Below are 115,343 nucleotides of genomic sequence, written 5' to 3'. Positions count from 1 at the left end.
ACTGGTCGCCATGTACGAACACAAAGTGTTCGTCCAAAGCGTCATCTGGGGCATCAACGCCTTCGACCAATGGGGTGTCGAGCTGGGCAAGGAGCTGGGCAAAGGCGTTTATAACCGCCTGACCGGCGCCGAAGAAAGCTCGGCCGAAGATGCTTCGACCCAGGGCCTGATCAACTACTTCCGCGGTCGTCACCGCGGCTGATCAACGACTGAACCGATAGCCTCGAAATAACCCCCGGCCTGTTCAGGCCGGGGCTGTTAAACTGCGCGCCCCCATTGTCCTCATTCCCCCGCAAGCAAGGCGCGCTCCATGACTTCCTTGAACCAGGCGCTGCGCGCCGCCCTCGACCATCGCCAAGACCTGATCAGTGAACTGCATGCACAAGGCACCGATTGCTACCGGCTGTTCCACGGCAGCCAGGAAGGCGCCGCTGGCCTGACGATCGATCGCTACGGCCCGCAATTGCTGGTGCAAAGCTTCCACCAATCCCTGCAAAACGCTGATCTGCTGGACCTGCACCAACTGATCAGCCAATACATGGGCCTGGAGCTGCTGCTGGTGTACAACGACCGCTCCCGTGGCAACTCACGGATCGACCGTGAAGACAGCGTGTACCGCGCCGAACCTGCCGCGCTGGAGGATCTGGTCGGTCACGAATGGGGCCTCAACTACCGTGTGCGTGGGCGGCATGCCGGGCAGGACCCGCTGCTGTTCCTTGACCTGCGCAACACCCGTGGCTGGGTCAAGGACCACAGCGCCGGTAAAAGCGTGCTCAACCTGTTCGCCTACACCTGTGGCGTAGGTTTGAGCGCGGCGGCCGGTGGCGCACGAGAAGTCTGCAACCTGGACTTTGCCGAGGGCAACCTCGCCGTGGGTCGCGAGAACGGTCTGCTCAACCCGCAGTTGCCGACCATGAAGTTCGTACAGTCCGATTACTTCCCGGCCATTCGCCAATTGGCCGGCCTTGCGATCACTCAGCGCCGTGGCCAGAAACTGCCGAGCTATCCGCGCCTGGAACAGCGCCAGTATGACCTGGTGCTGCTCGATCCGCCCGCCTGGGCCAAAAGCGCCTTCGGCACCGTCGACCTGTTGCGCGACTACCAAAGCCTGCTCAAGCCCGCACTGTTGGCCACCGCCGATAATGGCGTGCTCATTTGCTGCAACAACCTGGCGAAAGTGAGCATGGATGACTGGCGCGAACAGGTGCTGCGTTGCGCGGAAAAAGCCGGTCGCCCCGTGCGCGAGTGGCAGATCATGGCACCGGGAGCGGACTTTCCATCGAAAGACCAGCAACCTCCGCTGAAGACCCTGATCCTGCAGTTGTAGGAAGTTTCCCAGACCTGGCTGTTCTTCGGAACCGAAATCACGTGCCATACTCCAAGGCACTCCTGTTCGACATAGATGGCTGTCACCCATGCCCAAAGGATTGATCCGCGCCATAGGCGCCTTGTTGACCGCCCTTGCTGTGTATAGCTTGCTGGGCTTTCTGATTCTGCCCGGCATTGCCCTTCGTATTGCCAACCAGCAGTTGGCCAATTACGCAACGGTGCCGGCGCGTATCGAGCGTATCGAACTCAACCCGTTCAGCCTGGAGCTGACGCTATGGGGCCTGAAGATCGGTGACCCGGGCAAGGAACAGCTGGGTTTCGAGCGCCTCTATGCCAACCTGCAGATCGACAGCCTCTGGACCCGGGCCCTGCACCTGGCCGATGTTCAACTCGAGCAACCCAAGACCGAATTGCTCTTCGACAAATCCGGCCAGTTGAACCTGGCGCAATTGTTCAAATTGCCCCCAAGCGAGCCAACCCCCGCCGACCCCGACGCCAAGCCTTTCCCGCTGCGTATCGACAGCATCAAGCTGGCGGGCGGCTATGTGCATTTTCGCGACCTGCGCCCCAGCGAACCCATCGAATTTCTCTACGACAAACTCGACTTCGAGCTGAAAAACCTCAGCACCTTGCCGGAAGACAACGCCGACATGACCTTGGTGGCCGCTGGCCCCCAGGGCGGGCAGATCGATTGGAAAGGCAACTTCAGCCTGGTGCCGATCACCTCCGAAGGCTCGCTGAAAGTCACCGACGGTCAAATGAAAGCCTGGTGGCCGTATGTACGCGATGCCGTGCCGTTGGTGCTTGAGGACGGTGTGCTCAATTTCAGCACCCACTATAAATTCAGCCTGGCCAAAGAGACCGAACTGAACCTGACCAATACCACCGCCAGCATTGCGCCCTTTGCAATCAAGGCGCCGGATGGACGGCCATTGGCACGCCTGGAACGCCTGGACGTCAGCGAGACCACCGTGGACCTGGCCAAGCAACACGTGGTGATTGGCAAAATCCGCAGCAACAAACTCGAAACCTGGGCGGCCCGGGAGGCTGATGGACAACTGGACTGGCAGAAACTGTTCGCCAGCCAACCCGACAAAACGGCCAGGACGCCGGAGCCGGCCTCCGCGCCCGCGACTGCCGACTCGCCTGAAGCGCCACCGGCGGCGCCGAACAAACCGTGGCAAGTGCTGCTCAAGGATGTGCAACTGCGCAACTACCAGGTGCATCTGGCTGACCGCCAGGCCAAACCTGCGGTAGCCCTGGAGCTGGGCCCGTTGAACGTCGATGTGCAGAACTTCGACAGCCTCAACCAGAGCCCTTTTACCTTGAAGGTCGACACCGGCCTGGGCAAGCAAGGCAAGATCCAGGCAACCGGCGAGGTCAACCTGAATCCGGTCAGCGCCAGGCTGAAAGTGAACACCCAGGACATCGACCTGCGCGTCGCGCAGTCCTATATCAGCCCGTTCATCCGTCTGGAACTGCGCAGCGGCATGCTGGGCAGCAACCTGGATGTCAACCTGAAAAGTACCGAGCCGCTGACCCTGCAAGTCACCGGCCGCGCGCAAGTGGATCAGTTGCACACGCTCGACACCCTCAAGTCCCGTGACTTCCTCAAATGGCAGCGCCTGGTGCTGGAAGGGGTCAATTACCAACATGGCGACAGCCTGTCGATCGACAAGGTCAACCTGCTGCAACCCTATGCGCGCTTCATGATCAACGAGGACCGCACCACCAACATCGACGACCTGCTGATCCCGCAGCCGGCCGACGGCGGCACCCAGTCGTCAGCCAAACCGGCAGCGAGCAAAGACAAGCCATTGGGTATCCACGTCGGACAGATCGCGATCAACGACGGCTCGGCCAATTTCGCCGACTTCAGCCTCACGCCCAACTTCGCTACCGCCATTCAACAACTCAACGGCCAGATCGGCACCATCGACAGCCGCCAGGCCAGGCCGGCCAGCGTCGACATCAAGGGCAAGGTGGACCGCTATGCACCGGTGACTATCAAGGGCAGCGTGAATCCGTTTGACCCTATGGCGGCGCTGGACATCGCGACCAGCTTCAAACGTGTCGAGTTGACCACCCTGACGCCGTACTCAGGCAAATTCGCGGGCTTCCGAATCCGCAAAGGTCGTTTGAACCTGGACTTGCATTACATGATCACCAAAGGCCAGTTGAAGGCTGAAAACAAGGTGGTGGTCGAGCAACTGCAACTGGGGGAGAAAGTCGACAGCGCCGATGCCGTGGACTTGCCGATTCGTCTTGCGGTTGCTTTGCTCAAGGACAGCAACGGTAAAATCTCCATCGAGCTGCCGGTAAGTGGTGACCTGAACAACCCGCAATTCAGTGTCATGCCGATTGTGTGGCAGACCCTGCGCAACCTCGTGGTCCGCGCAGCGACGGCGCCCTTCAAGTTCATCGGCGGGCTGGTCACCGGCGGCGGTTCGCAAGACCTGGGCAGTGTGTCGTTCGCGGCGGGCTCCAGTGAACTGGATAAAAACGCCGAAGGTGCCCTCAACACGCTGGCCAAGGCACTCAAGGAACGCCCTGCCCTGCGCCTGGAAATCGAAGGCACCGCAGCGGCCAGCAGTGACGGCCCGTTCCTGGCCGCGCAACGACTGGAGCGTGAGTACCAATACAATTACTACAAAATCCTGCAGCGTCGCGGCGATAAAGTCCCGGCCCAGGCGTCATTGCTTGTCGTGCCCGAGAAGGAAAAAGCGCCTCTGCTGGAAGGCATTTACCGCACCCGCCTGAAACAACAGCCACCGGCCGAATGGAAAGGCCTGGGCGACGATGAGCGCGCGGCCAGGCTCAAGGACGGCGTGATCAAGTTCTGGAGTGGCAGTGACGTGCTTCTGCGCCAGCTCGGCCAGGACCGGGCCAGTACCATCAAGGATTACCTGGTGGACAAGGCTCAGCTGGAAGACGACCGCGTGTACTTCATTGATGCGCAACTGGGACAGGCGGAAAAAGATGGTCGGGTGGTGACGCCGATGCATCTGGATGCCGAGTAACCAAATGTGGGAGGGGGCTTGCTCCCGATGGCTGTAGGTCAGTCAGTGATAGGTTGACTGATACACCGCCATCGGGGGCAAGCCCCCTCCCACATTTTTTGCTCATCGCCCGGCAAGCTAGATAGTGTTATGCATCTGAGACAGACGGAAACGGTCGGGTGGTAACGCCGATGCATCAAGTTGCCAAGCACCCAATTGTGGGAGGGGGCTTGCTCCCGATGGCTGTAGGTCAGTCAGTGATAGGTTGACTGATACACCGCCATCGGGGGCAAGCCCCCTCCCACATTTTTTGCTCATCGCCCGGCAAGCTAGATAGTGTTATGCATCTGAGACAGACGGAAACGGTCGGGTGGTAACGCCGATGCATCGCGTTGCCAAGCAACCAATTGTGGGAGGGGGCTTGCCCCCGATGGCGGTAGGTCAGTCAACGATATTGTTGACGGGTACACCGCTATCGGGAGCAACCTCCTCCCACATTTCAATTCCTTGCTTGGCCGGCAAATTATCGCGCCCCAAATAGAACAGGCCCCGACACAAGTGCCGGAGCCTGTAATGACCACATCCGTGTGGTCGGTCGCATGAACTCCAGAGGTGCCTTGGGTGGAAATCTGACTCACCCTAAGCCGCCGCCATTCAGTTCAGACGCGATCTGTAGTGTTACTGAGCTTTCAGGCCATCGGCCGATACAGCTTTAACGCCTTTGATTTTCTTGGCGATCGCTACAGCAGTTTCTTTCTGCGCAGCAGTTACAGCCGTTGGGGACGACAGGGACACGACGCCTTTGTTGGTTTCAACCTTGATGTCGGTGCCAGGGATACCTTTCTCGGTAACCAAGTCAGCTTTTACTTTGGTGGTGATCCAGGTATCGCCAGTGGCCTCGCCAGCGTTATGGGCTGCACCTTTGGTTTTGTCGATACCGTCAGCCTTGGTAGCGCCGCCAGCCAGCAGGCCGTCAGCAGATACAGCGGTCACGCCTTTGATTCTCTTGGTGATCGCTACGGCAGTCGCTTTCTGCGAGTCCGAGACGGCTACTTCGGAGGACAGGGAAACCACACCTTTGTTGGTCTCAACCTTGATGTCCGAACCTGGAATGCCTTTTTCAGTCAGCAGGTCAGCTTTGACCTTAGTGGTGATCCAAGTATCCGAAACGCTTTCCTTAGCCTGGGTGGCTTCGCCGGCCGCCAAAGTCATAGGGGCTTGGGAAGTCTGAGCAAAGGCTACGTTAGCACCCATGGCCAGAGTCAGAGCGGTAGCAGTAGCGAGAGCGAACTTCTTCATACGAGTAACTCCTGTTTTATTAAAAGACTGCAGTACATAAATCTTGGTACTGCAGCGCTAACAGGGATATTGCAGGCAGTGTGCCAAGTAGTGATACGCTAAAAAAGCCATATAAAACAACAAGTTATAAAAAACGAAGATTTTCGGAATCGTGCAACTTGCATGAAGCTGGTCATGCCTGCATGCAAGTTGCGGCTTTTGGGTCGGGCTAAACAGCTGATTCTGCTTCACTTTCTTGCGCTCATAAAAAAAGGACTCCGAGGAGTCCTTTTTTCAGCGTGACGCTTGCGGGTAATTAAACGCCCGAAGCCTTGGCTGCTGCTACGTCCTTGATGGACAGCTTGATACGGCCGCGGTTGTCCACGTCCAGCACCAGCACTTCCACTTCCTGGCCTTCTTTCAGAATGTCGGTCACTTTCTCAACACGAGCGTCGCTCAGCATGGAGATGTGAACCAGACCGTCCTTGCCCGGCAGGATGTTGACGAATGCGCCGAAGTCGACGATACGCTCAACCTTACCCACGTAGATCTTGCCGATCTCGGCTTCAGCGGTAATACCCAGGACGCGCTGGCGTGCAGCCTCAGCCGCTTCCTTGGTTTCGCCAAAGATCTTGATCGAACCGTCGTCCTCGATATCGATCGAAGCCTTGGTTTCTTCACAGATCGCACGGATAGTCGCGCCGCCTTTACCGATGACATCACGGATTTTGTCGGTGTCGATTTTCATCGCGATCATGGTCGGAGCATTTTCCGACAGCTCGGTACGCGACTGACCAATGATCTGGTTCATCTGGCCGAGGATGTTCAGGCGCGCTTCCAGGGCTTGGCCCAGAGCGATTTCCATGATCTCTTCGGTGATGCCCTTGATCTTGATGTCCATCTGCAGCGCGGTCACGCCTTTGGCGGTACCGGCTACCTTGAAGTCCATGTCGCCCAAGTGGTCTTCGTCGCCCAGGATGTCGGTCAGAATGGCGAATTTCTCGCCTTCTTTAACCAGGCCCATGGCGATACCGGCAACCGGTGCCTTCATCGGCACACCGGCGTCCATCAGTGCCAGGGAAGCACCGCAAACCGAAGCCATGGAGCTGGAACCGTTGGATTCGGTGATTTCCGACACCACACGGATGGTGTACGGGAACACGTCGGCCGCCGGCAGCATCGCGGCAATCGAACGACGGGCCAGACGGCCGTGACCGATTTCACGACGGCCAGCACCGCCCATGCGACCACACTCGCCCACCGAGAACGGAGGGAAGTTGTAGTGCAGCATGAACGGGTCTTTTTTCTCGCCTTCCAGGGTGTCCAGCAGTTGTGCGTCACGGGCGGTGCCCAGGGTCGCGACTACCAGGGCCTGGGTTTCACCACGGGTGAACAGCGCCGAACCGTGAGTCTTCGGCAGAACGCCGACTTCGATGTTCAGCGGACGTACAGTGCGTGTGTCGCGACCGTCGATACGTGGCTTGCCGTTAACGATGTTTTCGCGAACGGTGCGGTATTCGATTTCACCGAAGGCAGCTTTGACTTCGCTGGAAGAAGGCTGGCCTTCTTCACCGGACAGCTTGGCAACAACCTGATCCTTCAACTCACCCAGGCGAGCGTAACGGTCGGCCTTGACGGTGATGGCGTAGGCCTGGGAGATCGCGTCGCCGAATTCGGCACGGATAGCGCCCAGCAATGCGGTGGCTTCAGGCTGTGGAGCCCAGGTCCAGGTTGGCTTGGCAGCTTCGGCAGCCAGTTCCTTGACGGCGTTGATCACCACCTGGAACTCGTCGTGAGCAAACAGTACAGCGCCCAGCATCTGGTCTTCAGTCAGCTCTTTGGCTTCCGATTCAACCATCAATACAGCTTCCGAGGTACCGGCAACGACCATGTCCAGGCTCGATGCTTTCTGTTGCTCGTAAGTCGGGTTCAGCAGGTAGCCGGTGCTTTCGTGGAACGCAACGCGCGCGGCGCCGATCGGGCCGTCGAAAGGAATGCCGGAAATCGCCAGGGCAGCCGAGGTACCGATCATCGCAGCGATGTCCGGATCGGTTTTCTTGCTGGTGGAAACGACGGTGCAGACAACCTGCACTTCGTTCATGAAGCCTTCTGGGAACAGCGGACGGATCGGACGGTCGATCAGTCGGGAAGTCAGGGTTTCTTTCTCGGAAGGACGGCCTTCACGCTTGAAGAAACCGCCAGGGATCTTACCGGCAGCGTAAGTTTTTTCCTGGTAGTGAACGGACAGAGGGAAAAAGCCTTTGCTCGGGTCAGCGGTCTTGGCGCCAACCACGGTCACCAGTACGGTAACGTCGTCGTCAACGGTGACCAGCACTGCGCCGGAGGCTTGACGGGCGATACGGCCTGTCTCGAGGGTAACGGTCGACTGACCGAACTGGAATTTTTTGATAACCGGGTTCACGGTGTCCTACCTTCTTTGTGGCTCTTGGGGAACTTGTCTTCTTGCGAAATTCTTGGGCAACGTCGGGAATCGGCCCAACCCTTGTCCAGGGTAAAACGTGTATCCAGATAAAACTTGAGGCTGGGAGCCTGCCATGGATCAGCGGGAATCCCGCTGACACACGACAGACAACCAACCTCTAGCGCAATCGCTGATTAGCGACGCAGACCCAGGCGACCAATCAGAGCCTGATAACGACCCAGATCCTTGCCTTTCAGGTAGTCCAGCAGCTTACGGCGCTGGTTTACCATGCGGATCAGACCACGACGGGAGTGGTGATCTTTACCGTTGGCCTTGAAGTGACCTTGCAGTTTGTTGATGTTGTGGGTCAGCAGTGCAACTTGCACTTCTGGCGAACCAGTGTCACCAACAGCTTGCTGATAGTCAGCTACGATTTGTGCTTTTTCTTGAACGTCGAGAGCCATGAGGCAATCCTTTTTTCAGGAAACCACCCAGAGGGCAGTTTCAACAGGCCAGGGACAAATCCCTGTATCTAAAAATGAGTGTTGACCATGCCTGTTAACAGCCACACTCGTTCGGTCATTCTGACCGAATCAGTCGACGCGGCGCGATGCGCCCGTCTTCGCTCACTTCACCTATACCGATAAAGCGACCGTTATGATCCTGTACTCGCACCATGCCGAACTTCGGGGCATCCGGTGCGCGTACCGGCTGGCCGTTGAGCCAATAGAACGCGCTGTGCTCCGAGAAGTGCAGCAATGGCCAATCCAGCAAACCGCTGTCCGATGGCATCAGGAAGCGATCAACTGCTTCGTTGCCGCCTTCGGCATGTACCGCTTCGAGCTCTTCCAGCGTGACCGTCTGGGCCAGGGTGAAAGGGCCGGCCTGTGTACGTCGCAGTTCGGCAACGTATGCGCCACAGCCCAGTTGCTCACCAATATCTTCCACCAGGGTACGGATATAGGTGCCTTTGCTGCAGTCCACCGCCAATCGGGCCGTGTCACCTTCACAGGCGAGCAATTCCAGCCGGGCAATAGTAACAGAACGCGGTTCGCGCTCCACCACTTCACCCGCACGTGCCAGCTTGTAAAGTGGCTGGCCATCACGCTTGAGCGCCGAGTACATCGGCGGTATCTGGCTGATTTGCCCACGAAAAGCGGGTAAGGCAGCTTCAATATCGGCACGACCAACGGTCACATCGCGAACCTGCAGGACATCACCTTCGGCGTCGGCCGTGGTGGTGGTCTTGCCCAGTTGCATCAAGGTTTCATAACCCTTGTCGGAATCGAGCAGGTATTGCGAGAACTTGGTTGCCTCGCCAAAGCACAACGGCAGTACACCGGTGGCCAGGGGATCGAGGCTGCCGGTGTGCCCGGCCTTCTCGGCGTTGAGCAGCCAGCGGACTTTCTGCAATGCGGCATTGGAGGTAAAACCAATGGGCTTGTCGAGCAGAATGATGCCACTGACGTTACGGCGGATACGTTTGACCTGAGCCACCGCTTACTCCTTGGCGTCTTCAGGTGTGGACGGATGCTGGCTGTCTTCAGCCACGGCGCGCTCGATCAATGCCGACAGGTGCGCACCACGCACGACGCTTTCGTCGTAGTGGAAGTGCAACTGGGGAACGCTGCGCAACTTCATTTCACGGGCCAACTGCATGCGCAGGAAACCTGCGGCGGCGTTGAGCACCTTGATGCTTTGCGCGATCTCTTCGCTGTTGTCCTGGCCCATCACGGTGATGAAGATCTTGGCGTGACCCACGTCACGGCTCACTTCAACAGCGGTGATGGTGACCAGGCCAACGCGCGGGTCTTTGACTTCGCGACGGATCAGTTGGGCCAGCTCGCGCTGCATCTGATCGCCGATACGCTGGGTACGGCTGTATTCTTTTGCCATGTCTTGTTACCTGTTACTGCCACACGGTGAAACCCGTGGAGTCTGAAAGCGGCAAACGCCCGGCCTGACAAAAGCCAGACCGGGCGTTGCGTTTAGAGTCCGTACGCTGCGCGGGGCATCTGCATGCCCACACGCGACGTGGCTCCGGAAGTGCGCGAGTTAGAGGCTGCGAGCAACCTGAACCTTCTCGTAGACTTCGATCTTGTCGCCAGGCTTGACGTCGTTGTAGCTCTTGACGCCGATACCGCATTCCATGCCGGCACGTACTTCGGAAGCGTCATCCTTGAAGCGGCGCAGGGATTCCAGCTCACCTTCGAAGATAACGATGTCTTCACGCAGTACACGGATTGGACGGTTACGGTGCACAGTACCTTCGATAACCATGCAACCGGCGATCGCGCCGAATTTCGGCGAGCGGAACACGTCACGCACCTCGGCGATACCCAGGATATTCTCCCGGACGTCGCTGCCAAGCATGCCGGTAAGGGCTTTCTTGACGTCTTCGATGATGTCGTAGATGACGTTGTAGTAACGCATGTCCAGGCCTTCCTGCTCGACAATCTTGCGAGCGCCGGCATCGGCACGCACGTTGAAGCCGAACAGTACAGCGTTGGAAGCCAGTGCCAGGTTGGCATCGGATTCGGTGATACCACCGACACCGCCGCCGACAACGCGCACTTGCACTTCGTCGTTACCCAGGCCGTTCAAGGCGCCGTTCAACGCTTCGAGGGAACCACGTACATCAGATTTGAGGACGATGTTGAGCGTCTTCTTCTCTGCCTGGCCCATGTTCTCGAAGATGTTTTCCAGCTTACCGGCGTGAGCACGAGCCAGTTTGACTTCGCGGAACTTGCCTTGACGGAACAGAGCCACTTCACGGGCTTTCTTCTCGTCGGCAACCACGCTCATCTCGTCGCCAGCGTCCGGGGTACCGTCCAGGCCGAGGATCTCGACAGGGATGGAAGGACCGGCTTCCTTGATTGGCTTGCCGTTCTCGTCGAGCATGGCACGCACGCGGCCATAGTTCGAGCCGACCAGCACCATGTCGCCTTGACGCAGGGTACCGTCTTGAACCAGTACGGTTGCAACCGGGCCGCGACCCTTGTCGAGACGCGATTCAACCACAACACCGCGGCCTGGGGCCGATGGGGTTGCTTTCAGTTCAAGTACTTCAGCTTGCAGCAGGACCGCTTCGAGCAGTTCGTCCACACCGGTACCGACTTTGGCCGAGACCGAAACGAACGGCGTATCACCGCCCCACTCTTCGGAAGTCACGCCGTGAACCGACAATTCGCTACGGATGCGATCGAGATCGGCGCCCGGCTTGTCGATCTTGTTCACTGCAACCACCAGTGGAACACCAGCGGCCTTGGCGTGCTGGACAGCTTCAATGGTCTGCGGCATTACGCCGTCGTCCGCTGCAACGACCAGGATCACGATGTCGGTCGCCTTGGCACCACGGGCGCGCATTGCGGTAAACGCGGCGTGACCCGGGGTGTCGAGGAACGTGACCATGCCGCGCTCGGTTTCAACGTGGTACGCACCGATGTGCTGGGTGATACCACCGGCTTCGCCAGCAGCTACCTTGGCACGACGGATGTAGTCGAGCAGCGACGTCTTACCGTGGTCAACGTGGCCCATTACGGTCACAACTGGCGCACGGGAGAACGTCTCACCTTCAAACTTCAGGGACTCGGCCAGGGAATCTTCCAGGGCGGTGTCGCTGACCAGGGTCACTTTGTGGCCCAGTTCTTCGGCTACCAGTTGAGCAGTTTCCTGATCAAGCACCTGGTTGATGGTCGCTGGGGTACCCAGTTTGAACATGAACTTGATGATTTCAGCAGCCTTGACCGACATCTGGTTGGCAAGATCGCCAACGGTGATGGTCTCGCCGATCTGCACATCACGCACGACAGGGCCGGTTGGGCTCTGGAAACCGTGGGCGTTGCGTTTTTTCAGCTTGGCCTTGCCGCGACCACCACGACGGAAGCTGTCGCTTTCTTCGTCGGTGGTACGTGGGGCAACGCGTGGCGCAGGCGCTTTCTCTTTGACCGAGGCGCGATGCGGAGCGTTTTTACGCTCGCCATCACCGCCACCACCGCGACGATTGTTATCGTCGGCACGTGGTTTGTCCGGACGACGAGGTTCGTCGCGCTTGCGGGCGTCTGCTGCTGGAGCAGGTGCGGCAGCCGCCGGAGCAGCCTCGCGCACCGCTTCAACAGGAGCGGCGACCGCCTCAGTGCTGGCAGTTTGCGCAGCAGCAGGCTGGCGACGCGCTTCTTCTTCGGCGCGACGCTTGGCTTCTTCTTCAGCCTTCTGACGAGCAGCATTTTCTACTGCGCGACGTTCATCCAGCTCGCGTTTGCGCTCGGCTTCGATTTCTTCCGGGCTGCGCTGTACGAAGACTTTCTTCTTGCGTACTTCAACGCTGATGCTCTTGCTACCTGCAACACGCAGGGTGCTGGTAGTTTTGCGCTGCAATGTAATCTTGCGCGGTTCTTCCACTTTCGCCTTGTGGCTGCTTTTCAAGTGAGTCAGCAAAGACTGCTTCTCACTGTCGCTCACATGTTCCTCGGCGGCGGTGTGCGGCAGACCTGCCTCACGCATCTGCTGCAACAGGCGCTCTACCGGTGTTTTGACCTCATCGGCCAGTTGTTTCACCGTGACTTGCGTCATGCACTTCTCTCCTCAGGCCGCGCCTAATTACTCGAACCAATGGGCTCGGGCGGCCATGATCAACTTGCCGGCACGATCTTCGTCAATGCCGTCGATGTCGAGCAGATCGTCAATAGACTGCTCGGCCAGGTCTTCGCGGGTAATTACGCCGCGCACCGCCAGTTCCATCGCCAAATCCTTGTCCATACCCTCAAGCGAGAGCAGGTCTTCGGCCGGATGGGCGTCTGCCAGCTTTTCCTCAGTAGCGATGGCTTTAGTCAACAAACGATCCTTGGCCCGAGCGCGAAGCTCGTTGACGGTGTCTTCGTCAAAGCCGTCGATGTTGAGCATTTCTTCCAACGGTACGTAGGCAATCTCTTCCAGGCTGGTGAAGCCTTCATCTACCAGCACCTGCGCCAGGTCTTCATCGACTTCCAGCTCTTCGATAAAGTTGCGCAGGATGTCACCGGTTTCAGCTTGCTGCTTAGCCTGGATGTCCGATTCGGTCATCACGTTCAGGGTCCAACCGGTCAGTTGGCTGGCCAGACGCACGTTCTGACCACCACGACCAATGGCCTGAGCCAGATTGTCTGCGCCAACGGCGATGTCCATTGCATGGGCATCTTCGTCAACGATAATTGCCGCCACTTCAGCCGGCGACATGGCGTTGATCACGAACTGCGCCGGGTTATCGTCCCACAGGACGATGTCCACACGCTCACCGCCCAATTCGCCCGACACTGCCTGGACGCGCGAACCGCGCATACCAATGCAAGCGCCCTGCGGGTCGATGCGTTTGTCCTTGGAGCGGACCGCGATCTTGGCGCGCGAACCCGGGTCGCGGGACGCAGCCATGACTTCGATCAGGCCTTCGGCGATTTCCGGCACTTCGATACGGAACAGCTCGATCAGCATTTCCGGCGCGGTACGCGACAGGATCAACTGAGGGCCGCGGTTCTCGGTGCGGATTTCCTTGAGCAGCGCACGCAAGCGCACGCCGACACGGAAAGTTTCGCGAGAGATGATGTCTTCACGGGCCAGCAACGCTTCGGCGTTGTTGCCCAGGTCGACGATCACGTTGTCGCGGGTCACTTTTTTCACGGTACCGGAGATGATTTCACCCAGGCGTTCGCGATAGGCGTCAACGACTTGAGCACGCTCGGCTTCGCGAACCTTCTGCACAATGACCTGTTTGGCGGTCTGTGCAGCGATACGGCCGAACTCGATCGATTCGATCTTTTCTTCGACGACATCACCGACGTTGGCGCCAGGGTGCGTTTGCGCAACCTTGCTTGGCCAGGTCTCAATCGCCGGATCATCAAGATCGGCTTCTTCGACGACCGTCCAGCGACGGAAAGTCTCATAGGCACCGGTGTGGCGGTTGATTTCCACACGCAGATCAACTTCATCTTCAAAACGCTTTTTGGTAGCAGTGGCCAGGGCCAGCTCCAGCGCTTCAAAAATCACGTTTGCCGGTACGCCTTTTTCATTGGATACCGACTCAACAACCAGCAGTACTTCTTTGCTCATCGTACGCCTCGCCTTTCGCAAGCCATTGGATCCGCGGGATCCGCGTCTCAGTCAAAACTGGGAATAATGTTGGCCTTGTCGATCATATCGATCGGCAACAGGAACTCATGGTCTTCTACCTGCACCACGACATCCTGCTCTTCTACACCGCGCAGAAGGCCCTGAAAGTTGCGTCGCCCTTCGAATGGGGAGCGCAGCTTGATCTTCACTTGTTCACCGGCAAATTTTGCAAACTGATCAATAGTGAACAGTGGGCGTTCCATGCCTGGCGAGGAAACTTCAAGGGTGTATTCAACGGAAATCGGATCTTCAACATCCAGGACACCGCTGATCTGACGGCTGACAATTGCACAATCGTCCACCAGCACGCCGCCCTCTTTATCGATATAAACGCGCAACATTGAGTGGCGACCTTGAGCCGAAAACTCAATACCCCAGCATTCATAGCCTAGGGCCACGACCACCGGGGCCAGCAAGGCCTGCAACTCTTCTAGCTTGCTCGACACCTGAACCCCCTCGTGCATGTATGTGCATGCTGTGCAAAATAAAAAAATGGGCGAAACGCCCATCCTTGAAACGCCGTCGAACAGCGGCGTTGAAAGTGTCCAGCTAACAAAAAGCCCCTTAAAAGGGGCTCCGCTAAAACTGGTTGCGGGGGCCGGATTTGAACCGACGACCTTCGGGTTATGAGCCCGACGAGCTACCAGACTGCTCCACCCCGCGACAAAGCTGGGGCGGAAGTATACGACCGATCCCTTACAGGGTCAATGTAACCTTCCACCTACAAGAAAGCCCGCAACAGCGGGCTCTCCTGATAATTGGTACCGAGAAGGGGACTCGAACCCCTACACCCTATGGGCACAACCACCTCAAGGTTGCGTGTCTACCAATTCCACCACCTCGGCAATACAGCGTTTACAACCTTCTTACTTCTGCTCTTGAGCTGGAGGCACGTCAGTCGCTGGAGTAGCCGACTTTTGCTCTTGAAGCACCGGGACATCATCAGAAGCCGGTTTTGCTTTTGGTACTTCCAACACTGCTGGGTTTGGCAAACCTACTTGAGTCAGCACATGAGCCTTCTCTTTAGCAAAGTAACCTAACCCCAAGCTGGTTATGAAGAAACCGGCGGCAAGTATAGCAGTAAACTTACTAAGAAAGGTAGAGGAACCTTGGCTTCCGAACACAGTATTTGAAGCACCTGCACCGAAAGACGCACCAGCATCCGCACCTTTACCCTGTTGCAACAAAACCAGGGCAACTACGCCCAGGGCAGCCAACAGATGAAAAACGACTACGACTGTTTCCAGCATTTTTTCAGTTTCCCGCGGCGCGACAGATCGCACCGAACTCATCTGCATTCAGGGAAGCTCCACCAATGAGCCCCCCATCGATATCCGGCATGCCGAACAGTTCGACCGCATTGGCCGCCTTCACGCTGCCGCCGTATAGAAGCCGCACACCTTGTGCGACTTCAGAATTCTCTGCCGCCAACTGGGCGCGGATGGCGGCGTGCACATCCTGCGCCTGTTGCGGTGTAGCAGTCAGCCCGGTACCAATGGCCCAGACCGGCTCGTAAGCGATTACTGCCTTTGCAAACGCACCAACACCCAGCTCCTCGATGATGCTGCCCAGCTGACGCGAGACAACTTCAAGCGTTTTGCCCGACTCGCGCTGCTCAAGGGTTTCCCCTATGCACAACACCGGAATCAAGCCACAAGCCTGTGCGGCGGCGAACTTGCGGTTGAGCGTCTGATCGCTCTCACCCATCAACTGGCGGCGCTCGGAGTGCCCAACAAGTACATAGGCACAACCCGCATCAACTAACTGACTCGGTGCAATCTCACCGGTCAACGCACCTTGGGCGGGCTCCACCGCAGAATTCTGCGCGCCGACCTGAATCGACTGACCTTCCAAGCCATCAACCACTTGGCCGATATGCAGGAAAGGCGGGAAAACCGCGACATCAACACCGCCAGGCAAGGCCAGGTGACGAAGGCCATTGATCAGCTCAGCGACACTGGCGCGGGTACCGTGCATCTTCCAGTTACCAGCTACCATCGTGCGACGCATGCTGTACCCCGTCGGTCAAAGTGGGCGCAGATGTTACCCAACCACATCATCACTGGCAAGCCGAATTCAGGCGCAAACTTCAGTTACCAGTTTTGCCAGGTCTTCGGCATGGCCGCGAACCTGTGTTTCGTCCTCGCCTTCGACCATGACACGCACCAGAGGCTCTGTGCCAGACTTGCGCAACAACACGCGCCCACGCCCAGCCATAGCCTGGGTTACACGCTCGCAAGCTTCCTTGACAGAGGGGTGCTCGATTGGATTTTCGCCACCGCCGAAACGCACATTGAGCAGCACCTGCGGGCACTTGCGCAGAGCCTGCCGCGCCTGCGCCAGGCTCTCTTCGCGACGACGCAAGGCCAGCAACACCTGCAGCGCGGCGATGATTGCGTCGCCTGTGGTGGTGTGCTGGAAGCAAACAACATGCCCCGAGTTTTCACCACCAATCACCCAGTTGCGTTCCAGCAACTCGGCGATCACGTAACGGTCACCGACATTGGCGCGAATGAAGGGAATCCCCAGTTCAGCCAACGCCAATTCAAGGCCCAGGTTACTCATCAGCGTACCGACGACACCCCCTTGCAGCCTGTTACGCTCATGCAAGTCACGGGCAATGATGAACAGCAGGTCATCACCATCCACGATCATGCCAGTGTGATCCACCATCAACACACGGTCGCCATCGCCGTCAAAGGCAATGCCCAAGTCTGCATGCTCGGCCAGAACCGCCGCCTGCAACTGCTCCATGTGCGTGGAACCGCAGTTGTCGTTGATGTTCAACCCGTTAGGCTGAGCCGACAGCACAGTGACTTGCGCACCGAGTTCCTTGAATACACTCGGCGCCACCTTGTACGTCGCTCCGTGGGCACAATCGACGACGATTTTCAGCCCGGCAAAATTGGTGCTGCTCGGCACGCTGCTCTTACAGAATTCGATGTAGCGACCGGAGGCGTCATTGATACGCGACACCTTGCCCAGTTTGCTGGACTCGACCACGGTCATAGGCGCATCCAGCAGCTCTTCGATCATCAGCTCGATCTCGTCCGGCAACTTGGTGCCCTGCCCCGAGAAAAACTTGATGCCATTGTCATCGTGCGGATTGTGCGAGGCACTGATCACGATACCGGCTTGAGCATGAAAGGTACGCGTCAGGTAGGCGATCGCCGGTGTGGGCATGGGGCCCAGCAGCATCACGTCGGCGCCCGCAGCGGACAACCCCGCTTCCAGCGCGGATTCAAACATGTAGCCCGAAATACGCGTGTCCTTGCCCACCAGGATGCGGCACGCACCCATGCTGCGGAACGCCATGCCTGCCGCCCAACCCAACTTGAGCATGAAATCAGGGGTAATCGGGTATTCGCCGACCCGACCACGGATACCGTCGGTGCCAAAATATTTTTTAGTCATGAGTGCTCCATCATTCTTATTCGGCTGATTCAACAGCGGCAATCATGCGCACCACGTCCACCGTCTCGGCGACATCATGCACACGCAAAATACGCGCGCCCTTGGTCATAGCAAGCGCAGCCAGCGCGAGGCCGCCAAACAAGCGCTCACCGACCGGGCGATTCAGGGCCTGCCCTATCATGCTCTTGCGCGAAACACCGACCAGAAGAGGCCGGCCAAGGGCGTGCAGGGCTTCCATATGCTTGAACAGGCTTAGATTATGTTGCAGGGTCTTGGCGAAGCCAAACCCCGGATCGAGAATGATCTTTTCAGCGCCAATACCCACTGACGCGCACTGGGCGATTCTGTCAGCAAGAAAGCTACTGACCTCGCCAACCAGGTCGTCGTAGTGCGGATTATCCTGCATATTGCCGGGTTCACCCAGCATATGCATCAGACACACGGGCAGGCCGGTCGCTGCAGCGGCGTCGAGGGCACCGTCACGCCGCAACGAACGCACATCATTAATCAGGCCCGCCCCCAAGCGTGCAGTTTCACGCATCACCGCTGGCGTTGACGTGTCCACCGAGATGATCACATCCAGCTCGCGCGCAATGCGCTCGACAATCGGCGCCACGCGCTCCAGTTCCTCCACAGGAGAAACAACGCGGGCACCCGGCCGAGTCGACTCGCCGCCGATATCGATCAACGTCGCGCCGGCAGCCACCATCGCCTGCGCATGACGCAACGCGGCATCCTGCTGGCTGAAGCGGCCGCCATCGGAAAACGAATCGGGAGTGACATTAAGAATGCCCATGACATGCGTATGGGCCAAATCAAGAACCCGGTTGCCGCAAGGCAACCGGGTGGAGGACGACGCAGAAATCATTTCAAACCTTAATGGTCAGCTGCCGGGCCGCCGATTGGAGCTTCAGGACGTTCATTCTGCACCACTGGCGGAGTGCCCGAGGTACCTGAACCACCTTCCCAATCGCGAGGCTCACGAGGCGTGCGCCCCGCCATGATGTCGTCGATCTGATCGGCATCAATGGTCTCGTATTTCATCAGCGCATCAGCCATCGCGTCCAGCTTGTCGCGGTTGTCGGTGAGGATCTGCTTGGCCGTGCCGTAGCATTGATCAATGATGCTGCGCACCTCGGAGTCGATCAGCTTGGCTGTCTCGCCCGAAAAACTGGCACTTTGACCGCCACCACCACGCCCCAGGAACACCTCGCCTTCTTCCTCGGCATACATCAAGGGACCGAGTTTTTCCGACAGGCCCCACTTGGTCACCATATTCCGTGCGATCTGGCTGGCGCGCATGATGTCGTTGGAAGCGCCGGTGGTGACACCGTCGAAGCCCAGCGTCATCTCTTCCGCAATCCGACCGCCGTACAGCGAACAGATCTGGCTGATCAGTGCGCGCTTGGAGAGGCTGTAACGATCCTCTTCCGGCAGGAACATCGTCACACCCAAGGCACGACCGCGCGGAATGATCGACACCTTGTAGACCGGGTCGTGCTCAGGCACAACCCGACCCACGATGGCGTGACCCGCTTCGTGATACGCAGTGTTCTGCTTTTCCTTCTCGGACATGACCATGGATTTGCGCTCGGCGCCCATCATGATCTTGTCCTTGGCCAACTCGAACTCTTTCATCTCAACGATGCGCTTGCCGGTACGGGCCGCGAACAACGAAGCCTCGTTGACCAGATTGGCCAGGTCAGCACCGGAGAAGCCTGGCGTACCACGGGCAATCACGGCCGGGGCCACGTCGTCGCCCATCGGCACTTTACGCATGTGTACTTTAAGGATCTGTTCGCGACCGCGGATGTCCGGCAAGCCCACCACCACCTGGCGGTCGAAACGGCCTGGACGCAGCAGCGCAGGGTCCAGTACATCCGGACGGTTGGTTGCGGCGATGACGATAATGCCGTCATTCATCTCGAAACCGTCCATCTCCACCAGCAATTGGTTGAGAGTCTGTTCACGCTCGTCATGACCGCCACCCATGCCGGCGCCACGATGGCGACCAACGGCATCGATTTCGTCAATGAAGATGATGCATGGCGCGTGCTTCTTGGCCTGTTCGAACATATCGCGAACACGGCTGGCACCGACACCGACGAACATCTCGACAAAGTCAGAACCGGAAATGGTAAAGAACGGCACCTTGGCTTCGCCGGCAATCGCCTTGGCCAGCAAGGTTTTACCGGTACCCGGCGGGCCGACCATCAGTACGCCACGAGGAATGCGCCCGCCCAGGCGCTGGAACTTGCCCGGATCACGCAGGAACTCGACCAGCTCACCCACTTCTTCCTTGGCTTCGTCGCAACCGGCGACATCAGCCAGGGTGGTTTTCACCTGGTCCTCGGAGAGCAGGCGTGCCTTGCTCTTGCCAAAGCTCATCGGCCCGCCCTTGCCTCCCGCGCCCCCTTGCATCTGGCGCATGAAGAACATGAACACGGCGATAATCACCAGGATCGGGAAGCTGGCCACCAGGAGCTGGGTCCAGATGCTCTGCTGCTCAGGCTGCTTGCCTTCCACAACGACCTTGTTGTCCACCAGGTCGCCGATCAGACCGTTGTCCTGAATGGCCGGACGAATGGTCTTGAAGCTGTCGCCATCAATACGCTTGCCGGTAATCACGTAGCCATCAACCGCTACGCGCTCGACCTTGCCATCCTTAACTTGCTGGATGAAGTCGGAATAGTTGAGGGTCTGCGGCTCGTTAGGGCTGGAGAAGTTGTTCATCACCGTCACCAGGACAGCCGCGATGATCAACCACAGGATCAGATTCTTTGCCATATCGTTCAATTAACTACCCTCTGAAGCAAGCTCCGCTACTGGCGCGCGCTTCGCATGATATTCACCGGCCTAACTTACTACATTACCTACAACACTGGCAGGCGCCGTCTGTAACCCTTTGTGAAACTTTGACTACACAATAATCGTAAAGCTTCATGACGAAAGCGATATAAAAAAACCTATCGCCCTCCTCGAATCTCTCAAAAACGCTCTTCGCTCGCCGCGCCTTCAACGCCGCGAAAGCCGCGGCAGAGCAGGTATTGCTCCCGAGACCTGTCCCGGGAAGAGTCAGGCTTGCGTGTTTGCACCTTATCGAACAGCTTGCGGATGTTCTTGTGGTACTCGTCAAACCCTTCGCCCTGGAAGACTTTCACCAGGAAATCACCACCAGGACGCAGTACCCGACCCGCCAGATCCAGCGCCAGTTCACACAGGAACATGGCACGCGGCATATCGACGGCCGGTAATCCACTCATATTGGGGGCCATGTCGGAAATCACAAGGTCTACCTGCGAATTTCCCACCGCCTCAAGAATCTCTGCGAGCACGGTGTCCTGGGTGAAATCACCATGAACAAAGGTCACATCCGGGATGCTGTCCATCTCCAGGATGTCTGAAGCGATCAAGCGGCCCTGCCCACCAATCAGACGACTGGTCACCTGGGACCAGCCACCCGGGGCCGCGCCCAGGTCAATAACGCTCATGCCAGGGCGAATCAATTTGTCCTTGTCCTGGATCTCCAGCAACTTGTAGCTGGCCCGGGAACGGTAGCCGTCCTTCTGCGCCTTTTTGACGTAAGGATCGTTGAAATGCTCTTGTAGCCATTTAAGGCTGGTTTTGGAACGGGCCACGGGCCACCTCGAAAAATAAAACGGGTCGTGATTAACTGGGCGGTCCCGGACTCGCTCGGGTAAACTGGCCGCCGCTTTTTACAAGATCAGACGCAGGGGTCAGATTATGCCGCTCACTCAAGAGCAGAAGAAACAGTACAAATCCATTGGCCACCATCTGAAACCAGTTCTGATTGTGGCAGACAACGGTTTGACTGAAGGTGTGTTAGCCGAATTCGAACGCGCACTCAATGATCATGAACTGATCAAGATCAAGGTCAATATCCTTGATCGCGAAGCGCGCCTGGCCGCCGTTGCAGAACTGTGCAAGGTGGGCAAGGCGGACCTGGTCCAGGTTATCGGCAAGATGGCGCTGCTGTACCGCAAGAACTTCAGCGTCAACAAGCAACTGTCGAACGTTCATCGCTTCAAATGATGACAAGGGTCAGGGGCGTGCTTCGCGCGCCCCGCCACTCCATCCCGGTGCGGGCTGTACAACCAGCACCAGGCCGGAGAACCCTAGCACAAGATAGCTGAATAGCTGCCAGCGCAACGCTTGCGGCAGCCAGACATGCACAACGCAATACATTGCACACGCATACAGCGCCATCAGTAGCAGTTGGCCGCGAATATCCCGCCACAAACTCCCCAAGCCTTCGGCCCTGACCAGCACCCATGCCTGGAGCGTCACGCACGCCGCCGCAAAAGCCACCAGCAACGTACTGAGCAATCCGTCAATCTCATCGATCAGCAGCGGTGCCAGGCCAATCACACCCAGCACCGGCAACACGCCAATGTGCAACAACCACAGGCCACCCACCCAAAGCATCTGGGAAAGCTGCCAAAGCATGGCGCCCGCACGAAGCGGGCGCCGTCTTTCAGATGTGACGAACTTCGACAATCTCGTACTCGATCACGCCGCTCGGCGTTTTCACGGCAACCACGTCGCCCTCTTCCTTGGCAATCAAGGCACGGGCAATCGGTGAGCCGACAGAGATCTTGCCTTTCTTGAAGTCAGCCTCGTCCTCGCCCACGATCTGGTAGGTCACGCTTTCATCGGTCTCGACGTTGGCGATTTCCACGGTCGTGCCAAAAATCACCTTGCCGGTATGCGGGATGGTCGTGACGTCGATGATCACCGCATTCTGCATGCGGCCTTCGATATCACGGATCCGCGCCTCGACCATACCCTGCTGCTCGCGAGCCGCGTGGTATTCGGCGTTTTCCTTCAAGTCACCCAACTCGCGGGCCGTACCGATGTCCTGGCTCAGCTTTGGACGTACGACTTTGGTCAGATGGGCGTGCTCCTCTTCCAGGGCGCGAGCGCCCTGAACGGTCATCGGGTATTTGGTTATGCTCATGCCTTCAATCCTGCGTGTAGATCCTGCAAGCGACGCACGGTCTTTTCCGGACCGAACTTGAGCGCTTCGCAGATGGCTTCGCCAGCAGCAATGGTGGTGGTGCAATAGATCTTGTGCTGCAAGGCATTACGACGAATGGAGTAGGAGTCCGCGATCGACTGGCGACCTTCGGTGGTGTTGATGATCAGGGTGACTTCGTCATTCTTGATCATGTCGACCACGTGCGGACGGCCCTCCGTCACTTTGTTCACGCGGCGTACTTTCAGGCCGGCCGCTTCGATCAGCTTGGCGGTCCCGGCGGTAGCCACGACTTCAAAGCCCAAGTTGATCAGATCACGGGCCACACCCGCAACCAGTGGCTTGTCGTCATCGCGCACGCTGATAAACGCAGTACCGCCGGTCGGCAGCACTTCGCTGGCGCCCATCTGGGCCTTGGCGAAGGCTTCGCCGAAGGTGTCGCCCACGCCCATCACTTCACCGGTGGACTTCATTTCCGGGCCCAGGATCGGGTCCACACCAGGGAATTTGGCGAAGGGGAACACCGCCTCTTTCACGCTGTAGAAGTTCGGAATGATTTCCTTGGTGAAGCCGATTTCCTTCAGGGTCTTACCGGCCATTACGCGCGCAGCGATCATGGCCAGGGACACACCGATGCACTTGGACACGAACGGCACGGTACGCGAAGCGCGCGGGTTGACTTCGATGACGTAGATGTCTTCGCCTTGCAGCGCCAACTGCACGTTCATCAGGCCGACCACACCCAGCTCCAGGGCCATTTTCTTGACCTGTTCGCGCATCTCGTCCTGGATGTGCGCCGGCAGCGAGTACGGCGGCAGCGAGCACGCGGAGTCACCGGAGTGAACGCCCGCCTGTTCGATGTGCTGCATGATCGCGCCGATCACTACATCGGTACCGTCGCACACCGCGTCCACGTCCATTTCGATGGCGCAGTTGAGGAAGTGGTCGAGCAGCACCGGGCTGTCGTTGGAAACTTTCACCGCGTCACGCAGGTAGCGCTTGAGCTCTTCTTCTTCGTAGACGATTTCCATCGCGCGGCCGCCCAGTACGTAGGACGGACGCACCACCAGCGGGTAGCCGATCTTGCTGGCTGCGCGGATGGCTTCGTCTTCGCTGCGCACGGTGGCGTTCGGCGGCTGACGCAGGTTAAGGCGCTCGACCATCTGCTGGAAGCGCTCACGGTCTTCTGCACGGTCGATGGCATCCGGGCTGGTGCCGATGATCGGCACGCCGGCGGCTTCCAGGGCACGCGCCAGTTTCAACGGGGTTTGGCCGCCGTACTGGACGATCACGCCTTTTGGTTTCTCGACGCGGCAGATTTCCAGTACGTCTTCCAGTGTCACCGGCTCGAAGTACAGACGGTCGGACGTGTCGTAGTCAGTGGAAACCGTTTCCGGGTTGCAGTTGACCATGATGGTCTCGTAGCCGTCTTCGCGCAGGGCGAGAGCGGCGTGAACGCAGCAATAGTCGAACTCGATGCCCTGGCCGATACGGTTCGGACCGCCACCCAGAATGATGATCTTGTCGCGGCCTGACGGCGCGGCTTCACACTCTTCCTCATAGGTGGAGTACATGTACGCAGTGTCGGTGGCGAACTCGGCGGCGCAGGTGTCAACGCGCTTGTAGACCGGGAAGATGTCCAGCTTGTGGCGATGAGTACGCAGGTTCTTTTCGGTGACACCCAGCAACTTGGCCAGACGCTGGTCGGAGAAGCCCTTGCGCTTGAGGCGGAACATCAGGTCGCGGTCGATGGACGACAGGCCAAGGGTCTTGACCTTCTCTTCTTCCTTGATCAGGTCTTCGATCTGCACCAGGAACCACGGGTCGATCATGTTCATGCCGAAAATATCTTCGACGCTCAGGCCGGCACGGAAGGCGTCAGCCACGTACCAGATACGCTCGGCGCCTGGCACGGTCAGCTCGCGCTTGAGGATGCTCATGCTTTCCGGGTTGCTCAGGTCGAGCTTCTCGTCCAGGCCGCAAACGCCGACTTCCAGGCCGCGCAGGGCTTTCTGCAGGGACTCCTGGAACGTGCGGCCGATGGCCATGACTTCACCGACCGACTTCATCTGAGTGGTCAGGCGCGCATCGGCCTTGGCGAATTTTTCGAAGGCAAAACGCGGCAGCTTGGTCACAACGTAGTCGATAGACGGCTCGAAAGACGCCGGCATGGCGCCGCCCGTGATTTCGTTTTGCAACTCGTCCAGGGTGTAACCGATCGCCAGCTTGGCAGCGATACGCGCAATCGGGAAGCCGGTCGCTTTCGAGGCCAGCGCCGAAGAACGCGATACACGCGGGTTCATCTCGATCACGACCATGCGGCCTGTGTCCGGGCAGATACCGAACTGAACGTTGGAACCACCGGTTTCAACGCCGATTTCACGCAATACCGCCAACGAGGCGTTACGCATGATCTGGTATTCCTTGTCCGTCAGGGTCTGCGCCGGCGCAACGGTGATCGAGTCACCAGTGTGCACGCCCATCGGGTCGAAGTTTTCGATGGAGCAGACGATGATGCAGTTGTCCTTTTTATCGCGGACAACCTCCATCTCGTACTCTTTCCAGCCGATCAGGGATTCGTCGATCAGCAGCTCTTTGGTCGGAGACAGGTCCAGGCCACGGGCGCAGATCTCTTCGAATTCTTCGCGGTTGTAAGCAATGCCACCACCGGTGCCGCCCATGGTGAAGGACGGACGGATAATGCAGGGGAAGCCCAGCTTTTCGAGAACCGCGTTGGCCTCTTCCATGCTGTGGGCGATACCGGAGCGCGGGCAGTCAAGGCCGATGGACTTCATCGCCTTGTCGAAACGCGAACGGTCTTCCGCCTTGTCGATGGTGTCCGCGTTCGCACCGATCATCTCGACGCCGAACTTTTCCAGGACGCCTTCGCGCTCCAGGTCCAGGGCGCAGTTCAGCGCGGTCTGGCCGCCCATGGTTGGCAACAGCGCGTCCGGACGCTCTTTTTCGATGATCTTGGCCACGGTCTGCCATTTGATCGGTTCGATGTAGGTGGCGTCGGCCATGGCCGGGTCGGTCATGATGGTGGCCGGGTTGGAGTTCACCAGGATGACGCGGTAGCCCTCCTCGCGCAGGGCTTTACAGGCCTGGGCGCCGGAGTAGTCGAATTCGCAGGCCTGGCCGATCACGATCGGGCCAGCGCCGAGAATCAGGATGCTTTTTATGTCTGTACGTTTTGGCATGGGTTTGTCACTCAAATCCGCAGGTCAGTCGGCAAGCCGTCTTGAACATTCTTTGAAGAACCTGCGGGGGCCACCGAAGTTCGGGGCCACCCGCAGGCCGCTCAGTCAGCGTCGCTTGGCCATCTCATTGATGAAACGGTCGAACAGCGGCGCTACGTCGTTCGGGCCCGGGCTGGCTTCAGGGTGACCCTGGAAGCTGAACGCGCTCTTGTCGGTGCGCTCGATGCCTTGCAGGGAGCCGTCGAACAGCGACTTGTGAATAGCGCGCACGTTCGAAGGCAGGCTCGCTTCATCCACCGCAAAACCGTGGTTCTGGCTGGTAATCATGACAACGCCGGTGTCCAGGTCCTGCACGGGATGGTTGGCACCGTGGTGACCGTGGCCCATTTTCAGGGTCTTGGCGCCCGAGGCCAGGGCCAGCAACTGGTGGCCGAGGCAGATACCGAATACCGGAATCTCGGTTTCCAGCACGTCCTTGATCGCCTGGATGGCGTAGTCGCATGGCTCGGGGTCACCAGGGCCGTTGGACAGGAACACGCCGTCCGGTTGCAGGGCGAGTACATCGCTGGCCGGGGTTTGCGCCGGCACCACGGTCACGCGGCAGCCGCGCTCAACCAGCATGCGCAGGATGTTGTACTTGACGCCGTAGTCGTAGGCCACAACGTGATAAGGCAGCTCAGCGGCATCGATAGTCGCGTGGCTGTCGGTCTTCAGGTCCCAGACAGTGGAACGCCATTCGTACTTCTCTTTGACGCTGACGACTTTCGCCAGGTCCATGCCCTTCAGGCCAGGGAACCCTTGCGCTGCGGCAATCGCCGCCTCTTCGGAGATATTCTCACCGACCATGATGCAGCCGTTCTGCGAGCCTTTTTCACGCAGGATGCGCGTGAGGCGGCGCGTATCGATACCGGCGATCGCCACAACGTTGTTGGCTTTCAGGTAATCGGACAGCGACATCGTGTTACGCCAGTTGCTCGCAACCAGTGGCAGGTCACGAATCACCAGACCTGCCGACCAGACACGATCAGACTCGGCGTCTTCCGGTGTAGTACCGGTGTTGCCGATGTGCGGATAGGTCAGGGTAACGATCTGCTGGGCGTAGGAAGGATCGGTAAGGATTTCCTGATAGCCGGTCATGGCGGTGTTGAACACCACCTCACCAACGGTTTGACCGTCGGCTCCAATGGCTTCGCCGCGAAAAATGCTGCCATCAGCAAGGGCGAGTATGGCTGGCTTAGTCAAGAAGACCTCCCGTAAATAAAGCCTGAAAGGGCGATCGCAGGTTGCAAAAAAGCGGAGTGACGTATGGACACGTCACCCCGCTTCTTCACTGAATTATTCTGCGCGCTTTTAGTGGACACACTAAAGCTGTAGCTTACAGAAAAAGGCTTTTTTGGTCCACCGCTAATGAGCCTGAAAGGCAGGGGAATGCGACAGGGCGTCGCTTAGCGGGTAAAACGGGGCCCAAGCATAAGCTTGAGGCCCTGTTTAAGCTACCGATTAGTGCAGGTCGAGCACATCACGCATGTCGTACAGACCAGGCTCGCGCCCCTCCAACCAGAGCGCAGCACGCACCGCGCCCTTGGCGAACGTCATTCGGCTGGACGCCTTGTGCGTGATTTCCAGGCGCTCGCCTTCAGTGGCAAACAGCACAGTGTGATCACCGACCACATCACCACCGCGCACAGTGGCAAATCCAATGGTGTCGCGCGCACGGGCACCGGTATGCCCTTCACGGCCATACACCGCCACTTTCGACAGGTCACGCCCCAACGCATCAGCGATGGCCTCGCCCATCCGCAAGGCAGTCCCGGACGGCGCATCGATCTTGTGACGATGATGGGTTTCGATAATTTCGATATCCGCTTCATCGCCCAATACACGAGCCGCCATGTCCAGCAACTTGAGGGAAAGATTCACGCCCACGCTGAAGTTCGCTGCAAAGACGATCGGGATATCCTTGCCCGCCTGAGCCAGTAACTGCTTCTGCTCAACCGTCAAACCGGTGGTACCGATCACCATCGCCTTGCCTGCCTTACGGCAGAACGCCAGGTTTTCCAGCATCACCTCCGGCAGCGTGAAATCGATCAACACGTCGAACTCGTCGGCCACCTGCCCCAGGTGACCGGACAACGAAACGCCAATACGGCCCAGCGAAGCCAACTCACCCGCATCTGCACCGATCAACGTGCTGCCCGGACGAACGATCGCCGCAGTCAGCCCGGACGCCGGCGAGCGCTGCTGCACGGCTTCGACCAGCGTTTTGCCCATGCGCCCGGCAGCGCCCATTACGGCTATACGTCGCATACTCAATTCCTTACAGGTCGCCGAAGAAGCGCTTCACGCCATCGAAAAAACCCGTGGTTTTTGGCGAATGGGAGTCATCACCTTCCAACGAACTGCGGAACTCTTCAAGGAGCTCACGCTGACGGCGATTCAGGTTGACGGGCGTTTCTACCGCCACACGACACATCAGGTCGCCTGCCCCACCACCGCGCACCGGCGCGACGCCTTTGCCACGGATACGGAACTGCTTGCCGGTCTGCGTGCCCTCTGGAATCTTGAGCTTGACCCGACCGTCCAGCGTCGGAATTTCCAGCTCTCCACCCAGGGCCGCATCGACAAAGCTGATCGGCACTTCACAGAACAGATGCTTGCCATCGCGCTGGAAGATCGAGTGCTCGCGCACATTGATCACCACATACAGGTCACCCGTAGGCCCACCTTGAGTACCCGCTTCCCCTTCACCCGACAGACGAATGCGGTCACCGGTATCCACGCCCGCCGGCACTTTCACCGACAGCGTCTTGTACTCTTCGACACGACCTTCGCCATGGCAGGAATCGCACGGGTCGGAAATGATCTTGCCCTGGCCATGGCAACGCGGGCAGGTTTGCTGCACCGAGAAGAAGCCCTGCTGCATCCGAACCTGGCCGATACCGCCGCAGGTCGGGCAGGTGATTGGCGAAGAGCCCTTTTTGGCACCCGAGCCGTCGCACGGTTTGCAGTTGACCAGCGTCGGTACACGGATGTTGACGCTGGTGCCGCGCACGGCTTCTTCCAGGTTCAGCTCCAGGGTATAGCGCAGGTCGCTGCCACGCTGGGCCCCGCCACGCTGACCACCACGGCCACCGCCAAAGAAATCACTGAACACATCACCGAAAATATCGGAGAAGTTCTGGCCACCAAAACCGGCACCGCCGCCGCCCATGCTCGGGTCGACACCGGCATGGCCATACTGGTCGTAGGCTGCACGCTTGTTGGGATCAGACAGACATTCGTAGGCCTCATTGGCCTCTTTGAACATTTCTTCGGATTCTTTGCTATCCGGATTACGGTCCGGGTGGTGCTTCATCGCCAGGCGACGGTAAGCCTTTTTCAGGTCCGCCTCGCTAGCCCCGCGCTCCACACCCAATACTTCGTAATAGTCACGCTTTGCCATAAGTCTTTGCACTCTTAAGGACGTTCAGCCAGACCCTCCTGAGCCTCGCCAAACTCGTTGAGCCCCAATGCAGGCCCGGACCCAACTCACGTCAATTCAACGATCCTGGTCATTACTACTTTTTAGCCGGCCACCCGACTAAAAACGCGGCATTTACTGCTCGGAAAGCAGGAGCATTCCCGACCACACCGCCAGCACCCGAACGCTGTCGCATACTGTAAAAATTCGCATACCCCAGACACGCCAACGCGGGAGCAAGCTCCCGCGCGGCGACATCCTACCAGTCACCGCTTGTGAGCGGTCAACCGGGCGACCAAGTTACTTCTGGTCTTTGACTTCTTCGAACTCGGCATCGACAACATCATCGTGCTTGGTTTCAGGCTCTGCTTGCTGCGCAGCACCTTCAGCCGGCTGGCCTTGTTCGGCGTACATTTTCTGAGCCACTGGTGCGGAAACCTTCGACAGCTCCTCAACCTTGGCTTCGATAGCGGCCTTGTCATCGCCTTTGATAGCGGCTTCCAGGGCAACCACAGCGGCTTCGATTGCAGCTTTCTCTTCGGCACTCACCTTGTCGCCAGCATCAGCGACCATTTTGCGCGTCGAGTGAACCAGCGCATCACCCTGGTTACGGGCGCCAGCCAACTCGGCAAACTTGGCATCCGCATCAGCATTGGCTTCAGCATCACGAATCATCTGTTGAATTTCTTCATCAGACAGGCCGGAGTTGGCCTTGATGGTGATCTTCTGCTCTTTGCCGGTAGCCTTGTCTTTCGCGCCAACGTGCAGGATGCCGTTGGCGTCGATATCGAAGGTCACTTCGATTTGCGGCACGCCACGTGGTGCTGGTGGAATCTCGGCCAAGTCGAACTTGCCCAGGGATTTGTTCTGCGCAGCTTGCTTACGCTCGCCTTGCAGCACGTGAATGGTCACGGCGCCCTGGTTATCGTCGGCAGTCGAAAACACCTGGGATTTCTTGGTAGGAATCGTGGTGTTTTTCTCGATCAGCGCAGTCATCACGCCGCCCATGGTTTCGATACCCAGGGTCAGAGGGCTCACGTCCAGCAGCAACACGTCTTTCACGTCACCGGCCAATACCGCGCCCTGGATGGCAGCACCCATGGCGACCGCTTCGTCCGGGTTCACGTCTTTACGTGCTTCTTTACCGAAGAACTCGGTGACTTTCTGCTGTACCAGCGGCATACGCGTCTGACCACCGACCAGGATCACGTCGTTGATCGCGCCAACGTCGATACCGGCGTCTTTCAATGCGATGCGGCATGGCTCGATGGTGCGCTGAACCAGGTCTTCAACCAGTGCTTCCAACTTGGCGCGAGAGATCTTCACGTTCAAGTGCTTAGGACCGGTAGCATCTGCAGTGATATACGGCAGGTTCACGTCGGTGGACATGCTCGACGACAGTTCGATCTTGGCTTTCTCGGCGGCTTCTTTCAGGCGCTGCATCGCCAGCGGGTCACCCTTGAGGTTCATGCCGCTTTCTTTCTTGAATTCGTCAACGAGGTAGTCGATCAGACGGATGTCGAAGTCTTCACCACCCAGGAATGTGTCGCCGTTGGTGGCCAACACTTCGAACTGGTGCTCGCCGTCAACTTCAGCGATCTCGATGACGGAGACGTCGAAAGTACCACCACCCAAGTCATAAACGATCACAGTGTGGTCGCCTTTGGCCTTGTCCATACCGTAGGCCAGGGCGGCCGCGGTGGGTTCGTTGATGATACGTTTTACGTCCAGGCCGGCGATGCGGCCGGCATCTTTGGTCGCCTGGCGCTGGCTGTCGTTGAAGTAGGCCGGAACGGTGATCACCGCTTCGGTCACGGTTTCACCGAGGTAATCTTCGGCAGTCTTCTTCATCTTTTTCAAGACTTCAGCCGAGATCTGCGGCGCAGACATCTTGTTGCCGTTTACTTCAACCCAGGCGTCACCGTTGTCGGCCTTGGCGATTTTGTAAGGCACCATCTTGATGTCTTTCTGTACGACTTCTTCGTCGAACTTACGACCGATCAGACGCTTTACCGCGTACAGGGTGTTGTGCGGGTTGGTAACGGCCTGACGCTTGGCCGACTGACCGACCAGGATCTCGCCGTCGTTGGCGTAAGCGATGATCGACGGCGTGGTACGCGCGCCTTCAGCGTTTTCGATAACTTTGGCCTTGCCGTTTTCCATGACCGAGACGCACGAGTTGGTGGTCCCCAGGTCGATACCGATAATTTTGCCCATGATTCACTCTCCCGAAACTTGAATTTGGATGCCGCAGCAGTTGTGGCTAACTGCGGTAGCACTTAAACGCTTGACTTATAGATGGGGGCCTTGCGGCGGATTTCAAGCCTGCTCATCAATAGAAGGCGAAACGGGTGCGGGCGCCTTGCTCACCACCACCATCGCCGGACGCAACAAGCGACCGTTAAGCAGATAACCCTTCTGGAATACCTTCAATACGCTGTTGGGCTCCAGGTCGTGGCTTTCCTGCATCGCCATCGCCTGGTGGTGCTCTGCGTTGAACGGCTCACCGCCTAGTGGATTGATGGCTTCCAACTGATAACGCTTCAGGGTGTCCTGGAACATTTTCAGGGTCAGTTCGATCCCTTCGCGCATCGGGCGGATGTTTTCGTCATCCGGATTGGACAGTTCAAGGCCACGCTCCAGGCTGTCGATAATCGGCAGCAGGTCGTTGGCGAATTTTTCCAATGCGAATTTGTGAGCCTTTTCTACGTCCTGCTCGGCACGGCGGCGGACGTTCTGCAGATCGGCGGCAACACGCAACGACTGATCCTGCGCTGCGGCCAACTGCTCTTCGAGCACTTGCACACGAGTCCCCAGCTCATCACCGGCAGCCGAATTGGCGTCTGGCGTTTGCGTATCCTGCGTCTGTTCGTCAGCCATAGATTTCTCCTTTCAAAATCATGCGCGAACTCAACTCGCGCTTCTGTTCCGGTATATGGGGCCACAATTTTCAGGTTCAAGGGTGCAGGGGTTACCAAAAGTCTTTCGTATGTCTCGGATCATTTCCTGCCTGTACATGCCTAATTGAGCTAAAAAAAACCATTGATCAAGCAAATCGAGCTAAGCGCCAGGATTGTCAGCCTCAGATAAAACACTGTATAAATAACCAGACCTAAAGCCTGGGAGCGACCTTCATGCTCGTGCACCTGTCCGTACATAACTACGCCATCGTTGAACATCTGGATCTCGAACTGGATCGCGGCATGAGCGTAATCACAGGCGAGACCGGCGCCGGCAAGTCGATCATGCTCGACGCCCTGGGCCTGACGCTCGGGGACCGCGCCGACAGTGGCGTGGTACGCCCCGGCGCCGACAAGGCCGACATCCTGGCCACCTTCGACCTGGCGGATATTCCCGAGGCGGAGGCCTGGCTGGCCGAGCGCGACCTCAATAATGAAGGGCCGTGCATTCTGCGCCGGGTCATCACCGCCGAAGGACGCTCACGCGGTTACATCAACGGCACGCCCTGCCCCCTTGGCGACTTGAAAGCCCTGGGTGAACTGCTGATTGATATCCACAGCCAGCATGAGCACCAGTCCCTACTGAAAACCGACACCCATCGCCGCCTGCTCGACGAGTACGCCGGCGCCACCGACCTTGCTCGCCAGGTTCACCTGGCCGCCCACCGCTGGCGCCAGACACGCCAGGAACTGGAACGTCTTTCCAACTCCGGCGACGAGCAACGTGCTCGCCACCAATTGCTCAGCTATCAACTCGAAGAGCTTGAAAGCCTGGGCCTGGGCGAGACCGAACTGGAACAGCTTGAACAGGAACACAAAAACCTGACCAACGCCGAGACGCTGCTGGGTATCTGTCGCCAAGTGATTGAGCAATGCAGCGAAAGTGATTCCGGCAATGTGCTCAACGCACTGACGGCAAGCCTTAATCGCCTGTCCAGCGTGACTAACGCCTCCGGCTCACTGAGTGAGGCCACTACCCTGCTGACCAGCGCGCAGATCCAGGTAGAGGAGGCGGTAGGTGAGCTGAACCGCTTCCTGGATCATTTCGATGCCGACCCGGCGCGCCTGCAGGAAATAGAAGAGCGCCTGGACACTATCTACACCCTGGCGCGCAAACATCGCATCCAGCCAACCGAAGTGGCGGCGATGCAGCAAAAGCTGCTGGATGAAATCGAAACCTTGAACGCGAACGACGAGTCCATTGAGCGCCTCGGCGAAGAACTCGCCTCCTTCGCCCGCCATTATCAGGAAAAAGCTCGCGAGCTGAGCGACCTTCGCCAGCAAGCCGCCACCCGCCTGGCCGATGCCGTGGAGCAGGAAATCCAGCGGCTGGGCATGCCCGGTGGCCGCTTCACCATCCAGTTGCACGCCAATACCAGCCATGAACTGCAACCCCAAGGACTGGAACAGGTGGAGTTGCTGGTCAGCGCCAACCCGGGGCAACCGCTCAAGGCCCTGGCAAAAGTCGCCTCCGGCGGCGAGCTTTCACGGATCAGCCTGGCGATCCAGGTCATCACTGCGCAAACCTCACGTGTACCGACCCTGGTATTCGATGAGGTGGACGTAGGCATTGGCGGGCCGACTGCCGAGATTGTTGGCCAGTTGTTGCGACGCCTGGGCGATCGGGGCCAGGTGCTTACGGTGACCCACTTACCGCAAGTGGCGGCCCAAGGGCATCAGCACTTGTTCGTGCACAAGGTGCGAGGCAGCGAAGCGACGCGCACGGCCGTGTCCAAGCTGAACAAGTCGGAGCGCGTGGAGGAAGTGGCGCGGATGCTCGGCGGTATTGATTTGACCAAGGAGTCCCTGGCGCATGCGAAGAAGATGGTCGTAGCGGCGAAGGCTTGAAGCGAGCATTTTCCTTCTTATATAAAGCACGAAGGCGACCCTAGGGTCGCCTTCAATCGTTTCGCAGAGCAAATCTGCGTCGATTTTTACTTTTTCTTACGGATGTACAGCACCAGATTATGGTCGACCAAATCGAAGCCATGCTCCTCAGCGATCTTATGCTGCAGCGCTTCGATCTCAGGGCTGGTGAACTCGATAACCTCATTGGTATCCAGGTCAACCATATGGTCGTGGTGCCCACCGTCGGCCAATTCAAACACTGCATGACCGCCGTCGAAATTATGACGAACCACCAGCTCTGCGGCTTCAAACTGGGTCAGGACACGGTAAACCGTGGCCAGGCCGACGTCTTCATTAGCCTCCATCAGCGCCTTGTAAACGTCCTCGGCACTCATGTGGCGCTGCTCAGCAGAATCGAGCATTTGTAGAATCTTGACTCGGGGCAGAGTCACTTTGAGACCGGCTTTGCGTAGTTCGCTATTTTCAACCATGGTTAGCTTTCTCGCGGATGCTGCTTCGCAGCTTCTCATAATACGGGTATGATCGGCGTTTACGTTGTCCCAGCCAAGATAGTGGAAGTCGCCCACCGATGCAAAACACCAAGCTCTTGCTAACCAGTTTCACCTTTGTGGGACTGCTCGCACTCGCCGGTTGTTCATTCCCCGGGGTTTACAAAATCGACATCCAGCAGGGCAATGTCGTCACGCAGGACATGATAGACCAGTTACGCCCGGGAATGACCCGACGGCAAGTAAGGTTTATCATGGGCAATCCCCTGCTGACCGACACTTTCCATGCCGATCGCTGGGATTACCTCTACAGCCTCCAGCCTGGCGGCGGTGAGCGCCAGCAGGAGCGCGTCAGTGTCATTTTCAATGGCAATGACCAGCTTGTCAGCCTTTCCGGCGACTTCATGCCTGGCGTAAGCCGCGATGAAGCGCTGTTGGGCAAGGACAGCGGTACCAGCGTGACCGCCCCTGCACAGGAAGCCGAGAAGCCGAAATCCGAGGTGCCGGCCAAGCCAGGCTCCTTGCTGGACCAGATCCAGAAGGACGTCGATGGCGTGGAAACCGTGCCAGTCCCGACGCCACAGCCTCTGGACACCAGCCCGCAGTAACAAAGCGACACTCAACAAAAAGCCCGGCATGCCGGGCTTTTTGTTGTCTGACGGTTTTATGAGCCTTGCGGCCTGTTCTTCGCCGCCCTGGCCGCACGCTGCCTGCGTACTTCCTTGGGATCTGCCAGCAACGGCCGGTAGATTTCAATTCGATCACCTGGCTGCACGACACGCACATCCGCGTCAGCAACCACCTTTCCGAAAATCCCCAACGGGCATTCAGCCAGCGCCAACTGCGCAAATTGCTCGGCGATCCCCGACATCCGCACCGCTGCCCTCAGGCTCGTGCCCGCCGGAACCTTCACCTGCAATAAAACCTGGCGATCAACAGCGGCATGCACCACTTCAATGTCAACCATGCAGTTGCTTGGCCCGCTGACAGAACGCGTCCACCAGCGTATTCGCCGCCTGATTGAACAAAGGCCCCAATGTCGCGCGAATAATCGGCCCTGCGTAATCGAACGACAGGTCCAGGCTGATCTTGCAGGCCTTGTCCGTCAGCGCCTTGAATACCCATACCCCATGCAACTGGGTGAACGGCCCTTCCTGCAGATTCATTTCGATGGATTGCCCAGGCACCAGCACATTGCGGGTAACAAAATGCTGGCTAAGCCCACCCTTGGCTACGCCGACGCTGGCAACCATGTATGCGTCACCGCTCTCCAAAACCTCGGCAGTGGAGCACCACGGCAGGAATTCCGGGTAACGCGCCACGTCGTTGACCAGGTCATAGAGCGCCTGTGCGGGATATGGCAGCAGGGCCGAACGTTGAATATGCGTCGTCATGTGAGTGTTATTTCCACAGCTGAGCGGGCAAACATCGCGAAACAACAGCCAGATCCGCGAGAGAAAAAAACCAAAGAACTGACCGCATTGTCCGGGATTCGTCCAACACGCTCAAGCACGCAGGTTGACCGTAGCCGACACGCTCGCAACTCCCTATAATGCCGCCCCTATGGCTAAACAAAAGAAACACCCCACAGGGACCATCGCGCAAAATAAAAAGGCGCGACACGATTACTTCATCGAACATCGGTTCGAGGCTGGTCTGGTCCTGGCCGGCTGGGAAGTAAAAAGTCTGCGTGCCAGCAAGCTGCAGCTGGTCGACAGCTATGTGCTGCTCAAGGATGGCGAGGCGTGGCTGCTTGGCAGTCATATCACCCCGCTGACCACCGCGAGCACGCACGTGATTGCCGACCCGGTGCGCACGCGCAAGCTGCTGCTCAATGCCCGCGAGCTGGAAAAACTCGCTGCGGCAGTGCAACAGAAAGGCTACGCCTGCATCTGCTTGTCCTGGTACTGGAGCAAGCACCTGGTCAAGTGCGAAATCGCGCTGGGCAAGGGCAAGAAGGAATACGACAAACGCGATACCGAACGCGAGCGCGACTCCAATCGCGAATTGCATCGCGCGGTGCGCAACAAGGGCAAGGAAGACTAAGCTTGTGACGATGCAGCTTCGGGCGACTCGCCCGAGGCTACATGCCCTTACGTCGCTGCGCCCGAGCTACGCGCTGAACCTCCTGACGAACCTCCTCCAGCACTTCCTGCACATACAGCAGGTGACGCGTTGAAATCTCCCGCGCCTGCTCGGCCCGCCCTTCAATAATTGCCAAGTACAGATCGCGATGCTGGCTGATCAGCATGTCGCGGGTCTCGGTGCGCTGTTGATACATGCCGCCAATGTTGGTCACCACGTTACGCTTGAGCAGATCGAATAGCCCGCGAATGGTGTGCAGCAGCACGGCGTTATGGCTGGCTTCGGCAATGGCCAGGTGAAACCGCGCATCTGCCGCCCCCTCCTCCACTCGACTCACCTCATCGGCCCGCGAATAGCAATCCTGCAAGGCCTCAAACGCCGCGGTCAGCCGCTCACGGTCCACTTCCGTTGCACGCAATGCCGCGTAATAAGCACAGGAAGCCTCAAGCGTCTGGCGAAACTCCAGCAGGTCTCGCTGCGCTTCAGGATTGTTTTCCAGCAGATGCAACAAAGGGTCACTGAAGGTTGAGCCCAGGGATTCCACCACATAGTTGCCGCCGCCCTGACGACTGACCAACAACCCTTTGGCCGCCAGCTTCTGGATCGCTTCTCGCAGCGACGGACGCGACACACCAAATCGTTCCGCCAATGCGCGCTCGGCCGGCAAGCGCTCGCCCGACTTCAGCGTGCCCTCAAGGATCATGCCCTCGAGCTGCTCGACAATATCGTCAGACAAACGGCGCTGACGCACCTGATCAAACCCCATAACCCGCTCTCCACCATCCCGACCACGCGCCGGGCTCTCTATTCTGGCCTATCGCCGCGCTCCCGGCACCTATCAGAACGCCTCGGATTATCCCGATCAGAACGCTGCACACCCACCCGTACGACCAAAGTTTTGTGGGCGGCAAATTGACACACCCCTGCCAAGCCTCTTAATCTAGCCCACAGCGACGGTGAATTGGTATTACCAATTACCCAAGACATACAAACAACAACAATCAGGGGCCACCCCACATGCAAACCTGGCAACAGCTCTACAGCCCTCTCGGCAGTCTCGGTGTATCCGCACTGGCCGCCGTTATCCCCATCGTATTTTTCTTCCTGGCCCTGGCTGTATTCCGCCTGAAGGGGCACGTGGCCGGCAGCATCACCCTCGCGCTGTCGATCCTGGTGGCCATTTTCGCCTTCCAGATGCCGGTGGACATGGCCCTGGCGGCCGCCGGCTACGGCTTCGCCTATGGCTTGTGGCCGATTGCGTGGATCATCGTGGCGGCGGTATTTCTCTACAAGTTGACGGTCAAGAGTGGTCAGTTCGAGGTTATCCGCAGCTCGGTCCTGTCGATTACCGACGACCAGCGCTTGCAGGTATTGCTGATCGGCTTCTGCTTCGGCGCCTTCCTCGAAGGGGCGGCCGGTTTCGGTGCCCCCGTGGCAATCACCGCCGCGCTGCTGGTCGGCCTGGGTTTCAACCCGCTCTACGCCGCCGGCCTGTGCCTGATTGCCAACACCGCCCCGGTCGCCTTTGGTGCGCTGGGCATCCCGATCATCGTGGCGGGCCAGGTCACCGGCATCGACGCCTTCAAGATCGGCGCCATGACCGGGCGCCAACTGCCCCTGCTGTCACTGTTCGTGCCGTTCTGGCTGGTGTTCATGATGGACGGCCTGCGCGGTGTTCGCGAAACCTGGCCCGCAGCCCTGGTGGCCGGCCTGAGCTTTGCCGTCACTCAGTACTTCACCTCCAATTTCATCGGCCCGGAGCTGCCCGACATCACCTCGGCACTGGCCAGCCTGATCGCCCTGACCTTATTCCTCAAAGTCTGGCAACCCAAGCGCAGCGCCGGCGCGCAGATCGCCGGCGCCACCTCGAGCACGGCGGTTACCGCCAGCGCCGGCGGCTTCGGCTTGCCCCGCAACACCCTTGTTTCTCCGTACAGCCTGGGGCAGATTTTCAAGGCATGGTCGCCCTTCCTGATACTCACCGTGCTGGTCACCATCTGGACCCTCAAACCCTTCAAGGCGATGTTTGCCGCCGGCGGCTCGATGTACAGCTGGGTGTTCAACTTTGCGATTCCGCATCTGGACCAACTGGTGATCAAAGTCGCCCCAATCGTCATCAACCCCACCGCCATACCGGCGGTATTCAAGCTGGACCCGATTTCAGCAACCGGCACCGCGATTTTCTTCTCTGCGCTGATCTCGATGGCCGTACTGAAAATAGACATTAAAACTGGTCTTACCACTTTAAAAGAAACCTTTTATGAGCTGCGCTGGCCGATCCTGTCCATTGGCATGGTGTTGGCCTTCGCCTTTGTTACCAACTATTCGGGCATGTCCTCGACCATGGCCCTGGTCCTGGCGGGCACCGGCGCGGCCTTCCCGTTTTTCTCACCGTTCCTCGGCTGGCTTGGTGTGTTCCTGACAGGCTCGGACACGTCATCCAATGCACTGTTCAGCTCGTTGCAAGCCACCACCGCCCACCAGATCGGCGTCAACGACACCTTGCTGGTGGCGGCGAATACCAGTGGCGGCGTGACCGGCAAAATGATTTCGCCGCAATCCATCGCCGTGGCCTGTGCGGCGACCGGCCTGGTGGGCAAGGAATCCGACCTGTTCCGCTTCACCCTTAAACACAGCCTGTTCTTTGCCACGATCGTCGGGCTGATCACCTTGGCACAGGCGTATTGGTTCACCGGTATGCTGGTGCACTGAGACCTGCACGCAATAGGGTAAGAATCGACGCCGGACAACGGTTCCGGCGTCAGCTATTTCTGGAGGACCGATGAGCCTGCCTGCCGCATTCCTGAGCGACGTCGCACAACTGACCCCGAAGGATCGTCGTTTTGACGATCCACTTTCCACCCTCGCCTTCGGCACCGACGCCAGCTTTTACCGATTGATCCCACAGCTGGTGATACGCGTCGAGTCGGAAGACGAAGTCGTCACGCTGCTGCAACTGGCCCAGCGCGACCGCGTCGCCGTGACCTTCCGCGCAGCGGGCACCAGCTTGTCCGGCCAGGCCATCAGCGATTCGGTGCTGATCGTGCTGGGCGATCAGTGGAATGGTCGCGAAATTCGCGCGCAAGGCCTGCAGATCCGCCTGCAGCCCGGCGTCATCGGCGCTCAGGCCAACGCCTGGCTGGCGCCATTCGGGCGCAAGATCGGGCCGGACCCGGCATCGATCAACGCCTGCAAGATCGGCGGCATCGTCGCCAACAACGCCAGTGGCATGTGCTGCGGTACGGCGCAAAATACCTACCACACCTTGGCAGGCATTCGTCTGGTCCTGGCCGATGGCAGCCGCCTGGACACCGAAGATCCCGCCAGCGTCCAGGCCTTCCGCCACACCCATGGCGCACTGCTTGAACGCCTGGCCACACTGGGCCGCGAGACGCGGGCAAACGCCGAACTGGCGGCAAAAATCCGCCACAAATACCGTCTGAAAAATACCACCGGCCTGTCGCTGAATGCTCTGGTGGATTTTGATGACCCGCTGGATATCCTCAGCCATTTACTGGTGGGGTCCGAGGGCACGCTGGGATTTATCAGCGCCGTGACCTACGACACGGTGATCGATCACCCGCACAAGGCCTCGGCACTCATCGTATTCCCGGATGTGGAGACCTGCTGCAACGCGGTCACCGTGCTGAAGACTCAGCCAGTCTCGGCAGTTGAGCTGCTGGACCGGCGCAGCCTGCGCTCGGTAGAGAACAAACCGGGTATGCCAGCGTTCGTACAGCAACTATCGGACAATGCCTGCGCGCTGCTGATCGAATCCCGCGCCGCCACTTCCTCGTTACTGCATGAACAACTGGCGTTGATCATGGCCTCACTCGTCTCTTTTCCGGTGGAGAAGCAGGTCGACTTCACCGAAGACCCACTGGAAAACGCCCGGCTCTGGGCGATTCGCAAGGACACCTTCCCCGCCGTGGGCGCCGTACGCAAAACCGGCACTACCGTGATCATCGAAGACGTTACCTTTCCGGTCGAACAACTGGCGCTTGGCGTCAACCGCTTGATCGAACTGTTCGACAAACACCACTACGACGAAGCCATCCTTTTCGGACATGCCCTGGAAGGCAATCTGCATTTCGTCTTCACTCAAGGCTTCAACAGCACGGAAGAAATCGCACGCTATCAGGCGTTCATGGACGACGTTGCACACCTGGTCGCGGTTGAATTCGGTGGATCGTTGAAAGCCGAACACGGCACCGGTCGCAATATGGCGCCGTTTGTCGAACTGGAATGGGGCAGCGATGCCTATCAACTGATGTGGCAGCTCAAGCGCCTGCTCGACCCTAACGGCATCCTCAACCCGGACGTGGTGCTCAGCGAAGATCCGCAGATTCACCTCAAACATCTCAAACCCCTGCCCGCCGCCGACGAGCTTGTGGATAAGTGCATCGAATGCGGGTTCTGCGAGCCGGTGTGCCCGTCGAAAGGCCTGACCTTGAGCCCACGTCAGCGCATTGTGATCTGGCGCGACATCCAGGCCAAACAGCGCGCCGGCGTCGACACCACCGAATTGGAAGCGGCCTACCACTACCAAGGCATCGACACCTGCGCCGCGACCGGGCTCTGCGCCCAACGCTGCCCTGTAGGCATCAATACCGGCGACCTGGTGAAAAAGCTGCGCAGCCGTGACGCCGACCGTACGAAAACCGCCGAATGGCTCGCCAACCATTTCTCAACCGCGCTGCAAGGCGCGCGTTTTACCCTGCATGTCGCCAACGGCGCGCGCATGCTGCTGGGTGCTCCGCGCCTGGCGAAGTTATCGGCCACCGTCACCCGGCTGTCCAAGGGGCAAGTCCCGCAGTGGACCAACGCCATGCCACAACCGGAAAAAGCCATTCGCTTCAGCCCGGCCGTCACCGACGAGCGACCACGGGTGGTCTACCTGGCGGCGTGCGTCTCACGCGCCATGGGCCCGGCGGCGGGTGATAAAGAGCAAATGTCGCTGTACGACAAAACCCGTGGCCTGCTGGAAAAGGCCGGTTACCAGGTTGTCTTCCCCGACCACCAGGACAACCTGTGCTGCGGCCAACCCTTCGCCTCCAAAGGCTATGCCGAACAGGCCGAACACAAGCGCCAGGAACTGATCGGCGCCCTGCTCCACGCCAGCCGTGGCGGCCTCGACCCGATCTATTGCGACACCAGCCCGTGCACCCTGCGCCTGACGCAAGACCTGGGCGAGACACGCCTGGACCTCTACGACCCCGTACGTTTCATCCGCACCCACCTCATGGACCGCCTCGACTTCACGCCGCAGGAAGCGCCCATTGCCGTCCACGTCACCTGCAGCACCCAGCACCTCGGCGAAAGCCAGGCGCTGATCGACCTCGCCCGACGCTGCGCCAAGACCGTAATCATCCCCGAAGGCATTCACTGCTGCGGCTTTGCCGGCGACAAAGGCTTCACCACCCCGGAACTCAACGCCCACTCACTGCGCACCCTCAAAGACGCGGTGCAACACTGCAGCGAAGGCATCTCCACCAGCCGCACCTGCGAGATCGGCCTGAGCCAGCACGGCGGCATCGATTATCACGGGCTGGTGTACCTCGTGGACCGCGTCACCCAGGCCCGCGCCGATTAAGCCCGCAAAATAAAACAGAACCCCTGCGCGCCGGTGTAGTCATCTGCATAGGCCTCGACAAACGAGGCTCAACAGTGATGTCGCTGGCAGGCCCTTAACGCCAGCAGCGTCGAGCCCTTTTGCGCAAGGAGATACCCTATGAAGCGTTCCGCTCTTGCTGGCTTGTTCATTACCGCTGCGATGCTGGCATCCCCCGCTTTCGCGGCCGGTGATAAAGACCTGTGCCAGATCAACCTGGACAAAATCAACAACGGTAAAGCCCTGCTGTCCACCGACACCAGTGGCAAAAGCGGCGAAATCGACACCGCCGTCGCCCAAGCCAAGGCCGCCCATGCGGCAGGTGATGACAAGAAGTGCATCGAAATCACCTCCAAGGCCCTGCAAGACCTGCAGAACAGCGAAAAAGGCGGTCAGTAAGCGATAGGGCCGACCTTCGGGTTGGCCTTTCGTGAAGGTTTGGCGTACACTGCACAAGCTTGTCACTCACTAGAAACAACGAGTTACAAGCACGGGGCCGTTTAGGATTCGACGCCGGTCGCGAAACTTTAGGTGCATGCCGAGTTGGTAACAGAACTCGTAAATCCACTGTTGCAACTTCTTATAGTTGCCAATGACGAAAACTACGGCCAGGAATTCGCTCTCGCTGCGTAAGCAGCCTTAGCCCTGAGCTTCTGGTACCTTCGGGTCCAGCAATCACCAGGGGATGTCTGTAAACCCAAAGTGATTGTCATATAGAACAGAATCGCCGTGCAGTACGTTGTGGACGAAGCGGCTAAAACTTACACAACTCGCCCAAAGCACCCTGCCCTTCGGGTCGCTGAGGGTTAACTTAATAGAAACGGCTACGCATGTAGTACCGACAGCGGAGTACTGGCGGACGGGGGTTCAAATCCCCCCGGCTCCACCAAATTTACATCTAAAGACGTCCATGGACGTCTTTTTTTGTGCCTTAAATCCAGCAAAATCAAGGCTTTAGGGTCTATTAGCGTCCATTGACGTCCGGAACAAGCCACGCCATCGGGTATTCCAGATGGTATTCCAAGGCCTTCAGTGGTAATTTTTGGAATACCAATTGATGTCATGGAATACCTCATGTGCGCCCAAGCCACCCGCCTCTCTGACCGCCAGCTAAAAGCGGTAAAGCCAAAAGACAAGGATTATGTCCTCAGTGATGGAGACGGCTTACAGCTGCGCGTGAGGGTCAATGGCTCTACGCTCTGGAACTTCAACTACCGACAGCCGATTACCAAAAATCGCATCAACATGGGTCTTGGCACCTACCCAGAGCTCTCACTTGCGCAAGCCAGGAAGAAGACGGTCGAAGCCAGAGAGCTTCTCGCCCAGGGCATCGACCCTAAAGAACAACGTAGCGAGTTGGAGCAAACAAAAAGGCAGGCAACCGAGCACACATTCGAGAACGTGGCGTCTGCTTGGTTTGAACTGAAAAAGGACTCTGTGACTCAAGCTTATGCCGAAGACATCTGGCGCTCGCTCATACTCCATGTCTTCCCATCACTGGGAACAACACCCATCTCGCAGATCAATGCCCCGAGGGTCATCGAACTGCTGCGCCCTTTGGAAACCAAAGGTAGCCTGGAGACAGTGAAGCGACTGACCCAACGACTCAACGAGATCATGACCTACGGCGTGAACTCGGGAATGATCTTTGCTAATCCACTCACCGGCATTCGGGCCGTTTTCAAGAAGCCGAAAAAGCAGAACATGGCAGCCCTCCGCCCTGAAGAATTGCCAGAACTGATGGTCGCCATTGCCAATGCGAGCATAAAAAGAACAACGCGCTGCCTGATCGAATGGCAACTTCACACCATGACTCGCCCAGCAGAAGCCGCTACAACATCTTGGGCTGACATCGATCTAGAAAAGAAAATCTGGACGATCCCAGCGGAGCGTATGAAGAAGCGACGTGCACACGTCATACCGCTGACCGAACACGCACTCGCTCTGCTGGAGACGATAAAGCCCTACAGCGGCCACAGAGAATACGTGTTCCCAGCCGATAGAGACCCACGGGATCATTGCAACAGTCAGACGGCAAACATGGCTCTGAAACGTATGGGATTTGACGGTAGATTGGTGAGCCACGGTATGCGCTCAATGGCCAGTACTATCCTCAACGAACACGGCTGGGAGCCGGAGCTAATCGAGGTAGCGCTTGCCCACGTCGATAAAGACGAGGTTCGGAGCGCCTATAACCGAGCGGACTACATCGAGCGCCGACGCCCGATGATGGCTTGGTGGAGCAATCATATCCAGGAAGCGGCAACCGGAAATCTGTCTGTATCAGCTATCAGAGAAAATCGAGATAAAAAAGTCGTTTCGATACGATGACCCAAGGCGACTTCCGCCCCAAAGCTGTCCTTTACTAAGGGCAGCGATCGCCCATAAGCAGCTGCCAGTGACCGACGGCTAAGGCTACTAGCAGCAGCCCGTGATCGCCGTTATCCTGATTTCCATAATTTTCGCGCCACGGTACGGATGAATTCGCACCGATCTAGCAGGGATGCATAATGGAACTCAGGCTAGTATTCGCCGCAGCAATCTTCCTGGGCTCCTACCTTCCGCTCAGCGTCATCCTGTTGGTTCAGGACTTGAAGGTCGACCTCTTCAGTAGGCCTTTTTGCTCAACGCTGTGGCAGATGTCGTCGGAGTGCGAGCTCCCTTTCAACAATTCTGGCCTTTCGATTGGATTTGCACTCTGCTGCCTAGCTTGCTTTCTAACCACCGTCTTTGTGATCTGGTGTAAGCAAGAGCCTCAGAGCATTACTATCATTGAGTCAAAACAAATTCCAACCGACCTGATCAACTACGTAGTGCCCTACATCGTCTCGTTCATGAGTCTTGAATACTCACAATTGACCAAAGTGTTGGGCTTTACGCTATTCATGATGTGGATCTTTTGGCTGTCCTACAAAACCGGTCAAGTCGTCCTCAATCCAATTCTGATCATCCTGGGTTGGAAGCTGTACGAGATCAAATACACGTACCAGAACAGCCCAACTGAGCGCGTAGATAAAGCCTTGGCCAAAACTGAGTTCAAGCCCGCCACCAAGGTCACCATCGACGTCGAATTCATTCAAGAAGTCATAGTAAAAAGGGATTAGCCATGGCAGTGCTACAGGATCTACACGATTTTGATCTCGAACAAGCAACGGTCAATTTCTGGATATTCAGGCGATACACAAAAGGCACGCCACCAGAGCCCAAATACACGGGTAAATGGGTAAGCCTGGATAATGGGCTCAAACTGGCATTGAAGTCGACGGCAGCGGCCTTCAAAGCGGCGCTCACTGAAACGCTTGAATACGGGTTGCTCGCTGAAAACAATCAATCGAGCGCGCTCACAATTCCGCAGGACGAAACCCATGCAGCCAAGTTCGTCGCGGAGTCGCATGACCAGACTCCTGCCAAGCGAATCTCCGAAATGGAAGAGCTGGCCAACGCCGAATTCTACGTGGTGAAATTCTCCAGTGCTCAGGGCAATCTGTACTGCGTGCGCAAGACGGATTCCACATGGAAGACCAAGAAGCGAGCTGGTGCCATTCACACCTTTTTCAAATCCAAAACGCTGAAACTTGATGAGGCGCCCAGCTTTCACATCGCGAAGGACTTCGACATGGCGGTGCTGGAAGACACCATATTCATCAAACACAAACCCAGCTTTGAATCGATATTGAGCCACAAGGCAGCCCACCAGGAAGACTTTACTCAGCTCCTAGCTCAGGCTGATTTCCAAGCGCTTTTCACAACTACCGACGCGGTGAGCGCCTACGTTGGGACAAATGCAATGCAGCTTCGTAGGGCGTCGGCCATCAAGATGAAGGGTCATTATCTCGACGCAAGATTCATGGGTAATCTGCGACGCGAGCACGCTAATTTTGGCCTAAACATCCCCTTCCAAGCTGACGGAAAAATCGAGCCTACGCCAGAAAGCTGCCCTGATATTTTCAAAGCACTACTGGATCACCGGCTGAAATCTCACTTCTCTGAAAAGATCTATGACGTTCAGAACACCGCTGAGACAGGGATTTGAGTGTTGATAAGGGAGGGCCACACGTCCTCCCTTTGATAATTACCCTATGCCCGGACGGCAAAACTCCTCAAGCCTCGGACCCAAGCCCTCTTGACGTAGATCAGTTCACTTTCAGAGGAGCAGGCAAGCAGTTGCACAATCCGGAATCGCCCCGCTCATGATGACAAGGATGACTACATACGAGGTCGCGGGAGAAATGGGTTCGTGGTGCAGCCCAAGCCCAGTCCGGTAATACCTTCCAGGCAGCCTGATCCCGATCACAGCGGCCGTAAAACCAGCGTCAGATCGACGTATTCACTAGCCATTTTGTAGACGGACTTGAGCCGAAGCTTGAAACTCCACGAGTCGCAAAGCTGTACACGAACGCACTTATGTTTGCACTTCCACTCGTCAAGGGGGAAGTCAACATCGCTGAGTTCATGCTTGTTGAAGGACTGAGGGTGTTGTACCCGAAGCTCCATGCAGCAATTCGCGACAACGCAGATTTGTTTTTACAGGGGGAGCCCCGCGAAGCTTTGCGAGGTTTGGAACAATCTCCGTCCGCCGTTAATCGACTCCTCGAAACCGCAATGCCGGGGTCTGCTTCAGAAGAGCGAGGCGAAGTGCGAGAGCGACTTTTGAAACCTCTTTTTCCGCGAATCAGCAATATGATGTACGGGGGAGATTGGGAGGAAGGTGGGGTAACGAGCGAAGAATCTGTTCGAGCCGTTATTTCAAACGCTACTTCGCTTACGGGGCGCCTGAAGGAGACATAGATGCACAGATCCATCAAGAGGTCATCGCCCAGCAAGCGCGACAGCGGACTACCCCGCATGCGGTAGCCGCTATAGCCGTTACAGTTCAAACTCCTAGCAATCGTGTAGATTCAGTTACCGGTGAGCCTAGAAAGGCGCCCTTGAAGTTGCTGCATGTATTTATCACCAGCACCAGATTCAATCGCCTCTTTGCAATGCGCAACGGCGGCGGAAATGTCCGGGATCGCCTCAGCACATTTGCTCATGAGTTCGTAATAGCTTGCGATTCGGCCTGCCGCCTTTTCATCTCGCTTGGCAGACTCAAGCGCCTCACGCGCGACATCTAATGCCAAGCTCGCTTCTGTTAGTTCGAGCAACGCTTGACTCTTGCGATAGAGAAGCCAGTGATCCTTCGTTTCTGGCGCGAATTTTTCGCAGACGTCTAGGGCCCTAGCAGGCATGTCGGCAGCTAGGAATGCTTTCATAACAGCTCTTACCGAGAACGCGTTCAAGCTTCCCGCGTCGACCAATGCGTCCGCGAAAATCATTGCGGACGCATTTAGTCGACTCGCTAACTTTAACTTGTCGGCGCTCTTGGCAGACTGCGCAGTGTTTGAAAGCGCCTCACACGCGCTCGTCCATTGCTTACGATCAATTGACTCGGGCGGCACAGTCAGAAGTTCTGGCATGGCATCTGCCAGTGAGATAGTGGCGTCACTATGCTCATATCCAAACTTTGAGGTGAATGCCAAGAACGCTTCGTAGAACTGATCTAGCCCGTCCAATGCCGCGATCGCAATCACGTCCGACACCTGCTTGACTTTGCTAGGATCAGCAGACACCTCAGCAAGCACTTTGGGATACGAACGCAAACGAGCAACCGCAGCGAGTGAGACACGAAGTGGGACGGCTGACGAGCCGCTGAGAAGTCTTTCAACCAGCCAAACCATTGAAGCCTCGCCGGCGCCTTTCATTCGAGCGTCAGCTTCTCTTTGAGTACCCAAATGAGCGATTTGGCCATGAGCAGCATGCCATTCCGGCCGGTGAGCCAGAATCTCTTGAAATGAGTCGAGCGCCTCGACAACCATGCCAGAGCGACGCATGGCTTTACCACGATGATGAAGCAACTCGATCTTCAGCTCATCACGCACTCCAGCATCAATGACCGACTGATATTCGTGCGCGCACTCCTTGTAGTAGGTTTGGCGCGCCGCATTGTCATCGATTGTGTAAGCGAAATCCTCCTTCGCATCTACGATGCAGAGAACTTCCGCCAGTGAGGACTTTTCCGTGATTGGCAATTCGTATAGCTTTGCAGCGATCTCTGAACGAGCATCACCACCGGCTTGCATGAGGGCATACATTAGCCAATCTGGAGCCCTAGCGCCGCGTAAGTGATGGATCTCCATCAATTGCAACTCACACAGGTGAATCTGGCGGATGGCACTAGACAACATCTCACCAGCCCCCTCAGCGACGTATTTTTCAATGGCATCAGAGACAGGCTGAGCATCTGGCACTGTCCTTACAGCATCACAAATCAAATCATGAACTTTCAATAGCCCAGGAGTCGTCGCCGATTGGAGAATCGAGAGACGCTGAAGGTTGATCGATGCAGTCTGCCTGTTGGCGCTGATTTAAAACTGACCCACCCTGCCGATTGAAAATTGACCCAGGACGGATTGCTGATTTTTGCCCCAGCAATTGTGGATAAGCTTAGCAGCAGTGTTCCGATTCAAGACCATCAAGCCCCACCGCAAGCGGCAGGGCATTTATGGTGCGGATCAAAATGGCTCATCGTCCTCGACATCATCTCCGTCCTTGCGCTTTCGTTCCCGTGACTTGATCTTTGTCTGCGCGGCCAAGGTGCTGTGTTGTAGTCGGTAGGACTCGTTGCCCGTTTCGACGATGTGGCAGTGGTGTGTCAGCCGATCCAGCAACGCGGTGGTCATCTTGGCGTCGCCAAACACACTCGACCATTCCGAGAAGCTCAGGTTGGTGGTGATGACCACGCTGGTGTGTTCGTACAGTTTGGACAGCAGGTGAAATAACAGGGCACCGCCGCTTTGACTGAAGGGCAAATACCCCAGCTCATCCAGTATCACCAGGTCTGTTCGTAGCAGTCCCTGGGCGATTCGCCCTGCCTTGCCATCGTACTTCTCACGCTCCAGCAGATTCACCAGATCCACCGTGGAAAAGAAGCGCACGCGTTTGTTGTGGGCCGTGATTCCGGATACAGCCAAGGCACTGGCCAGGTGTGTTTTCCCGGTTCCAGGGCCGCCGATGAACACGACATTCTGCGCGGTTTCAGTGAACGCTAAGCTGGATAGATCGCTGACCAGCCGGGCATCAGCGCTGGAAGCGCTGAAGTCAAAGCCAGCTAAGTCACGGTGCATGGGGAGTTTTGCCATGTTCATCTGATGATTCACCGAGCGTACCGCGCGATCCGCATGTTCCTGCTGAAGCAGATGTTCCAGCAGCCATTTCGATGAAGCCGTCGACGCTGTTCCTTGAGAGACCAGTTCTTCCCAAGCACTGGCCATGCCGTGCAGGCGAAGTTCTTTGAGTTCAGTCATTAGGTCACGCATTGCGATTCTCCTCATCGGTCGCACGGAGCCGGTCGTAGCGTGCCGTATTGGCAACAGGCGCGACCTTGAGTTGCAGGCTGGTTTCTACACAGGGAGGTGGTGTGGTGGAGGTCAGGCGGGCAACGACATTGAGGATGTGATCGGCGCTCAGACTTCCCGATTCAAGTACCAGCTCCACCGCCACCAGCACTGGTTCGAGACCCGCAATTGGCACAGCAGCCAGTACCTGCATCATGATTCGATCACCGTTGGTGTGACGCCTCAGTCCTCGTTTGAGAAGCCGTAACGGTTTTGGCAAATCAGCAAATGGCGCGCCGTTGCGCAATGCACCAGGCTTGCGTTCGATGAGTGGGATGTAGTGCTGCCAGTCAAAACTGACCTGATCTCGATCAAAGAGGCGCTCGTGACTGGCGATCACCGTTTCGTCGGCAATGACCACGATCCGCGAAGGGTACAAACGGCTGCTGACCCACTGGCCGACTCTCTCACATGGCACTGAATAGCGATTTCGCGCCACGCTGATCAGACAGGTGCTGGAGACCCGCACGGTACGCTCGACGTAGCCATCAAATACCGTCGGCATTGGCATCATTTCGACCTGCTCCAGCTCCAAGACCTCGGCCACCGTCAGCCCGTTGTACTGCGGATGCACCAGTTCGCTCCAGAGCGACCGGCAACGTTGGCCGAGCCAGACATTCAGCTCCTCAAAGGTATGGAACATGCAATTTTGAGCATCGAGCCAGATTCGCCTCCGGCTGTCCTGCACGTTCTTTTCGACGATGCCTTTCTCCCAGCCAGAGGCCACGTTGCAGAAGTCCGGATCGAACAGATAGTGCGCGCACATCACGGAAAACCGGGCGTTGACCGTGCGGCCTTTACCTTTGTTGACCTTGTCGACAGCCGTTTTCATGTTGTCGTAGATGCCGCGACGTGGCACGCCACCCAACGCTCCAAACGAGCGCGTATGGGCATCAAATAGCATCTCGTGGCCTTGGCTGGGGTACGCAACCAACCAGAATGCGCGGCTGGCGCACAGCTTCATGTGGGAGACCTGGACACGTCGAAAAAGACCACCGATCAGCAGACCTTCTTCGCTCCAGTCAAATTGAAAGGCCTCACCGAGAGCAAACGTCAGCGGTACAAAAGCGCGTAAAGACTTGCCTTGCTCCCCTCGCCAAGAGCGGACAAACGCCGTGAGCTGGCTGTAGCCGCCGTCGTAACCCTCGGCCTTGATCTGCTCGAAAAGCGCTTTGGCGCTCCTGCGGTTGTGTCTTGGCCGGAACGAATCGGCCTTGAGCGCCTGCTCCAGGGTCTCGTGAAAAGGGCTGAGCTTATTGAAGGTTGCGCACCGTTGGTACGCTGGCTGAGTGGCTTCGGGCGCTCTGACCCATTTTCGGATGGTGTTTCTCGACAGCCCGGTACGCTTGGCTATCTGATGCAGCGAGAGCTTGTCGCGGAAGTACATCCGCCGGATTTTTCCCAACATTTCCATGCTGATCACCCTGTGTTCTCCTGCTCAAAAAGTGAGCAGAAGCAGTTGAACACCTGGGTCAGTTTTCAGTCGGCAGAACAGCCTCTACTGGGTCAGTTTTCGGTCAGCGGCAACACCGTATTTCAACGCCCTCCCTGGATGCTCCTCACTGTAGTTGTCGAAGACGATGGCCAGGGGTTGTGACGGTCTCAACCTATCTGATGCGTTCGACTCAAAAAAATCTCAGTCACACATTACGACCCTGCATCCACCGTAAGCCCTCAGGATTCAGCAGTACACCACTCAAGCTGATCGCCTACGCGATCTGCTTGGTAGCGCTCTATGCCTGTGCAATGACTTCTTCTTGACCATCCGTTTATAGGAAACCTCTCATGATCACTCAGTGTCCCCGCTGCCGTTCCACCTCAATCTCAACCAAAGATACCGCAAGGAAAATCGGTGCACTCATTGGCACTGTGGGTGGTGCCGCCCAGGGGGTCACCGGAGCCATGGCCGGGGCCGAGGTTGGCGCTGTTATCGGTGTCATCGCGGGACCTCCTGGGGTCGCTATTAGTGGGATGGCAGGTGCCATTCTCGGTGGTTTAGCCGGTGCCGCAACCGGATGTATCGCAGGTGCAAAACTAGGTGAGGTCATCGATGAGCGAGTTTTGGACAACTACCGTTGTCTCGACTGTGGATTGTCGTTCAGCGGACGTCATCACGCTTGATCTCTCGGTTACAGCGAACCTACCTCGTTTGATGTAATTGCATTTTTACGCCTGATCCATCACTACCCCTCGCCTATCCAACCAAGCACGCCGGCCGATCCCTGCTGAACACTCAGCGGCTTCGTCGTGCGCGAATGAAAAGGAAGCTCTCCATGGCACACCTCATCGAACAAATGGCTTACGTTGGCGCTACTCCTTGGCATGGCCTGGGAAGTCAGCTCTCACCCAAACAACCACTGGAAGTCTGGCAGCAAGAAGCTGGCATGAACTGGCAGATCCAAGAATCGCCGGTACATTTCATGGCTGACGCCGCCAGCCATCTAGGCACCATCCATACCTTTCCCGAACAAAAGGTGCTGTATCGCTCAGATACAAAAGCTGCGTTATCCGTAGTCTCGCAACGCTATCAGGTGGTGCAGCCCCGTGATGTCCTGGAGTTCTATCGGGACCTGACCGAACGCTCGGGTTATGAGCTGGAAACTGCTGGGGTGCTGAAAGGCGGACGCAAGCTCTGGGCACTGGCGCGGACTGGGCAATCAGCCGCTCTCAAGGGCAATGACGTGGTCAATGGCTATTTGCTGTTGGCGACTTCGTGCGACGGCACGTTGGCCACTACCGCGACGCCGACAACAATCCGCGTCGTCTGCAATAACACTCTGACCATTGCGGTCAATGGGGACAGCCAAGCGATCAAAGTTCCGCACAGCACGCGCTTCGACCCACGCGCCGTTAAACAGCAGTTGGGCATTACCATTTCTCAGTGGGATGACTTCATGTATCGCATGCGCACGCTCGCCGCCCGCCCCGTCAAAACCCATGAAGCCAAGAACTACCTGCGTAGCGTCCTGTGTGAAGCCCTGGCGGCTAACCCCGCACGCTCCGGCATCTCAAACGAAAGAGCCTTGACCAAGGTGCTGAGCATGTATGAAGGGCATGGCCGAGGGGCTGAACTGGAAGCAGCCAAAGGCACCGCCTGGGGCTTGCTCAACGCGGTCACCGAGTATGTCGATCACGAACGCCGTGCTCGCAGCAGCGAGTACCGGATGGACACAGCATGGTTCGGCCAAGGTGCCGCCATCAAACAACGAGCGCTTAACACCGCCCTGCAACTGGTGGCCTGAGGAGTTCACAGCATAGAGGGAGGCTCATGCCTCCCTCATGCAACACATGATTTCAGTGGTTAACTCTTTTACGGAGCTACACCACGCCCCTACGCTGCCTGATCTGCGAGTCAAAGGCTGTACTGTCCAAGGAGGCCGCCAACACAGCCGTCATGCTCATCGGAACCATTGATGACTTTCTGCTCGGCGTTCGCCAGATATGCATCCAAGATTCAGGAATCGACTCGGAAATCAAACACGAAAGCCTGCTCATGCAATTGCTCGACCTGATCGGTGAGAGCGTTTCCAGTCCGACATCTGGCTACACCGCCATGGCAGCCTTTAGGGATGTGCAGAGATATCAGTTCGGCCACTATGACTATCTCTGCTTACGCTGCGGTGCCAAGTTCGATCAGAACGCTGGTGCCTGAAAGCACAGAGCTAAACTAGTCGCCCCAGCGATCAAGCTTTCCCTAGCCGTTTCGTCAGGTGTTCAACCAGGTCCACGATCAACTGCCGATCCTCCTGACTCAGTGGTTTCAACAACTGACTAATACGGATTGCCTGATCGTCCGGGCGTGAGCTCGCCTCGTTCAACAGTTCTGCCGCCTCACAATTAAAGATTGTCGCAAACTCCATCAGACGCGAAATGTTGGGAATCACCACGCCTCGCTCGATACGCGAAACCGCTTCATTGCCCACGCCCAGCCGCTCGGCGACCTCCTCCTGAGTCAGTCCGCAACGTATGCGCTGCTTAGAAATGGCACGCCCTACCCGGCCTGCTAGGTGCTGCTGATGGATCTCTGTCACGACGCCCTCCCAATCCGACCTAAATGGTTGGGCATCACCTCATTGACATGAAGAACTCATCAGGTTGAGAATCAACCTTCTAGGTTGCTTTCCAGCCATTTATACCCGAGGTACACAAAGGGATTTTTCATGCAGGAAATGAACGGCCACTACCAGTGCTTCTGCGACAGAATAGGTGAGCGTATTAGGGGGATAGATACGCAGCAGAGCATCGCTCGACACTTTCTGGCGTGTGTCAGCCGCTCTTGCTCCAAAACCTCGATCTGATAAGGGCGTAAAATGTTTTCCTACATTTTGAAACGGCTTGAGGAAGCAGAGTCGCTGCTTATTGAGCTTGGGGCTTCGGGACCTGACCTGAACGCTAAAATCGAATCTATACAACACATCCTTAACCCGGAGACAGCTAATGCGCTGACCAAAGTAAGCCATGCGGTTAAGTTATCCCCGGAATTCTTTTCAGAAAGCGACATGGAGAATTTGGAGGTACTCATGGGAGAAACTGTAAGTGCACTGACTAAACAGGCATTCGAAAAAAGCTCCGATGGACTTGGAGAGTATTTCAGGCAAACCATAGACCCTGAGCTAAGTATGTTCCAACGTATAAAGAATTTTTTTGCTATCGACCCAATAGCGCAAAGTCGTAAAATGGAGCCTTCAAAATTAATTTTAATTAATCTGCTTAAACGAAAATCGCTTTCCTGCGACAGATGCAACAGCCTATCCACCCCAATTTTAGATACTGAAGATCGATATAAATGCACTAAATGCGCAAGACAATTCATCAGCGCAAAACACCACATTCGACATGCAGTTTTAGACTGCTTTAAAAAAAATTTCGCGGCCCAGCGTTTCATCTTAAAATATTACGATGAATGTGTTGAGCGAATTACCGATCAAGCCTAGAGGGCAATTTTCTGCACGTGTAGATTGCAGCCACCATTTGCATGCCCTAACAGCATGAGTTTCGGCCTCGTCAATCCAAATAATCCTGAACTATACTTATAGTGAGTGCGTGATGATACTCAAACAATGGTTTTCGGCTGTGATACTACTCGGAATTTTATTTGGCGCCACAGCGGCTTATTCCTGGCAATTGAACGAAGTACAAGATTGCCCAGTCAGCCAACGCAATAAAAACTGGTTGGACTGTACGGTGGCAGACGTTCCATCTCGCCTGCCTTACAAGATGGATGACGGCAGCACGAAACTTCTGGACAGTCGCGCAACCGTTATATGCCGCCAAGGCGTGTGCGACTTTGAGATTCAAAACGCAAGCGGACTCTGGAATTCAACTGATGAATACGCAGGACAAATTCAGCAGATGGATTCAACGCCCGTGGTAATACACCGGGGCTACTATCTAGGTAATGCCGCAGACGGGAGAGTGGTTGCATACCTCAAGGGAACAGGGCCGGAAAACGGTGGGGCAGTCGCGCCGGCTAAGATATCCGCCTCCAGCTCAACAAATTCAGGTGTCGACCAATGCGTGGACGACTGGGCTAAAGCATATCGCAAGGATGCGGGGGAAGAGGCCCTGATTATTAATGGTCAACTTGAAGAATGGGAGAGCCGGTGTACACAAGGGCGTCGGCCAAACGGCAAGTAAATATTTAATTCAATTCACTGCGACTTGAGGTCGCAGTGGACTCCACTTTTTTTTGGCTGTTACATTTTATATTACCTGCGGCGGACTGGATTAGCGGATCGATTTTTAATTTAGTGCTTTACGTAGAAACATAGATGACCACCTATTTAACCCTACATCCACCGATCCAAACACGCATCTAGCTCATCGAGTTGAAAGACGTGCTGCACCTAACGGCTGAATGACTTCGATGCGACTGCGGTTCACCGGGTGCACCGTTTCGACGGTGAGTAAAAGTCAGTTGACCTGGGCCTAGGACACGACAGACACCGAGCCGTGACTGACCGGCACATCGATTAGGGAGTCGTTGGCGGTGTGCCCACGGCCAGCTTTGGGCTGTTCTGCGGCCTTAAGCTTCCGTTTCTGCCCCTGTGGGCGAGAAAAGCGTCGAACGAAAATTTCAGTACGCGCTTCTACGTGGGTTCTGAGAAAACGCGCAGGTCCACAGGCCAGAAATTCACGTAGAGGCGCGTTTTGGGATCGTTTCTTGATTACTCGAGCCGGCGCGAGAGCTTTTTACACCGCCTGGTCCGAAAGCGGACGATGGTTCAAGCCAGCAAATAGCCGTGAGCGAACTACCAAGTACACCGGAGGGAACTCTGCCTGACTCCTAAACCAGATAGACGGCTTAAAGCCAATCTCAATCGGGCACTTGTTTTTCCGCTTTATATACCTCAACATGAGGTGTGGTTTCCGGAAAAGGTAAGGTACGGCGATGAGCAAATTTGAACTGACGGCCTCAAACGCTTTAACTCGACGAGCTACGATCATTGATGATCCCGCAGAAGTGGAAGCCAGGTTACGGGGGCTGCACCCTGACCTAGTCCCACTCATCCTCCGCGACGCCATTACGGGCGGCGTCCGAGGACGCAACGAGACCAATCGTGCGTCCGCGCCGACTGCGGCTGGTGTTCAACAATGGTTGAAAACTGTTCAGGACCTGCGCACTTTAATGGCGAGAGCTCACTGGCATATTCATGAACAGCAGAACTGCCCATTCATTACCTCGCCTGATCGCAGCGTTTCCATCGTGGTTATGACTGGCAACAGCGAGACTGGTAAGAATGGCGTTGATGACCCCACGAACCAGGCCGAGAAAGGAGCGGTTGCTGAGGGTTTTGCTCAAACAAATCGTCAATTAGAGCTGTTCAATGGTGGTTCCTTCCAATTTGCCAAAGAGCACCAGAGCGGAACCCAAGTCTGGGCACTGCTTTATCACTACGACAAAGTCCTTAAGGAAGTTCGTTATGAGCTATCCTTGCCGACCGGCTTTGGTAATAAAAAAATTACCAACTGGGGTATCCGATTACTCTTGGGAAGCGTTTCTAACAATCCTGACAATTTCACCATTCGCGAAGATAAATCAAACCCTCAGATTTTGGTGGAAGTAGAGCCTAAACTTGGTACATTTGAGTAATGTTGTCATGCCCGAAATAAATCCCAAGCAAATCACATTTGCCAGGGTGAGAAGACGCTTCACTAAAGCTCAGCTGGCCAAGGCGTTAAACATCACTAGTCGTAGCCTGCAGAATTACGAAACTGGGGCATTTTATCCTGACCCAGCGACCTTGGAAAAAATTGCAAAACTGCTAAACTTCCCTCAGCAATTTTTCTTCATTGATGAAGATATGCCAGAGCTGAAGGAGCATTCGGTAAGTTTTCGTAAACTTTCAAAAATGACCGACTCATTGAAAGCTTGCACATTTGCGGCAGGTGCCATCGCGTTCAGAGTTAACCATTGGATAGAGGAAAGATTTAGTCTACCTTCGGCAGAGTTACCCGACCTAAGCGATTTAGGACCTGAGGAGGCAGCCGCCACACTCCGCCGTATATGGGGGCTAGGCAATGCACCAATTCCCAATATGATTCACCTGCTTGAGTCGAAAGGCGTTCGTGTTTTTTCGCTGGCCGAGGAAACCCGAGAGGTGGATGCTTTTTGTACGTGGTACGAAGGGAAACCATTCGTTTTCCTTAACACTATCAAGTCTGCGGAGCGGAGTCGCTTTGACGCAGCGCACGAGCTAGGCCATCTGGTGCGCGACGTTTACACCATGCAGCACGGCGAAGCTCACGGACCTGAAATGGAGCGACAGGCTGATGCATTTGCTGCAGCCTTCCTAATGCCTGCAGAAAGTGTGGCTGCTAATCAGCCACCTACTTACACGATTAAGCACCTAATGAAGCTCAAACATTACTTTGGTGTGTCACTTGCGGCTATGGCATACCGTTTTAACTCATTGGGATTGGTAAGTGAATGGAATTACCGCAGCCTCTGCATAGATATCGCCAAAAGTGGATATAGGACTAATGAACCAGAGTCGATGGAGCGGGAGACATCGCAACTACTCACTAAGGTGTTAGACGTTTTACATAGTCGAAAACAAGGCCGCCGTGAAATTGCGGAAAGCCTGAGTCTAAATATAGATGAGATTAATGCCTTAACTTTCCAGCTTACGAGATTGTCAGTGATCTCTGGAAATTTAACTACTGACACTATAGTTAAGAAGAGTTCTCCTAGATTAAGGCTAATTTAACGGAAGATTGCCTCATCCGACCGGACTGCAATGGAGTGGCGTTGAAAGCCCTCGTCGGCTTGGCTAGCATGCATCTGGGCCAATCAAATGTCACTGGCACCAGGACCGTGATTCATCTTGGACAGATGAATCGCGATCCGGTTACGAACCGAAGAGACATCGTCAAACGCCCGACCTGCGCGTCCGGCATAAGTAGGTTTTGGGGGCTCAGGAAGTTGAGACACCAACTCCACCTCCTAATGCAACCCTCCGCATTAAAGCAACACTCGAAAATGCCTCTTGTCAGCATCCGACGACTTAAGGATACGGTACTCCATCCCACTGGCCACGGCGATCTGCTGGGCGAAGTCCTTTTTGGCCTGCACCACGGCATCTTCGATCTGGTTGTCGGCTTTCACCTCGACAATGACGTACTTCAGGCTGCCATCCGGCTCTTCACGCTGAAAGATGAAGTCGGGGTAGTAGCTACGCACGGTGCGCGAATCTGGGTCGATGTACTGGATGAAGAAGTCGGACTGGCCGTGGGTCAGCATCCCGGTGAAGTAGATCTTCTTCACCCGCTGCTCGCGCAGCAGATCCCTGAACAGCCAATTCTCCGAGCCGGAGTCGAAGCAGTAGGTGTCGAGGTGGAAACTCTTGGCGCGCTCCTCGTCCTTGATCTGTGCATCGTGCATCCGCACGATCTTGTCCTTGGCCGCCGACACCTCGTAGTAGCCGTTGGCAGGCATCTTGATCAGATCGACCTCGTATTCGTCCTTCTTCTCATACTCGTCAAGATCAAACAGCAAACGGAACAGGCGTGGAATGATCTCGTCGTAGAGCAGCTCGTTGAACTCGTTGGTTATGGCCACCAGTTCTTCGGTGCCTTCGCTGGTCGCGTTGAGCAGCTCCTCGATCTCCAAGGGGCTTCGGTTCAGATAGCGGGACACCTCGGCCACCAGCGATAGCTGGGAAAACGCACGCTTTTCCCGGCGCAAGGTCAGGTCGAAAGTTCGACTACCGAAGGCACGCGCCGCGTCGGCAGCGGTCAAGCCGTCTTGCTGCGTTTCGATCAGGCGGTACTTCTCGACCAGCGTATTCCAGTTTTCCTTATCGGTGCGGTCGAGGCCCAGCTTCTGGCCGGACACAACTGCCTTCTCACGCATCTGGTAGAGCTTGCGCACGCGAACCAGTTTGATCTTGACCGGGGGCTCGATCACGCGGACTTCAACTCGCTCTTTATCCTTGGCGACCTTTTGCAGCTCATCAGCGCTAATGCGGAAGTTCTGCTGCAGCTCGTCGTTGAGCGTGTTGAGGTTGTCGTCCGAGAGGAAGACGTGACCGGTGTGCTGGGCCTCGCCGATAGCACGTAAGCAGCGCATAGTGGCCTGCAGCACGAACACCTTAGACTTAGGCTCACGGAACAGACCAACCCCGAAAAGCGAACGGCAGTTCCAGCCTTCACGGCCTTTGTTGACCAGAAGGATGAACTGTTTTTCCGAGCTTTCAGTGTCCAGTCGATTGAACTCGCGGATGTCGTCGTTGGTGGTAATTTTGCTATCACCCACGTTGACCAAGATGCGCGAGATTGGGATGCCATACTTGAGGAGCGCACGCTCGACGGCGGGCTTCAGCTCTTCAGTCAGTTCCTCCACGGTGGCTGCGAAGAATGCCAGCTTGGGGAGCAAGCCTTCCGGACGCAGATCTCCAGACTCCTTCAGGAAGTTCTCGATGGCGATGTCGACAAACTCGTTGGTACGAGTATTGGCGTAACCGTGCAGCGTGACCTTCTTGAGGAAACCTTTGTCGACGGCTTCCTTCAGGCCATAGGCGTAGACAACCTCAGGCAGCACTTCGCGCCCCACGTAGGGCGTACCTGTGTAGTTGTAGCAGGCCACAACCCGCGTGCCCGCCGCGTTCAGACTGGCTGCCAGGATGTCTATGGTGGTGCGCAGGCTGGTGTCCGTTTCCTTCGCGCCGACGCCCATGTCCTTGGCCAGCGTCTTGCCGAACGCGTGGTGGGCCTCGTCAACGTAGATGCCAAGTTGCTCCAGACGGCGCAGCTTTTCGAAACGCTGGTTGGTGGTCAGCTCGCCTTCTTCTTCCGGCTGGTCGAAGTTGTAGAGGTCGGCGGCATCGGCATAGACACCGGTGGCAGATAGCGCTTCGCCGGTGGCGCCAAACAGCTTATCGACAGAGGTTTTTTCCTTGTGCTTACGCTTGAGAATGATCTTCTGCGTGTTGGAGACGATGATGTTGAAGCGCGAGCGATCCAGCGTATCCAGCGAGGTGCCCGCTTCTTCGAGGAAGTGAAAGCGCAGGTGTGTGTTCAGAAAGTTGACGTACTCCGGCGGCACCACACGGGTCAGGTCAAAGGACTCGATTTCCTTCAGCGATTGCAACACCGTCTTATCCGGCGCGAACACCAGCGCGTTATGGCAGTACCGCGCGTCCTTCTCGAATTTGTTACCAAGCAGGAACTCGTAGAAGATGCAGGTCGCCATCAGGATAGTTTTACCGGTGCCCATCGTCAGAGCGAAGATGTAGTTCGGGTAGGCGCGGGAGTTTTTGCGCATTGCCGCGAACACGGACTTGTACTGATCCTGGGTAATTTTGTCGAACAGGCCCACCTGGCCTGCACTGCCAGAAACCACACCACCTTCGGCGCGATCCGCAAAACGACCTTGTTTTTCGAACCACTGTTTGAAGATTTCCTCAACCTTAGCATTACCGAGGAATTCCTTGAGGAAGACGTAAGTTTCCAGTGCTTCATACTGGGGCTGGCGCAGGAAGGCCCTGGGATTCTTCTCCGGGTTGTTGAAGTCAAGGAACTTGCGGGTGAGCTCCTTATAGCTCTGGCGGATCGTCCCTCGGTTAGCCTGGTAGAACTGCCAGAGGAACTGGAAGAAGGCGAAGTCAAGCGACGCGCTCACTGCTTTGGCTGTGCGTTTAGTCGCCATTGCTTACGCTCCCTTCCCACGACTCCGAGAGTAGATCGGTGATCTTCACGCGGATGGTGCCCGCGTCCTCGGGCACCTTGTACGCGCCATTGACCATCTCGTTCTTGCTGGGGATATCTACCACTGTCGGTTGCAGCACCGCGCCGTCGTAGTTCCAGTCGATCAGGACGGATTCGACCAGCTCCTTCCAGTCCTCGACTGACTCTTTCTGCAGTGAGAGCTTCTGCAGAAGGTTCATTGGGTAGAAGCGCTCGACAACCAGCTCGCCCTTGGTGATGGACACCTTGGCCTGCGAGTCACGCTTGAACTCCAAATCGGCTTTATCGCGCAGGATGTCCACCACTTCCACGTCGACCTTGAAGGGCTTGGCAGCCAGCTCCAGTTGCGCCGACAAGTCCGGCTCGTGGCCCATGCAGACGAGGGTAATCTTCTCGACCGGACGGTTTGGGGACTCGTTCTGCTTGCGTTCCCATGCCTTGTAATCGAAGCCTGCGATCAGCTCGTTCAGGTCGGCGCGCGTGGCGATGCGGTTAACGGGCATAATCTTGACCATGCGCCCATCCTTCTCACCGTCGAACACAGTGCTGAATTCCAGCTTCTGTACTTCCAGAGCCTCGATCAGCAGTTCCTTGGCCTGAACCGGATTACGGAAGATATCGTAGTGATTGACATTAAGTATCTCAAAACCTGCACCTCCTTTTACTCCCGACGTAACTTTCAACAATCTTTGAACTGCCGTTTGTATAGCACCAAGATTGATGTCTGCTCCGATAAATCGCCGCCCGATTTTCATCGATGCAGCCTGTGTTGTGCCCGAGCCCATAAACGCATCTAGAACCAGCCCACCTTCTAGGCAGCCGGTTTCTATAATTCTTCGGATAAGAGCCTCAGGCTTCTGCGTTGGATAGTTTTCTCGTTCCAGTGCTTGTGAATTAACAGGCTGAATGTCATCCCAAACCGTAGTCAATGGCTGACCTTCCAGCTCATGCAAATATCGCTTGTAGCGAGCAACCCCTGACGAGGTGTATGCAAGCAACCCTGCGTCATGAAGTGCTTGCATTTTCTCCTTAGTGACCCGCCAAACTCGAGTTACTCCGTTCCACTCATACCGAAGATTTGGACGGTCCGGATTAGGGTTGTTCATATTGTCGAGGGTGTACTTGCGGCCATCGCCGTCATCCTGATTGAACCTTGCAACATACTCCTCGGAGTATTCAAGACGAGGTGGAGCCCAGTTGGTCGCCGCACCTTTGGCATAGCAATAAATTGTGTCATGTGCGGTGCTGAGCCCCATCTTAACGTTGCCTCGGGCAGCAGCTCGTTTCCAGATAATCTCAGATACAAATCGGTCGGAGCCAAATACCTCATCAAGCAAGCATCGAAGGTGGTGGCTCTTATGCACGTCGCAATGCAGCCAGATTGTTCCACCTTCAGCTAACAATTCGCGCAGGATAACCAACCGCTCATACATGAATTGCAAATAGTCATCATTTAACCAAATGTCACGATACTGCTTTTCCTCAAAAGCAGATACGCCAGAATCAACTCGCTTACCCTTAAGTGAGATAGTTTTATTGTAGTCAACGCGGGAATCAAACGGAGGATCGATGTAGATGAGATCCACCTTTCCCCTGAACTCCTTCAGTAAATGACTGATAACCTGGAGGTTGTCTCCCCAGAAAATCTTATTGCGCCAGCCGCCCACTTCCTCGCCGTGGACCTCCTTCAACTGCGCCGGGTAATACTGAGTCGAGGTGAATGGGCGCTTGCCGCGCCAATTGAGCATGGGGTAGCCCTTGATGGGCTCGAACTCGTACTTCTCCACGTTGGTGGTGCCGCCATCGAGCATGGCCAGTTGCAAACTTTCCTGCGTGGATATGGTTGTGCTCATTCGTCGTTTTTCCTGAATTTCCAATTCTTGTTGTCGCAGTAGGCGCGCATGTCGCAGCTCTGGCACAGCTTGGCCGGGCGTGCGGCGATGGCGTAGTCCTGCCGCTCGATGCGCGCGACAATATCGTCGAAGCGCGCGATGGTCTTGCCGATGGCGCGCTCGTCCTTGGTGAAGGAGACATAAGGATTACCGCCGTCTTCGCCGGTGTAGTACAGATGCATCCGGCTGACCTTCTGGCCGGTGCGCTCTTCCACCAAGTGGGCGTACACCTCCAACTGATGCTGGTACTGGCGCAGGCGATCCCTATCCTTCTCCATGTTGGGCTTCTTCTCCGACTTGAAGTCAATGATCTCGACTGTGTCGTGCTCACCCCGGATCAGGTCGACGCTGCCTTTCAAGATGTACTGATCCTTGATAAGCGATATCTCGACCTCAGCCTCCTTGATGCGATCCCAGTTGCCGTTCTCACGCTCGTAGTAACGCAGCACGTGCAGTAGCGCCGCCTGTTGCGAGGAAGGCGCGAGATATACGCGCTCCTTTTTGGAGAGCATGGCGTAGTTGATCGAAAACCAGCCCTTGATGGCGTCAGAGGAAAGGCTGCCTTCCTCACCGCGCAACACGGTTTTATGGATGTCCTCGATGGTTTGGTGCACTAGCGTACCGAACAGCATCGGGCTTTCGCGGATGGGCGTGAACTCGAGCTCTTTGAAGAAACGGTACTGCTCAGCGCAGTTCTCGAACACGGTGATGTGCGAGGTGAAGGAGTATTCGCGCTTGAGGTTTATCTGCCTGACGGCCTCGAAGGTCAGCGCCGACAGATCAACATCACGCCAACTGGGCAGCTCGTAAAACAGCCGCTCGAAGTATTTGGACGGCGACTTGCCGCGCCCCTGTTTTTCTTGCGCGGCCAGCACCAACAGGTTCTGGGCACGCGAGAAGGCCGTGTAGAACAGCCGCCAGAAGTCGAAGCTCTTGATGTCGTCGAGCGGCTCGAAGCGTTCTTTGGAAAGATAGCCGCCATCTTCCAGCAGCACATCGAGCGCGCTGTATTGCTTGCGCGGCACCGCCTCCAGCGAGCCGCACACCACCACCGGAAATTCCAGGCCCTTGGACTGGTGGATGGTCAGGAACGAGACGCAGCCCTTGGGTGCGTACTCGGCCTCGTCCTCGTACTCGCCGATGCCGCCATCCTGCAGAAAGCGCAGGAACTGGTTGAACAGGTCGCGCAGGTTCTTTTCCAGCCACTCGGGGTTGAGCACGCTGACAAAGTGCAGGTACTCGAACTTGGTGAGCAATTTGGAGAAGGTGCCTAGGTTGCGGGCGGCACGCCCTTTGTCCGCGCCTTGGACGGCCTCCTTACTAAGGAAACGAGAGAACAGCGGGAACTGCAGCAACTGGTAGAACAGGCCAGAGAAAGCGTAGTCGGTGTTCTGCGTGAGCATGGCGTGGCGCTTGGCCAGCGGGCGCGCCCAGTCCAGCATCGCCTTGTTCTCCGGCTTGCGCAGCTCGTCGATGAAGGGCTTGAAGCACTGGTGGTCGTAGTAGTCCCAGATGGGCATAGTGACGCCTTCGGCCCAAACCCGCACCTTGGGGAACTGCGGGAACAGGAAGATCAGCGCGCCAATCATCAGGCGGATTTCCTCGCGTTCGAAGAACATATTTGAGCGGGGCGAGAATACGGGTACGCCCTGGGCTTCAAGGAAGCGTGCCATTGCCACCACCTTGTCGTTCTTGACCGAGCGGAACAGAAAGGCGACCTGATTCCAGTCCGAGAGTTGGCCGGAGTTCTTCAACCTGTTGAGGAAGGCCAGTACCTCGGCGTGCCAGTTGATGGTGTCGCCGTTGTCGTCACTGGCTGTCAATCGCACCGCCGTAGGCTGATCGGGGAAGTCATCCTCTCGCGGGACGATCTGCTTGGCGAAGCGGAACGCCCGAGTGCCGTCGTCCCAAACCTGCTCCTTCATCCACTCGTTGTAAAAACGGATGATGTCCGGGTGGGAGCGGTAGTTGACGGTGAGCTTGACCTGCTTGCACTGGCCGTCTTTGAACAGCGCCGGGAACTCCAGAATGTTGCGGATTGTGGCCCCGCGAAAGCGGTACAAGCCCTGGTCGTCGTCACCCACCACGCACAGATTGCGACGCTCGCCCGTGAGCAGCAGAAGGATGCGTTCCTGAATGGTGTTGGTGTCCTGGTACTCATCCACCATCAGGTGAGTGAGCTTGTCGCGCAGTTGAGCCAGCACCTCGGGGCGCGTCTCCAGCAGTTGCAGGGCCTCGTACTGGATGCCGGAAAAGTCCAGCGAATTGTGCTCATTGAGCAGCTTGTGGTACTTGGCAAAACAGGTAGCCAGGGCGCGAATTTCCAATTCCGGTGCCACCGCCAGCGTAGCTGCGTCGAGCGCCTCCTCGCTGACCTTGTTGAGCCACTTGAGCAAGTTCTCCGACTGCGCCCAGCGGCCCGTCTGGTCATGGCCCATGACAAGCTGGGCGTCTGGCAGCTCGCGGAAATCTTTGATGTGCTGGTAGAGGAAGTACTGCTGATCGAACTGGTCGAACAGGGTGAAGCTGCGCTTGAGCCGCGTGAACTCGCGGTAGTCCTCCAAGAGCCGTAGGCAGATGGAGTGGAAGGTGCCGAGGTACATCTCGTTCAGGTTGAACTGGATGTTCAGTTCGGCCAGCCGATTGGATATGCGGGTAGTGAGCTCGCGCGCGGCCTTGTCGGTGAAGGTGACGACCAACAGCGACTCGGGGGCGATCCCCTTGTGTGTGATGAGATAAACAATGCGCTCTACCAGCGTGAAGGTCTTGCCCGACCCGGGACCGGCAATGATGAGCACCGGGCCTTCGGTTGCCAGAATGGCTTCAAGCTGCTGGGGATTGGCCTTGGACTGGAGGGCGTTGGCGTTGGAGGTCATTCAGCCCCCTCGTCATAATCCACTGTCGCTTTGCCGATGCGGCTGACTATCCACTTGTCCAGATCGCTGCGCCGAAAGCGCCAAGTGCCACCAAGCTTGAAGGCCGGGAGCTTACCACTGGCGGCCAGCCGATAGACCGTGCGCTTACCTGCCTTCAAAAAGGCAGCAACCTCGTCAATCGTGAGGATCTCGTCTGGCTGGTCGCTCATCGGCTTTCCCATTTCATTTGCAAAGTGTTTAGTTTACTGCGACATCTTGTCATTTTATTTCCAGATTGTGCAGACTTGAGCAAACTTGGCATCGGAAAGATGCCTGACCGAGAGGGAAGAGCGGTGTCATCGAACTACGAGGCAATTTGCGAGGAAAACCGGGAGAGCTACGGTACCAAGGGCGCTCAAAAGTCAGGGAAGCTGGCTGCCGGGCTGTACGACGACCGCACACACTTCATCTTTGAATTGCTGCAAAACGCCGAGGACGCCCTCGGCAGGCGCGGGGACTGGCACGGGTCGCGCAAGGTTGCCTTCACTCTAGACTCGACCCGCCTGACGCTCTCACACTTCGGCAAGCCCTTCGACGAGGCAGACGTCCGAAGCGTCTGCGACATTGCCGAAAGCACCAAGAACGAGTCCTCGATTGGCCGCTTCGGCCTTGGCTTCAAGTCGGTCTACACCGTCACCGATCTTCCGGAGATTCACTCTGGCGATGAGGACTTCGCCATTGAGAACTACGTCTTTCCCAAGCGAATGGCGCGTTTGGTGCGCGCGGCGGATGAAACTCAGATCATATTGCCCCTGAAACCAGAGGACACTAGCGCAGCCCAGGACATCACGGCAGGGTTTCGCCACTTAGGACCAGGCGCGCTGCTCTTCCTACGTCACATCGACGAAATCAACTGGAGCGTCGAAGGCGGCGCTTCCGGGTTCTACTTGCGTAACAGCCCGGAAACGCTTGGGGCCAATGTTCAGCGCATCACAGTGATTGGTAACGAGGATGATCGCCCCGAAGTCGATCAGAACTGGCTGGTGTTCCATCGCGACGTGTTTTCTGCTGAACAGCAAAAGATCGGACGAGTAGAAATCGCCTTCTCGCTGACAGCAGTGAAGGACGCTCCCGGCCGCTGGGCAGTGCAGCCACTGGCCAAATCACCATTGGTTGTGTTCTTCCCGACCGTGGTTGAAAGCCACCTTGGCTTCCTCGTGCAGGGGCCGTACCGCACCACGCCCAGCCGCGACAACATTCCGCCTGGCGAGCCGTGGAACCAGCATCTGGTCAAGGAAACGTCCAGCTTGCTGGTGGAGGCGATGCGCTGGATGCGGGACAAGGCGATGCTGGATGTATCGGCACTTCGGTGCCTTCCACTTGACCGCGAGAAGTTCCCACAAGATTCGCGGTTCGCGCCGATGTTCGATGCCGTCCTGCAGGCATTTCAGAAGGAAGCGCTGCTTCCGACCTTCGACGGCGGGCATATTAGCGCCGATCAGGCCAAGCTGGCGCGTACACAAGAGTTGCGCGAGCTGTTCAGCCCAGAGCAGGTTGCGGCACTGTTCAACTCGGAGGTCGCAGCTTGGTTGTCTGGCGACATCACTCAGGACAAGGCGCCCGAGATTCGCCAGTACCTGATGCGCGAACTCGACATCGACGAGATCACACCGATAAAGCTGGTGCCGAGCCTAAGTAAGTCATTCCTTGAGGCTCAACCTGATGAGTGGATATCGCGGCTGTACGAATTCCTGAGCGGGCAGGAGAAGGCTCTGCGACGCCACCTCGACACCGTTCCGCTAATCCGCCTTGATGATGGCAGCCACGTTGTCGCCCGCGAGGACGGGAAAGCGAAGGCATTCTTGCCCAGCGTCATTGCTACCAGCTTCCCGACAATGCGCCACGCGGTATGCGCGACTCCCGAGACGCGCCTGTTTCTGAGTTCGCTAGGCATTACCGAGCCCGACCCGGTGGACGATGTGATCTGGAACCTCCTGCCGAAGTACCAGCAGGCACCTGTGGATGTAGGCGACGATGCTTACGCTGCCGACATCGAGCGTATCCGTAATGCTTTTAACACAGACTCGGCCAGCCAAAAGGAAAAGCTCCGTTCGGCCCTACGCGATACTAACTTTGTAATGGTGGTCGACACCGGCGATGGCAAACCCTACCTCGCCAAGCCCGGAGACATCTACATCGCCACTGATCGCCTGCAGCAGTTATTCGCCGGCGTGCAAAACATTCTGATCGTCGACAACGAATACGACTGCTTGCGCGGTGAAGACATCCGCGACCTGCTGGTGTCGTGTGGCGCAAGCCGCTATCTCATTCCTCAAGCAACACCGTCGGGGCTCGCGCATTCCGAAAAGGTGCAGATTCGCCGTGAAGCAGGCCTTGAGCGCGCGAAATGGGAAAGCCAACCAGAAGACTTCACTATTCGGGGGCTGACGCAGCTGCTGGAGTTCTTACCCATGCTGAAGCCCCAGGAGGCAGCAGCCAAAGTGAAGGTGCTGTGGGAGGCGTTAGCTGACCTTGAGGCGCGCGGTACTGCCGCCTTCTACGGTTCCTACAAATGGAGCTATTACCACGAGACAAAGACCGCCCGATTCGACGCAGCTTTCATTCGGACGCTCAATCAGGCCGCCTGGGTGCCGAACGCCGACGGTGAGCTCGTAACTCCGGCGCTCGTAGTATTCGAAACCCTTGGCTGGAAACCCAATTCTTTCCTGCTGACCAAGATTGCATTCAAGCCGCCGATCATCGATCAGTTAGCCAGAGAGGCAGGCATTGATCCGGCAATTCTGGATTTACTACGAAGAGACCCCTCTATCGTTGCTGAGCTGGTATCTCGCTTAAGCGCCAGTTCAACACCAGAACCCGAATCATCCACCGACCTCGAGCCTGAGGCCGACGAGCCATCCAACGGTGACGTTTACGACGATGCGAAAGACCTGTATGGCGACGACATGCCAGATATCCCGCCTGGAACACCCGATCCCGATGGTGGCGACGGCGTGGGCATTGGCGCGGGACGCGCCGGCCAAGGCCGCACTGGTACCGGCACACCACGCGGCAACGGCCAGGGCAATGAAGACGCACATGGTGGCTCAGGTGACCATGGCGCATCTGGCGGTAAAGGAAGTGGAAATGCCGGTGGTTATGGTAAGAGAACGCCCGGCCAGACCGGGGCGCGGCCCTTCATTTCCTATGTTGGCGCACATCCGGATGACGATGGCCCAGACCCCGATGACCTCGATCAAGCGGCGCGAATGCAGATCGAAGGGCACGCCATCGACCTAATCATTAGCCTTGAGCCAAAATTGCGCCGCACACTGAATGGTAACCCCGGTTTTGACCTCTACGAGGCCGACAGCGGTGGCAGGCAGATTCGATGGGTAGAAGTAAAGTCAATGACGGGCAGCCTGCGAGATCGGCCAGTGGGGTTGTCACACACGCAATTCGATTGTGCCCGTGAAAAAGGCGATGCGTATTGGTTGTACGTGGTCGAACACGCGACCGATTCGGTACAGGCGCGCGTGCTCCGAATTCAGAATCCCGTCGCTCACGCCAAGACGTTCACGTTCGACCGGGGGTGGAGCGAAATCGCTCAAACGGGACTTCCAACTTAAACGATTCAAAATGGGATTCGCGGGGCAGCGACTGAGCTTAAGTGCACTTTCTGTTCCGTTGCCCCTCAAACCACATTTTCTGACGCTACGGCGTCCACCACTACGACCTCAACCTGACAGACAGAGCGCTAAGCGTACGAAAATTTCCGTTTCCTCTTTTCGCCCCACAAAGGTTATGTCGGTACTGGATGAAATCAACAGTCGATGGGGGCGCGGCACTCTACGGGTGGCAAGTGTCCCATCGAGTCCAGAATGGGCCATGCGGCACAGCCTCATGAGCCAGAGTTACACGACTAAACTCGACCAGTTATGGCGCATCAACTGTTCATAGCGGCCTGGACAAGTCAGAGCCAGCACGATGGTGCTGAGATTCTGACCTGTAGCTTTTTCAAGCAGTTGCTCAGCGAATACGACCAGTGCGGTAGGTTCTCGCCCCAGCCGGTTTCATGCGCAGATATTGGTTGTCCTTGGTCAGATAACTCACGGCCTTGATGGACTTTCGACATGCCTCGCTGTCAGCTCGCCTGATCACCCCGATTCCGAGCTCGTCACCATAGCGGTCCTTGTCATCGTTGCAGCTGAAAAAGTAACCCTGGTCACGAGTGATCTGTTCCCACAACTCACCGACCTTTCTCGCCTTAGCGAAATCGCTGCGTACCTCAGCACCGTTAAAGAAGAAGGCTGCATGGATATGAAAGCCTTTATCCTCTCCGTGCTCGACTGAACAGATATAGCCTGTCTCATGCTCGAAGATGGGATTACGCTCCCGCGCACGAATCAGCTTGTCCAGGTCATTGAACACATGCTCAATGCGCAAGCGTGGGCGGGCTATCGCTCGATAATGCAGATCCACACGAACGACCACCGTGCGGGAGTAACGATCAAGCACCTGGCTGACGTACTCGCTAAGCGTGGCTTGCTTGCGACTGGTTTGGTAGCGGCGGTCGTCCACCTTGCGCTTGTACCTCTTGCTGCTGATCAGCTGACGAATCCGAGCGACCAGTACGTTCATTGAATGATGGAAATCCAGATACGCCGTCTTATGCTCATTCAGGCAGGTAACGCCTGCCGGGCTACGCTCCAGGCCAATGTCCTGACAGGCTTCCCAAAAGGCTTGCAGGTGCTCGCTGTAGACGTAGGGATGACGATCATCAAAGACGTCAACCATTTGCTGTATGGCGTCGACGTATTTGGAGATCCCGGTCCGTTGAGCACGGTCGTATCCCGATTGAGCTGGGATGATTTCGAAAGCCGGCTTGTCAATACGCTCAATGGACTGAACGAGTCGTTCGACCCTGATCGCGGCTTGAGCTTGGGAGAAAGTGGTGAAGGCGGTATTGCTAAATGAGTACATGGTGAATACCTGATTGAGTGGATGCACACCAGGTACTCTGTGAGTATGTTTTAACGGCTGAGAGGTTCTAAGTTCGATACTATTGAAAGGTGGTAACTGATTAGATATGGCTATATCAATAAAACCAGCTTTGCCAAGTAAGACCCTGGCCTGGGTAGCGGCACAATGACAAGCAAGATTGCCCAGCCTATCGGAGCTTTTTGCAATGAATCCGTTGAGGGAGTTGTCTGAGATTGGAACCACCCCAGCCGGCTAATGGGGCATAAAGCACCATGACCGGAGCTTCCCTGGTCATGGTGCTTGCTTACTCTCTTTTCAATTAGGCTGCAGTGACCTCGGCCAGATCACGCTCCTCTATCCTTGCCAAAATCCAATCATGCACCTCGCCTTCAACCCAGCCGACGCAACGGTCACCCAGCGAGACCGGCTTGGGGAAGGTTCCTTCCGAGATGTACTTGTAGACAGTGGACCTGCCCAGACCGGTGAAATCGATGACGTCTTTTAGACGGATAATTCTCATGAACAGGCTCCTCATGTTTGTTCAGAGGATTGGCGGAGCTTGTAAAAAAATACCCATGAGCACCAGCTGAAGAATTCATTTGAGTCAGTCAACCTTTCCAGCAAATGCGGGAAACAGAGAATCGTTGGAAGGATTCTCTGAAGCTCAGCCCGACAAACTGGAACAGCATGGTCGGTGCGATAAGAGCCGCTCTCATCACCGAGCTGCCCGCAGAAAGCTCACCTTGGGAGCCCGCCCCTGGCTTTACCCATCGATAGGCGGAGCCAACAGGCTCATTCGCCCTTGGCTAATTCGGCCCGCACAGGACGATTAAGCCCTTCAAGGTAGCGCCTGCCTCCTCTCTAATCAGAAGCCGCTTCTAGCATGTGTTCATGGATTTTCAGCGTGATAAACATCCATCAAATTCATACACATCATCGTAAAAAATCGAAACTATGATTAGTTGATATCACTCAAATCCTGAGAACTCAGAGTGCTTTACACCGCCTATATTGGGGTTAGGAGACTATTAATACGACGTCACACTACACCGTACGCTTACTACGTAATGTCACATGTATTGATACGGCGTAGTACCACGTAGTAGTATCACTTCGTGACGCGACATGTTTCGCAATGAAATATCGTTACATTTTACTCATCTGAGGGCGAATTCATGCGTGATCTATGGATTGACAGGCGCGAGGCTATAGAACCAAAAGATATAATAATTGCCTGGCTCAACCTGCTAGATCAAGAACAGCCCAGGTGGGCGATTGACTACCTGATCGCAAAGGGGGTGATTGCCTCAAAAGTCCGACTGTCCTCCCCCCGCGACACCCTCATCGAATGGAGCGAAAGCATAAGAAACACGCCGTTCAATGAGCTGTTGATTAAAAAAATGAAAGCAGCATGGCGACAGAAGCGGTACCGAGACGGACTAGTCAAAAAAAAGTCATACAGCTTCATCCTTGACATGAAAATAAAGGATCAGCTTGACGGCCTAGCCCGGAGACACAAGAAAACAATTTCTGAGACCCTGGAAGATTTAATTAAGCAAGCAGATCTCAAAGCCAGGAAAGCTGAGTTAAAGAAAGGGCCCGCGAAATCTGAGCGCGACTGGTAGACCGAATACCTACTACCAGAGCCCAACGTCGTAGAGCGCGCCACACATTGGTATTCCAAACGGTATTCCAGACAAAAATACAAACATAAATTTTTGTTTTAAATCAATAATTTGAAATATCTGTTCAGATTACCCCGGCCCACCACTTCGAAGCATCGACAAAACCCGCCCAGTGCGGGCTTTGTCGTTTTTGGGGTTTAAAAAGCCCAACTGGCACACCTTCAGAATTTTCGCATAAGAAGTAGCGCTACCGATGAACTCCCCCTTCATCCCCCACCTCGCTAACCTCCCCCAGTCGCTGCAAAATCAGCGACCGGGTTTAGCAGCTCGGTTAATATCAAGGCCTGCAACGCCACCCTCCATTCAAGCAATGCTGTCAGCATCCGCTGGATTGCGTTATGGCGGCTGTGCGTGGGGCACCTTCGGGTGCGCTGGGTTCCTTGATTCCTGGTCTGCTAACCCGCGTACAGTCGCCACCCTTTTCGTTTAGCAGCGATGTCTGGCGACTCCACTAATCAAGGAGTTTCAGTCATGAAAAAGATCACCCCCAATCCCCCAACAACCCTGTTCACCCTCGCCCCCGGCATCCCCGCCGAAACCCTGCTGGTCCAAGCCAGTGAAACCCTCGCCTCGCTGAATGTCATGACCACCGATCTGGCCTTTGAACTGGAGGGCTCACACCGCCACAAGCTGCTGGCGGCTCAGCAACTGGTCGTGCTGGGGGAGTTGTTGCTGGAGCGGATGCTGGAAACTCAGGTATTCACTAAGCAGACAACTGGCGAGAACCCATAGAAACCGACAGTACGATCACTCCGTACCTGCGGCGAGCTAGGCGCCCTCGTCGCAGGACGGAATCGAACCTTAACTGACCAAGCCCTTCATCACCCAATACCGCGCCCCCCCCTAAAAACTATCAGCCACAACCCATAGACCCCGTCGATCACCCAGTTGCTAATACTGATTAGACGTACGCTCAAAACAACTCTAGCCTCGCGTAGATATCGCGCCCATTAAAGCGCCAGGGTTATGCGCCCGACGCCGCCGCCGAGGTTTCTCATGACCGATCAAATCCTGATGGATAGCTTTTCGCGCCGGGTCGACTACCTCAGGATGTCCGTCACCGACCGTTGCGATTTCCGTTGTGTGTATTGCATGGCCGAGGACATGGAGTTCTTGCCGCGCCAGCAGATTCTGTCGCTGGAAGAGCTGTATCAACTGGCGCACAGTTTCGTCGCGTTGGGCACGCGCAAGATCCGGCTGACCGGTGGCGAGCCCTTGGTTCGTCAGGGCGTGGTGGAGCTGTGTCAACGCATCGCCGCGCTCCCCGGTCTGCGCGAGTTGTGCATGACCACCAATGGCTCGCAACTGGGCAAGCTCGCCGCGCCGTTGTTCGATGCGGGGCTCAAGCGCTTGAATATCAGCCTCGACAGCCTGGACCCCACGCGCTTTCGTGAGCTGACGCGCACGGGTGACCTGGCGAAGGTGATCGCCGGTATCGATGCCGCGAATGCCGCAGGCTTTGAGCACACCAAGCTCAATTGCGTGGTGATGAAGGGTCGCAATGACCATGAGGTCAACGACCTGGTGGCCTTCGCCATCGACCGTGGTCTGGATATATCCTTTATCGAAGAAATGCCACTGGGGGTGATCAGCGAACACAGCCGTGCCGAGGCGTTTTATTCCAGTGCGCAGGTGCGCGAGCGTATCGCCGAACGTTACACGCTGATCGACTCTGCGGAGTCGACCCAGGGGCCTTCGCGCTACTGGCGTGTGGCTGAGGCGCCGCATATTCGCCTGGGCTTTATTTCGCCCCACAGTCACAACTTCTGCGGCACCTGCAACCGTGTGCGCCTGACCGTTGAAGGTCGGTTGCTGCTGTGCCTGGGCAATGAGCATTCGGTCGACCTCAAGGCGGTGCTGCGGCGCTATCCGGGCGAACCGAAACGCCTGGAGCGTGCGATTGTCGAGTCGATGAAACTCAAGCCGTATCGGCACAACTTCACCCTCGACGATGAGGTGCAGGTGGTGCGCTTCATGAACATGACGGGCGGCTGATCGACCCGGTTTCAACCCCATGCCATCCTGCGCACGGCAGAGCTGCTGCCCGTCCTTCAAGCCATCGCTGTGTACTGAACTGAAAAATGCCTGTCTAATCGTCAAGGCTGATCGGGCTATCCAGCATTGTCTGGCGGCCGGTTATCGAGTGCGTTGTCCAGTTCTTCGGAACAGGTGATTCCACTCTGACAGACCTTTCACTTCTTCCCTGGCAGGCACCTGATGGACATAAAGCAACTCAAATTCCTGATTGCGCTGGAGCAGACCCGTCACTTCGGCCAGGCGGCTGCGCGCTGCCATATCACCCAGCCGACGTTGTCGATGCGCCTGCGCAATCTGGAGGAGGAGCTGGGCCTGGAGCTGGTCACCCGTGGCCAGCGTTTCGAAGGCTTTACCGAGGCCGGTGAGCGTGTGCTGGCGTGGGCCAGGACCTTGCTCGCCGCCCATGACGGGTTGTTCGCCGAAGCGGCCGCGTGTCGCGGCCAGTTGGTGGGTAACTTGCGCCTGGGCCTGGTGCCGCTCAGCGGTTTCAACCCGATCAGCTTCATCCAGAGCCTGTCCCACACCTTTCCCGAGCTCAAGTTCAGCCTGACGTCGATGAGCTCGGACAACATCATCGAAGCACTGGGCACCAATCAACTGGATCTGGGGGTGTGTTACCTGGACCACGTTAACGCCAACTACCTGGATTTTTTCGAACTGGGCGAGACCCGCGTCGGCTTGCTGTACGACACCCGTCACTTCCATTTCGAGGGCAGCGAAATGAGCTGGGAAGACGCCGCGCAATTGCCCCTGGGGATGATCAGCACGGGCATGCACTATCGAAAGTCCATTGACCTGAGCTTCCGCAGTCGCGGCCTCGCCCCCCAGCCCATGCTTGAAAGCGACTCAACCTATCAACTGTTCCAGGCGATTCACGAAGGCTTTTGCTGCGCAATCATGCCCCTGGACAGCGGCCTGGAAAGCCCGATCGAAAACCTCGCGTTCATCAACCTGCCGGACGCCAGCGTGCTCGCGCCACTGGGCATGGTGATGCGCAAGACCGAACCGCGCTCGGCCATTGCGGAGAAGTGTTTTGCGCAGGCCAAGAGATTATTTGCTGCCAAGGACGCGGACCAGCGTGTCAGGTAAATTAAGCCTCGCTGCGAGCAGAAAAACCCCACACTCGTTCACGAACCGTTAAGAAACCCCTCCCTATACTAGCCGGCAGCCATGCCCGCTCCCCCGAGCGGTCCCCTGCCCGGTAGCCACTCGATGACGCGTCCCGTTCCCCTGCTGCTCCTGCTCGTTGGTCTGCTGTTTTTCTTCGCCCTTGGCAACCATGAACTGCAAGGTTCCACCGAGGCCCGCGTTTCCGGGATTGCCATGGCCATGCACCTGGACAATGACTGGGTGGTGCCGCGTCTGTTTCGTGAGCCTTTTCTGGAGAAACCGCCATTGAGCCTTTGGCTGGACGCCGGGGCGATTCGCCTGTTTGGCGCGAGCACCGGGGCCGTGCGCTTGGCGTCGGCCTTTGCCGGGTTGTTCAGCGTGATGTTGCTCTTCGGGATGTTGCGCCGGTTCGGACGGCCTACAACGCTGGCGTTCAGCGCTGCGCTGATCCTGGCGACCATGGCCAGCTATTGGGGCAATGTGCGAGGAGTGGGTGAGGATTCACTGCTCAGCCTGGGCGTGACCGCAGCGTTGCTGGGGTTCTATCAGGCAGTGCGCCCCGAGGCCGAGCGCCAGGGTTCCACCGCGTGGGCGTGGGCATTGTTTACGGCGGGGATGGTCATCGCCACGTTGAGCAAAGGTGTGCTGGGCCTGGCGATGCCGGGGATTGTGATGTTTGTCTACCTGGCCTGCATCAGCCTGATGGATAAGCGCCTGCGTATCGGCGACTGGCTCAAGCCGGCGCTGTTCACGCTGCTGGCGCTGATACCGCTGCTGATCTGGCTGGGGTTTCTGTTTCAGCGCGGCGGCCTGCAGGCGGTCGGCGAAGTGCTGTGGACCAACAGTGTCGGGCGCTTCAGCGGCTCGTTTGTGGAAGCCGGGCATTACGAGCCGTTCTATTACTACCTGGTCAAGCTGCCTGAGGCCTTCCTGCCATGGAACATCCTGGTGTACCTGGGCCTGTGGCACTTTCGCAAGAGCCTGGTGCGCAACCGCTACCGTCTGTTTTTCAGCGTGTGGCTGGTGGCGCAATTTACCCTGCTGACCCTGGCCTCGAGCAAACGCACCGTCTATTTGATGGCACTGACCCCGGCCGCCGCCGTTCTGGCTGCGGAATATGCGCGGGTCCTGCTGGAATGGGCCGAAGCACGCAAACCGGCACTCTACCGCTACCACCGACAGATCATTGGCGGTGTATTCACCCTGGCTATCGCCTGCTACCTCAGCGCCGCCTTCTGGTTCGCACCCAAAGCCGATGTGCGCCAGTCATTCGTGCCCGTGATCAGTCAGGTCCAGACACTGCAGGACGAAGGTAAAGAGGTGGCGCTGTTCCAACCCAATGAACGGATCGCCGGCGCCAGTGTGTTCTATCTGCGTGCGTATCTGCCGATTCTGCAGACAGAGCCCCAATTGCACGCCTTTCTCAGCGCCAAACCCGGCAACGTTGCGCTGCTGGATCATACCGATCGGCTCAATCAGACAGTCACCGTGGTCAAGCAAATGACGATCAACCGCCAGCCCTACTATTTCGTCGAGCAGTAAGGCCGGCGCGCGTCATCAGTGTTTGGTCAGCTTGTCCAGGTAACCCATGGCAAACGCCGAGACCACGAAGGTCATATGGATGATCACGTACCACATCAGGTGTTGCGGATCGACGTTCTTGGCGTCCATGAAGATGCGCAGCAGGTGGATGGAGGAAATCGCCACGATGGAGGCCGCCACTTTCATCTTCAGTGACGAAGAGTCCATGGTGCCCAGCCAGTTGAGCTTTTCCTTGTTCTCATCGATATCCAGCTGCGAGACGAAGTTCTCGTAGCCGGAAATCATCACCATCACCAGCAGGCCACCGACCAGGGCCATGTCGATCAGCGACAGCAGCAGCAGGATCACCTCCGACTCCAGCAAGCTGAAAATATTGGGAATCACATGAATGATTTCCTGGAAAAACTTGATCGCCAGGATCAGCAACCCCAGGGATAAACCCAGATAGATCGGCGCCAGCAGCCAGCGCGCGGCATACATCGTGTTTTCGATAAAGCGTTCCATTGAATCTCACACAGCTTGGCTAAAAATGGTGCCGAGTATACCAGTGGCTACCCGGCGCCTGTCACCGCGAGAAAACTGAGCCAAGTGGCATCTGTAAGAGGATTTTTCTGCTAGTGTCGAGACCATTCACTCGGCTCGATGATGTCGGACAGGAAAACTCAGATAATGGATGTGCGATTCCCTTTGGCCAGTCTAGGCCTGTGCGCGGCGTTGCTGATGGCCAGCGGCTGCTCCCCCAAAGAAGAGCAGAAGCAGGCCACCCTCGAAGAGAAAACCACCCAGTTCGAACAGTCCCTGGACAGCATCCAGGACCCCAAGCTGCGCGACGTCATCGCCGACCTTGGTGGTTCGCTGCTGTTGCTGGAACGTGCGCGCATCAAGCTCGACACCAAGCCCGTCGAAGCCGAATACGGGGAAGACAGCCTGGCCCTGCTCAAGCATTACCCGAGTCCCCAGGCTTTGGTGGACACCTATATCAACGGCCTGTTCGTCCTGCGCAGGGCCTCTCATTCCGACTACCTGACGGATTTGCAGCCTGTCTTCCCGTTCACGTTCAACGCTCCCGAGCAATTCCCCTTCCCCCATGGCCTGGAGTGGGAGTCGGTGACCTTGAGCAACAACAAAGTCATTCCCTTCCAGCCGGAGTGGTCGGAAACCGACCCCGGCATCCAGCTCAGCCCCAGCAGCTCCAACCTGACCAACCCCGACGACCTGACGGTGACCTACCCGTTCATCGAGGGCATCGAGACGGAAAACAAGAGCCAGCCGCAGCCTGTCAGCCTTAAAGGCACGATTGAAGTCGCCGCGCCGGGCAGGGTGCTGACCTTTGACCTGGCAAAAAACGACGTCGGTCATTCACGCACCGAGGGCAATATCAGCCTCAAGCTGTTGTCGCTGGACAAGAATTACGCCGAAATCGAACTGACCAACAGCCAGCCGCTGGCCACCGAGCTGGGCGACGACTCGCCCAACCCGCTGCTGGTACAGGCCCGGGACGGCATCGGGCAATTTCTCACCCGCTCAGGCTCAATCAACGAAAGCGCTGCGCAAGTGGCGTTCTACGAGAAACAGCTGGCGCAGCTGCAACAGCAGAAGGCCTGGTCCGAAGCGTTGGATAAACAGCTCACCGACGCGCAAAAAACCTTCGAACACACACAGAACAGCCATTACGCCAAGGTGTACTTCAACGGGTTGATCGATACCCTGCAGGTGAATGTCCTGGACTTTTCCAAGGCCACCGTAACCCGCAAGGCGCTGGACCTGCCGGTAATGCGCTTCGACAAAAACAGCCTGCAACAGAGCGTGCAACCCTTGCCGATGCCGGTCACGGTGTATGACGACGCTGCCGCCAGCTGGCTCAAAGACGCGTCGATGACTGAAGATCAGCTGAAAAACAGCGTGACCATCAGCCAATCGACCGAAGACGCCAGTGCGGCGAAAATCGTGTTCGACCACCCTTTCACCTTCAATGACGATCTGGTCGGCGCCGAGCGCAACAACAGCGCCGCGCCGATCACCTTTTTCACCGCAGACGATAAGGGCGAGCGCGGCGAACCCATCGAGTTGCCGACCGAGGCCTACGAGCTGAACGCGGCAAGCGGCACGCTGACCTATGACCTCAACCTGTTCCCGGAAACCCCGGCGTTTGTGGTCGGCTCGGTCCCGCTGTTTCTCGCCACCATCGAGAAGGCCGCGATTGACGTCAACCAATTGCCCAAGGGCCTTTCGCTCAAGGACAACGCGCTGATCGTCGACCAGCAAGCGTTCCCCGCCGACAGCTGGCGCTTCTACGCCAGGGATGCGAGCGGCAACTACCTCAAGGAAATTCTCGGCGTGAGCCACCGCGCCGAGGAATACGGTACGGCGTTGTTTGATGTGCATTATTTTTATGGCCAGCCGACTACGCTGGAAAGCTACCAGCGCACCGACCTCAATACCGTGCAATATGGCTTTGAGGTCAAGCTGGACAAACCGGAAGGCAAATAGCCCTCGATCATAGGGCCAACCGCTCCTGGCCGCCGTTGAGTTGGCGCAGATGGGCTTGCAGGTGCAGGCACCAGATCTGCGGCTCGTCCAATTGCTCGTAACCGTGCAGGGTCAGGCTGTCGACTATGGAAGCCAACATGGTTTGCGCCACGAACGGCCCGTGAAACGGGCCTTGAGACTTTACGGTGGAGGGCTGCTCGCCCGACATGCCTGCGGCAAATAACAACGTCCACAGCCCGTTCTCCCCGGCAAGGGGGCGAATGGAGCATTCGATACGGGTTTCCAGACCCAGGCACTGGCGGATAAGGCAAAGGTTGCGCGACATGGCGGCGACCCTCGGTAGTTCGGCGTTCAGCCCCAGCGCAAAGGCGAGGCTGGTTCTATCCTGCGACTGCTGTGGATATCCCTGATATTGAGAATAGAAGAAAAACGCGACAAACCAGGGTTGTAGGGACCAACGGACATTCTCTCCAGGCACCTGTCAATTTAATGACAAAAACAGATCAAACTGTGGGAGGGGGCTTGCCCCCGATGGCGGTGCATCAGTCAAAAATATTGAGACTGACACACTGCCATCGGGGGCAAGCCCCCTCCCACATTTTTGATCTCATCAAGCTTCAGGGATCAGGTGGGTTTGGCCTCCGCTAAAGCCTGCTGCGCCAGTTCCTTCTCCGCTTCTTTCAGGTCTTCTTCGCTGATCATTTCCGCAATCGCGCGCAAGCGCTCCACGACGCGCGCATTGACCGTGCCTTCCGGGAACTGCCCTTCCGCATCCGGCTCACCGGCATCCTCGCCCACCAGCAGGCTCAACGCTTCATCCGCCTGGCGCACCGCATAGATATGGAATTGCCCGGCGCGCACCGCCTGCAATACCTTTTCGTCGAGCATCAGCGTGGCCACGTTGGCCTTGGGAATGATCGCGCCCTGTTCACCGGTCAACCCGCGCGCTTCGCACAGGCGGAAGAAGCCTTCGATCTTCTCGTTGACCCCGCCTACCGCCTGCACTTCGCCAAACTGGTTGATCGAGCCGGTAATGGCAAAGCATTGCTTGAGCGGCGTCTTCGACAACGCCGAGATCAAGGTGCAGGCCTCGCCCAGGGAAGCACTGTCGCCATCCACGTAACCGTAGGACTGCTCCAGCGCGATGCTGGCCGAGATCGCCAGCGGGAATTCCTGAGCGTAACGGCTGCCCAGGTAACCGGTGAGGATCATCACGCCCTTGGAGTGAATCGGCTGACCGAGGTTGACCTCACGTTCGATGTCGACAATGCCGCTGCCGCCCGGGTACACCGTGGCGGAAATCCGCGCCGGTACGCCAAATGCCGAATCTCCCACCTCCAGCACCGTCAGCCCGTTGCACTTGCCGACCGCGGCGCCGGCGGTGTCGATCAGGATTACCCCGGCGAGCATGTCATCGAGAATCCGCGCCGACACGCGGCCGGTGCGCGTGGCCTTGGCCTTGAGCGCGCGCTCGATATGCCCGGCATCGGTCATTTCGTCGCCCGCCAGGTGACGAATGAAGTCCGCCTCGCTGACCAACTGGAACAAATCACCGATGCGCGCCGACAAACGGCCCTGATGTTCGGCCAGGCGTGCGCTGTACGTCGCCAGCCGCGCCACCGCATCCGACGTCAGCGGCGCCATGCCTTCTTCCGAGGTGCGGGTTTTGAGCAACTGGGCGAACTGCTCCAGGCTTTCGTCGACCATCGGGATGTCTTCGTCGAAGTCCACCAGCACCCGGAACATTTCCTGGAAGTCCGGATCGGCGTCCTGCAACGCGTAGTACAACTGGCGCGACCCGATGATGATCACCTTGACCTGCAACGGAATCATCTGCGGGTTGAGGGTCACGGTGGCCAGGCGTCCCAGTTCGCCCAGCGGCGACTCCATCTTCAGCTTGCGTGATTGCAGGGAACGCTTGAGCGCATCCCACACAAACGGCTCGCTGAGCATCTTCTCGGCTTCAAGAATCAGGAAACCGCCATTGGCGCGGTGCAACGCACCCGGGCGCAGTTGACGATAAGTGGTGTAAAGCGCGCCCTGGTCGGTGCTGTATTCGATACGGCCGAACAGGTTGTCGTAGGTCGGGTGCGGTTCAAACACCACCGGCGCGCCGCCGTTGAGCGAATGCCCCACCACCAGGCTTGGGCAGTATTGCTCTTCGAGCAACTTGCGCGCCTGGGCATCGGTCTTGGCGTCGTCGACCAATTGCTCGACCACGGTTTTGAGCAGATACACCTGCATGGCCTGCAGGTAACCGCAGACGGCGGCGTTTTCCGCGTACTTTTCCGACAGTGGCGCAAGCAAAGGCTGTAGGGCCAGGGTGATGGTTTCTTCGTTGAACTGGCGCAGTTGGTTGTTTGACTCACGCTTCCACTGCGGCAGGCTCGCCAACTCTTCGTTGAGGCGCTCTTCCAGCTCGGAAATATCAGTGTGAAAGCGCTCGCGGTCGGCTTCCGGCAGCTGCGAGAACTCCGCTTCGTCCAGCGCCTTGCCGTCAAGCATCGGCGTGAAGGCAATGTTGGAGCTGTCGCGGTACAGCGCCACGTCTTTTTCCAGGGCCAGGCGCTCGATCACGTCCAGGGCCTTGTCATAACGCTGGTTGAACGCCCGGTCGATGGCGCTTTTGCGCTGTTGATACGTCGGGTGTTCAAACACCGCCGGGAAGGTCGCCACCAGGTTGTCGACCAGCGCGTTGATATCGGTGATAAACGCTGCAGCGCCGCCGCCTGGCAATTCCAGCGCGCGCGGTTCGCGCGGCTCGTCGAAATTATTCACATAAACCCAGTCCGACGGGGTTTGCAGGCGTTTGCCTTCGGCCTTCAAGTAACGTTTGACGAATGAAAAGCGACCGGTGCCGGGCTCGCCCATGACAAACACGTTGTAACCGGGGCGTGGCATGGCCACACCGAACTGCAAGGCTTCAACCGCACGTTCCTGGCCAAGCACACCGCGAAAGGGCTCCAAATCATTGGTGGTCGAGAAGCTGAACTGTTCAGCGGAGAAAGGGCGAGTCAGCGCTTCGGGCGCTAGACGCAAGCTGGCAGCAACAGGATCAGGCATCGGGCTTCCTTACATCAGGCGGGGCAGATGGGGGCATTCTGGCTCTCGGTTGCGCGCTCTGGCAAGGCGCGCTGTTGGGAAAGCATAGCCACGGTACGCGTCCCACAAAAAAATCGTTCAAGACTGAATGTTTTATAAAAACTCACGGAACCCAGGGAACGCGCCTAAACTCCAAACTGCGCGGGTTGGACTAATAACTGGCCCCTAGGGTGCTGCGAAGCGCCTGAACCCTTGTCCATTGGTTTGCACACAAAGAGAACAAAGCTATGAAACGGATCCTTCTTGGTACTCTCTTCACCGTCGTCTCCCTCAATGCAATGGCAGAAGCACCAGGTGGCCCGAACTGCGGTTGGGGCAACATGTTGTTTGAAGGCCAGCGCGGTACTCCTGCTCACTTCCTGGCTTCCACCACCAACGGCACCTCGGGTAACGCCACCTTCGGCATGACCTCGGGCACCAACGGTTGCAGCACCAACAGCGCCCTGACCTACGGCGGCAAGTCCTGGATTGCCATGAATGGCATGATGAACGAGCTGTCCGAAGACATGGCCAAAGGCAACGGCGAAGCGCTGACCACCTACGCGGTGGTACTGGGTGTAGCTCCGGAAGATCGCGATCACTTCGCGGCCGTGACCCACGAGCACTTCCAGCAGATCTTCAGCAAGGCTGACGTGACTGCTGATGACGTGCACAACAACACCATTGCCGTACTGAAAAGCGATGCCCGTCTGGCGAAATACGCTACCCAGGCTTAAGCTCGACCCACCCGCGTCTTTCGAGGCGCGGGTTTTGTTTTTTCGACCTGTCCCCCTTGGGTCTTTTTTTCAGTCCGACTTAAGTAGCCCCCATGCTCAAACGCCTCGCTTGCCTGGCTCTCTTCGCCTGCGCCCCGCTGCACGCGGCCCCGCACCTCGACGATCAACGTTTGCAGCAACTGGCCAATGATCCGTTCTGGCTTTCGCTGGGGCACTACGAGGCCGGCAAGATCAATGGCTGGCGCAGCTATGTCAGCGACAAGAAATTCTTTCTCGCCGCTGACGGCGCGCATCATCCGGACGCCGAACTCAAGGCCACTGTGGATGCGCTCTACGCACCGGCCAGCCTGGGCGAAAAACATGCCCAATGCGTCTACCCCGCCCGCACCCGCTGGCTCAAGGATCAGTTGCAACTGACCGACCTGCCTGCCGTGGACTGCAAAGAGTTCAAACAATGGTTCTCGGACGTCGCGCCCCACAGCGCGGTGATGATTTTCCCGGCGGCGTACCTCAACAGCCCCTCGTCGATGTTCGGCCACACCCTGCTGCGCATCGACCAGGCCGACGTGCAGAGCAACAACACCGCCCTGCTCAGCTACGCAATCAACTTCGGCGCCTATATCGAAGGCTCGGACAACAGCATTCTGTATGCCTGGAAGGGCCTGATGGGCGGCTACCCCGGCCTGTTCGCCCTGGTGCCCTACCAGGAGAAACTCTCCGAATACCGCAGCCTGGAAAACCGTGACCTGTGGGAATACCGCCTGAACCTCACCGAAGTCGAGACCAAGCGCATGGTCGAGCACGTGTGGGAACTCAAACAGATCCAGTTCGACTACTTCTTCTTCGATGAAAACTGCTCCTACCGCCTGCTGGAACTGCTGCAAGTGGCGCGCCCCGGCCTGCGCCTGACAGAGCAATTCCCGCTCACCGCGATCCCGACCGATACCGTCAAAGCGGTAAAGGACGCGGGTCTGGTGGAAAAGATCGACTATCGTCCGTCCCGCGAACGCGAGCTGCTCGAGCGCGCCAAACCGCTCGACAGCGATGAGCAGCAATGGGTACTGAAGATCAGCGATGACCAGAAACAGTTGCAGGAGCCTGCCTTCAAGGCGCTGCCTCGCGAGCGCCAGGCCCTGGTGGTGGACGCCGCCTATCGCCTCGGCCGCTACCGTGCCAACGGCCTGGAACGCGACACCGCACGCTCCCAGCGCAGCTTCGAACTGCTGCGCGCGATCAATCAGAACCCGGCGCCCGACCTGAAGATCACCCCGCCCGGCCTGCCGGAAAACGGCCATGAGTCACGCACCTGGCAGGCCGGCATCGGCACCCGTGGCGACAAAGCCTTTGGCGAATACGGCCTGCGCATGGCCTATCACGACCTCAACGACAACGCCGAAGGCTTCCCCCTGGGCGCACAAATCGAAATCCTGCAGATGAAACTGCGCCAGTACGAAGGCAACCACTGGCAACTGCAGCAACTGGACCTGGCCACCATCCGCTCCCTGACCCCGCGCAACGCCCTGTTGCAGCCGTGGTCCTGGCAAGTCACCGGCGGCCTGGAGCGGGTGCCGGGCAAACATGACGACGAAACCCTGGTGGCCCACGTCAACGGCGGCGCCGGTGGCACCTGGCAGCTGTCGGACGACATGCTCGGCTTCGCCCTCGGCACCGTGCGGGTGGAACACAACAATGACTTCAGCGAAGCCATCTCCCCCGCTGCCGGCTTCAATACCGGCGTGTTGTGGAAGAACCCACTGGGCAACCTGAGCCTGGAAGCCAAGGGTGATTTCTTCACCAATGGCGAAGTTCGGCGCAGCATCAGCCTCAACCAGCAATGGGAACTGTCACGCAACCTGGGCCTGCGCCTGAGCGCCCAGCGCGAGTACAGCCACCTGTCGACGCCGGTCAATGAAGTGATGCTCGAAGTGAAGTGGTACCACTACTGACTCAAGCCTGGTGAAAATCTAAATGTGGGAGGGGGCTTGCCCCCCGATAGCAGAGTGTCAGTGACGGGAAGCTTGACTGACACACCGCCATCGGGGGCAAGCCCCCTCCCACATTTTATTAGCATTGCTCGCATAATCAGGAGCTCACTCAATATGGCCGTTCGCTCCACTACCCTCGAAGAAGTCCGCAATAACATCGACCTCCTTGACCAACAAATAGTCACTCTGATCGCCGAACATGGCCACTAGGTCTCCCAAGCCGCACGCTTCAAAAACGACACCGATGGCGTCAAGGCGCCACAACGAGTTGAACAGGTGCTCGCCAAGGTGCGGGGGTTATCCCAGGTACTCGGCGCCAACCCTGAGGTTACTGAGCAGGTATATCGCGCGATGATTACGGCGTTTATCCAGCAAGAATTGGCTGAATATGCTGTGCTGGACAACGCTCGCAAACCACGAAAGTGATCCATCCATCTAAGCTGCTCAGGATTATCAGCCTTTTGCCTGCAAGCACTGATGCATAGCACTCTCGTAACTCATTGAAAAATAGACCGGAAATTTCAGACGCCTTTTTAGCTTTTTTCAGTCGAAACAAACTACCTCTCACTTCATTCTCTTTATGAGGTTTTGTGTCTAGTATCGGATGGCAATCAATTTGCCACCACTTCTATACACGGATCCGAATAGGGTAAGAGGCTTATATGGAATTTCTTGAAAAACTCACCAGTCTGGCGTCAAAGGTGCGCCTGCAAGGCGCCGCCATCCAGACGGAAGAAGCTACAAAAAATGCTTTTGTAATGCCTTTTATCAACACCGTGTTGGGTTACGACGTGTTTGACCCACAGGAGGTGACGCCCGAATTTGTCTGCGATGTCGGGACGAAAAAAGGTGAAAAAATCGACTACGCAATCATGAAAGATGGCGAAGTTCAGATACTCATCGAATGCAAAAAGATCGGCGAGTCATTGAGCATTAATCACGCGTCGCAGCTCTTTCGGTACTTTCACGTCACGAGTGCAAGAATCTCAATTCTTACCAACGGCCAGGTCTACAGATTTTTTACAGACCTGGACGCCCCTAATAAAATGGACGAAAAGCCATTTCTAGAGCTGGATCTGCTGGACATTGATGAATACTCCGTACCAGAGCTGATAAAACTTACCAAATCGGCCTTCGATGTCGACTCAATCATCAGCGCAGCGGGAGAATTGAAATACGTCAGCCAACTCAAGAAGCTCATTGGCGCCCAAATCAGTAAACCAGAAGACGACTTCGTGAAGTTCTTCGCGTCCCGTGTTTACGAAGGAGTAATCACGCAGAAAGTACGTGAGCAATTTTTCGAACTGACACGAAAAGCGTTAGCTCAATTTTTGAATGATCAAATTAATGAGCGACTTAAGTCTGCAATGAGTGGTGCAATTCAGCCGACCCTAACGTCATTGTCTATCGCGAACAGCACGAATGCAGCCATACAGGAACAAAACGAAGCAGAAGATAAAATTCTCACAACCCTTGAAGAGCTGGAGGGTTACCACATCGTCCGCGCTGTCGTGCGCTCAGTTGTCGATGCCAAACGAATCGTTCAACGTGATACCCAAAGCTATTTTGGGATATTACTGGACGATAACAACCGTAAGCCCATCTGCCGACTCCACTTCAATCGTAGCCAAAAGTACCTCGGGGTATTCGACGAAGAAAAGAATGAGACCCGACACGCTATTTCATCCATTGACGAGATTTACGAATACGCCGACCAGCTAAAAAAGACAGTGGGTTATTACGAATAAAGTCTACACCGACAGACCGAAGTTAAAACTGTGGCGAGCGAGCTCGCCACAGGGTAATGCTGTTTTACTTCGCGGGTGTCATCGCTTGGCTCAGGTCATCCACTACTGCTTTGCCCATCTCACACAAGTAATGCGCAGCCCACGCATATTGCTCGCCACGCACATCCATTGCGGCCTCCATGGCAAGCTTTTTGGAGTAGTAAAGCAAGGTAGAGGCATGCTCCAGCGCCTCATCAATTGGCATGCCGGAATTGACACGGAATAGCGGCTTTTCGTTTTCGCCGTAGTCGCCGAAGGTGACGACGCCGAGGGTAGTGATTGACGACAGAGGTGGATCAGGAATGACTTTAGACATGGTGTACCTCTAAGTGAAATAAAGGACCACCACAGCACGTCGCTAAACATGAAGGGGTGGCAGCTGTACGCGGGTTAGCGAACCGGTCACCTAGACACCCGGCAGATCCGAAGATCTCCCGCGCACAGCCGCCATAACACGGTATCAGCAGGCAAAAAATTCGCCAGCCAAGGGTGTAAAGAGGATGAGTCTCGGTGGTTCGGGTCGCTAAACCCGGACGCCGTTTTCACAGCGAAGCCAGGAGACTAGTAACCCAAACCTTAAGGCGCAATAGACTAGAGATTCTCTAGGAAATGTCCTGCAATTTAAAGGGAAGCGTCGTTGATGGCCCTTTAACCAACACCTTTCTCACACATCTTTCACCCCCCTCAGACAAATCCCCTTCTAGACTCTCCCTATCAGCCGTGGATCGGCCAGGGAGTACGCCATGTGGCGGTATGCGCTAATGCTGTGTGCAGTGGTGTGGCTGACGGGCTGCCAGACAACCCATCAGGAGTTGCTGGCCAAGGGTTATCCACCCGCGTTCGCTGACGGCTTTGACGACGGCTGCAGCAGCGGTCGCCAGGCCGCCGGGGTGATCACGGGCGAGTTTCGCAAGAACGTGCCACGCTATCTGAAAGATCGGCACTACGCCGAAGGCTGGGAAGACGGTTTCCGCCAGTGCAAAGCCATGCGTGAGAACGAGAAACTGCGCGAGTATCAGGACAACCGCAGGAACGATCGCGAGCACGAGTGGCAGGAGGAAAAAGACCGTGACGCGGCCAAAGCCTATCGCTCGCAATGAGCGTGGGAACGATCTGGCGGTGAACATGGCCCAAACTCCATTGAAGGAGAACGTCATGAGCCGAGCTTTTGTAAATGAGGACAACGCTGCCGCCCAGGCCGACCAGCCGGTGGAGCGTCAGGTCAGCGAACAGCCCAACCGCCTGACCGCGCAAGGGTTGGCGCAACTGCAGGCCAAGGTGGCGCAATTGCAGCAGGCATACAGCAACGAATCCGCCAAGGGCGAGCAGGCAGACAAGCAACGCCAGGCCGATCTTGAGCGGGATTTGCGCTACTTCAACCAGCGCGTACACAGCGCCCAGGTCGTTGCGCCGGCCACCGCTATCGACAAGGTACAGATCGGCAGTTGGGTGACCTTCGCCAACGAGCAGGACGAGCAGCAGCGCATCCAGTTGGTCGGCGAAGATCAGGCCGACGCCAACGCGGGCCTGATCAACTGGGGTTCGCCCCTGGGCCGCGCGTTGCTGGGCGCCCAGGTGGGTGACGAGGTGCTGTGGCGACGGCCCGTCGGCGATCAGTTGATCGAAGTGCTGGGCATCGAACCCGACGTCTAGACGATACCCTGGGCCAGCATCGCGTCGGCGACTTTGACGAAGCCTGCGATGTTCGCGCCCTTCACATAGTTGACCCGGCCATTTTCCTCGCCGTAGTGCACGCAGGCATGGTGGATCGACTGCATGATGTTGTGCAGCTTGCTGTCCACTTCACCCGCGGTCCAAAGCAGGCGCATGGCGTTCTGCGACATCTCCAGGCCACTGACGGCCACGCCGCCGGCATTGGATGCCTTGCCCGGCGCGAACAGAATGCCCGCGTCGATAAAGATATCCACCGCTTCAAGGGTGGTCGGCATGTTGGCACCTTCGGCCACGCAGATGCAGCCATTGCGCAACAGTGTGCGGGCAGCATCAGCGTCGAGTTCGTTCTGGGTGGCGCAGGGCAGCGCGATATCGCACGCCAGCGCCCAGGGTGTTTGACCCTTGCGAAACTCCAGGCCGAAACGCTCGGCCAGTTCGCTGATACGACCACGCTGCACGTTTTTCAGCGCCAGCAGGGCCGACCATTGTTCCTCGGTCAAACCGCTTTCGGCGTACAACGTCCCTTCGGAGTCCGACAGGGAAACCACCTTGCCCCCCAGGTCCATCACTTTACGCGCCGCGTATTGCGCCACGTTGCCGGAACCCGAGATCGCCACGCGCTTGCCCTCGACCCGCTGGCCCTGGCGCTTGAGCATTTCCTCAGCGAAATACACACAGCCAAAACCAGTGGCTTCCGGACGGATCAGACTGCCGCCGTAGGTCATGCCTTTGCCGGTCAGGACGGACATGAATTGATTGCCCAGGCGTTTGTACTGACCGAACAGGAAGCCGATTTCCCGTGCGCCCACGCCGATATCGCCGGCCGGTACGTCCACGTCCGCACCGATGTGGCGGTACAGCTCGCTCATGAACGCCTGGCAGAAGCGCATCACTTCGGCGTCGCTCTTGCCCTTGGGATCGAAGTCCGAACCGCCTTTGCCGCCGCCCATGGGCAACGAGGTCAGGGAGTTCTTGAAGGTCTGCTCGAAGGCGAGGAATTTCAACACGCCCAGGTTCACCGAGGGATGGAAGCGCAAACCGCCCTTGTACGGGCCGATGGCACTGTTCATCTGGATACGGAAACCGCGATTGACCTGGACCTTGCCATGGTCATCCACCCACGACACCCGAAAGGTAATGGCGCGTTCCGGCTCGCACATGCGCTCCAGAATGCCCGAGGCCAGGTAATGGGGGTTGGCTTCAAGAAACGGCCACAGACTGCGCAGGACTTCCTCTACGGCCTGATGGAATTCCGGTTGGTCGGGGTCGCGTTTCTTGAGGTGGGCAAGGAAGGATTCGACGGATTCGCTCATGAAAAGTCTCGGCAAAATGATTGTTGTTAAACAGAGATTGAGCCGGACTTTATCAATTCATTTCGCACCGCGACAGGGCAAAATGTCGCCTTTATGAATTTAAATGGTGCATTTGTATAAATAAACAGCGATTTTCGCCCTGAAACGGGGATTTCAACCCGACACATGCACCGATGAGTGAAAGGCTGTACGACAGCCCCACGCATCGCGTTAGCGCGTCCCGGGCACGAGGTCGAGTATTTCCTCGATGCCCAGGCAGCGCGGCTCCAGTTCCAGGGTCCTGCCATAGGCGAGTATGCCCACCGCGGTGTCGCGCATAGCCAGATAGGCACTGCGCAACATGTGATTGGCGTAAATCACCGCGTTGAAACCTGCCTGCTCCAACACCTCGAACTTCAGGTGAGCGTAGCTGGTGGGCACACAAATCAGCGGAACCTTGGGCCGTTGCCGACGAAACTGCCTGGCGAACTCGAGGATTTCCAGGCCATCCTGTCTGCGGCTGTGGATCATGATGCCATCCGCCCCCGCCTCCACATACGCCAGGCACCGCGCCATCGCCTCTTCCATACCGCGATCGAGGATCAAGCTTTCACACCGTGCAATCAGCATCAGCCCCGAGCCGGTGCGACTGGCACAACCGGCCTGGAGCTTGGCGCAAAAGGTCTCGATGGACTCCTGCGCCTGGTCGACCTCGGTACCGAACAGTGAATTCTTCTTCAAGCCGCACTTGTCTTCGATCACCACCGCAGAGACGCCCGCACGCTCCAGCATCTTGATATGAATCGCGAAATGTTCGGGCTTGCCGCCGGTGTCGGCATCGAATATCAGCGGCAGCGAACACACATCGAATATTTCGCGGATCCCCGGCAAGCGGTTGCTGGGCGAGAGAATTTCGATATCGGGTAACCCGCGCTGGGTCGAGTCGGTCAGCGAACTGGACCAGATGGCGTCGTACCCCACTGTATGCCCGGGGCTGATTTCCAGCCTGGCGCGCTGCGCGAGCAACGCCGATATCGGGCTATGGGCTTCGAGTACGCGCAGGCAACGGGTGCTATCCAGTAGCGCCGACAGAGGGCGTCGGCGCGCGTCGGTGTCCATCATAAGGTTCAGGCTCCAGGTCAGCGGCACAACGGGGGTTATCGGGCCGCCTCAATCCCAGGCGGGCTGTTCACACTTGAGCACCGACGCCATCTTTTGCAGATGCTCACAGGCCCTGGCCACGTATTCCCCGGATAGCCGCGCGATACGGCTGTAATCGACGGCCTGCCCGGTGGCGCTGGCGTACAACCGCAACGCCTCTGCCGCATGCTTGAAGTGGCGCGCTTCCACGCTGCCGCAATGCACGCTGAGAAAGCTCGCCACGCGGCTGGTCTCACCGGCGCTGTAGCCGCGCACATCGCGCAACCACTGCTTCCATAACGGCGTCATCAGGTTGTATTCGCCGGTGTTGAACAGCTCCGTCATGGCCATCATTTCCAGCGCCTCAATGAGCTGCGGCGCCAACGGGCGTTTTTCGCCAACCCAGCCGGAAAATTCCTTGGTGATCGGGTTCAGGAATTTGTCCTGCAGGCGCCATTCATCCGAGCCGCATATCGCCGAAGCCATGCGGTAATACAGCTTGGAGTGGTGCGGATGCCCGTGCATTTCGCCCAATCCGATGTCCTCGACAATGATCTCGCCACAGTGCGCCGCCGCGTCGAGCATCTGCAGCCGAGCGTCGTCGGCCAGGGATGCCGACTCCTGGAGAATGCGCACAATGATGCTTGAGACAGCATGGGCGGCGCCGTCCGGGCTGCGCCAGCCGCAGAAGAACGTACACAGCGACGACTCGCTCCAGTTACTGGAAGTCATGTCGACATAGGTCTCGCAGTACCTGTCCAGCTCGGCAGGCTGGTGGTTGAAACCGCTGAGCAGGGCCTGGGCCAGATGTCGGTCCTCGACATCCACCAGCGCCTGGTTCACGTACCCGATAAATTGGCGGCTCAGATTTTCCACGGCTCATATCCTTTTGGGTGGGGTTAGTGCGCAACGATTTCTGCCATGAAGCGCGCGAAGCGCGTGAGGCCTTCGATCAACGCTTCACGCTCAACGGCGTAGGAGATGCGGATACTGTTGCGGTCGCCGCAGCCGGAGCCGGGCACCACCGCGATATGGGCCTCGGTCAATAACAGATCGGCCAGGTGGTCGACATCGCGGATAACGGTGCCCAGGTAGCGGCCACCCAATTTGCGCGACACATCGACAAACAGATAGAACGCCCCTTCCGGCGGGGCGCAGGTGATGTCATCGATATGCCCCAGGCAAGTGCAGGCCGCGAGCAGTTGCTGGTCGAGGAAGGCGTTGACCTGGCGGGTAAAGTGCGGCGCGTCCGCCATCAGGGTGCCGAGCGCGGCGTATTGAGAGAGGCTGCTGGGGTTGGATGTCGTGTGCCCCTGCAGGTTGTGCATGGCGGCGATGACCGCCGCGGGCGCGCACGCATACCCTACCCGCCAGCCGGTGACCGCGTGGCTCTTGGAAAACGAATCGACCAGCACCGTCTGGTGTTTGAGCGGCGCAAACAGCGAGACGATGTTGTGATGTTCATGGGGCGCGCGCACCAGCTTGCGGTAGCACTCGTCGAACACCACCCACAGCCGGTGTTCGAACGCGAGCCGAGCGATCCCCAACAGTTGTTCGCGCTGATAAACCGTGCCCGTCGGATTGTTCGGGGTGTTGATCACAATCATGCGGGTGCGTGAGGTCAGGGCGTTTTCGACTGCCGTGCAGGTGAGGCGATAGTCATCGGCTGCCGTGTCGACATAGACCGGAACGCCACCGGCCAACTGGATCTGGGTGGGAAAGGTTTCCCAGTACGGCACCGCAACGATGACCTCATCCCCCGGATCGAGCAGTACCATTGCGGCGTTATACAGCGCCTGCTTGGCACCGGCGGTTACGGCGACTTCATCGGCGGTGTAGTTCACGCCGCAGCGCTGAGTGACCCGCTGCGCCAGCGCCTGGCGCAACTGGGGCAAGCCGATGGGCGGCGTATAGCGGTTGCGCGCATTGGCCAGCGCATCGCTCGCGGCAGCTTTCATGGCCGGGCAGGCATCGAAGGTCAATTCACCGGCGGCAAAATTGATCACGTTGACGCCGGCTTCTTTCAAGGCATTGGCTTTGCTGCGCATGCTGGACGTGCCCGGTGCGCTGAGGCGTTGCGCACGCCGGGACAACGGCAATGACACGGCAGACGGTTCACTGTTATTCATTGTTATACCTGCCAGAACACGCTGAAAAATTCGTTCGCCCTACCGGGCCTGGGCCTCCAGCCCTCGCTGAACCCGCCAGGACAGCGGCAAGGTGAGCAACAAGGTGGCGGCCAGCAATAAGACGGCCACGGGCACGCCGGTGGTATCTCCGAGGCTGCCGAACAGCACCGGCGCCAATGCGCCGCCACCGATGGTGCCGGTGTAGAACACTGCAAACGCCTGGTCGCGCCGGCCCGGCCCCGCCAGGTCCGGCACCGCGCCGTACAGCACCGACGACGTGCCATTGAGCGCCAGCCCCAGCAGCGGCAACATCACCATCAAGCCGGCGTAGGGCAGGTACACCGCCATGACGATCAACACCGCCGTGGTGAACTCCGTGGCCCACACCGTCTTCATCATGCCGATGCGCGCACCGAGGTAACCGCACAACAATTTGCCGAACGCGCCCCCCACGAACAGCATCGTCAGCGCCAGGCCAATGCCCGCAGGCCCGGCCCCCTTGGCCTTGAGCAAAAACGGCAGGAACGTGAGAAAACCCATGCGCACTGCGCTGTCCAGCGTGCCGGTCACGATCAGCGCGCGCAGCCCGCTCGCGGAACCGGCGCCGCCGCCCGCGCGGGTGGCTTTCACCGGCGCCGCCGAACCCTCGGTGCGTGCCGGGATCAGCCACCACAACAGGCCGGCCGCCAGCAGCCCGAGTACACCCAGCAGGGTGACACTGGCGCGCCAACTGATAACCGCCAGCAACAGGCCGATCAACCCCGGGATCAGGGTCTTGCCGATATCCCCGCTGAAGTTGTATTGCGACAGCGCTTGTTTGACGCCCCCGCCCGCCTCGTGGGTATCGGTGATCAGCGACGAAGCCAGGGGGTGCTGCGTACTTGCACCCAGACCGCCCAGCAGCAGCGCCACCAGCAGCACCGCCAGCCCACCGGCCTGGCCGGCCAGCAGGTAGGCCAGGCCCGCGAGCGCAGTGCCGCCCACCAGCAGACGTTCGCGTCCCCAGCGCGCCGCAGCGCGGCTGGCCAGTAGCTGGAAACCGGCCATCATGCCCGCATAGGCACCGCGCAACAGGCCGACCTGGGCGTAGCTGAGGCCGAATTGCGCTTGCCAGATCGGCAACAGCACGTAGATCACATCGGTCAGGCCGTCGTGCACGGCATGCGCGCCGCAACCGGCCACCAGGGAACGGCGACGCACGCTTGCCGAGTCAGGCGGCGACAACGACGGGGCTGCGGTTGGCTTCAGGGTGTTCATCTGGATCAGAGGCTCTCAGGCTAAACCGCCGGTTCAACCCAGCAACTGTGCACAGTCGTTCATCACGCTGGCTTTACGCTGCAGGTATTCGGCAAAAATGTCGCGCGCCGTGGCGGGGTCCACTTCAATCTGCAAGGCGCTGGTGAACTCGTTCACCGCCGCCACCGCATGGGCGAAATGGTTGCTCTCGGTGCCGCCGGTGTGCACGGTGACCCAGGCCACCGTCGCACGGGATTTCTCCGGCGGCACGCCCATGTCCCGCACGAACCACTGCGAGTACAACGGATGGATGAACTCCACTTCGCCGTGGGTGTACACCTCGTGGATCAACGTGGTCAGCAATCCCTGCAACAGGTCGCGATCACGCAGGCGACGGCTGTCGGTCCAATCCTTGAAGGCCTGGGCCGAGGGCAGGCAATTGTCCTTCAACATCCACTGGTCATCGCCGCACAGCGCGGTCGCCATGGTGTAGAACAGGTCCGCGTGCACAGTGTTGCCCAACGCGCCCAAGTCTTCATCGGTAATGCGCTGCAGGCTGCCGCACGCACGGTACAGCTGCGCGGCGGCAGCAGAGCCTGCGTCCGAACGCGCCAGCAAGGTAATCCGGTTGGCCAGGCCGGACACACTGGCCGCCGAGTTATTGGTTTTCGACCAACTGGCGAAGAACTTGCGCAGTACCGCCGGCGAATGCCGACGCGAGGTGAGTCGCGCAAAAGCCTCTTCGATATCCATCAGCGCCTCTTCCTGAGCCCAAACGGCTTCGAACAGGGCATGCCGCAAGGTACTGGCCGGCATGTCATTCAATACCGGTTCGACGATTTTCAACAGCTGGCTGCGCTTGATCAGGGTGTCAGTCATATTCACCTCTCATAGTCCTTTATTGGATGAAACATCAGGCCGGTTTGGAGCGTCGGCCGGCGATCGGTGCCTGGCTGTTTACCTGTTTCCAACCCAGCAGGGCGATTACCAGCGACAACAGCTGAAAACCTGCGATCAACGCCACGCAGCCCGGCCAGCCCCACTGCTCCCAGAGCAGCGCCGGGGCCACGGCGCCGGCGCTGCCGCCCAGGTAATAGCCGGTCAGGTACAGGCCCACGGCGCCGGACTTGTCCTGCCCGGCCGTGGTGGCGATGTAGGCATTGGCGCAGGCCTGGGCCAGGAATACGCCGGTCGAGCTCAGGGCCAGGCCCAGCACGATCAGCCCCAGGGACGGCAACAAGGTCAGGGCCGAACCGCAGAGGCCGAGCGCCACGGCGGCGCTCAGTAACTGCGAGTGCGGTCGCGATTTGCTCAAGCGCCCGGCAATGGGAATCACCACCAGCGCCAGCAGGAACACGGCATACAGTGTCCCCAGGGCGGCGGCGCCCAGGTTGAACGGTGCCTGGCTGAGATACAGGCCGGCATAGGTAAAGGTGGCGACTTGTGAGAACAGCACGCAGAAACCGACGCCATAGGCCGCCAGCAAGGGTTTGCGCAGAAGCCGGCGCACCCCGTGCGCGCCCAAGGCCGCGAGGTTGGGACGTGCCACTGGATTGGCCGGCAGCAGCAACAGGATCAGCAGGCCGACCGCCAGGCTGATCAGCGCCAACAGCTCGAAGGCTTCGCGCCAGCCGACATATTGGGTCATGACCCCGGAGACAAAGCGCCCGGCAAACCCGCCGAGTACCGTACCCGCGACGTACAGGCTGGTGATTTCGGTGACGGTCGCTGCGCGCCAGCGGTCGCCGATATAGGCCACGCTGGTGGCGAACACCACCGGGATCAACATACCTTCGATAAACCGCCACACCAGCAGCTCGGCAAAGCTGTCCACATAGGCCGTCAGCAGCGTCGGCAGCGCCAGCAGCAAGGCGGCCGCGACAATCACTGTGCGTTGCTCGAAACGTCCGGTCAGGCGCCCGACAAACGGCGCAGTCAGTGCCACCGCCAGGGTGGTTACGGTAATGCTCCACCCGGCCTGCCGGGCGCTCACCTGGAAGCTTGCGGCAAACACAGGCAGGATGCTCTGGGTCGCGTAGAGATTCAGGAACGCCGCACAGCCACACAGAAACACGGCAAGGCGGGCGTGATGCAAGCGCGGGTTCATGGGACCTCTCGTCTTATTGTCGAGGATCTTTATAGAATGCCCAGCGTGGCGAACACCAATACCGAATTCGGACCGATCAATACCCAGGAAACAGAATGCTTGATTTACGCAAGTTACGTTACTTCCTGACGGTCGCCGAAGAGTTGCACTTCGGTCGCGCGGCGCAGCGCCTGCACCTCGCCCAGCCGCCCCTGACGCGGCAGATCTCGGCCCTGGAAACCGAGCTCGGCTTTCGTCTGTTCGACCGCACCAGCCGCACGGTCACCCTGACCGCCCAGGGCCGGCACTTTCTACCCTATGCCCGCGCCGCGCTGGAACACGCCCGGCTCGCGCAGGACATTGCCGCCAAGCTGGCCGCCGGCGCCACCGGTCAACTGGTGGTGGGCTATGCCAGCTCCATCGCGCTGTCGGAGCTGTTCAGCCAAACCCTGCGAGCCTTCGCCCAGCGTTTTCCCGAGGTGCAACTGACCCTGGTAGAGAGTGCTTCCGGCAGCCTGCATGCGCACGTGCTGGACGGTCGCATCGACATCGGCATGAGCCGCCTGCTGCCGGAGGCCGGGCAAACCGACGTCGAGGTGTTGTCGTTGGGGCAGGAACCGCTGGTCGCAGCGCTTTGCAGCGACAACCCATTAGCGGGCCAGGACGAAGTCACCCTCACCCAGCTCAGTGAGTTTCCGTTGATTCTGTTTCCCAGCGATTACGGTTCAGGCCTCAACGGTTCCATCGAGCAGCTGTACCAACGCCACGGCCTGACGCTGCGCCCGGGCCCCGCGGGGCGCCAGATCACTTCGATCATCGCCCTGGTGGCGGCGGGCCAGGGTGTCTCGCTGGTGCCCCAGTGCACCCGCACTCTGGCCAGGCAAGGCGTGGTCTACCGACCATTGGCAGACCCCGAAGCCTGGGTGCACCTGCTGATCCTCACGCGCTCACAGTCACGCTCGCTGTTGGTCGAGGCGTTCATGGGCGTGGTCGGTGAATTGCTGCAAGGCCGGCCGGCGCTGGCGCCGCTGGCATAATCCGGGCAAAAAAATACCCCTGCGCGAGGGGTATTTTTCTACAGGCTGCTGCGTCCAGGCGCTGCCAGGGCGGCGCCCGTTGCCCAATCAGGCCAGTTTTTTGTGGCGTACCCGGTGCGGCTGGGCAGCGGCTTCGCCCAAGCGCTTTTTACGGTCCGCTTCGTACTCGGTGTAGTTGCCTTCGAAGAACACCGCTTGCGAATCATCCTCGTAAGCCAGGATGTGGGTCGCAACGCGGTCAAGGAACCACCGATCGTGAGAGATCACAATGGCGGCGCCCGGGAAGTCCAGCAGGGCCTCTTCCAGGGAGCGCAGGGTTTCAACGTCGAGGTCGTTGGACGGTTCGTCGAGCAGCAACACGTTGCCGCCTTCCTTCAAGGTCAGGGCCAGGTGCAAGCGGCCACGCTCACCACCGGACAGGTCCTTGACGAACTTCTGCTGGTCGCCGCCCTTGAAGTTGAAACGGCCCACATAGGTCCGCGCCGGGATTTCATAGTTGCCGATACGGATCTGGTCGGAGCCGTCGGAAATCTGCTGGAACACCGTCTTGCTGCCATCGAGGTCTTCACGGCTCTGGTCCACACAGGCCAGTTGCACGGTTTCGCCGATCTCGATGCTGCCCGAATCCGGGGTTTCCTTGCCCATCAGCATGCGGAACAGCGTGGATTTACCCGCACCGTTACCGCCGATAACGCCGACAATCGCGCCTTTTGGCATGGAGAACGACAGGTTGTCGATCAGCACGCGGTCGCCATAGCCTTTGCTGACGTTCTTGAACTCGATGACCTTGTCACCCAGGCGCGGACCGGCCGGGATGTAGATCTCGTTGGTCTCGCTGCGCTTCTGGAATTCCTGCGACTGCATTTCTTCAAAGCGTTGCAGACGGGCCTTGGATTTGGACTGACGGGCCTTGGCGCCTTTACGCACCCACTCCAGTTCTTCCTTCATGGCTTTTTCATGGGCCGATTGCTGCTTGGATTCGGCGGCCAGACGGTCGGACTTGGCTTCCAGCCAACCGGAGTAGTTGCCCTCGTAAGGGATACCGGCGCCACGGTCGAGCTCGAGGATCCAGCCGGCGACGTTGTCCAGGAAGTAACGGTCGTGCGTGATCGCCACCACGGTGCCCGGGAAGTCGTGCAGGAAGTGCTCCAGCCAGGCGACGGAATCGGCGTCCAGGTGGTTGGTCGGTTCGTCGAGCAGCAACATGTCGGGAGCCGACAGCAGCAGGCGGCACAGCGCCACACGGCGCTTCTCGCCACCGGACAAGTGTTCGACCTTGGCGTCCCAGGCCGGCAGGCGCAGGGCGTCAGCGGCGACTTCCAGCTGGCGCTCCAGGTTATGACCGTCGCCGGCCTGCAGGATGGCTTCAAGCTTGGCCTGTTCGGCGGCCAGCTTGTCGAAGTCGGCATCCGGCTCGGCGTAGGCGGCGTAGACCTCGTCCAGGCGCGCCTGGGCGTCCTTGATCACGCTGACGGCCTCTTCGACCACTTCACGCACGGTCTTGGTCGGGTCCAGGATCGGCTCCTGGGGCAGGTAGCCGATGTTCAGGTCCGGCATCGGGCGGGCTTCGCCTTCGAACTCGGTGTCGACGCCGGCCATGATTTTCAGCAGCGTGGATTTACCCGAACCGTTGAGGCCGAGCACGCCGATCTTGGCGCCAGGGAAGAAAGACAGAGAAATGTTTTTCAGGATTTCCCGCTTCGGCGGAACAACTTTTCCCAGCCGATGCATGGTGAAGACGTATTGAGCCATGGTGAACCTAGCGTCAGTGACTGATGAATTAAGCGGACGAAGCCCGTGCCAGGCCATGCGCCGCGCGGGCCGTTGACTATCATCAATGCCGGCGAGCGAAAAAAAGCCTGAATGTCTGGGGCTGGAACGCCCCCGCGTAACCGGCAAAGCTACCTGAATGCGCTGGGGCAGTCCAGCCAGGCGGGACTGGCACTTTGCCACAACTCAAGGCATGCTAGCCGCCCTCCGGGCGTCCGGCTTATAGTGCACGTCGCGCGCCAGTCCAGCCAAACCGCAGGATCACAGCTTGTCCAAAGTCACGCCGCCCACGCCCTTGCGCGCCGCTCATCTAGCGCCGGGAGCGCCCCTGCACGGCACTTTTAAAGGCGCGTTGGCGACGCTTGTGCTGGTGTTGCTCGCGTTATTGTTCTGGCAACTGCTGGACCAATTGCAGCAAAACCAGAAAAACCAGCAGCAATACACCATCGATTACAGCGCCGACCTGGCCGAACAGATCAGCCAGAATATGGCCCTGAGCGCACAGATCGCCTTGAATCTGCTGCCGATCGTCGAGCCGCCGCGCAACGCCGAACAACAACTGGCCCTGATGCACACGTTACAGCGCTCATTTCCCGAATTGCGCAGCTTCGCCCTGCTCGCCCCCAGCGGCGCATTGATCAGCGACACCGCCAGCGACAGCCAGGACAGCGCCCTGCTCGAAGAACTGGTCAAGCGCAGCCACGCCCAAGCCTATTACCTGAGCAACGACAGCGACGGCACCGTCATCTATCTGTTGCTGCACCAGCCCAGCGGTGGGTCGAAACTGTACTGGGCGCTGCGCCTGGCGCCCACTTACCTGGCCAACCTGACCCGCCAGGATGCCCAGGGCCAGCGCCCGATGTGGGCGATCGAGAATCGCTTGAATCACCGTGTGGTCAGCCGTGACAGCGGCATGCCCGCACAGTGGGCCAGTGCGTTGACCCCGGACGAGTTGAATAAAAGCGTGCTGGTCACACCGTTGAGCAAAAGTGACTGGCAACTGCGCGGGCTGTTCGACCGCAGCGCGGTGCTCGAACAGCTGCTGCCGGCCTTTATCGGCAAATGCCTGCTGGGCCTGGCTTTTTCGCTGGTCCCGGTGATCGTGCTGCTGAACATGCGCCGGCGCCAGCGCCAGGTGCATGAAGGCCGGCGACGTTACCAGGATATTTTCGAAGGCACCGGCGTGGCCTTGTGCGTACTCGACCTGTCGGGGTTGAAGGCGTTCTGCGACAAGACTGCGGTACAGGACGGCGAACAATTGCGCGCCTGGCTGCAGGCCAACCCCGCCGAGCGGCGCAAACTGCTCAAGGAGCTGCGCGTCACCGAGGTCAACCAGATGGCGGTGCGGCTGTTGAACGTGAGCTCCTGCGAGCAAGCCTGGGAGCGTCTGATTGACGATGCCCCGCACAATGCCACCGCTATCGGCCACCAGGTGCTGGAAGCCGTACTGACCCGGCAAAAACAACTGGAGCTGGAAATCCAGCTCAACGATGTGACGGGCAATGAACAATACCTGTGGCTGGTCATGCGTTTGCCGGAACAGCAGGATGACATCAGGGCGGTCATCCTCAGCATCAGCGATATCACCAGCCGCAAGCTGATCGAGCTGTCGCTGGTCGAGCGCGAGAGTTTCTGGTCGGATGTGGTACGCACCGTGCCCGACCACCTGTATGTGCAGGACGTGATCAGCCAGCGCATGATCTTCAGCAACCATCACCTGGGCCATACCCTCGGCTACAACAAGGCCGAGCTGCAGAAAATGGGTGAGTACTTCTGGGAAATCCTGCTGCACCCCGAAGACGCCGAGCATTACCACGACGCGCGTCAACAGCAACGCCAGGTGGGTTATACGACCCAACTGCACTGCCAGCTGCGCTTTCGTCACCGCAACAACCAGTGGCGACGCTTCGACATTCGCGAACAGGCCCTGGCCAGGGACACCTCGGCGGTGGTCACACGGATCATCGGCGTGGCCAAAGACATCACCGACCAGATCGAGGCCAGCGAATCCCTGCGCGACAGCGAACAACGCTACCGCATGCTGGCCGAAAGCATCAGTGACGTGATCTGCTCCACCGACAGCCAACTGGCCCTCAACTACGTCAGCCCATCGGTCAACGCCGTGCTGGGGTACGACGTGGACTGGGTGTTCAAGAACGGCTGGCAGTCGATCATTGCCAACCCGCAACAGCTCACGGGCATGTATGGCCTGATGGAGCAGGTCAGCCGTGCCGTCGGTAATCCCGAGGCGCTGAACAGCCTGCGCGATGAGGTGCAGACCCAACTGTTCCTGTTCGACTGCCTGCGCGCCGATGGGCGCAAAGTGCCGATCGAGCTGCGCGTGGTGCTGGTGTGGGACGAACATGGCGCGTTTGAAGGCGTCCTCGGCGTGGGCCGTGACATCAGCCAGCAACGCCGGGCCGAAAAAGACCTGCGCATGGCGGCCACGGTGTTCGAGCATTCCACCTCGGCGATCCTGATCACCGACCCGGCCGGCTATATCGTGCAGGCCAACGAGGCCTTCAGCCGGGTCAGCGGTTACGCCGTCAGCGATGTACTCGACCAGCTGCCGAACATGCTCACCGTCGACGAACAGCAGGAAGCCCACCTGCGCTACGTGCTCAAGCAATTGCACCAGCACAGCACCTGGGAAGGCGAAGTGTGGCTCAAGCGCCGCAATGGCGAGCACTACCCGGCCTGGGTCGGTATCACGGCGGTGTTCGATGATGAAGGCGACCTGGCCAGCTACGTGTGTTTCTTCAGCGATATCAGCGAGCGCAAGGCCAGCGAACAGCGCATCCACCGCCTCGCCTATTACGACGCCCTGACTCACCTGCCCAACCGCACCCTGTTCCAGGATCGCCTGCACACCGCATTGCAGTCGGCCGAGCGACAGAAGTCGTGGGTGGTCTTGATGTTCCTCGACCTCGACCGTTTCAAGCCGATCAACGACTCCCTGGGCCACGCCGCCGGCGACCGTATGCTCAAGGAAATGGCCACGCGCCTGCTCGGTTGCGTGGCCGAAGACGACACCGTGGCACGGATGGGCGGCGACGAGTTCACCTTGCTGTTGCAACCACGTGTCAACCGCGAAATGGCGCTGAACCGCGCGATCACGGTGGCCGAGCAGATTCTGGCGAGCCTGGTGAAGCCGTTCGTGCTCGAAGGCCGCGAATTCTTCGTGACCGCCAGCATCGGCATCGCCTTGAGTCCCCAGGACGGTAATGAGCTGAGCCAGTTGATGAAAAACGCCGACACGGCGATGTACCACGCCAAGGAGCGCGGCAAGAACAACTTCCAGTTCTACCAGGCCGACATGAACGCCAGCGCCCTGGAACGCCTGGAACTGGAAAGCGACCTGCGCCACGCCCTGGAACAGGACGAATTCGTGCTCTATTACCAGCCGCAGTTCAGCGGCGACGGCAAACGCCTGACCGGCGCCGAAGCCCTGCTGCGCTGGCGCCACCCACGCCGCGGCCTGGTGCCGCCGGGGGATTTCATTCCGGTGCTGGAAGAGCTGGGGCTGGTGGTGGATGTGGGCGACTGGGTGATCAGCGAAGCCTGTCGCCAGCTCAAGACCTGGCACCAGAACAAAGTGCGGGTGCCGAAAGTCTCGGTCAACATCTCGGCGCGACAGTTCTCCGACGGGCAACTGGGCACGCGCATCGCCACCATCCTCAAGGACACCGGCCTGCCACCGGCGTGCCTGGAGCTGGAACTGACCGAAAGCATCCTGATGCGCGAAGTCAACGAAGCCCTGCAGATCCTCGCCAGCCTGAAAAACCTGGGGCTGAGCATTGCGGTCGACGACTTCGGCACCGGTTATTCATCGCTCAATTACCTCAAGCAATTCCCCATCGACGTCCTGAAGATCGACCGCACCTTCGTCGACGGCCTGCCCTCCGGCGAGCAGGATGCACAGATCGCCCGTGCCATCATCGCCATGGCCCACAGCCTGAACCTGGCAGTGATCGCCGAGGGCGTGGAAACCCACGAGCAGTTGGACTTCCTGCGCGAGCATGGCTGCGATGAAGTGCAGGGCTACCTGTTCGGACGGCCGATGCCGGCGAACCGGTTCGAGGCGCAGTTCAGCAATGATGCGCTGTTCATGTTCGATTGAGTGGAGCCAATTGCTCCACTCAATCGAACATGAACAGAGCAGCTGCAAGCTGCAAGCTGCAAGAAGAAGCGGATCTGCTTTTACTTGTAGCTTGCAGCTTGCAGCTTGCAACTTGAAGCCGGCACTTCATCCCCATGACTACGTTTCATATCCCTTCCAATAAGCGCTTGGGTTAGAATGCCCTCCTTTTCTGCCCCGATCCTTGAGGACCGCCATGTTCAGCCGTGATTTGACTATTGCCAAGTACGACGCCGATCTCTTCGCCGCCATGGAGCAAGAAGCCGTGCGCCAGGAAGAGCACATCGAGCTGATCGCTTCGGAAAACTACACCAGCCCTGCGGTGATGGAGGCTCAAGGCTCGGTGCTGACCAACAAGTACGCCGAAGGCTACCCGGGCAAGCGCTACTACGGTGGTTGCGAGTACGTCGACGTGGTTGAGCAGTTGGCCATCGACCGTGCCAAAGAGCTGTTCGGCGCCGATTACGCCAACGTCCAGCCGCACGCCGGTTCCCAGGCCAACAGCGCGGTGTACCTGGCCCTGCTGCAAGGTGGCGACACCATCCTGGGCATGAGCCTGGCCCACGGCGGTCACCTGACCCACGGCGCCAGCGTGTCCTCCTCCGGCAAGCTGTACAACGCCGTTCAATACGGTATCGATGCCAACGGCCTGATCGACTACGACGAAGTCGAGCGCCTGGCGGTCGAGCACAAGCCAAAAATGATCGTGGCCGGTTTCTCTGCCTACTCGCAGATCCTCGACTTCCCGCGCTTCCGTGAAATCGCTGACAAGGTCGGCGCCTATCTCTTTGTGGACATGGCTCACGTGGCAGGCCTGGTCGCCGCTGGCGTCTACCCGAACCCGGTGCCTTACGCCGATGTGGTCACCACCACCACCCACAAGACCCTGCGCGGTCCACGTGGCGGCCTGATCCTGGCGCGCGCCAATGCCGAGATCGAGAAGAAGCTGAACTCCGCCGTATTCCCGGGCGCCCAGGGTGGCCCGCTGGAACACGTGATCGCGGCCAAGGCGATCTGCTTCAAGGAAGCACTGCAGCCTGAGTTCAAGACCTACCAGCAACAAGTGGTCAAGAACGCCAAGGCCATGGCCGGCGTGTTCATCGAACGCGGCTTCGACGTGGTGTCCGGCGGTACCGAGAACCACCTGTTCCTGCTGTCGCTGATCAAGCAGGACATTTCCGGTAAAGATGCTGACGCGGCCCTGGGCAAAGCCTTCATCACCGTGAACAAAAACTCCGTGCCGAACGACCCACGTTCGCCGTTCGTCACCTCCGGCCTGCGCTTCGGCACCCCGGCTGTGACCACCCGTGGCTTCAAGGAAGCCGAGTGCAAGGAACTGGCCGGCTGGATCTGCGACATCCTGGCGGACCTGAACAACGAAGCCGTGATCGACGCGGTACGTGAGAAGGTCAAGGCCATCTGCAAGCAGCTGCCGGTGTACGGCGCTTGATTGCAGTTGCTTGAATGAAAAGCCCGGCTCTTGAGCCGGGCTTTTTTATGCCAATTTGAAATGCGGTCAAGTGTGGGAGGGGGCTTGCCCCCGATGGCAATCTATCAGTCGCTGCTTGTGGTGACTGACACTCAGCTATCGGCGGCAAGTCCCCTCCCACATTTGGTTGCATTTCAAGTCAGGTGGGTTGGTAGACCCTGGCAAAGCCTTCGCGAATCTTGTCTTCCGGCAATTCATCGGCAATAAACACAATCACACTCTCCCGCGCCTCGCCTTCGGCCCATTCGGTGTCCCAGTCGAAGCCGTAGAGCTTCAGCACGCCCTGGAATACCATGCGCCGATCCTCTCCGGCGATGTTCAGCACGCCCTTGTAGCGCAGCAGTTGCTTGCCATGGTCTTCCAGCAGCGCGTTCATGAACTCACTGAGGCGGTCGATATCCAGCGGCTGGTCGGTGCGCAGCACCAGGCTGGAAATACGGTCGACCGATGGCGCAGCGCTGACCGGGCGCAGACTCATGCCGGCGTTGAGGTTGAAGCCGCGCACGTCGAGCAGTTCGGCCAGGTCAATCCTGCCATGCTCCACCACCCGGATCGGTGCGCGGCGGTTGATGCGGGTCAGGCGTTCGCTGAGGGCGGTGAAAGTGGCATCGTCCACCAGGTCGCGCTTGCTCACCAGCAGGCGGTCGGCAAAGCCGATCTGGGCCTGGGCGATGGTCTGGGTCAAGTGATGCTCGGCGTGGGCCGCGTCCACCAGGGTGATGATGCCATCGAGGATATAGCGCTCGCGCAGTTCCTCATCAATGAAAAAGGTCTGGGCCACAGGCGCAGGATCGGCCAGGCCGGTGCACTCGATCACCAGGCGGTCGAAGGCGATTTCGCCGCTGTCCAGCCGCTCGAGCAGCAAGTACAGCGCCTTGGTCAGGTCGGTGTGGATGGTGCAGCACACGCAACCGTTGGAGAGGGTCATGACCTGTACCGGCTCTGCGCCCAACAATTGGGTATCGATGCCGGCATCACTGAATTCGTTTTCGATCACGGCGATCTTCAAGCCGTGCTCGGCCTTGAGCAGATGGCGCAGCAAGGTGGTCTTGCCGGCGCCGAGGAAGCCGCTGAGCACGGTGACCGGAACGGGAGAGGACAAAGACAGTTCTCCTTATATCTGAAGGAACACAAAACAACTGTGGGAGGGGGCTTGCCCCCGATGACAGTGTGTCAGGCACTGATGTGCCGCTGATACACCGCTATCGGGGGCAAGCCCCCTCCCACATGGAATTACCGCAGGCCCGAGTGCCGGGTCAGCAGCACTTGGGCCCACCCTTGCCGCCGTAACGGGCCTCCTGGCGTTCCCGGAAGAACGCCTTGTAGTCCATCATCGGTTTGTCCGGGTGCTTGGTTTGCATATGCTCGACGTAGGTGTCGTAGTCGGGCATGCCGACCATCAGGCGCGCGGCCTGACCGAGGTATTTACCGAGGCGACTGATGTCATTGAACATGCGTGCAATCCTCGGTTATGCGTCCGGTACAGCCTGGAACGGAGCTTCTTTATCCGTACGCTCTTTGTTGCCCCAGGCGGCAATGCCGACCTTGAGCGCATAGAACAGGATGCTGAACACCACGAACAGGAACAGCGCCGTCAGCGTTGCGTTGGTGTAGGCGTTGTAGATCACGTGTTGCATCTGGTCGATGCTCTTGGCCGGGGCGAGGATCTGGCCATTGGCAAGGGCATCGCTGTATTTCTTCGCCAGCGACAGGAAGCCGATCGCCGGGTTGGCGTCGAACAGCTTGATAAAGCCCGCCGTGGTGGTGCAGATCAACAGCCAGACTGCCGGCAGCAAGGTCACCCAAATGTAGCGCTGACGCTTCATTTTGATCAGCACAACCGTGGCGAGCATCAGCGCGATCCCGGCCAGCATCTGGTTGGAGATGCCGAACAGCGGCCACAAGGTGTTGATGCCGCCCAGTGGGTCGATCACGCCTTGGTACAGCAGGTAACCCCACATCGCCACACAACCGGCGGTGGCAATCAGGTTGGCGGTCCAGGATTCAGTGCGCTTGAGCGACGGCACGAAGGAGCCGAGCAGGTCTTGCAGCATGAAACGGCCGGCACGGGTACCGGCGTCGACCGCCGTCAGGATGAACAGCGCTTCGAACAGGATCGCAAAGTGGTACCAGAACGCCATGGTGTTTTCACCCGGCAGCACACTGTGCAGGATCTGCGCGATACCGACCGCCAGGGTCGGTGCACCGCCGGCACGTGCCAGGATGGTGGTTTCACCGATGTCATGGGCCACGGCCGACAGCGCCTCGGGGGTGATTGCAAAGCCCCAGCTGCTGACGGTCTGCGCCACGGTCACCACGTCGGTGCCGACAATCGCCGCCGGGCTGTTCATGGCGAAGTACACGCCAGGCTCGATCACCGACGCGGCAACCATCGCCATGATGGCCACGAACGACTCCATCAGCATGCCGCCGTAACCGATGTAACGCGCATGGCTTTCATTGGCCAGCAGCTTGGGCGTGGTGCCCGAGGAGATCAGCGCATGGAAGCCGGAGACCGCGCCACAGGCAATGGTGATGAACAGGAACGGGAACAGGCCGCCCTTCCACACCGGGCCGGTGCCGTCGATGAACTGGGTAAGCGCCGGCATTTTCAGGTCAGGCATGGTGACCAGGATGCCAATCGCCAGCGCGATGATGGTACCGATTTTCAGGAAGGTCGACAGGTAGTCACGCGGCGCCAGGATCAGCCATACCGGCAGTACTGCGGCAACGAAACCGTAGCCGATCAGCATCCAGGTGATCTGGATCCCGGTGAAGGTGAAGGCCTTGGCCCACACCGGGTCAGCGGCGATCTGCCCGCCCAGCCAGATCGAACCCAGCAGCAACAGCACGCCGATGATCGAAATTTCGCCAATGCGGCCCGGACGGATGTAGCGCATGTAAATGCCCATGAACATCGCGATCGGGATGGTCGCCATCACCGTGAAAATGCCCCACGGGCTCTCGGCCAGGGCCTTGACCACGATCAGCGCTAGCACCGCGAGGATGATGATCATGATCAGGAAGCAGCCGAACAGCGCGATAGTCCCGGGAATCCGGCCCATCTCTTCGCGGACCATGTCGCCCAGGGAGCGGCCGTTACGCCGGGTGGACAGGAACAGGATCATGAAATCCTGCACCGCACCGGCCAGCACCACACCGGCAATCAGCCAAAGCGTGCCGGGCAGGTAACCCATTTGCGCCGCCAACACCGGGCCGACCAGAGGGCCCGCACCGGCAATCGCCGCAAAGTGGTGACCGAAAAGGATATGTTTGTTGGTCGGCACGTAGTCCAGACCGTCGTTGTTGATCACTGCGGGGGTGGCCCGCCGTGGGTCCAGTTGCATCACGTTATTGGCGATGAACAGGCTGTAGTACCGGTACGCGACCAGGTAGATGGCCACCGCAGCGACTACAATCCACAAGGCGTTGATCGCCTCGCCGCGGCGCAAGGCCACTACGCCGAGGGCGCACGCTCCTACGATTGCCAGCACCAGCCAGGGTAGATGGCGTAGCAGGCTATTATTATTTTTCATTTTTATATTCCAGCCAGGGTGGACAGAAAGGACAGCCAGCCCGAGTTTAGCGCTGTTGGCCTTAAAGGCCACCCCCCTACGTTGGTCTAGAGCCTTGCCGATGCAAAAAAAGCAGAAATAAAGGCTGAATGATGGCGCAGGGCTACAATCCTTCTATTCACAGAGGACTTCACCATGACCGAGCACGCGTCCGACCGCCGCCGTTTTCGCCGGATTGCCTTTGACGCCAAGACCGAACTTCGGCAAAACGAACGCGAATGGCCAGTGCAATTGGTGGATTTGTCGTTAAAGGGGCTGCTGGTACAGCGACCGCAAGACTGGAAGGGCAATAAAGCGCTGCCGTTCGACGTGGACATACGCCTGGACCCGAAGGCCCATATAAAGATGCAGGTTCGTCTTACCCACGAAGACCAGGGTCAATTGGGTTTCGTATGCCAATACATCGACCTGGACTCGATCAGCCATTTGCGACGTTTGATCGAATTGAACCTGGGCGATCAAGAGGAACTGGAGCGCGAGTTGGCGGCATTGCTGGAAACCTAGATGCCAACACAGGGCAAAATGTGGGAGGGGGCTTGCCCCTGATAGCAGTGTGTCAGGTGCTGATAGATTGACTGACCTGCCGCCATCGGGGGCAAGCCCCCTCCCACATTGGTTTTGCGGTGTTGGTGATTACTCGAACAACGCATCCAGCGCCTGTTCCAGGCGCGTGACCCCGATCACCTGCAATCCTGGCGGCATTTCCTTCGGCGCATTGCCCTTGGGCACGATCGCCCGCTTGAAGCCATGCTTGGCCGCCTCTTTCAAGCGTTCCTGGCCACTGGGCACCGGGCGCACTTCGCCCGACAACCCTACCTCGCCAAACACCAGCAAGTCATGGGGCAATGGCCGGTTGCGCAGGCTGGACATCACCGCCGCCATCAACGCCAGGTCGGAAGCGGTCTCCAATACCTTGACCCCGCCCACCACGTTGAGGAAGACGTCCTGATCGTGCGTCGGAATACCGCCATGGCGGTGCAACACCGCCAACAGCATGGCCAGGCGGTTCTGGTCCAGGCCGAGGGTGACCCGTCGCGGGTTGGCCAGATGGCTGTCATCCACCAGCGCCTGGACTTCCACCAGCATCGGTCGGGTGCCTTCCCACGTCGCCATCACCACGCTGCCTGGGACTTCTTCCTGGGCGCGGGTGAGAAAGATCGCCGACGGATTGGAGACTTCTTTCAGCCCCCGGTCAGTCATGGCAAACACACCCAACTCGTTCACCGCGCCAAAGCGGTTTTTCACCGCCCGCAGCAACCGCAGGCGGCCATCGGATTCACCCTCGAAATACAGCACGGTATCCACCATGTGTTCCAGCACTCGCGGCCCGGCCAGCGCGCCTTCCTTGGTCACGTGGCCGACCAGGAAGATCGCCGTGCCGCTCTGCTTGGCATAGCGCACCAACAGCGCCGCGCTTTCACGCACCTGGGATACGCCGCCAGGCGCTGACTGCAGTTGCTCGGTGAAAATCGTCTGGATCGAGTCGATCACCATGACCTTGGGTTTTTCGATGCGCGCCGTGGCGATGATGCTTTCGATGCAGGTTTCGGTCATGACCCGCAGTTGGTCCTGGGGCAGGCCCAGGCGACGGGCGCGCATGGCCACTTGTTGCTGGGACTCTTCCCCGGTGACGTACAGCGCCGGCATGCGGCTGGCGATGCTGCACAGGGTTTGCAGCAGGATCGTGGATTTACCGATGCCCGGGTCGCCGCCGATCAGCACGACCGAGCCGTCCACCAGGCCACCGCCCAATACCCGGTCCAACTCACCGGAGGCGGTGGAGAAGCGCGGGATCTCTTCGACGCTGACTTCGGCCAGGGTCTTGATCTGCGCTTGTTGCCCGGTCCAGCCGGCGCGGCCGGTGGGCGCTGCGGCGCCACCGCTTTCAATCATGGTTTCAGTCAGGGTGTTCCACGCACCGCACTCGCCGCACTGGCCCGCCCATTTGGGAAAGGTCGCGCCGCACTCCGTGCAGCCGTACATGCGCTTGGCCTTTGCCATTGAAGAACCTCCAACCGAAAAACCGCGATGATAGCTCAGCGCGGCGCCGGGGTCCGGATTTCGCCGTTGGCCAAGCGCGAGGCCGTGTTGCCGATAGGGTCTTCGGCGTTGAGATCGGCGCCTTTGGCCTTCAGTTCGCCCAGCAGTTCGACGCGTTTGAACAGCCCGGCGTACATGGCGGCGGTCTGCCCCGCGCCGTTGCGTTGGTCGGGGTTGCAGTCGGTGGCCAGCAAACGCTGGGCGATTTTCAGTTCGCCTTTGAAAATCGCGCCCATCAGCGCGGTGTTGCCGCGCTTGTCCTGCACACAGGCGTCGGCGCCAGCGGCCAACAGGCGCTCAACGTAGGCGCTTTGGCCGTGATAGGCGGCGAGGATCAAGGCGGTGTAGCCCTTGTCGTCCTGAGTATTCAGGGCGTAGCCCGACTCAATGAACGTGTTGAGCATGTCGAGGTCGCCACGACGGGCGGCGTCGAAATAATAGTCCTGAAGCTGCGCCTTGAGCGCACCAGGGTCATTGGATGGGGGTTGTTCGGCCAGCACACTGAACGAACAGCAGGCCAGCAGTGCCCATATGAACGTACGCATGATCAAAATCCTTGAGAAAGCCCCCCTTGCAGGAGCGAGCCTGCTCGCGAAAAACGTCAACGATAACCCGTGCATCCTGGATGAATGCGTTGCCTTTGAGTTCTTCGCGAGCAAGCTCGCGCCTACAGGAGGGCGCGGTTAGTCGCTCAGTTTGTCAGCCAGTGCTTTCACACGCGCCAAGTCACCCTTGGCCACCTTGGCCACACCGGTGCCGTATTCCGGATCGGCTTTGTAGAGGAACGACAGGATGATGTGCTTGCTCTCATCATCGGTGGTCGCCAACGAGCCACCGAAGTTGTCGATCAGGTCCTGACGCTCTTTCTTGCTGTAGGAGCGATACAAGTCGCCGGCCTGCTTGAAGTTCTGCTCACGCTGGATCTTCGCCTGCTGGGTGCTGCCCGACAGCGGCGATTGGCTGTAGCGCGCAGCTTGCGGCTCTTCCCGTGGCAACAGGCGGCTTGGCTGGTAGTTCACGCCAGTGGTGGTCTTGCCGACGTTCAACGCGCCGTCCTGGTTGCCGTTGTTGACGGTGACCCGTGGAGCGTTGATCGGCAGTTGCAGGGCATTGGCGCCCAATCGGTACATTTGCGTATCGGCATAGGAGAACACCCGACCTTGCAGCAGGCGGTCTTCCGACGGCTCGATACCCGGCACCAGGTTGGCCGGGGCCATCGCCACTTGTTCGGTCTCCTGGAAAACATTGCCCGGGTTGCGGTTGAGCACCATTTGCCCGACTTTGCGCTCCGGCACATTCGGCCAGATCTTGGTGGCGTCCAGCGGGTCGAAATCGAACTTGGCCAGGTCTTCAGGTTTCAACACCTGCACATACAAGTCCCACTTGGGGAAGTCGCCCTTGTTGATATGGGTGACCAGGTCATTGGTCATATGGCTATAGTCACGCCCTTGCACGTCGGTGACTTGCTTGGGGTCGAGGTTCTTGATGCCTTGCAGGCTCTTCCAGTGGAACTTGACGTAGTGCACTTCACCCTTGGCGTTGATCAACTTGTAGGCATGTACGCCGTTGCCGTCCATCTCCCGATAACTGGCCGGTGTGCCGGAGTCCGAGTACAACTCGGTCAGTGTACGAGTGGACTCTGGAACATGGGAGAAGAAGTCGAAACGACGCGAGTCATCGTCCAGGTTAGTGCGCGGGTCCGGTTTGAAGGCGTGGACCATGTCCGGGAACTTGATGGCATCGCGAATGAAGAACGTCGGGAAGTTATTACCGACCAGGTCCCAGTTGCCTTCGGCGGTGTAGAACTTGGTGGCGAAGCCCCGTGGGTCGCGCAGGGTTTCCGGGGAATGGTTGCCGTGGACCACGGCCGAGAAGCGCACGAATACCGGCGTGGCTTCACCGGCGGCAAATACCTTGGCCTTGGTCAGGTCGCTGAGGTTGTCGGTCACGGTGAAGGTGCCATGGGCGCCCGTGCCACGGGCATGCACCACGCGCTCGGGGATACGTTCGCGGTCAAAGCGCTGCAGCTTCTGAATCAATTGAATGTCCTGCAGCAGCACGGGGCCATTGGCGCCGGCCGTCTGCGAGTTCTGGTTATCGCCAACGGCGGCGCCGTTGTCACGGGTCAGGTTGGCGGCTTGCACAGAGAGGGTCAGCAGGCTGACGGTCACCAACGCCAAGGCTTGGCGTGCCGACACGGGCCTGCGATTGATTGAAGGGTTCATCAAGGTTTCCTCTGGTTTTTTTAGTGCACATTCAGTTGTGCTTGCCAGAGGCTAGTGACCTGCGGGTCAGAAGATAAATAGAAAAACCCCACAGGCCCGATTGAGAAAAAAATCTGGTAACCCGCTGAAATTCGCCGTATTCCGCGCGCGATTGGTGGCACTTTGCAAACTAATTGCGTTTTAATGTGTCGATAAAAACCAACAGTGTTAAAGGTTGTGTCGCGCAAGCCCGCTACGACTGACTTACACTGACTTCCACCCTTTTCAACTGTAACAAGGAATAACTTATGGGCGTGATCAGTGAGTTCAAGGCCTTCGCGGTCAAAGGTAACGTGGTCGACATGGCCGTCGGTATCATCATCGGCGCCGCGTTCGGCAAAATTGTTTCCTCGTTTGTAGGGGACGTGGTGATGCCGCCGCTCGGCCTGTTGATCGGTGGCGTGGACTTCGGCGACCTGGCAATCACGCTTAAAGCCGCGCAAGGCGATGCACCCGCCGTGGTGCTGGCATACGGCAAGTTCATCCAGAGCGTGGTCGACTTCTTGATCGTCGCCTTCGCCATCTTCATGGGTGTCAAGGCGATCAACCGCCTCAAGCGCGAAGAGGCCGTAGCCCCGACGCTGCCACCGACACCGACCAAGCAAGAGGTGCTGCTGGGCGAGATCCGCGACCTGCTCAAGGCACAGAACGACAAACCGCTCTGACCGGCAGATGCAAAAAGGCGCCTTGTGAGGCGCCTTTTTTTACCAGTAGTTTTCCACCGCCACCTGGCCCGGGCGTCGGCTCAGGCTCAGTTGCATGTCGCGCTGCTTGAGCAACTGGCGTGTGTCATCGACCATCTGCGGGTTGCCGCAAATCAGCACGCGGGAGTGTTGCGCCGTCAACGCGATGCCGGCCGCGCGCTCCAGCTCCCCGTTCTCGATCAAGGTGGTGATACGCCCGTTCAATGCGCCCGGATGCTGCTCGCGGGTGACGATAGGGATGTAGATCAGCTTGTGGGCGTATTCGGCCAGGTATTCGCGCTCGCCCAGTTCCTTGATCAGCGTCTGGTATGCCAGTTCCCTGGCCTCGCGTGCGCTGTACACCAGGACGATACGTTCAAACTTCTCCCACACCTCGAAATCCTGCAGGATCGACAGGAACGGTGCCACCCCGGTGCCGGTGCCCAGCAGCCACAGATCACGCCCGTCTACAAAGCGGTTCAGCGTCAGAAAGCCCGTGGCCTGGCGCTCCACCAGCAAGGTATCGCCGACTTTCAGGCGGCTCAACTCACTGGTGAACTCGCCGCCTGGAACCACGATGGAAAAGAAGTCGAGGTATTCGTCAAACGGCGACGACACGATGGAATAGGCGCGCCACACGGTACTGCCATCCGCCTTGGTGACACCCAGACGCACGAACTGGCCGGCGGTAAAGCGAAAACCGGCATCACGCGTGGTGCGCAGGGTAAAGAGGCTGGGGGTCAGCGATTGCACGTCGAGCAAGGTCTGGCGGGTAAATTTCTCAGCACTGGCCGTCATGGGGGGCTCCGTTTTGCACAGGGCCGTAGTGTCTCTCAAAGCGCGCCGCGCAAACACCGCTGATTGGTAGTGACATTACATTCGCTCGGCATTCGCTCGACATTCGCTCGAGCCGGCGAACCTGTCAGGCTGGTTACAATCAGTGACAAATAGCGCACCAATTCCGGACTAAACATTTCGCTATGAACACACCCGCAATACACAACAACATGTAGCTGAACGTCTAGATAGTGTCACTTTAGCACTACCTGCAAACTATTGAAAAACCGCGCCCTCCTGCATAAGTCCGACTAAAACCCAGTCCTCGTCCACCCTGTTGCAGTCCCGGTCCAAGCCAGTCAATGAATTTTTTTTCAATCTCACAAGTAAGACTTATCCTACACTTCCCATTCGAGCAGCATTGGGATCAGGACGTACCCAAGTCATAAAAACCCAGGGAGAAATATTGATGGTCAAATGGCGCAATACACGGTTACCCAAGCTGGCAGGCGAGAGCGAAATCACCAGCGTGTTTGAAATGGTCATTAATCACACGTATGAGTTGGGATTCCAATATTGCTCATTTACGATGAGCGCTCAGGCACAAAACGACCAAACAGATCCCGTCCATCTTGACAACCACCCGAATGAATGGAGGAACATTTATAAACGAGCGCATTTCTTCGAAATAGACCCTGTTGTATCCCACTGCAAGAACAGTGTCCTGCCCATTGTCTGGGACCCGAAAACGTTTAGCAGTACCCCCCAGTTGTGGGAGTTGGCCCAGTCGTTTGGGGTGCACTTGGGCTGGACCCAGGCGGTCCATGATTTCCAAGGTGTGTACAGCATGCTCACGCTGACGCGTGGCAAAGGCGAGGTCAGCCCCGAAGAGCTTTACGAAAAAGCCGGGCAGGTGTTGTGGCTGTGCCATGCGATGCATGCAGTCGTTGCAAAAAA

General features: G+C 58.0%; 92 protein-coding genes, 2 tRNA genes, 1 other RNA gene and 2 pseudogenes (2 of these 97 cut by a window edge). 40 read left to right on the top strand and 57 right to left on the bottom strand.

All coding sequences use genetic code 11. From position 1 onward, the window contains the following. The 3 genes from pgi to BFQ04_RS19395 form a co-directional block, all read left to right on the top strand. A protein-coding gene (pgi, locus tag BFQ04_RS19405; RefSeq protein WP_065952184.1) for a glucose-6-phosphate isomerase crosses the window boundary here: on the top strand, nucleotides 1-202 show its 3' end. The gene continues 1,463 nt to the left of window position 1, outside the view; only the last 202 of its 1,665 coding nucleotides appear in the window; its start codon lies beyond the left edge, outside the window; it ends in the stop codon at nucleotides 200-202. Between the two features lie 108 nt (nucleotides 203-310). Further along, complete coding sequence (locus BFQ04_RS19400; protein WP_065952183.1) at nucleotides 311-1,327, top strand: class I SAM-dependent rRNA methyltransferase; 1,017 nt, start codon at nucleotides 311-313, stop codon at nucleotides 1,325-1,327. An 88-nt stretch (nucleotides 1,328-1,415) separates the two neighbouring features. Beyond that, complete coding sequence (locus BFQ04_RS19395) at nucleotides 1,416-4,349, top strand: DUF748 domain-containing protein (protein WP_065952182.1); 2,934 nt, start codon at nucleotides 1,416-1,418, stop codon at nucleotides 4,347-4,349. A gap of 657 nt (nucleotides 4,350-5,006) precedes the next feature. On the opposite strand, the gene BFQ04_RS19390 is transcribed toward BFQ04_RS19395, so the two are convergent. The 16 genes from BFQ04_RS19390 to rlmE form a co-directional block, all read right to left on the bottom strand. Continuing rightward, complete coding sequence (locus BFQ04_RS19390; protein WP_065952181.1) at nucleotides 5,007-5,627, bottom strand: BON domain-containing protein; 621 nt, start codon at nucleotides 5,625-5,627, stop codon at nucleotides 5,007-5,009. A 295-nt stretch (nucleotides 5,628-5,922) separates the two neighbouring features. Continuing rightward, on the bottom strand, nucleotides 5,923-8,028 hold the full coding sequence (gene pnp / locus BFQ04_RS19385) for a polyribonucleotide nucleotidyltransferase (protein WP_049711495.1): 2,106 nt from the start codon (nucleotides 8,026-8,028) through the stop codon (nucleotides 5,923-5,925). Between the two features lie 194 nt (nucleotides 8,029-8,222). Beyond that, nucleotides 8,223-8,492, bottom strand: a complete 270-nt coding sequence (rpsO, locus tag BFQ04_RS19380) for a 30S ribosomal protein S15 (RefSeq protein ID WP_003176135.1) — start codon at nucleotides 8,490-8,492, stop codon at nucleotides 8,223-8,225. 115 nt (nucleotides 8,493-8,607) lie between these two features. Beyond that, nucleotides 8,608-9,525: a tRNA pseudouridine(55) synthase TruB gene (truB, locus tag BFQ04_RS19375; protein ID WP_003176136.1), complete on the bottom strand. Its 918-nt coding sequence runs from the start codon at nucleotides 9,523-9,525 to the stop codon at nucleotides 8,608-8,610. Nucleotides 9,526-9,528: 3 nt separating this feature from the next. After that, on the bottom strand, nucleotides 9,529-9,924 hold the full coding sequence (gene rbfA / locus BFQ04_RS19370; RefSeq protein ID WP_065883945.1) for a 30S ribosome-binding factor RbfA: 396 nt from the start codon (nucleotides 9,922-9,924) through the stop codon (nucleotides 9,529-9,531). Nucleotides 9,925-10,083: 159 nt separating this feature from the next. Beyond that, a complete protein-coding gene (gene infB / locus BFQ04_RS19365; protein WP_065952180.1) occupies nucleotides 10,084-12,600 on the bottom strand; it encodes a translation initiation factor IF-2 in 2,517 nt (838 codons plus the stop codon). Between the two features lie 27 nt (nucleotides 12,601-12,627). Continuing rightward, nucleotides 12,628-14,109 carry a transcription termination factor NusA gene (gene nusA / locus BFQ04_RS19360; protein ID WP_057725019.1) on the bottom strand — a complete coding sequence of 494 codons (1,482 nt, stop codon included), beginning with the start codon at nucleotides 14,107-14,109 and terminating at the stop codon, nucleotides 12,628-12,630. 47 nt (nucleotides 14,110-14,156) lie between these two features. Next, nucleotides 14,157-14,615 (bottom strand): ribosome maturation factor RimP, encoded by a 459-nt coding sequence (rimP, locus tag BFQ04_RS19355; RefSeq protein ID WP_003235029.1) that lies wholly within the window; start codon nucleotides 14,613-14,615, stop codon nucleotides 14,157-14,159. 140 nt (nucleotides 14,616-14,755) lie between these two features. Continuing rightward, nucleotides 14,756-14,832, bottom strand: a tRNA-Met gene (locus BFQ04_RS19350). A 96-nt stretch (nucleotides 14,833-14,928) separates the two neighbouring features. Further along, nucleotides 14,929-15,014: transfer RNA gene (locus BFQ04_RS19345), tRNA-Leu, on the bottom strand. Between the two features lie 21 nt (nucleotides 15,015-15,035). After that, nucleotides 15,036-15,419: a preprotein translocase subunit SecG gene (gene secG / locus BFQ04_RS19340; RefSeq protein ID WP_010206600.1), complete on the bottom strand. Its 384-nt coding sequence runs from the start codon at nucleotides 15,417-15,419 to the stop codon at nucleotides 15,036-15,038. Between the two features lie 4 nt (nucleotides 15,420-15,423). Next, nucleotides 15,424-16,179: a triose-phosphate isomerase gene (gene tpiA, locus BFQ04_RS19335; RefSeq protein ID WP_065952179.1), complete on the bottom strand. Its 756-nt coding sequence runs from the start codon at nucleotides 16,177-16,179 to the stop codon at nucleotides 15,424-15,426. A gap of 66 nt (nucleotides 16,180-16,245) precedes the next feature. Further along, on the bottom strand, nucleotides 16,246-17,583 hold the full coding sequence (gene glmM / locus BFQ04_RS19330) for a phosphoglucosamine mutase (protein WP_065952178.1): 1,338 nt from the start codon (nucleotides 17,581-17,583) through the stop codon (nucleotides 16,246-16,248). Between the two features lie 16 nt (nucleotides 17,584-17,599). Further along, entirely contained in the window at nucleotides 17,600-18,451 is an 852-nt protein-coding gene (folP, locus tag BFQ04_RS19325) for a dihydropteroate synthase (RefSeq protein WP_065952177.1), read from the bottom strand. Nucleotides 18,452-18,459: 8 nt separating this feature from the next. Continuing rightward, nucleotides 18,460-20,370: an ATP-dependent zinc metalloprotease FtsH gene (gene ftsH, locus BFQ04_RS19320; RefSeq protein WP_057725015.1), complete on the bottom strand. Its 1,911-nt coding sequence runs from the start codon at nucleotides 20,368-20,370 to the stop codon at nucleotides 18,460-18,462. Between the two features lie 200 nt (nucleotides 20,371-20,570). Continuing rightward, on the bottom strand, nucleotides 20,571-21,221 hold the full coding sequence (rlmE, locus tag BFQ04_RS19315; protein ID WP_065892263.1) for a 23S rRNA (uridine(2552)-2'-O)-methyltransferase RlmE: 651 nt from the start codon (nucleotides 21,219-21,221) through the stop codon (nucleotides 20,571-20,573). Nucleotides 21,222-21,327: 106 nt separating this feature from the next. Between rlmE and BFQ04_RS19310 the strand changes: the two genes are divergently transcribed. Beyond that, nucleotides 21,328-21,636, top strand: coding sequence for a YhbY family RNA-binding protein (locus BFQ04_RS19310; protein WP_003176146.1), 309 nt, complete (start codon nucleotides 21,328-21,330; stop codon nucleotides 21,634-21,636). Between the two features lie 9 nt (nucleotides 21,637-21,645). On the opposite strand, the gene BFQ04_RS19305 is transcribed toward BFQ04_RS19310, so the two are convergent. From BFQ04_RS19305 to grpE, 8 genes are all read right to left on the bottom strand, one after another. Then, nucleotides 21,646-22,050, bottom strand: coding sequence for an MFS transporter (locus tag BFQ04_RS19305; RefSeq protein ID WP_065952176.1), 405 nt, complete (start codon nucleotides 22,048-22,050; stop codon nucleotides 21,646-21,648). A 28-nt stretch (nucleotides 22,051-22,078) separates the two neighbouring features. Further along, on the bottom strand, nucleotides 22,079-22,555 hold the full coding sequence (gene greA / locus BFQ04_RS19300) for a transcription elongation factor GreA (protein ID WP_065952218.1): 477 nt from the start codon (nucleotides 22,553-22,555) through the stop codon (nucleotides 22,079-22,081). A gap of 2 nt (nucleotides 22,556-22,557) precedes the next feature. Next, nucleotides 22,558-25,779, bottom strand: a complete 3,222-nt coding sequence (carB, locus tag BFQ04_RS19295; protein ID WP_065883937.1) for a carbamoyl-phosphate synthase large subunit — start codon at nucleotides 25,777-25,779, stop codon at nucleotides 22,558-22,560. A 105-nt stretch (nucleotides 25,780-25,884) separates the two neighbouring features. Continuing rightward, nucleotides 25,885-27,021, bottom strand: a complete 1,137-nt coding sequence (gene carA, locus BFQ04_RS19290; RefSeq protein WP_065952175.1) for a glutamine-hydrolyzing carbamoyl-phosphate synthase small subunit — start codon at nucleotides 27,019-27,021, stop codon at nucleotides 25,885-25,887. A 258-nt stretch (nucleotides 27,022-27,279) separates the two neighbouring features. Continuing rightward, nucleotides 27,280-28,086 carry a 4-hydroxy-tetrahydrodipicolinate reductase gene (gene dapB / locus BFQ04_RS19285; RefSeq protein WP_065952174.1) on the bottom strand — a complete coding sequence of 269 codons (807 nt, stop codon included), beginning with the start codon at nucleotides 28,084-28,086 and terminating at the stop codon, nucleotides 27,280-27,282. 10 nt (nucleotides 28,087-28,096) lie between these two features. Next, nucleotides 28,097-29,221 carry a molecular chaperone DnaJ gene (gene dnaJ, locus BFQ04_RS19280; protein ID WP_065883934.1) on the bottom strand — a complete coding sequence of 375 codons (1,125 nt, stop codon included), beginning with the start codon at nucleotides 29,219-29,221 and terminating at the stop codon, nucleotides 28,097-28,099. A gap of 318 nt (nucleotides 29,222-29,539) precedes the next feature. Continuing rightward, entirely contained in the window at nucleotides 29,540-31,456 is a 1,917-nt protein-coding gene (gene dnaK / locus BFQ04_RS19275; protein ID WP_065952173.1) for a molecular chaperone DnaK, read from the bottom strand. A 102-nt stretch (nucleotides 31,457-31,558) separates the two neighbouring features. After that, the gene (grpE, locus tag BFQ04_RS19270; protein ID WP_065952172.1) at nucleotides 31,559-32,119 is read right to left on the bottom strand and encodes a nucleotide exchange factor GrpE; all 561 of its coding nucleotides are present in this window, start codon (nucleotides 32,117-32,119) and stop codon (nucleotides 31,559-31,561) included. A 254-nt stretch (nucleotides 32,120-32,373) separates the two neighbouring features. Between grpE and recN the strand changes: the two genes are divergently transcribed. Then, nucleotides 32,374-34,047 (top strand): DNA repair protein RecN, encoded by a 1,674-nt coding sequence (gene recN, locus BFQ04_RS19265; RefSeq protein WP_065952171.1) that lies wholly within the window; start codon nucleotides 32,374-32,376, stop codon nucleotides 34,045-34,047. An 86-nt stretch (nucleotides 34,048-34,133) separates the two neighbouring features. Here recN and fur read toward each other — a convergent pair whose 3' ends face one another. Continuing rightward, on the bottom strand, nucleotides 34,134-34,538 hold the full coding sequence (fur, locus tag BFQ04_RS19260; protein ID WP_065952170.1) for a ferric iron uptake transcriptional regulator: 405 nt from the start codon (nucleotides 34,536-34,538) through the stop codon (nucleotides 34,134-34,136). 98 nt (nucleotides 34,539-34,636) lie between these two features. On the opposite strand from fur, the gene BFQ04_RS19255 reads away from it, so the two are divergent. Next, nucleotides 34,637-35,164 (top strand): outer membrane protein assembly factor BamE, encoded by a 528-nt coding sequence (locus BFQ04_RS19255; RefSeq protein ID WP_057725005.1) that lies wholly within the window; start codon nucleotides 34,637-34,639, stop codon nucleotides 35,162-35,164. 56 nt (nucleotides 35,165-35,220) lie between these two features. On the opposite strand, the gene BFQ04_RS19250 is transcribed toward BFQ04_RS19255, so the two are convergent. Both BFQ04_RS19250 and BFQ04_RS19245 read right to left on the bottom strand, forming a co-directional pair. Further along, complete coding sequence (locus BFQ04_RS19250) at nucleotides 35,221-35,523, bottom strand: RnfH family protein (RefSeq protein ID WP_065952169.1); 303 nt, start codon at nucleotides 35,521-35,523, stop codon at nucleotides 35,221-35,223. Next, a complete protein-coding gene (locus BFQ04_RS19245; RefSeq protein ID WP_065952168.1) occupies nucleotides 35,516-35,950 on the bottom strand; it encodes a type II toxin-antitoxin system RatA family toxin in 435 nt (144 codons plus the stop codon). The genes BFQ04_RS19250 and BFQ04_RS19245 overlap by 8 nt, the downstream gene beginning before the upstream one ends. Before the next feature lie 169 nt (nucleotides 35,951-36,119). Here BFQ04_RS19245 and smpB point away from each other — a divergent pair, with 169 nt between their 5' ends. Beyond that, complete coding sequence (gene smpB, locus BFQ04_RS19240) at nucleotides 36,120-36,602, top strand: SsrA-binding protein SmpB (RefSeq protein WP_003235073.1); 483 nt, start codon at nucleotides 36,120-36,122, stop codon at nucleotides 36,600-36,602. A gap of 37 nt (nucleotides 36,603-36,639) precedes the next feature. Here smpB and BFQ04_RS19235 read toward each other — a convergent pair whose 3' ends face one another. Then, nucleotides 36,640-37,407, bottom strand: coding sequence for an FCD domain-containing protein (locus BFQ04_RS19235; protein WP_065952167.1), 768 nt, complete (start codon nucleotides 37,405-37,407; stop codon nucleotides 36,640-36,642). Between the two features lie 251 nt (nucleotides 37,408-37,658). Between BFQ04_RS19235 and BFQ04_RS19230 the strand changes: the two genes are divergently transcribed. The 7 genes from BFQ04_RS19230 (at nucleotide 37,659) to BFQ04_RS19200 (ending at nucleotide 46,285) form a co-directional block, all read left to right on the top strand. After that, complete coding sequence (locus BFQ04_RS19230; RefSeq protein ID WP_065952166.1) at nucleotides 37,659-39,353, top strand: lactate permease LctP family transporter; 1,695 nt, start codon at nucleotides 37,659-37,661, stop codon at nucleotides 39,351-39,353. 70 nt (nucleotides 39,354-39,423) lie between these two features. Next, a complete protein-coding gene (locus BFQ04_RS19225) occupies nucleotides 39,424-42,234 on the top strand; it encodes an FAD-binding and (Fe-S)-binding domain-containing protein (protein ID WP_065952165.1) in 2,811 nt (936 codons plus the stop codon). A 138-nt stretch (nucleotides 42,235-42,372) separates the two neighbouring features. After that, entirely contained in the window at nucleotides 42,373-42,651 is a 279-nt protein-coding gene (locus tag BFQ04_RS19220) for a hypothetical protein (RefSeq protein ID WP_065883919.1), read from the top strand. Nucleotides 42,652-42,744: 93 nt separating this feature from the next. Further along, nucleotides 42,745-43,141: a transfer-messenger RNA gene (gene ssrA / locus BFQ04_RS19215) on the top strand. A 185-nt stretch (nucleotides 43,142-43,326) separates the two neighbouring features. Further along, nucleotides 43,327-44,583: an integrase domain-containing protein gene (locus BFQ04_RS19210; protein WP_065952164.1), complete on the top strand. Its 1,257-nt coding sequence runs from the start codon at nucleotides 43,327-43,329 to the stop codon at nucleotides 44,581-44,583. A 179-nt stretch (nucleotides 44,584-44,762) separates the two neighbouring features. Beyond that, entirely contained in the window at nucleotides 44,763-45,356 is a 594-nt protein-coding gene (locus BFQ04_RS19205; RefSeq protein ID WP_065952163.1) for a hypothetical protein, read from the top strand. Nucleotides 45,357-45,358: 2 nt separating this feature from the next. Then, nucleotides 45,359-46,285, top strand: coding sequence for a Kiwa anti-phage protein KwaB-like domain-containing protein (locus BFQ04_RS19200; protein ID WP_065952162.1), 927 nt, complete (start codon nucleotides 45,359-45,361; stop codon nucleotides 46,283-46,285). Nucleotides 46,286-47,150: 865 nt separating this feature from the next. Here the strand turns inward: BFQ04_RS19200 and BFQ04_RS29380 are convergent. The 3 genes from BFQ04_RS29380 to istA form a co-directional block, all read right to left on the bottom strand. Then, nucleotides 47,151-48,578 carry a hypothetical protein gene (locus BFQ04_RS29380; protein ID WP_139111944.1) on the bottom strand — a complete coding sequence of 476 codons (1,428 nt, stop codon included), beginning with the start codon at nucleotides 48,576-48,578 and terminating at the stop codon, nucleotides 47,151-47,153. Nucleotides 48,579-48,803: 225 nt separating this feature from the next. Then, entirely contained in the window at nucleotides 48,804-49,607 is an 804-nt protein-coding gene (gene istB, locus BFQ04_RS19185) for an IS21-like element ISPsy20 family helper ATPase IstB (RefSeq protein WP_029241171.1), read from the bottom strand. Continuing rightward, nucleotides 49,600-51,099 carry an IS21 family transposase gene (istA, locus tag BFQ04_RS19180; RefSeq protein WP_115129398.1) on the bottom strand — a complete coding sequence of 500 codons (1,500 nt, stop codon included), beginning with the start codon at nucleotides 51,097-51,099 and terminating at the stop codon, nucleotides 49,600-49,602. The genes istB and istA overlap by 8 nt, the downstream gene beginning before the upstream one ends. Before the next feature lie 859 nt (nucleotides 51,100-51,958). Here istA and BFQ04_RS19175 point away from each other — a divergent pair. Together BFQ04_RS19175 and BFQ04_RS19170 are read left to right on the top strand one after the other, a co-directional pair. Beyond that, nucleotides 51,959-52,927 (top strand): DUF932 domain-containing protein, encoded by a 969-nt coding sequence (locus BFQ04_RS19175; RefSeq protein ID WP_065952158.1) that lies wholly within the window; start codon nucleotides 51,959-51,961, stop codon nucleotides 52,925-52,927. 152 nt (nucleotides 52,928-53,079) lie between these two features. Then, nucleotides 53,080-53,337 carry a hypothetical protein gene (locus BFQ04_RS19170; RefSeq protein WP_083218012.1) on the top strand — a complete coding sequence of 86 codons (258 nt, stop codon included), beginning with the start codon at nucleotides 53,080-53,082 and terminating at the stop codon, nucleotides 53,335-53,337. 31 nt (nucleotides 53,338-53,368) lie between these two features. Here BFQ04_RS19170 and BFQ04_RS19165 read toward each other — a convergent pair whose 3' ends face one another. After that, entirely contained in the window at nucleotides 53,369-53,716 is a 348-nt protein-coding gene (locus BFQ04_RS19165) for a helix-turn-helix domain-containing protein (protein ID WP_065952156.1), read from the bottom strand. Nucleotides 53,717-53,995: 279 nt separating this feature from the next. On the opposite strand from BFQ04_RS19165, the gene BFQ04_RS19160 reads away from it, so the two are divergent. The 4 genes from BFQ04_RS19160 (at nucleotide 53,996) to BFQ04_RS19145 (ending at nucleotide 57,895) form a co-directional block, all read left to right on the top strand. Beyond that, entirely contained in the window at nucleotides 53,996-54,619 is a 624-nt protein-coding gene (locus BFQ04_RS19160) for a hypothetical protein (RefSeq protein ID WP_065952155.1), read from the top strand. 112 nt (nucleotides 54,620-54,731) lie between these two features. Continuing rightward, nucleotides 54,732-55,322, top strand: coding sequence for a hypothetical protein (locus tag BFQ04_RS19155; protein WP_065952154.1), 591 nt, complete (start codon nucleotides 54,732-54,734; stop codon nucleotides 55,320-55,322). A gap of 754 nt (nucleotides 55,323-56,076) precedes the next feature. Beyond that, nucleotides 56,077-56,778, top strand: a complete 702-nt coding sequence (locus BFQ04_RS19150; RefSeq protein WP_065952153.1) for a hypothetical protein — start codon at nucleotides 56,077-56,079, stop codon at nucleotides 56,776-56,778. Between the two features lie 7 nt (nucleotides 56,779-56,785). Then, nucleotides 56,786-57,895 (top strand): XRE family transcriptional regulator, encoded by a 1,110-nt coding sequence (locus BFQ04_RS19145; protein WP_065952152.1) that lies wholly within the window; start codon nucleotides 56,786-56,788, stop codon nucleotides 57,893-57,895. Between the two features lie 254 nt (nucleotides 57,896-58,149). Here BFQ04_RS19145 and BFQ04_RS19140 read toward each other — a convergent pair whose 3' ends face one another. The 4 genes from BFQ04_RS19140 to BFQ04_RS19125 are packed head-to-tail and all read right to left on the bottom strand — an operon-like array spanning nucleotide 58,150 to nucleotide 65,849. Next, nucleotides 58,150-60,834, bottom strand: a complete 2,685-nt coding sequence (locus BFQ04_RS19140) for a TnsA endonuclease N-terminal domain-containing protein (RefSeq protein ID WP_065952151.1) — start codon at nucleotides 60,832-60,834, stop codon at nucleotides 58,150-58,152. After that, the gene (locus tag BFQ04_RS19135; protein ID WP_065952150.1) at nucleotides 60,824-62,725 is read right to left on the bottom strand and encodes a site-specific DNA-methyltransferase; all 1,902 of its coding nucleotides are present in this window, start codon (nucleotides 62,723-62,725) and stop codon (nucleotides 60,824-60,826) included. The genes BFQ04_RS19140 and BFQ04_RS19135 overlap by 11 nt, the downstream gene beginning before the upstream one ends. Further along, nucleotides 62,722-65,640 carry an ATP-dependent helicase gene (locus BFQ04_RS19130; RefSeq protein ID WP_065952149.1) on the bottom strand — a complete coding sequence of 973 codons (2,919 nt, stop codon included), beginning with the start codon at nucleotides 65,638-65,640 and terminating at the stop codon, nucleotides 62,722-62,724. The genes BFQ04_RS19135 and BFQ04_RS19130 overlap by 4 nt, the downstream gene beginning before the upstream one ends. Next, complete coding sequence (locus BFQ04_RS19125; RefSeq protein ID WP_065952148.1) at nucleotides 65,637-65,849, bottom strand: methylation-associated defense system helix-turn-helix domain-containing protein MAD1; 213 nt, start codon at nucleotides 65,847-65,849, stop codon at nucleotides 65,637-65,639. The genes BFQ04_RS19130 and BFQ04_RS19125 overlap by 4 nt, the downstream gene beginning before the upstream one ends. A 75-nt stretch (nucleotides 65,850-65,924) precedes the next feature. Between BFQ04_RS19125 and BFQ04_RS19120 the strand changes: the two genes are divergently transcribed. Together BFQ04_RS19120 and BFQ04_RS29375 are read left to right on the top strand one after the other, a co-directional pair. After that, nucleotides 65,925-69,248 (top strand): DUF3883 domain-containing protein, encoded by a 3,324-nt coding sequence (locus tag BFQ04_RS19120; RefSeq protein ID WP_083218011.1) that lies wholly within the window; start codon nucleotides 65,925-65,927, stop codon nucleotides 69,246-69,248. A 169-nt stretch (nucleotides 69,249-69,417) separates the two neighbouring features. After that, nucleotides 69,418-69,579: pseudogene (locus tag BFQ04_RS29375) on the top strand (DUF4113 domain-containing protein); the annotation flags it as partial. Nucleotides 69,580-69,648: 69 nt separating this feature from the next. Here the strand turns inward: BFQ04_RS29375 and BFQ04_RS19115 are convergent. Together BFQ04_RS19115 and BFQ04_RS19110 are read right to left on the bottom strand one after the other, a co-directional pair. Beyond that, nucleotides 69,649-70,629, bottom strand: a complete 981-nt coding sequence (locus BFQ04_RS19115; RefSeq protein WP_371914520.1) for a YagK/YfjJ domain-containing protein — start codon at nucleotides 70,627-70,629, stop codon at nucleotides 69,649-69,651. Between the two features lie 292 nt (nucleotides 70,630-70,921). Further along, a complete protein-coding gene (locus BFQ04_RS19110) occupies nucleotides 70,922-71,122 on the bottom strand; it encodes a helix-turn-helix transcriptional regulator (RefSeq protein WP_065952145.1) in 201 nt (66 codons plus the stop codon). Nucleotides 71,123-71,777: 655 nt separating this feature from the next. On the opposite strand from BFQ04_RS19110, the gene BFQ04_RS19105 reads away from it, so the two are divergent. The 5 genes from BFQ04_RS19105 (at nucleotide 71,778) to BFQ04_RS19085 (ending at nucleotide 76,976) form a co-directional block, all read left to right on the top strand. Then, nucleotides 71,778-72,227, top strand: coding sequence for a hypothetical protein (locus tag BFQ04_RS19105; RefSeq protein ID WP_065952144.1), 450 nt, complete (start codon nucleotides 71,778-71,780; stop codon nucleotides 72,225-72,227). 531 nt (nucleotides 72,228-72,758) lie between these two features. Continuing rightward, the gene (locus tag BFQ04_RS19100) at nucleotides 72,759-73,019 is read left to right on the top strand and encodes a DUF6124 family protein (protein WP_065952143.1); all 261 of its coding nucleotides are present in this window, start codon (nucleotides 72,759-72,761) and stop codon (nucleotides 73,017-73,019) included. Between the two features lie 264 nt (nucleotides 73,020-73,283). Beyond that, nucleotides 73,284-74,282: a GTP 3',8-cyclase MoaA gene (gene moaA, locus BFQ04_RS19095; protein WP_065952142.1), complete on the top strand. Its 999-nt coding sequence runs from the start codon at nucleotides 73,284-73,286 to the stop codon at nucleotides 74,280-74,282. Nucleotides 74,283-74,504: 222 nt separating this feature from the next. After that, nucleotides 74,505-75,413 (top strand): LysR family transcriptional regulator, encoded by a 909-nt coding sequence (locus tag BFQ04_RS19090; protein ID WP_065952141.1) that lies wholly within the window; start codon nucleotides 74,505-74,507, stop codon nucleotides 75,411-75,413. A gap of 123 nt (nucleotides 75,414-75,536) precedes the next feature. Then, nucleotides 75,537-76,976, top strand: a complete 1,440-nt coding sequence (locus BFQ04_RS19085) for an ArnT family glycosyltransferase (protein ID WP_065952140.1) — start codon at nucleotides 75,537-75,539, stop codon at nucleotides 76,974-76,976. 15 nt (nucleotides 76,977-76,991) lie between these two features. Here the strand turns inward: BFQ04_RS19085 and BFQ04_RS19080 are convergent, their stop codons facing one another. Beyond that, on the bottom strand, nucleotides 76,992-77,480 hold the full coding sequence (locus tag BFQ04_RS19080; RefSeq protein ID WP_057724985.1) for a TIGR00645 family protein: 489 nt from the start codon (nucleotides 77,478-77,480) through the stop codon (nucleotides 76,992-76,994). A gap of 165 nt (nucleotides 77,481-77,645) precedes the next feature. On the opposite strand from BFQ04_RS19080, the gene BFQ04_RS19075 reads away from it, so the two are divergent. After that, on the top strand, nucleotides 77,646-79,466 hold the full coding sequence (locus BFQ04_RS19075; protein WP_065952139.1) for a hypothetical protein: 1,821 nt from the start codon (nucleotides 77,646-77,648) through the stop codon (nucleotides 79,464-79,466). Between the two features lie 7 nt (nucleotides 79,467-79,473). Here BFQ04_RS19075 and BFQ04_RS19070 read toward each other — a convergent pair whose 3' ends face one another. Both BFQ04_RS19070 and BFQ04_RS19065 read right to left on the bottom strand, forming a co-directional pair. After that, entirely contained in the window at nucleotides 79,474-79,791 is a 318-nt protein-coding gene (locus tag BFQ04_RS19070; RefSeq protein WP_065952138.1) for a PA4575 family protein, read from the bottom strand. Between the two features lie 299 nt (nucleotides 79,792-80,090). Beyond that, a complete protein-coding gene (locus BFQ04_RS19065; RefSeq protein WP_065952137.1) occupies nucleotides 80,091-82,529 on the bottom strand; it encodes a Lon protease family protein in 2,439 nt (812 codons plus the stop codon). Between the two features lie 266 nt (nucleotides 82,530-82,795). On the opposite strand from BFQ04_RS19065, the gene BFQ04_RS19060 reads away from it, so the two are divergent. The 4 genes and pseudogenes from BFQ04_RS19060 to BFQ04_RS19045 all read left to right on the top strand — a co-directional run bounded on the left by BFQ04_RS19060 (nucleotide 82,796) and on the right by BFQ04_RS19045 (nucleotide 87,017). Then, a complete protein-coding gene (locus BFQ04_RS19060) occupies nucleotides 82,796-83,284 on the top strand; it encodes a DUF3015 domain-containing protein (protein ID WP_003194274.1) in 489 nt (162 codons plus the stop codon). Nucleotides 83,285-83,376: 92 nt separating this feature from the next. Next, nucleotides 83,377-85,230: an Lnb N-terminal periplasmic domain-containing protein gene (locus tag BFQ04_RS19055; protein ID WP_065952136.1), complete on the top strand. Its 1,854-nt coding sequence runs from the start codon at nucleotides 83,377-83,379 to the stop codon at nucleotides 85,228-85,230. A gap of 153 nt (nucleotides 85,231-85,383) precedes the next feature. Next, nucleotides 85,384-85,695: pseudogene (locus BFQ04_RS19050) on the top strand (chorismate mutase). Between the two features lie 236 nt (nucleotides 85,696-85,931). After that, nucleotides 85,932-87,017, top strand: coding sequence for a type I restriction endonuclease (locus BFQ04_RS19045; RefSeq protein ID WP_065952135.1), 1,086 nt, complete (start codon nucleotides 85,932-85,934; stop codon nucleotides 87,015-87,017). 64 nt (nucleotides 87,018-87,081) lie between these two features. On the opposite strand, the gene BFQ04_RS19040 is transcribed toward BFQ04_RS19045, so the two are convergent. Then, on the bottom strand, nucleotides 87,082-87,372 hold the full coding sequence (locus tag BFQ04_RS19040) for a DUF3077 domain-containing protein (RefSeq protein ID WP_065952134.1): 291 nt from the start codon (nucleotides 87,370-87,372) through the stop codon (nucleotides 87,082-87,084). A gap of 427 nt (nucleotides 87,373-87,799) precedes the next feature. On the opposite strand from BFQ04_RS19040, the gene BFQ04_RS19035 reads away from it, so the two are divergent. Together BFQ04_RS19035 and BFQ04_RS19030 are read left to right on the top strand one after the other, a co-directional pair. After that, nucleotides 87,800-88,156 carry a hypothetical protein gene (locus BFQ04_RS19035; RefSeq protein ID WP_065952133.1) on the top strand — a complete coding sequence of 119 codons (357 nt, stop codon included), beginning with the start codon at nucleotides 87,800-87,802 and terminating at the stop codon, nucleotides 88,154-88,156. Between the two features lie 55 nt (nucleotides 88,157-88,211). Continuing rightward, the gene (locus BFQ04_RS19030; RefSeq protein ID WP_065952132.1) at nucleotides 88,212-88,709 is read left to right on the top strand and encodes a GreA/GreB family elongation factor; all 498 of its coding nucleotides are present in this window, start codon (nucleotides 88,212-88,214) and stop codon (nucleotides 88,707-88,709) included. On the opposite strand, the gene gdhA is transcribed toward BFQ04_RS19030, so the two are convergent. The 7 genes from gdhA to BFQ04_RS18995 form a co-directional block, all read right to left on the bottom strand. Next, complete coding sequence (gdhA, locus tag BFQ04_RS19025) at nucleotides 88,706-90,043, bottom strand: NADP-specific glutamate dehydrogenase (protein WP_065952131.1); 1,338 nt, start codon at nucleotides 90,041-90,043, stop codon at nucleotides 88,706-88,708. The two genes, BFQ04_RS19030 and gdhA, sit on opposite strands and share 4 nt — an antisense overlap. A 210-nt stretch (nucleotides 90,044-90,253) precedes the next feature. Continuing rightward, nucleotides 90,254-91,144 carry a phosphoenolpyruvate mutase gene (aepX, locus tag BFQ04_RS19020; RefSeq protein WP_065952130.1) on the bottom strand — a complete coding sequence of 297 codons (891 nt, stop codon included), beginning with the start codon at nucleotides 91,142-91,144 and terminating at the stop codon, nucleotides 90,254-90,256. Between the two features lie 48 nt (nucleotides 91,145-91,192). Next, nucleotides 91,193-92,038 (bottom strand): hypothetical protein, encoded by an 846-nt coding sequence (locus tag BFQ04_RS19015; protein ID WP_065952129.1) that lies wholly within the window; start codon nucleotides 92,036-92,038, stop codon nucleotides 91,193-91,195. A 23-nt stretch (nucleotides 92,039-92,061) separates the two neighbouring features. Beyond that, nucleotides 92,062-93,291 carry an aminotransferase class I/II-fold pyridoxal phosphate-dependent enzyme gene (locus tag BFQ04_RS19010; protein ID WP_065952128.1) on the bottom strand — a complete coding sequence of 410 codons (1,230 nt, stop codon included), beginning with the start codon at nucleotides 93,289-93,291 and terminating at the stop codon, nucleotides 92,062-92,064. Between the two features lie 39 nt (nucleotides 93,292-93,330). Continuing rightward, entirely contained in the window at nucleotides 93,331-94,548 is a 1,218-nt protein-coding gene (locus BFQ04_RS19005) for an MFS transporter (protein WP_065952127.1), read from the bottom strand. 33 nt (nucleotides 94,549-94,581) lie between these two features. Further along, the gene (locus BFQ04_RS19000; RefSeq protein ID WP_065952126.1) at nucleotides 94,582-95,406 is read right to left on the bottom strand and encodes a hypothetical protein; all 825 of its coding nucleotides are present in this window, start codon (nucleotides 95,404-95,406) and stop codon (nucleotides 94,582-94,584) included. Nucleotides 95,407-95,440: 34 nt separating this feature from the next. Next, nucleotides 95,441-96,634 carry an MFS transporter gene (locus tag BFQ04_RS18995; RefSeq protein WP_065952125.1) on the bottom strand — a complete coding sequence of 398 codons (1,194 nt, stop codon included), beginning with the start codon at nucleotides 96,632-96,634 and terminating at the stop codon, nucleotides 95,441-95,443. A 95-nt stretch (nucleotides 96,635-96,729) separates the two neighbouring features. On the opposite strand from BFQ04_RS18995, the gene BFQ04_RS18990 reads away from it, so the two are divergent. Then, nucleotides 96,730-97,650 (top strand): LysR family transcriptional regulator, encoded by a 921-nt coding sequence (locus BFQ04_RS18990; protein WP_065952124.1) that lies wholly within the window; start codon nucleotides 96,730-96,732, stop codon nucleotides 97,648-97,650. An 87-nt stretch (nucleotides 97,651-97,737) separates the two neighbouring features. Here BFQ04_RS18990 and ettA read toward each other — a convergent pair whose 3' ends face one another. After that, nucleotides 97,738-99,402 carry an energy-dependent translational throttle protein EttA gene (gene ettA, locus BFQ04_RS18985; protein WP_065952123.1) on the bottom strand — a complete coding sequence of 555 codons (1,665 nt, stop codon included), beginning with the start codon at nucleotides 99,400-99,402 and terminating at the stop codon, nucleotides 97,738-97,740. A 286-nt stretch (nucleotides 99,403-99,688) separates the two neighbouring features. Between ettA and BFQ04_RS18980 the strand changes: the two genes are divergently transcribed. Next, nucleotides 99,689-103,540, top strand: a complete 3,852-nt coding sequence (locus BFQ04_RS18980) for a sensor domain-containing protein (RefSeq protein WP_065952122.1) — start codon at nucleotides 99,689-99,691, stop codon at nucleotides 103,538-103,540. 214 nt (nucleotides 103,541-103,754) lie between these two features. Further along, nucleotides 103,755-105,008: a serine hydroxymethyltransferase gene (gene glyA, locus BFQ04_RS18975; RefSeq protein WP_065952121.1), complete on the top strand. Its 1,254-nt coding sequence runs from the start codon at nucleotides 103,755-103,757 to the stop codon at nucleotides 105,006-105,008. A 178-nt stretch (nucleotides 105,009-105,186) separates the two neighbouring features. On the opposite strand, the gene yjiA is transcribed toward glyA, so the two are convergent. The 3 genes from yjiA to BFQ04_RS18960 all read right to left on the bottom strand — a co-directional run bounded on the left by yjiA (nucleotide 105,187) and on the right by BFQ04_RS18960 (nucleotide 108,583). Continuing rightward, nucleotides 105,187-106,149 (bottom strand): GTPase, encoded by a 963-nt coding sequence (yjiA, locus tag BFQ04_RS18970; protein WP_065952120.1) that lies wholly within the window; start codon nucleotides 106,147-106,149, stop codon nucleotides 105,187-105,189. Nucleotides 106,150-106,303: 154 nt separating this feature from the next. After that, complete coding sequence (locus BFQ04_RS18965) at nucleotides 106,304-106,501, bottom strand: YbdD/YjiX family protein (protein ID WP_003176208.1); 198 nt, start codon at nucleotides 106,499-106,501, stop codon at nucleotides 106,304-106,306. A gap of 15 nt (nucleotides 106,502-106,516) precedes the next feature. Next, nucleotides 106,517-108,583 carry a carbon starvation CstA family protein gene (locus tag BFQ04_RS18960; protein ID WP_065952119.1) on the bottom strand — a complete coding sequence of 689 codons (2,067 nt, stop codon included), beginning with the start codon at nucleotides 108,581-108,583 and terminating at the stop codon, nucleotides 106,517-106,519. A 174-nt stretch (nucleotides 108,584-108,757) separates the two neighbouring features. Between BFQ04_RS18960 and BFQ04_RS18955 the strand changes: the two genes are divergently transcribed. Next, nucleotides 108,758-109,126, top strand: coding sequence for a PilZ domain-containing protein (locus tag BFQ04_RS18955; protein WP_065952118.1), 369 nt, complete (start codon nucleotides 108,758-108,760; stop codon nucleotides 109,124-109,126). Between the two features lie 129 nt (nucleotides 109,127-109,255). On the opposite strand, the gene radA is transcribed toward BFQ04_RS18955, so the two are convergent. From radA to BFQ04_RS18940, 3 genes are all read right to left on the bottom strand, one after another. Further along, entirely contained in the window at nucleotides 109,256-110,623 is a 1,368-nt protein-coding gene (gene radA / locus BFQ04_RS18950; protein ID WP_032884669.1) for a DNA repair protein RadA, read from the bottom strand. Nucleotides 110,624-110,658: 35 nt separating this feature from the next. Then, entirely contained in the window at nucleotides 110,659-111,207 is a 549-nt protein-coding gene (locus tag BFQ04_RS18945; protein ID WP_065952117.1) for an ankyrin repeat domain-containing protein, read from the bottom strand. 138 nt (nucleotides 111,208-111,345) lie between these two features. Beyond that, complete coding sequence (locus BFQ04_RS18940) at nucleotides 111,346-112,887, bottom strand: catalase (protein ID WP_065952116.1); 1,542 nt, start codon at nucleotides 112,885-112,887, stop codon at nucleotides 111,346-111,348. Nucleotides 112,888-113,174: 287 nt separating this feature from the next. Here BFQ04_RS18940 and mscL point away from each other — a divergent pair, with 287 nt between their 5' ends. Next, on the top strand, nucleotides 113,175-113,591 hold the full coding sequence (mscL, locus tag BFQ04_RS18935; protein WP_065952115.1) for a large-conductance mechanosensitive channel protein MscL: 417 nt from the start codon (nucleotides 113,175-113,177) through the stop codon (nucleotides 113,589-113,591). Nucleotides 113,592-113,630: 39 nt separating this feature from the next. Here the strand turns inward: mscL and BFQ04_RS18930 are convergent, their stop codons facing one another. Continuing rightward, nucleotides 113,631-114,407: a ferredoxin--NADP reductase gene (locus tag BFQ04_RS18930; protein WP_065952114.1), complete on the bottom strand. Its 777-nt coding sequence runs from the start codon at nucleotides 114,405-114,407 to the stop codon at nucleotides 113,631-113,633. Between the two features lie 448 nt (nucleotides 114,408-114,855). On the opposite strand from BFQ04_RS18930, the gene BFQ04_RS18925 reads away from it, so the two are divergent. Next, nucleotides 114,856-115,343, top strand: the 5' portion of a protein-coding gene (locus BFQ04_RS18925; RefSeq protein ID WP_065952113.1) for a helix-turn-helix transcriptional regulator. The gene runs 223 nt beyond the window's last position; 488 of the gene's 711 nt are visible here — the first part of the coding sequence; its start codon is at nucleotides 114,856-114,858; the stop codon falls past the right edge of the window.

The organism is Pseudomonas sp. 37 R 15 (assembly GCF_900004865.1).
In the GTDB taxonomy this organism is placed as follows: Bacteria; Pseudomonadota; Gammaproteobacteria; order Pseudomonadales; family Pseudomonadaceae; genus Aquipseudomonas; species Aquipseudomonas fluorescens_AM.
This window is presented reverse-complemented; position numbering and strand designations above follow the sequence as displayed.

Excerpts from the sequence above, each read along its gene's own strand:
- BFQ04_RS18990 (WP_065952124.1), top strand. The coding sequence starts at position 96,730 with ATGCTTGATTTACGCAAGTTACGTTACTTCCTGACGGTCGCCGAAGAG.
- BFQ04_RS19140 (WP_065952151.1), bottom strand. The coding sequence starts at position 60,834 with ATGGCGACTAAACGCACAGCCAAAGCAGTGAGCGCGTCGCTTGACTTC.
- BFQ04_RS19060 (WP_003194274.1), top strand. The coding sequence starts at position 82,796 with ATGAAACGGATCCTTCTTGGTACTCTCTTCACCGTCGTCTCCCTCAAT.
- BFQ04_RS18930 (WP_065952114.1), bottom strand. The coding sequence starts at position 114,407 with ATGACGGCCAGTGCTGAGAAATTTACCCGCCAGACCTTGCTCGACGTG.
- BFQ04_RS19000 (WP_065952126.1), bottom strand. The coding sequence starts at position 95,406 with ATGACTGACACCCTGATCAAGCGCAGCCAGCTGTTGAAAATCGTCGAA.
- BFQ04_RS19395 (WP_065952182.1), top strand. The coding sequence starts at position 1,416 with ATGCCCAAAGGATTGATCCGCGCCATAGGCGCCTTGTTGACCGCCCTT.
- BFQ04_RS19250 (WP_065952169.1), bottom strand. The coding sequence starts at position 35,523 with ATGGTTGACATTGAAGTGGTGCATGCCGCTGTTGATCGCCAGGTTTTA.
- BFQ04_RS19070 (WP_065952138.1), bottom strand. The coding sequence starts at position 79,791 with ATGTCGCGCAACCTTTGCCTTATCCGCCAGTGCCTGGGTCTGGAAACC.
- BFQ04_RS19255 (WP_057725005.1), top strand. The coding sequence starts at position 34,637 with ATGCAAAACACCAAGCTCTTGCTAACCAGTTTCACCTTTGTGGGACTG.
- BFQ04_RS19160 (WP_065952155.1), top strand. The coding sequence starts at position 53,996 with ATGTTTTCCTACATTTTGAAACGGCTTGAGGAAGCAGAGTCGCTGCTT.
- BFQ04_RS19245 (WP_065952168.1), bottom strand. The coding sequence starts at position 35,950 with ATGACGACGCATATTCAACGTTCGGCCCTGCTGCCATATCCCGCACAG.
- BFQ04_RS19110 (WP_065952145.1), bottom strand. The coding sequence starts at position 71,122 with ATGAGAATTATCCGTCTAAAAGACGTCATCGATTTCACCGGTCTGGGC.
- BFQ04_RS19035 (WP_065952133.1), top strand. The coding sequence starts at position 87,800 with ATGTGGCGGTATGCGCTAATGCTGTGTGCAGTGGTGTGGCTGACGGGC.
- rbfA (WP_065883945.1), bottom strand. The coding sequence starts at position 9,924 with ATGGCAAAAGAATACAGCCGTACCCAGCGTATCGGCGATCAGATGCAG.
- BFQ04_RS19170 (WP_083218012.1), top strand. The coding sequence starts at position 53,080 with ATGCTCATCGGAACCATTGATGACTTTCTGCTCGGCGTTCGCCAGATA.
- infB (WP_065952180.1), bottom strand. The coding sequence starts at position 12,600 with ATGACGCAAGTCACGGTGAAACAACTGGCCGATGAGGTCAAAACACCG.
- BFQ04_RS19065 (WP_065952137.1), bottom strand. The coding sequence starts at position 82,529 with ATGCCTGATCCTGTTGCTGCCAGCTTGCGTCTAGCGCCCGAAGCGCTG.
- BFQ04_RS18965 (WP_003176208.1), bottom strand. The coding sequence starts at position 106,501 with ATGTTCAATGACATCAGTCGCCTCGGTAAATACCTCGGTCAGGCCGCG.
- BFQ04_RS19055 (WP_065952136.1), top strand. The coding sequence starts at position 83,377 with ATGCTCAAACGCCTCGCTTGCCTGGCTCTCTTCGCCTGCGCCCCGCTG.
- BFQ04_RS18960 (WP_065952119.1), bottom strand. The coding sequence starts at position 108,583 with ATGAAAAATAATAATAGCCTGCTACGCCATCTACCCTGGCTGGTGCTG.
- BFQ04_RS19030 (WP_065952132.1), top strand. The coding sequence starts at position 88,212 with ATGAGCCGAGCTTTTGTAAATGAGGACAACGCTGCCGCCCAGGCCGAC.
- BFQ04_RS19090 (WP_065952141.1), top strand. The coding sequence starts at position 74,505 with ATGGACATAAAGCAACTCAAATTCCTGATTGCGCTGGAGCAGACCCGT.
- glmM (WP_065952178.1), bottom strand. The coding sequence starts at position 17,583 with ATGACTAAAAAATATTTTGGCACCGACGGTATCCGTGGTCGGGTCGGC.
- BFQ04_RS19040 (WP_065952134.1), bottom strand. The coding sequence starts at position 87,372 with ATGTCTAAAGTCATTCCTGATCCACCTCTGTCGTCAATCACTACCCTC.
- smpB (WP_003235073.1), top strand. The coding sequence starts at position 36,120 with ATGGCTAAACAAAAGAAACACCCCACAGGGACCATCGCGCAAAATAAA.
- BFQ04_RS19010 (WP_065952128.1), bottom strand. The coding sequence starts at position 93,291 with ATGAATAACAGTGAACCGTCTGCCGTGTCATTGCCGTTGTCCCGGCGT.
- BFQ04_RS19390 (WP_065952181.1), bottom strand. The coding sequence starts at position 5,627 with ATGAAGAAGTTCGCTCTCGCTACTGCTACCGCTCTGACTCTGGCCATG.
- fur (WP_065952170.1), bottom strand. The coding sequence starts at position 34,538 with ATGGTTGAAAATAGCGAACTACGCAAAGCCGGTCTCAAAGTGACTCTG.
- BFQ04_RS18955 (WP_065952118.1), top strand. The coding sequence starts at position 108,758 with ATGACCGAGCACGCGTCCGACCGCCGCCGTTTTCGCCGGATTGCCTTT.
- BFQ04_RS19135 (WP_065952150.1), bottom strand. The coding sequence starts at position 62,725 with ATGAGCACAACCATATCCACGCAGGAAAGTTTGCAACTGGCCATGCTC.
- BFQ04_RS19175 (WP_065952158.1), top strand. The coding sequence starts at position 51,959 with ATGGCACACCTCATCGAACAAATGGCTTACGTTGGCGCTACTCCTTGG.
- BFQ04_RS18945 (WP_065952117.1), bottom strand. The coding sequence starts at position 111,207 with ATGCGTACGTTCATATGGGCACTGCTGGCCTGCTGTTCGTTCAGTGTG.
- nusA (WP_057725019.1), bottom strand. The coding sequence starts at position 14,109 with ATGAGCAAAGAAGTACTGCTGGTTGTTGAGTCGGTATCCAATGAAAAA.
- dapB (WP_065952174.1), bottom strand. The coding sequence starts at position 28,086 with ATGCGACGTATAGCCGTAATGGGCGCTGCCGGGCGCATGGGCAAAACG.
- BFQ04_RS19100 (WP_065952143.1), top strand. The coding sequence starts at position 72,759 with ATGAAAAAGATCACCCCCAATCCCCCAACAACCCTGTTCACCCTCGCC.
- folP (WP_065952177.1), bottom strand. The coding sequence starts at position 18,451 with ATGATTTCTGCGTCGTCCTCCACCCGGTTGCCTTGCGGCAACCGGGTT.
- secG (WP_010206600.1), bottom strand. The coding sequence starts at position 15,419 with ATGCTGGAAACAGTCGTAGTCGTTTTTCATCTGTTGGCTGCCCTGGGC.
- BFQ04_RS19305 (WP_065952176.1), bottom strand. The coding sequence starts at position 22,050 with ATGCTTTGGCAGCTTTCCCAGATGCTTTGGGTGGGTGGCCTGTGGTTG.
- BFQ04_RS19105 (WP_065952144.1), top strand. The coding sequence starts at position 71,778 with ATGCGTGATCTATGGATTGACAGGCGCGAGGCTATAGAACCAAAAGAT.
- carB (WP_065883937.1), bottom strand. The coding sequence starts at position 25,779 with ATGCCAAAACGTACAGACATAAAAAGCATCCTGATTCTCGGCGCTGGC.
- ftsH (WP_057725015.1), bottom strand. The coding sequence starts at position 20,370 with ATGGCAAAGAATCTGATCCTGTGGTTGATCATCGCGGCTGTCCTGGTG.
- BFQ04_RS19150 (WP_065952153.1), top strand. The coding sequence starts at position 56,077 with ATGAGCAAATTTGAACTGACGGCCTCAAACGCTTTAACTCGACGAGCT.
- BFQ04_RS19005 (WP_065952127.1), bottom strand. The coding sequence starts at position 94,548 with ATGAACACCCTGAAGCCAACCGCAGCCCCGTCGTTGTCGCCGCCTGAC.
- tpiA (WP_065952179.1), bottom strand. The coding sequence starts at position 16,179 with ATGCGTCGCACGATGGTAGCTGGTAACTGGAAGATGCACGGTACCCGC.
- rpsO (WP_003176135.1), bottom strand. The coding sequence starts at position 8,492 with ATGGCTCTCGACGTTCAAGAAAAAGCACAAATCGTAGCTGACTATCAG.
- BFQ04_RS18940 (WP_065952116.1), bottom strand. The coding sequence starts at position 112,887 with ATGAACCCTTCAATCAATCGCAGGCCCGTGTCGGCACGCCAAGCCTTG.
- dnaK (WP_065952173.1), bottom strand. The coding sequence starts at position 31,456 with ATGGGCAAAATTATCGGTATCGACCTGGGGACCACCAACTCGTGCGTC.
- BFQ04_RS19125 (WP_065952148.1), bottom strand. The coding sequence starts at position 65,849 with ATGAGCGACCAGCCAGACGAGATCCTCACGATTGACGAGGTTGCTGCC.
- BFQ04_RS19130 (WP_065952149.1), bottom strand. The coding sequence starts at position 65,640 with ATGACCTCCAACGCCAACGCCCTCCAGTCCAAGGCCAATCCCCAGCAG.
- moaA (WP_065952142.1), top strand. The coding sequence starts at position 73,284 with ATGACCGATCAAATCCTGATGGATAGCTTTTCGCGCCGGGTCGACTAC.
- BFQ04_RS19045 (WP_065952135.1), top strand. The coding sequence starts at position 85,932 with ATGGAATTTCTTGAAAAACTCACCAGTCTGGCGTCAAAGGTGCGCCTG.
- mscL (WP_065952115.1), top strand. The coding sequence starts at position 113,175 with ATGGGCGTGATCAGTGAGTTCAAGGCCTTCGCGGTCAAAGGTAACGTG.
- istB (WP_029241171.1), bottom strand. The coding sequence starts at position 49,607 with ATGCGTGACCTAATGACTGAACTCAAAGAACTTCGCCTGCACGGCATG.
- BFQ04_RS19200 (WP_065952162.1), top strand. The coding sequence starts at position 45,359 with ATGGCAGTGCTACAGGATCTACACGATTTTGATCTCGAACAAGCAACG.
- BFQ04_RS19310 (WP_003176146.1), top strand. The coding sequence starts at position 21,328 with ATGCCGCTCACTCAAGAGCAGAAGAAACAGTACAAATCCATTGGCCAC.
- BFQ04_RS19145 (WP_065952152.1), top strand. The coding sequence starts at position 56,786 with ATGCCCGAAATAAATCCCAAGCAAATCACATTTGCCAGGGTGAGAAGA.
- BFQ04_RS18995 (WP_065952125.1), bottom strand. The coding sequence starts at position 96,634 with ATGAACCCGCGCTTGCATCACGCCCGCCTTGCCGTGTTTCTGTGTGGC.
- BFQ04_RS19075 (WP_065952139.1), top strand. The coding sequence starts at position 77,646 with ATGGATGTGCGATTCCCTTTGGCCAGTCTAGGCCTGTGCGCGGCGTTG.
- BFQ04_RS19230 (WP_065952166.1), top strand. The coding sequence starts at position 37,659 with ATGCAAACCTGGCAACAGCTCTACAGCCCTCTCGGCAGTCTCGGTGTA.
- BFQ04_RS19205 (WP_065952163.1), top strand. The coding sequence starts at position 44,763 with ATGGAACTCAGGCTAGTATTCGCCGCAGCAATCTTCCTGGGCTCCTAC.
- BFQ04_RS19220 (WP_065883919.1), top strand. The coding sequence starts at position 42,373 with ATGAAGCGTTCCGCTCTTGCTGGCTTGTTCATTACCGCTGCGATGCTG.
- dnaJ (WP_065883934.1), bottom strand. The coding sequence starts at position 29,221 with ATGGCAAAGCGTGACTATTACGAAGTATTGGGTGTGGAGCGCGGGGCT.
- radA (WP_032884669.1), bottom strand. The coding sequence starts at position 110,623 with ATGGCAAAGGCCAAGCGCATGTACGGCTGCACGGAGTGCGGCGCGACC.
- recN (WP_065952171.1), top strand. The coding sequence starts at position 32,374 with ATGCTCGTGCACCTGTCCGTACATAACTACGCCATCGTTGAACATCTG.
- BFQ04_RS19210 (WP_065952164.1), top strand. The coding sequence starts at position 43,327 with ATGTGCGCCCAAGCCACCCGCCTCTCTGACCGCCAGCTAAAAGCGGTA.
- BFQ04_RS19235 (WP_065952167.1), bottom strand. The coding sequence starts at position 37,407 with ATGGGGTTTGATCAGGTGCGTCAGCGCCGTTTGTCTGACGATATTGTC.
- BFQ04_RS19155 (WP_065952154.1), top strand. The coding sequence starts at position 54,732 with ATGATACTCAAACAATGGTTTTCGGCTGTGATACTACTCGGAATTTTA.
- BFQ04_RS19400 (WP_065952183.1), top strand. The coding sequence starts at position 311 with ATGACTTCCTTGAACCAGGCGCTGCGCGCCGCCCTCGACCATCGCCAA.
- BFQ04_RS19225 (WP_065952165.1), top strand. The coding sequence starts at position 39,424 with ATGAGCCTGCCTGCCGCATTCCTGAGCGACGTCGCACAACTGACCCCG.
- aepX (WP_065952130.1), bottom strand. The coding sequence starts at position 91,144 with ATGATGGACACCGACGCGCGCCGACGCCCTCTGTCGGCGCTACTGGAT.
- BFQ04_RS19080 (WP_057724985.1), bottom strand. The coding sequence starts at position 77,480 with ATGGAACGCTTTATCGAAAACACGATGTATGCCGCGCGCTGGCTGCTG.
- BFQ04_RS19085 (WP_065952140.1), top strand. The coding sequence starts at position 75,537 with ATGACGCGTCCCGTTCCCCTGCTGCTCCTGCTCGTTGGTCTGCTGTTT.
- glyA (WP_065952121.1), top strand. The coding sequence starts at position 103,755 with ATGTTCAGCCGTGATTTGACTATTGCCAAGTACGACGCCGATCTCTTC.
- ettA (WP_065952123.1), bottom strand. The coding sequence starts at position 99,402 with ATGGCTCAATACGTCTTCACCATGCATCGGCTGGGAAAAGTTGTTCCG.
- gdhA (WP_065952131.1), bottom strand. The coding sequence starts at position 90,043 with ATGAGCGAATCCGTCGAATCCTTCCTTGCCCACCTCAAGAAACGCGAC.
- grpE (WP_065952172.1), bottom strand. The coding sequence starts at position 32,119 with ATGGCTGACGAACAGACGCAGGATACGCAAACGCCAGACGCCAATTCG.
- istA (WP_115129398.1), bottom strand. The coding sequence starts at position 51,099 with ATGGAAATGTTGGGAAAAATCCGGCGGATGTACTTCCGCGACAAGCTC.